The organism is Pseudomonas sp. MF09156 (assembly GCF_059862305.1).
In genome coordinates, this window is the sequence record NZ_JCBCUR010000006.1 from 168,569 (window position 1) to 282,406 (window position 113,838).

At 60.3% G+C, this 113,838-nt stretch carries 110 protein-coding genes, 4 tRNA genes and 2 pseudogenes (1 of these 116 running past the window's edge); 78 read left to right on the forward strand and 38 right to left on the reverse strand.

The window, feature by feature from the left end:
* The first annotated feature begins 46 nt into the window (after positions 1–46).
* Complete coding sequence (locus AC19YY_RS16455; protein ID WP_463988571.1) at positions 47–295, forward strand: hypothetical protein; 249 nt, start codon at positions 47–49, stop codon at positions 293–295.
* Between the two features lie 259 nt (positions 296–554).
* Here the strand turns inward: AC19YY_RS16455 and AC19YY_RS16460 are convergent, their stop codons facing one another.
* Entirely contained in the window at positions 555–761 is a 207-nt protein-coding gene (locus AC19YY_RS16460; RefSeq protein ID WP_169955985.1) for a hypothetical protein, read from the reverse strand.
* A gap of 90 nt (positions 762–851) precedes the next feature.
* Here AC19YY_RS16460 and AC19YY_RS16465 point away from each other — a divergent pair, with 90 nt between their 5' ends.
* Positions 852–1,679, forward strand: a complete 828-nt coding sequence (locus AC19YY_RS16465) for a S24 family peptidase (protein ID WP_169872149.1) — start codon at positions 852–854, stop codon at positions 1,677–1,679.
* A 38-nt stretch (positions 1,680–1,717) separates the two neighbouring features.
* Here the strand turns inward: AC19YY_RS16465 and AC19YY_RS16470 are convergent, their stop codons facing one another.
* Positions 1,718–2,035: a DUF1654 domain-containing protein gene (locus tag AC19YY_RS16470; RefSeq protein WP_500604533.1), complete on the reverse strand. Its 318-nt coding sequence runs from the start codon at positions 2,033–2,035 to the stop codon at positions 1,718–1,720.
* 358 nt (positions 2,036–2,393) lie between these two features.
* Between AC19YY_RS16470 and AC19YY_RS16475 the strand changes: the two genes are divergently transcribed.
* From AC19YY_RS16475 to AC19YY_RS16510, 8 genes are all read left to right on the forward strand, one after another.
* Entirely contained in the window at positions 2,394–2,777 is a 384-nt protein-coding gene (locus AC19YY_RS16475; protein ID WP_169905300.1) for a response regulator transcription factor, read from the forward strand.
* Between the two features lie 472 nt (positions 2,778–3,249).
* A complete protein-coding gene (locus tag AC19YY_RS16480) occupies positions 3,250–3,534 on the forward strand; it encodes a hypothetical protein (protein ID WP_500604534.1) in 285 nt (94 codons plus the stop codon).
* Complete coding sequence (locus AC19YY_RS16485) at positions 3,531–3,845, forward strand: hypothetical protein (protein ID WP_500604535.1); 315 nt, start codon at positions 3,531–3,533, stop codon at positions 3,843–3,845. The genes AC19YY_RS16480 and AC19YY_RS16485 overlap by 4 nt, the downstream gene beginning before the upstream one ends.
* Positions 3,846–3,926: 81 nt before the next feature.
* On the forward strand, positions 3,927–4,292 hold the full coding sequence (locus AC19YY_RS16490) for a hypothetical protein (protein WP_500604536.1): 366 nt from the start codon (positions 3,927–3,929) through the stop codon (positions 4,290–4,292).
* Positions 4,293–4,349: 57 nt separating this feature from the next.
* Positions 4,350–4,910 carry a Mu-Gp12 family protein gene (locus AC19YY_RS16495; protein WP_169872537.1) on the forward strand — a complete coding sequence of 187 codons (561 nt, stop codon included), beginning with the start codon at positions 4,350–4,352 and terminating at the stop codon, positions 4,908–4,910.
* Between the two features lie 12 nt (positions 4,911–4,922).
* The gene (locus AC19YY_RS16500) at positions 4,923–5,525 is read left to right on the forward strand and encodes a hypothetical protein (protein WP_500604537.1); all 603 of its coding nucleotides are present in this window, start codon (positions 4,923–4,925) and stop codon (positions 5,523–5,525) included.
* A 361-nt stretch (positions 5,526–5,886) separates the two neighbouring features.
* A complete protein-coding gene (locus AC19YY_RS16505; protein WP_170044972.1) occupies positions 5,887–6,276 on the forward strand; it encodes a hypothetical protein in 390 nt (129 codons plus the stop codon).
* Positions 6,277–6,300: 24 nt separating this feature from the next.
* Complete coding sequence (locus AC19YY_RS16510; protein ID WP_500604538.1) at positions 6,301–7,518, forward strand: DNA cytosine methyltransferase; 1,218 nt, start codon at positions 6,301–6,303, stop codon at positions 7,516–7,518.
* On the opposite strand, the gene AC19YY_RS16515 is transcribed toward AC19YY_RS16510, so the two are convergent.
* A complete protein-coding gene (locus tag AC19YY_RS16515; protein WP_500604539.1) occupies positions 7,509–7,964 on the reverse strand; it encodes a hypothetical protein in 456 nt (151 codons plus the stop codon). The two genes, AC19YY_RS16510 and AC19YY_RS16515, sit on opposite strands and share 10 nt — an antisense overlap.
* Before the next feature lie 29 nt (positions 7,965–7,993).
* Between AC19YY_RS16515 and AC19YY_RS16520 the strand changes: the two genes are divergently transcribed.
* From AC19YY_RS16520 to AC19YY_RS16530, 3 genes are all read left to right on the forward strand, one after another.
* The gene (locus AC19YY_RS16520) at positions 7,994–8,623 is read left to right on the forward strand and encodes a hypothetical protein (RefSeq protein WP_500604540.1); all 630 of its coding nucleotides are present in this window, start codon (positions 7,994–7,996) and stop codon (positions 8,621–8,623) included.
* A 10-nt stretch (positions 8,624–8,633) separates the two neighbouring features.
* Complete coding sequence (locus tag AC19YY_RS16525) at positions 8,634–8,969, forward strand: hypothetical protein (protein ID WP_500604541.1); 336 nt, start codon at positions 8,634–8,636, stop codon at positions 8,967–8,969.
* An 85-nt stretch (positions 8,970–9,054) separates the two neighbouring features.
* Entirely contained in the window at positions 9,055–9,525 is a 471-nt protein-coding gene (locus AC19YY_RS16530; protein ID WP_463990020.1) for a class I SAM-dependent methyltransferase, read from the forward strand.
* A 35-nt stretch (positions 9,526–9,560) separates the two neighbouring features.
* Here AC19YY_RS16530 and AC19YY_RS16535 read toward each other — a convergent pair whose 3' ends face one another.
* Positions 9,561–9,803: a hypothetical protein gene (locus AC19YY_RS16535; RefSeq protein ID WP_060772936.1), complete on the reverse strand. Its 243-nt coding sequence runs from the start codon at positions 9,801–9,803 to the stop codon at positions 9,561–9,563.
* A 116-nt stretch (positions 9,804–9,919) separates the two neighbouring features.
* Between AC19YY_RS16535 and AC19YY_RS16540 the strand changes: the two genes are divergently transcribed.
* The 4 genes from AC19YY_RS16540 to AC19YY_RS16555 all read left to right on the forward strand — a co-directional run bounded on the left by AC19YY_RS16540 (position 9,920) and on the right by AC19YY_RS16555 (position 12,576).
* On the forward strand, positions 9,920–10,141 hold the full coding sequence (locus AC19YY_RS16540) for a hypothetical protein (protein ID WP_169989416.1): 222 nt from the start codon (positions 9,920–9,922) through the stop codon (positions 10,139–10,141).
* Positions 10,142–10,328: 187 nt separating this feature from the next.
* On the forward strand, positions 10,329–11,534 hold the full coding sequence (locus AC19YY_RS16545; RefSeq protein ID WP_500604542.1) for a tyrosine-type recombinase/integrase: 1,206 nt from the start codon (positions 10,329–10,331) through the stop codon (positions 11,532–11,534).
* Between the two features lie 22 nt (positions 11,535–11,556).
* Positions 11,557–12,102 carry a GTP cyclohydrolase I FolE gene (folE, locus tag AC19YY_RS16550; protein WP_029300367.1) on the forward strand — a complete coding sequence of 182 codons (546 nt, stop codon included), beginning with the start codon at positions 11,557–11,559 and terminating at the stop codon, positions 12,100–12,102.
* 102 nt (positions 12,103–12,204) lie between these two features.
* On the forward strand, positions 12,205–12,576 hold the full coding sequence (locus AC19YY_RS16555) for a glutathione S-transferase N-terminal domain-containing protein (protein WP_029300369.1): 372 nt from the start codon (positions 12,205–12,207) through the stop codon (positions 12,574–12,576).
* A gap of 122 nt (positions 12,577–12,698) precedes the next feature.
* On the opposite strand, the gene AC19YY_RS16560 is transcribed toward AC19YY_RS16555, so the two are convergent.
* Both AC19YY_RS16560 and AC19YY_RS16565 read right to left on the reverse strand, forming a co-directional pair.
* Positions 12,699–13,301 (reverse strand): glutathione S-transferase family protein, encoded by a 603-nt coding sequence (locus AC19YY_RS16560; protein ID WP_038447277.1) that lies wholly within the window; start codon positions 13,299–13,301, stop codon positions 12,699–12,701.
* A 10-nt stretch (positions 13,302–13,311) separates the two neighbouring features.
* Complete coding sequence (locus AC19YY_RS16565) at positions 13,312–14,478, reverse strand: aminotransferase-like domain-containing protein (RefSeq protein WP_169952810.1); 1,167 nt, start codon at positions 14,476–14,478, stop codon at positions 13,312–13,314.
* Between the two features lie 81 nt (positions 14,479–14,559).
* Between AC19YY_RS16565 and AC19YY_RS16570 the strand changes: the two genes are divergently transcribed.
* The 3 genes from AC19YY_RS16570 to AC19YY_RS16580 all read left to right on the forward strand — a co-directional run bounded on the left by AC19YY_RS16570 (position 14,560) and on the right by AC19YY_RS16580 (position 17,235).
* Positions 14,560–14,991 (forward strand): MarR family winged helix-turn-helix transcriptional regulator, encoded by a 432-nt coding sequence (locus AC19YY_RS16570; RefSeq protein ID WP_169952812.1) that lies wholly within the window; start codon positions 14,560–14,562, stop codon positions 14,989–14,991.
* 222 nt (positions 14,992–15,213) lie between these two features.
* The gene (locus tag AC19YY_RS16575) at positions 15,214–16,545 is read left to right on the forward strand and encodes an NCS2 family permease (protein ID WP_500604566.1); all 1,332 of its coding nucleotides are present in this window, start codon (positions 15,214–15,216) and stop codon (positions 16,543–16,545) included.
* 63 nt (positions 16,546–16,608) lie between these two features.
* The gene (locus AC19YY_RS16580; protein ID WP_500604543.1) at positions 16,609–17,235 is read left to right on the forward strand and encodes a LysE family translocator; all 627 of its coding nucleotides are present in this window, start codon (positions 16,609–16,611) and stop codon (positions 17,233–17,235) included.
* Between the two features lie 156 nt (positions 17,236–17,391).
* Here AC19YY_RS16580 and uraH read toward each other — a convergent pair whose 3' ends face one another.
* Positions 17,392–17,745, reverse strand: a complete 354-nt coding sequence (uraH, locus tag AC19YY_RS16585) for a hydroxyisourate hydrolase (RefSeq protein WP_057440709.1) — start codon at positions 17,743–17,745, stop codon at positions 17,392–17,394.
* A gap of 407 nt (positions 17,746–18,152) precedes the next feature.
* On the opposite strand from uraH, the gene puuE reads away from it, so the two are divergent.
* The 8 genes from puuE to AC19YY_RS16625 all read left to right on the forward strand — a co-directional run bounded on the left by puuE (position 18,153) and on the right by AC19YY_RS16625 (position 25,393).
* Positions 18,153–19,079, forward strand: a complete 927-nt coding sequence (gene puuE / locus AC19YY_RS16590; RefSeq protein ID WP_500604544.1) for an allantoinase PuuE — start codon at positions 18,153–18,155, stop codon at positions 19,077–19,079.
* A complete protein-coding gene (uraD, locus tag AC19YY_RS16595; RefSeq protein ID WP_169952822.1) occupies positions 19,076–19,591 on the forward strand; it encodes a 2-oxo-4-hydroxy-4-carboxy-5-ureidoimidazoline decarboxylase in 516 nt (171 codons plus the stop codon). The genes puuE and uraD overlap by 4 nt, the downstream gene beginning before the upstream one ends.
* An 81-nt stretch (positions 19,592–19,672) precedes the next feature.
* Positions 19,673–20,668, forward strand: coding sequence for an allantoicase (gene alc, locus AC19YY_RS16600; protein WP_170042683.1), 996 nt, complete (start codon positions 19,673–19,675; stop codon positions 20,666–20,668).
* Positions 20,669–20,788: 120 nt separating this feature from the next.
* Positions 20,789–21,292, forward strand: coding sequence for an ureidoglycolate lyase (locus tag AC19YY_RS16605; protein ID WP_099168728.1), 504 nt, complete (start codon positions 20,789–20,791; stop codon positions 21,290–21,292).
* A 51-nt stretch (positions 21,293–21,343) separates the two neighbouring features.
* Positions 21,344–22,642: a urate hydroxylase PuuD gene (locus AC19YY_RS16610; RefSeq protein WP_169952824.1), complete on the forward strand. Its 1,299-nt coding sequence runs from the start codon at positions 21,344–21,346 to the stop codon at positions 22,640–22,642.
* Positions 22,643–22,840: 198 nt separating this feature from the next.
* On the forward strand, positions 22,841–24,184 hold the full coding sequence (locus tag AC19YY_RS16615) for a nucleobase:cation symporter-2 family protein (protein ID WP_500604545.1): 1,344 nt from the start codon (positions 22,841–22,843) through the stop codon (positions 24,182–24,184).
* A 31-nt stretch (positions 24,185–24,215) separates the two neighbouring features.
* Positions 24,216–24,584 (forward strand): hypothetical protein, encoded by a 369-nt coding sequence (locus tag AC19YY_RS16620; protein ID WP_169952826.1) that lies wholly within the window; start codon positions 24,216–24,218, stop codon positions 24,582–24,584.
* Between the two features lie 23 nt (positions 24,585–24,607).
* Positions 24,608–25,393: an outer membrane protein OmpK gene (locus AC19YY_RS16625; protein WP_169952827.1), complete on the forward strand. Its 786-nt coding sequence runs from the start codon at positions 24,608–24,610 to the stop codon at positions 25,391–25,393.
* A gap of 109 nt (positions 25,394–25,502) precedes the next feature.
* On the opposite strand, the gene AC19YY_RS16630 is transcribed toward AC19YY_RS16625, so the two are convergent.
* Positions 25,503–26,657 (reverse strand): patatin-like phospholipase family protein, encoded by a 1,155-nt coding sequence (locus AC19YY_RS16630; RefSeq protein ID WP_169952830.1) that lies wholly within the window; start codon positions 26,655–26,657, stop codon positions 25,503–25,505.
* Between the two features lie 36 nt (positions 26,658–26,693).
* Positions 26,694–27,626 (reverse strand): lipid A biosynthesis lauroyl acyltransferase, encoded by a 933-nt coding sequence (locus AC19YY_RS16635; protein WP_500604546.1) that lies wholly within the window; start codon positions 27,624–27,626, stop codon positions 26,694–26,696.
* 117 nt (positions 27,627–27,743) lie between these two features.
* Here AC19YY_RS16635 and minC point away from each other — a divergent pair, with 117 nt between their 5' ends.
* The 7 genes from minC (at position 27,744) to AC19YY_RS16670 (ending at position 34,667) form a co-directional block, all read left to right on the forward strand.
* On the forward strand, positions 27,744–28,481 hold the full coding sequence (gene minC / locus AC19YY_RS16640; protein ID WP_038447253.1) for a septum site-determining protein MinC: 738 nt from the start codon (positions 27,744–27,746) through the stop codon (positions 28,479–28,481).
* A 201-nt stretch (positions 28,482–28,682) separates the two neighbouring features.
* On the forward strand, positions 28,683–29,495 hold the full coding sequence (gene minD, locus AC19YY_RS16645) for a septum site-determining protein MinD (RefSeq protein ID WP_169952835.1): 813 nt from the start codon (positions 28,683–28,685) through the stop codon (positions 29,493–29,495).
* 3 nt (positions 29,496–29,498) lie between these two features.
* Positions 29,499–29,753, forward strand: a complete 255-nt coding sequence (gene minE, locus AC19YY_RS16650; RefSeq protein WP_169952837.1) for a cell division topological specificity factor MinE — start codon at positions 29,499–29,501, stop codon at positions 29,751–29,753.
* Positions 29,754–29,849: 96 nt separating this feature from the next.
* Positions 29,850–30,485, forward strand: a complete 636-nt coding sequence (locus AC19YY_RS16655; protein ID WP_169952839.1) for an RluA family pseudouridine synthase — start codon at positions 29,850–29,852, stop codon at positions 30,483–30,485.
* A 171-nt stretch (positions 30,486–30,656) separates the two neighbouring features.
* Positions 30,657–31,946 carry a M18 family aminopeptidase gene (locus AC19YY_RS16660; protein ID WP_029300406.1) on the forward strand — a complete coding sequence of 430 codons (1,290 nt, stop codon included), beginning with the start codon at positions 30,657–30,659 and terminating at the stop codon, positions 31,944–31,946.
* Between the two features lie 294 nt (positions 31,947–32,240).
* Positions 32,241–32,417: a hypothetical protein gene (locus AC19YY_RS16665; protein ID WP_166647837.1), complete on the forward strand. Its 177-nt coding sequence runs from the start codon at positions 32,241–32,243 to the stop codon at positions 32,415–32,417.
* 72 nt (positions 32,418–32,489) lie between these two features.
* Positions 32,490–34,667 (forward strand): mechanosensitive ion channel family protein, encoded by a 2,178-nt coding sequence (locus AC19YY_RS16670; protein ID WP_500604547.1) that lies wholly within the window; start codon positions 32,490–32,492, stop codon positions 34,665–34,667.
* Here the strand turns inward: AC19YY_RS16670 and AC19YY_RS16675 are convergent.
* Positions 34,643–35,356 carry a UTRA domain-containing protein gene (locus tag AC19YY_RS16675; RefSeq protein WP_172314038.1) on the reverse strand — a complete coding sequence of 238 codons (714 nt, stop codon included), beginning with the start codon at positions 35,354–35,356 and terminating at the stop codon, positions 34,643–34,645. The genes AC19YY_RS16670 and AC19YY_RS16675 overlap by 25 nt on opposite strands.
* Before the next feature lie 349 nt (positions 35,357–35,705).
* On the opposite strand from AC19YY_RS16675, the gene AC19YY_RS16680 reads away from it, so the two are divergent.
* From AC19YY_RS16680 to AC19YY_RS16705, 6 genes are all read left to right on the forward strand, one after another.
* Positions 35,706–36,773: an ABC transporter substrate-binding protein gene (locus AC19YY_RS16680; protein ID WP_169952845.1), complete on the forward strand. Its 1,068-nt coding sequence runs from the start codon at positions 35,706–35,708 to the stop codon at positions 36,771–36,773.
* Positions 36,774–36,924: 151 nt separating this feature from the next.
* Positions 36,925–37,731: an alkaline phosphatase family protein gene (locus tag AC19YY_RS16685; RefSeq protein ID WP_169952847.1), complete on the forward strand. Its 807-nt coding sequence runs from the start codon at positions 36,925–36,927 to the stop codon at positions 37,729–37,731.
* Entirely contained in the window at positions 37,728–38,573 is an 846-nt protein-coding gene (locus AC19YY_RS16690; protein WP_057959030.1) for an ABC transporter permease, read from the forward strand. The genes AC19YY_RS16685 and AC19YY_RS16690 overlap by 4 nt, the downstream gene beginning before the upstream one ends.
* The gene (locus AC19YY_RS16695) at positions 38,560–39,360 is read left to right on the forward strand and encodes an ABC transporter permease (protein ID WP_029292823.1); all 801 of its coding nucleotides are present in this window, start codon (positions 38,560–38,562) and stop codon (positions 39,358–39,360) included. The genes AC19YY_RS16690 and AC19YY_RS16695 overlap by 14 nt, the downstream gene beginning before the upstream one ends.
* On the forward strand, positions 39,357–40,346 hold the full coding sequence (locus AC19YY_RS16700) for an ABC transporter ATP-binding protein (RefSeq protein WP_500604548.1): 990 nt from the start codon (positions 39,357–39,359) through the stop codon (positions 40,344–40,346). The genes AC19YY_RS16695 and AC19YY_RS16700 overlap by 4 nt, the downstream gene beginning before the upstream one ends.
* Positions 40,347–40,377: 31 nt before the next feature.
* On the forward strand, positions 40,378–41,031 hold the full coding sequence (locus tag AC19YY_RS16705) for an HAD family hydrolase (RefSeq protein WP_169952853.1): 654 nt from the start codon (positions 40,378–40,380) through the stop codon (positions 41,029–41,031).
* 162 nt (positions 41,032–41,193) lie between these two features.
* Here AC19YY_RS16705 and AC19YY_RS16710 read toward each other — a convergent pair whose 3' ends face one another.
* Complete coding sequence (locus AC19YY_RS16710; RefSeq protein WP_170057010.1) at positions 41,194–42,156, reverse strand: zinc-binding dehydrogenase; 963 nt, start codon at positions 42,154–42,156, stop codon at positions 41,194–41,196.
* A gap of 138 nt (positions 42,157–42,294) precedes the next feature.
* Here AC19YY_RS16710 and AC19YY_RS16715 point away from each other — a divergent pair, with 138 nt between their 5' ends.
* Positions 42,295–44,376 (forward strand): carboxy terminal-processing peptidase, encoded by a 2,082-nt coding sequence (locus AC19YY_RS16715; protein ID WP_170042679.1) that lies wholly within the window; start codon positions 42,295–42,297, stop codon positions 44,374–44,376.
* A gap of 117 nt (positions 44,377–44,493) precedes the next feature.
* Entirely contained in the window at positions 44,494–46,251 is a 1,758-nt protein-coding gene (locus tag AC19YY_RS16720; RefSeq protein WP_169957195.1) for a bifunctional diguanylate cyclase/phosphodiesterase, read from the forward strand.
* 18 nt (positions 46,252–46,269) lie between these two features.
* Here AC19YY_RS16720 and AC19YY_RS16725 read toward each other — a convergent pair whose 3' ends face one another.
* From AC19YY_RS16725 to bamJ, 5 genes are all read right to left on the reverse strand, one after another.
* Complete coding sequence (locus tag AC19YY_RS16725) at positions 46,270–46,656, reverse strand: SEL1-like repeat protein (RefSeq protein WP_169957197.1); 387 nt, start codon at positions 46,654–46,656, stop codon at positions 46,270–46,272.
* Positions 46,657–47,028 carry a hypothetical protein gene (locus AC19YY_RS16730; protein WP_057440671.1) on the reverse strand — a complete coding sequence of 124 codons (372 nt, stop codon included), beginning with the start codon at positions 47,026–47,028 and terminating at the stop codon, positions 46,657–46,659.
* Positions 47,025–47,363 (reverse strand): helix-turn-helix domain-containing protein, encoded by a 339-nt coding sequence (locus AC19YY_RS16735; RefSeq protein ID WP_169957198.1) that lies wholly within the window; start codon positions 47,361–47,363, stop codon positions 47,025–47,027. Before AC19YY_RS16735 ends, AC19YY_RS16730 begins: the two co-directional genes overlap by 4 nt.
* A gap of 97 nt (positions 47,364–47,460) precedes the next feature.
* On the reverse strand, positions 47,461–47,916 hold the full coding sequence (locus tag AC19YY_RS16740; protein WP_169957200.1) for a YkvA family protein: 456 nt from the start codon (positions 47,914–47,916) through the stop codon (positions 47,461–47,463).
* A gap of 327 nt (positions 47,917–48,243) precedes the next feature.
* Positions 48,244–48,972, reverse strand: a complete 729-nt coding sequence (gene bamJ, locus AC19YY_RS16745; RefSeq protein WP_029292800.1) for a BamJ family beta-barrel-assembly machinery protein — start codon at positions 48,970–48,972, stop codon at positions 48,244–48,246.
* Positions 48,973–49,230: 258 nt separating this feature from the next.
* Between bamJ and AC19YY_RS16750 the strand changes: the two genes are divergently transcribed.
* Both AC19YY_RS16750 and AC19YY_RS16755 read left to right on the forward strand, forming a co-directional pair.
* Positions 49,231–51,039, forward strand: a complete 1,809-nt coding sequence (locus tag AC19YY_RS16750; protein WP_500604549.1) for a di-heme-cytochrome C peroxidase — start codon at positions 49,231–49,233, stop codon at positions 51,037–51,039.
* Between the two features lie 29 nt (positions 51,040–51,068).
* Positions 51,069–52,202 (forward strand): catalase family protein, encoded by a 1,134-nt coding sequence (locus AC19YY_RS16755; protein WP_169957203.1) that lies wholly within the window; start codon positions 51,069–51,071, stop codon positions 52,200–52,202.
* 64 nt (positions 52,203–52,266) lie between these two features.
* Here the strand turns inward: AC19YY_RS16755 and AC19YY_RS16760 are convergent, their stop codons facing one another.
* The 3 genes from AC19YY_RS16760 to AC19YY_RS16770 are packed head-to-tail and all read right to left on the reverse strand — an operon-like array spanning position 52,267 to position 56,906.
* Positions 52,267–53,235, reverse strand: coding sequence for a LysR substrate-binding domain-containing protein (locus AC19YY_RS16760; RefSeq protein WP_169957204.1), 969 nt, complete (start codon positions 53,233–53,235; stop codon positions 52,267–52,269).
* 50 nt (positions 53,236–53,285) lie between these two features.
* Positions 53,286–55,295, reverse strand: coding sequence for a CocE/NonD family hydrolase (locus AC19YY_RS16765; RefSeq protein WP_500604550.1), 2,010 nt, complete (start codon positions 55,293–55,295; stop codon positions 53,286–53,288).
* Between the two features lie 27 nt (positions 55,296–55,322).
* Entirely contained in the window at positions 55,323–56,906 is a 1,584-nt protein-coding gene (locus AC19YY_RS16770) for a BCCT family transporter (RefSeq protein WP_500604551.1), read from the reverse strand.
* 638 nt (positions 56,907–57,544) lie between these two features.
* On the opposite strand from AC19YY_RS16770, the gene kdpF reads away from it, so the two are divergent.
* The 6 genes from kdpF (at position 57,545) to AC19YY_RS16800 (ending at position 65,736) form a co-directional block, all read left to right on the forward strand.
* Entirely contained in the window at positions 57,545–57,643 is a 99-nt protein-coding gene (gene kdpF / locus AC19YY_RS16775; RefSeq protein WP_074851717.1) for a K(+)-transporting ATPase subunit F, read from the forward strand.
* A 107-nt stretch (positions 57,644–57,750) separates the two neighbouring features.
* Complete coding sequence (gene kdpA, locus AC19YY_RS16780; RefSeq protein WP_500604552.1) at positions 57,751–59,457, forward strand: potassium-transporting ATPase subunit KdpA; 1,707 nt, start codon at positions 57,751–57,753, stop codon at positions 59,455–59,457.
* A gap of 10 nt (positions 59,458–59,467) precedes the next feature.
* Positions 59,468–60,121, forward strand: a complete 654-nt coding sequence (kdpC, locus tag AC19YY_RS16785) for a K(+)-transporting ATPase subunit C (RefSeq protein WP_500604553.1) — start codon at positions 59,468–59,470, stop codon at positions 60,119–60,121.
* A 12-nt stretch (positions 60,122–60,133) separates the two neighbouring features.
* Positions 60,134–62,203, forward strand: coding sequence for a potassium-transporting ATPase subunit KdpB (gene kdpB / locus AC19YY_RS16790; RefSeq protein ID WP_169957213.1), 2,070 nt, complete (start codon positions 60,134–60,136; stop codon positions 62,201–62,203).
* Positions 62,204–62,395: 192 nt separating this feature from the next.
* Positions 62,396–65,047 carry a DUF4118 domain-containing protein gene (locus AC19YY_RS16795; RefSeq protein WP_500604554.1) on the forward strand — a complete coding sequence of 884 codons (2,652 nt, stop codon included), beginning with the start codon at positions 62,396–62,398 and terminating at the stop codon, positions 65,045–65,047.
* Complete coding sequence (locus AC19YY_RS16800) at positions 65,044–65,736, forward strand: response regulator (RefSeq protein WP_169957394.1); 693 nt, start codon at positions 65,044–65,046, stop codon at positions 65,734–65,736. Before AC19YY_RS16795 ends, AC19YY_RS16800 begins: the two co-directional genes overlap by 4 nt.
* Positions 65,737–65,823: 87 nt before the next feature.
* On the opposite strand, the gene AC19YY_RS16805 is transcribed toward AC19YY_RS16800, so the two are convergent.
* Together AC19YY_RS16805 and AC19YY_RS16810 are read right to left on the reverse strand one after the other, a co-directional pair.
* Positions 65,824–65,900, reverse strand: a tRNA-Asp gene (locus AC19YY_RS16805).
* An 18-nt stretch (positions 65,901–65,918) separates the two neighbouring features.
* Positions 65,919–65,994 (reverse strand) — tRNA-Val (locus AC19YY_RS16810).
* A 200-nt stretch (positions 65,995–66,194) separates the two neighbouring features.
* Here AC19YY_RS16810 and AC19YY_RS16815 point away from each other — a divergent pair.
* From AC19YY_RS16815 to AC19YY_RS16825, 3 genes are all read left to right on the forward strand, one after another.
* Positions 66,195–66,713 carry a sigma-70 family RNA polymerase sigma factor gene (locus AC19YY_RS16815; RefSeq protein WP_170042669.1) on the forward strand — a complete coding sequence of 173 codons (519 nt, stop codon included), beginning with the start codon at positions 66,195–66,197 and terminating at the stop codon, positions 66,711–66,713.
* Between the two features lie 7 nt (positions 66,714–66,720).
* Entirely contained in the window at positions 66,721–67,704 is a 984-nt protein-coding gene (locus AC19YY_RS16820) for a FecR family protein (protein ID WP_500604555.1), read from the forward strand.
* Positions 67,705–67,782: 78 nt separating this feature from the next.
* Positions 67,783–70,221, forward strand: coding sequence for a TonB-dependent siderophore receptor (locus AC19YY_RS16825; RefSeq protein ID WP_169956842.1), 2,439 nt, complete (start codon positions 67,783–67,785; stop codon positions 70,219–70,221).
* 150 nt (positions 70,222–70,371) lie between these two features.
* Here the strand turns inward: AC19YY_RS16825 and AC19YY_RS16830 are convergent.
* Together AC19YY_RS16830 and AC19YY_RS16835 are read right to left on the reverse strand one after the other, a co-directional pair.
* Positions 70,372–70,448: transfer RNA gene (locus AC19YY_RS16830), tRNA-Asp, on the reverse strand.
* 19 nt (positions 70,449–70,467) lie between these two features.
* Positions 70,468–70,543 (reverse strand) — tRNA-Val (locus tag AC19YY_RS16835).
* A 159-nt stretch (positions 70,544–70,702) separates the two neighbouring features.
* On the opposite strand from AC19YY_RS16835, the gene rdgC reads away from it, so the two are divergent.
* The 3 genes from rdgC (at position 70,703) to sugE (ending at position 73,151) form a co-directional block, all read left to right on the forward strand.
* Complete coding sequence (gene rdgC / locus AC19YY_RS16840; RefSeq protein WP_169956841.1) at positions 70,703–71,623, forward strand: recombination-associated protein RdgC; 921 nt, start codon at positions 70,703–70,705, stop codon at positions 71,621–71,623.
* Positions 71,624–71,774: 151 nt separating this feature from the next.
* Positions 71,775–72,731 carry a bile acid:sodium symporter family protein gene (locus AC19YY_RS16845; protein WP_170042667.1) on the forward strand — a complete coding sequence of 319 codons (957 nt, stop codon included), beginning with the start codon at positions 71,775–71,777 and terminating at the stop codon, positions 72,729–72,731.
* A gap of 105 nt (positions 72,732–72,836) precedes the next feature.
* Positions 72,837–73,151, forward strand: coding sequence for a quaternary ammonium compound efflux SMR transporter SugE (gene sugE / locus AC19YY_RS16850; protein WP_057438900.1), 315 nt, complete (start codon positions 72,837–72,839; stop codon positions 73,149–73,151).
* A gap of 72 nt (positions 73,152–73,223) precedes the next feature.
* Here the strand turns inward: sugE and AC19YY_RS16855 are convergent, their stop codons facing one another.
* From AC19YY_RS16855 to AC19YY_RS16865, 3 genes are all read right to left on the reverse strand, one after another.
* Positions 73,224–75,098, reverse strand: a complete 1,875-nt coding sequence (locus AC19YY_RS16855) for an MFS transporter (protein ID WP_432754442.1) — start codon at positions 75,096–75,098, stop codon at positions 73,224–73,226.
* 67 nt (positions 75,099–75,165) lie between these two features.
* A complete protein-coding gene (locus tag AC19YY_RS16860) occupies positions 75,166–76,320 on the reverse strand; it encodes a TDT family transporter (protein WP_170042666.1) in 1,155 nt (384 codons plus the stop codon).
* A 92-nt stretch (positions 76,321–76,412) separates the two neighbouring features.
* A complete protein-coding gene (locus AC19YY_RS16865; protein WP_500604556.1) occupies positions 76,413–77,597 on the reverse strand; it encodes an MFS transporter in 1,185 nt (394 codons plus the stop codon).
* Between the two features lie 90 nt (positions 77,598–77,687).
* On the opposite strand from AC19YY_RS16865, the gene AC19YY_RS16870 reads away from it, so the two are divergent.
* Complete coding sequence (locus AC19YY_RS16870; protein WP_500604557.1) at positions 77,688–78,233, forward strand: TetR/AcrR family transcriptional regulator; 546 nt, start codon at positions 77,688–77,690, stop codon at positions 78,231–78,233.
* Between the two features lie 54 nt (positions 78,234–78,287).
* On the opposite strand, the gene AC19YY_RS16875 is transcribed toward AC19YY_RS16870, so the two are convergent.
* The 4 genes from AC19YY_RS16875 to AC19YY_RS16890 form a co-directional block, all read right to left on the reverse strand.
* Positions 78,288–79,067: an ABC transporter permease gene (locus AC19YY_RS16875; protein WP_169956835.1), complete on the reverse strand. Its 780-nt coding sequence runs from the start codon at positions 79,065–79,067 to the stop codon at positions 78,288–78,290.
* Positions 79,064–79,996: an ABC transporter ATP-binding protein gene (locus tag AC19YY_RS16880; RefSeq protein WP_169956834.1), complete on the reverse strand. Its 933-nt coding sequence runs from the start codon at positions 79,994–79,996 to the stop codon at positions 79,064–79,066. The genes AC19YY_RS16875 and AC19YY_RS16880 overlap by 4 nt, the downstream gene beginning before the upstream one ends.
* 134 nt (positions 79,997–80,130) lie before the next feature.
* Positions 80,131–80,748: a glutathione S-transferase family protein gene (locus tag AC19YY_RS16885; protein WP_170056995.1), complete on the reverse strand. Its 618-nt coding sequence runs from the start codon at positions 80,746–80,748 to the stop codon at positions 80,131–80,133.
* 43 nt (positions 80,749–80,791) lie between these two features.
* Positions 80,792–81,451, reverse strand: coding sequence for a transglutaminase-like domain-containing protein (locus AC19YY_RS16890; protein ID WP_492633557.1), 660 nt, complete (start codon positions 81,449–81,451; stop codon positions 80,792–80,794).
* Between the two features lie 202 nt (positions 81,452–81,653).
* Between AC19YY_RS16890 and AC19YY_RS16895 the strand changes: the two genes are divergently transcribed.
* Complete coding sequence (locus AC19YY_RS16895) at positions 81,654–84,101, forward strand: acyl-CoA dehydrogenase (protein ID WP_432754445.1); 2,448 nt, start codon at positions 81,654–81,656, stop codon at positions 84,099–84,101.
* A gap of 76 nt (positions 84,102–84,177) precedes the next feature.
* Positions 84,178–84,585 (forward strand): PA2817 family protein, encoded by a 408-nt coding sequence (locus AC19YY_RS16900; RefSeq protein ID WP_099168779.1) that lies wholly within the window; start codon positions 84,178–84,180, stop codon positions 84,583–84,585.
* A 158-nt stretch (positions 84,586–84,743) separates the two neighbouring features.
* Here the strand turns inward: AC19YY_RS16900 and AC19YY_RS16905 are convergent, their stop codons facing one another.
* Positions 84,744–85,676, reverse strand: coding sequence for a LysR family transcriptional regulator (locus AC19YY_RS16905; protein ID WP_170042662.1), 933 nt, complete (start codon positions 85,674–85,676; stop codon positions 84,744–84,746).
* A 90-nt stretch (positions 85,677–85,766) separates the two neighbouring features.
* Here AC19YY_RS16905 and AC19YY_RS16910 point away from each other — a divergent pair, with 90 nt between their 5' ends.
* The 3 genes from AC19YY_RS16910 (at position 85,767) to AC19YY_RS16920 (ending at position 90,036) form a co-directional block, all read left to right on the forward strand.
* A complete protein-coding gene (locus tag AC19YY_RS16910) occupies positions 85,767–86,393 on the forward strand; it encodes an alanyl-tRNA editing protein (RefSeq protein WP_500604558.1) in 627 nt (208 codons plus the stop codon).
* Between the two features lie 155 nt (positions 86,394–86,548).
* Positions 86,549–88,288, forward strand: coding sequence for a dipeptidase (locus AC19YY_RS16915; protein WP_500604559.1), 1,740 nt, complete (start codon positions 86,549–86,551; stop codon positions 88,286–88,288).
* Positions 88,289–89,121: 833 nt separating this feature from the next.
* On the forward strand, positions 89,122–90,036 hold the full coding sequence (locus AC19YY_RS16920; protein ID WP_500604560.1) for a tyrosine-type recombinase/integrase: 915 nt from the start codon (positions 89,122–89,124) through the stop codon (positions 90,034–90,036).
* Here AC19YY_RS16920 and AC19YY_RS16925 read toward each other — a convergent pair.
* Positions 89,960–90,622: an integrase core domain-containing protein gene (locus AC19YY_RS16925; protein ID WP_500604567.1), complete on the reverse strand. Its 663-nt coding sequence runs from the start codon at positions 90,620–90,622 to the stop codon at positions 89,960–89,962. The two genes, AC19YY_RS16920 and AC19YY_RS16925, sit on opposite strands and share 77 nt — an antisense overlap.
* Positions 90,623–91,082: 460 nt before the next feature.
* On the opposite strand from AC19YY_RS16925, the gene AC19YY_RS16930 reads away from it, so the two are divergent.
* The 10 genes from AC19YY_RS16930 (at position 91,083) to AC19YY_RS16975 (ending at position 98,351) form a co-directional block, all read left to right on the forward strand.
* On the forward strand, positions 91,083–92,078 hold the full coding sequence (locus AC19YY_RS16930; protein ID WP_069557595.1) for a zinc-dependent alcohol dehydrogenase family protein: 996 nt from the start codon (positions 91,083–91,085) through the stop codon (positions 92,076–92,078).
* A 182-nt stretch (positions 92,079–92,260) separates the two neighbouring features.
* Positions 92,261–92,563, forward strand: a complete 303-nt coding sequence (locus AC19YY_RS16935) for a putative quinol monooxygenase (RefSeq protein ID WP_032902063.1) — start codon at positions 92,261–92,263, stop codon at positions 92,561–92,563.
* 166 nt (positions 92,564–92,729) lie between these two features.
* Positions 92,730–93,854 carry an alkene reductase gene (locus AC19YY_RS16940; RefSeq protein WP_044275549.1) on the forward strand — a complete coding sequence of 375 codons (1,125 nt, stop codon included), beginning with the start codon at positions 92,730–92,732 and terminating at the stop codon, positions 93,852–93,854.
* A gap of 106 nt (positions 93,855–93,960) precedes the next feature.
* Positions 93,961–94,266: an ArsR/SmtB family transcription factor gene (locus tag AC19YY_RS16945; protein ID WP_017735055.1), complete on the forward strand. Its 306-nt coding sequence runs from the start codon at positions 93,961–93,963 to the stop codon at positions 94,264–94,266.
* Positions 94,267–94,330: 64 nt separating this feature from the next.
* A complete protein-coding gene (locus AC19YY_RS16950) occupies positions 94,331–95,299 on the forward strand; it encodes a TIGR03571 family LLM class oxidoreductase (RefSeq protein WP_133076933.1) in 969 nt (322 codons plus the stop codon).
* 44 nt (positions 95,300–95,343) lie between these two features.
* Positions 95,344–96,333 carry an acrylyl-CoA reductase (NADPH) gene (gene acuI / locus AC19YY_RS16955; protein ID WP_069557592.1) on the forward strand — a complete coding sequence of 330 codons (990 nt, stop codon included), beginning with the start codon at positions 95,344–95,346 and terminating at the stop codon, positions 96,331–96,333.
* Positions 96,334–96,375: 42 nt separating this feature from the next.
* Entirely contained in the window at positions 96,376–96,648 is a 273-nt protein-coding gene (locus AC19YY_RS16960; RefSeq protein WP_133076934.1) for a hypothetical protein, read from the forward strand.
* Positions 96,649–97,070: 422 nt separating this feature from the next.
* Positions 97,071–97,625 carry a hypothetical protein gene (locus AC19YY_RS16965; protein WP_500604561.1) on the forward strand — a complete coding sequence of 185 codons (555 nt, stop codon included), beginning with the start codon at positions 97,071–97,073 and terminating at the stop codon, positions 97,623–97,625.
* Positions 97,580–97,933: a c-type cytochrome gene (locus AC19YY_RS16970; RefSeq protein ID WP_500604562.1), complete on the forward strand. Its 354-nt coding sequence runs from the start codon at positions 97,580–97,582 to the stop codon at positions 97,931–97,933. Before AC19YY_RS16965 ends, AC19YY_RS16970 begins: the two co-directional genes overlap by 46 nt.
* Before the next feature lie 169 nt (positions 97,934–98,102).
* Entirely contained in the window at positions 98,103–98,351 is a 249-nt protein-coding gene (locus tag AC19YY_RS16975; RefSeq protein WP_133076937.1) for a 2Fe-2S iron-sulfur cluster-binding protein, read from the forward strand.
* Here the strand turns inward: AC19YY_RS16975 and AC19YY_RS16980 are convergent.
* The 6 genes and pseudogenes from AC19YY_RS16980 to AC19YY_RS17005 form a co-directional block, all read right to left on the reverse strand.
* Positions 98,341–98,577 (reverse strand): annotated as a pseudogene (locus AC19YY_RS16980) (hypothetical protein); the annotation flags it as partial. The gene AC19YY_RS16975 and the pseudogene AC19YY_RS16980 sit on opposite strands and share 11 nt — an antisense overlap.
* Positions 98,578–99,031: 454 nt before the next feature.
* The gene (ltrA, locus tag AC19YY_RS16985) at positions 99,032–100,699 is read right to left on the reverse strand and encodes a group II intron reverse transcriptase/maturase (RefSeq protein WP_133076938.1); all 1,668 of its coding nucleotides are present in this window, start codon (positions 100,697–100,699) and stop codon (positions 99,032–99,034) included.
* Positions 100,700–101,473: 774 nt separating this feature from the next.
* A pseudogene (locus AC19YY_RS16990) lies at positions 101,474–101,728 on the reverse strand (group II intron reverse transcriptase/maturase); the annotation flags it as partial.
* Between the two features lie 468 nt (positions 101,729–102,196).
* Positions 102,197–104,506: a molybdopterin cofactor-binding domain-containing protein gene (locus tag AC19YY_RS16995; protein ID WP_133076940.1), complete on the reverse strand. Its 2,310-nt coding sequence runs from the start codon at positions 104,504–104,506 to the stop codon at positions 102,197–102,199.
* Positions 104,490–104,972, reverse strand: coding sequence for a 2Fe-2S iron-sulfur cluster-binding protein (locus tag AC19YY_RS17000; RefSeq protein WP_133076941.1), 483 nt, complete (start codon positions 104,970–104,972; stop codon positions 104,490–104,492). Before AC19YY_RS17000 ends, AC19YY_RS16995 begins: the two co-directional genes overlap by 17 nt.
* A 19-nt stretch (positions 104,973–104,991) precedes the next feature.
* Positions 104,992–106,290, reverse strand: a complete 1,299-nt coding sequence (locus tag AC19YY_RS17005; protein ID WP_133076942.1) for a c-type cytochrome — start codon at positions 106,288–106,290, stop codon at positions 104,992–104,994.
* A 482-nt stretch (positions 106,291–106,772) separates the two neighbouring features.
* Here AC19YY_RS17005 and AC19YY_RS17010 point away from each other — a divergent pair, with 482 nt between their 5' ends.
* The 5 genes from AC19YY_RS17010 to AC19YY_RS17030 all read left to right on the forward strand — a co-directional run.
* A complete protein-coding gene (locus tag AC19YY_RS17010; protein WP_133076943.1) occupies positions 106,773–109,628 on the forward strand; it encodes an FAD-linked oxidase C-terminal domain-containing protein in 2,856 nt (951 codons plus the stop codon).
* Positions 109,629–109,631: 3 nt separating this feature from the next.
* On the forward strand, positions 109,632–111,209 hold the full coding sequence (gene gshA, locus AC19YY_RS17015) for a glutamate--cysteine ligase (RefSeq protein WP_133076944.1): 1,578 nt from the start codon (positions 109,632–109,634) through the stop codon (positions 111,207–111,209).
* Between the two features lie 144 nt (positions 111,210–111,353).
* Positions 111,354–111,746 carry a VOC family protein gene (locus AC19YY_RS17020; RefSeq protein WP_133076945.1) on the forward strand — a complete coding sequence of 131 codons (393 nt, stop codon included), beginning with the start codon at positions 111,354–111,356 and terminating at the stop codon, positions 111,744–111,746.
* A gap of 214 nt (positions 111,747–111,960) precedes the next feature.
* Positions 111,961–112,521: a twin-arginine translocation signal domain-containing protein gene (locus AC19YY_RS17025; RefSeq protein ID WP_034113299.1), complete on the forward strand. Its 561-nt coding sequence runs from the start codon at positions 111,961–111,963 to the stop codon at positions 112,519–112,521.
* A 12-nt stretch (positions 112,522–112,533) separates the two neighbouring features.
* Positions 112,534–113,838: the 5' portion of a GMC family oxidoreductase gene (locus tag AC19YY_RS17030; protein WP_034113301.1), read on the forward strand. Its footprint extends 264 nt past the window's final position; the window shows 1,305 of its 1,569 coding nt (coding positions 1–1,305); it begins with the start codon at positions 112,534–112,536; the stop codon falls past the right edge of the window.

Here is a 113,838-nt window from a genome sequence, read left to right on the forward strand (position 1 = left end):
CGTGGTAGCTTTCTGATTCCACTCGAAAAGGTCACGGAGACCGGACATGACTAACGCATCACCTTTTGAACGCGGGTTGCTTGCAGCTCTTGCATCCCTTGTTGCTGTTGCTCGTGCTACGCCAGGATTTGACGGAGAGGCGTTAACGAAGGCGGCTGAATATTTCATTGCAAACCCAGGCCCTGGAGTTACAGGTGAGCGCGAGAAAGATGCGTACGAAGCCGCACTAAAAGTGATTTCACACCCGCACGAAAACATCCTGGCTTTGGCGCAGAGCGAACCTGTGCACCATTGAGTACAAAGCCTCCATCGTTCATGAGCGACCAGACCGGCTGACCATTGATTTCGCGATCACTGGAAAACATGACGCCTGGCGCAATCTGTTTGGTGAGGTAGGCGAGCTTCTCGTCTACCCCGCCATCCACTGGAAATCCTGATTCAACATTCTTGTCTGCCATCTCTATTCCCTTCCTATGCACTGTATGAATTAACAGCTAACCCAAAATCTCTATCCGGCCCTCCCGCCAAGGCGGAAAATGGCGTCATTGAAAAGCTTAAGCGGACTGTTTCATCGGCTGGGCCGGGTCATCGTCTCGCTTGGCGATCAATGCACCGTCGGACTCCTTTTCAAGAACGCACTGCATTGGGTACGAAAATCCACCCGCCGCACGGCACTGGGAAACGCGGCTACCGCTAACGCGGAGCGCGTCACCGATGGCGCGACCGGTGCGGAAATGTTTCAGGGCTTCGTCGAAGGTCATGGGGTGGGTCTCCATTGTCTTTGGCGAGTTTAGAGTTCTTAACAACACAAGGCAAGTTATCTAAACATCGAATTGTTTAGAATCCTAAATATGGACTTTAAAGACCGCGTGACCTCACGCATGAAGGCGCTCAATCTCAGCGCCACCGACATCAGCAAACTGACTGGCGTATCAAAGGCGACGGTCAGTTTCTGGGTGAGCGGGACGAATGGCGCAAAGGGCAAAAACCTTCTGGCGCTGGCAAAGGCTCTGGATTGCTCGCCGGATTGGTTGTCCGATGGCGTGGGTACGCCGGATCAGGCATCCACCGACGACACCAAGGCCGGCATGTCCACGGTTGAGTTGATGGCCAAAATGCTCGCGTCCAGGGCCGGAAAGAATCTTTCAGAAAAGGCTCGGGAGACGATGCTCGCGGCAGCAGAGCAAGCAGATAGCCCAGCCGAGCACGGCGGTGGTTTCGTCCCTGGGCACCTGTCGAGCCTTCGACCCACCAACGAGGAAATCGTCATTCCTCAATACGATATCCGAGCGGCTATGGGGCACGGCCAGGTGCCACCCGACTACACCGAGGTCGTTCGAAATCTTGTTGTGCGCGAGGAGATTCTGCGCGAGAAAGGGGTCACTTACACCTCCGCTTCATCGCTCGGCATGATCAACGGATGGGGCCAGAGCATGGAAGGGACCATCAACGATAAAGACCTCGTGATAGTCGACAAGGGTGTGAAGGATTTCATCGGTGAGGGGATATACGTTCTGACTTGGCATGGAGAGCTGTACATCAAGCGTGTAATGCGCCTGGACGAAGAGTGCTACAGGCTGATATCCGACAACAAACACTATGAAAACCAAACAGCTCGAATTGACGACGTGACGATCCACGCCAAGGTACTGTTGATCTGGAATGCCCGAAAGGCGTAACCAAAAGCCCGCCGCTCTAGCGGGCTTTTTTATGCGCCTCAGAAAGGCGCGACCTCTTCAACCGCATCTAACTCATCAAGATCCTGGACCCGAGGATCTTCGTCGGCCGCAGCTTCCCAGCTCAAAGTGACCGACTCATCTTCATCGTTGAACGTCATCTCAATACCGTCAACGTCGGCGAGAACGCCCATTACCTCCTCCCACTCGCGCTCTCCATCGCTCTCAAGCCTGTGGATGGTAGCCCGCTTCCGATCCTGGGCGATGGGGTGGTTGATCATGCTGGAAACTCTGAGCGTCAGGCGCTCAACTCCTGAGACAGGCGTTTGCTGTTGAGGTTTCTTCTGCGGGCTCGCCATCAGCTGCTCCTTGGTTGCTGTATATCCATACAGTTATCCGCGCAGGTTATCCGAACTTTTCCAATCGCGTAAGTCTTGACGCAATCAGCGTTAAAGCGTACTTCGCCACCAAGAGAGTTAAGATAACTAAAATAACTGTTGACGAATTCTGTTTAGTTTTCTAAATTTACTCCATCGCCGAGCAGTACTCGGTGATACACGACTGGTGAGGCCGCCAGATAGCAAGGGATCAGCGAAGTGATCTCCCAGCCCCGGAAAGCGGGACCGACTGGATCAAGCTCTTTAAGCAGAACGGAACGATTTCACTGGCTGGCCTTGGCAACAGGGCCAGACGGGAAAACAACCGGGAGTCACAACGATGGAAGCAACAATCGTTAACGGCGCATGGAAGGGTCATCTCGGCCGTGGTCTTGCGCCGCGAGAACTTCAGTACTTGCTGTCCGCTGCCCAGGGCAAGACGGCAAAGGAAATAGCCAGGCTGCACGGCGTGGCGGCCTGCACCGTGGCCAAGCGCCTTTCCTGCGCCATGTTCAAGCTTGGCGTAACTCGCCAGACCGCGATGGTGGCCGAGGCCATGCGCCGGCAGATCATCTCGCCGATGTGCTTTGTCCTGGCCAGCCTGATCGCCATGCACGCAATGATCGGTGACGACGCAATGCGCCGTGATCGCCGAACACCGGAGCGCCGTACCGCCCAGGTGCGGATGGTGCGCCGGGCCGAGCAGCCAGTGCTGCTGGCATAACCCCTTTCTTCAATCGGTCGAATCCAGGGGATGCCCACGGTACGGGCAACCAAGCCAGATACATGCCGGGCGGTGCCGGCCGACCGAACAACTCAGCACGGAGGGTTTGCACCAATGCAGCATTAACAGCTTCACCCTGGTAGCGCAGAAAGCCTGAAGGCTGCGCCACACCACCTGACAGGCAGCGGGCATCTGGGCCATCGGTGTCACCGCGCACTGGCCGAACAATCGGTAGGCCACCCCAAGCTCAAAAACATCGTTGATGATTCAAACCCAGGCCGTCGCCAGTAGCGGGCCTGGGAGGCTGTCACGTAGGGAGGTCTTCGTGATGCCAACCAAAAAAGCCCGGGGAATCCTCGGGCTTTTTTACATCTCGCGTTTACCCGTCAGCACCCTCCCCTGGGCCCACCGGCACCCGCCAGGCGGTCAGGGTGCTGACGAATACACGCCAACCAACATCGAGGGTCGAGCCATGCATCCATCAATTCAACAACGGTCCGAAGGGCTTGCGGCCCTCCGCGTTCGAGCATCCATCGCCACCAGCGCCCTGTTCGCCTTGATCGGCAAGGAGCAGCCAGTGCAAGAGATTCGCTACCAGGTGATCAACAAGGGCAAAGGCGCCTATCACGTCGTCGAGCGCTCCACCGGCAAGGTCATGGGCCTGTGCTTCACCTGGAAGGCTGCGATCAATCGCGCCCAGGTGCTGGAAGCTCGCGCAGACGGCAAGAAGATCAACATCGAAGGTTGGTCGCAATGATCGGCGTACCGATGGCTAACCCTCGGGACACGATCAGCGAGGAACTGAACCGGCAGCTGGATGCTTTCTTCGGCTCCGGCAAGAAGGCTGAGCAGATCGCCAGCGGCGTCACCGGCGAGGTGAATGGCCCTATCAAGAGTACCCGCAGCATCAAGCTGAAGGCTGCCCGCGACAAGGATGCGCCCAGGCTGAAGGAACTGGCTGAGGCAGGCCTGACTGCTATCGAGGCCGCCAAAGAGCTCGGCACCGACAGCAAGCGGGCCAGGCTGATCGCTCAGGAAAACGGCTTCAAGTTCGCCGGCAGCCTGTGAAGCGGATCAACAACCAGGTGCGGCAACGCCGGCGGCAGGCATGGCTTGATTTGCCTGCACATCAAACCGAAGAGGTAGGCCATGGCCGAGGAAGAGCAACAGCCGACGGCGGAAGCCTTGAAGCAGCGACGCAAGCGCGAGAAGGCAGCAGCGAAGGACGCTGCATTGGGCGTCGAGAAATTTACGATTGAGGTGGCCGGCATCTTCAAGGCCGACCTCAAGCGCCTGATGAAGCAGCACGGCTTCAACAACCAGCAGGAGGTGTACCAGACCCTGCTGCGCAACGTGATCGCCGCCGACTTTGAAACGGCGGCGCAGATGCTCAAGTGTGTCACGACACCTTTTGTTGTTACTGAAAAGGTGTCTCGCCTCATCCGGGAGGCGGGGCTGAAGTCGCTCGCCGCCGACCCGCCTGAGCCGGACGACGAAATCGAAACACCAGCATAACCCACCCTACTCGCTGCATCCGGTAACCGGAGGGCGGCGCCAGACTGGAGATAATCCATGAGCAGCTACATGTACAAGACCACCGCCCCGGCCGTGGTTGCCGCAGTAATCGCCTGGGAAGCCAAACGCAAAGAGTGGGACGCCCAGCGCGCCAAGCTTGGACAGGTGTTTGGTGGTGCTGCCTCGCCGATGCGGTCAGGTAATCGAAGCTACGTCGGCGGCGTGAAGATCAGTGATAGTCGCGAACTGGACGTGCACTGGTGCCGACCCGACCAGTACGACTACCGCACCCTTCGCTCCAGCGCCAAGCCTGCAAAGGGTACGCCGAAGGAGGCGCGCGCCGCACAGGTCGTCGAGCATGAGCGCCTTTCGGCACTGTGGAAGGAGCATTGCCCCGCCAGTATCGACATGGACGAGGCATGGGAGGCGATCGGCCTGAACCCGGGCGCGCTGTGGATGTGCGGCGGTGTGTTCTTCGAGTTGGACGGGGTCGTGTACCTGAACCTCGGCCTACGGCTTGAGGATGGAAACGAGAGCATCGAGGGCGCCGCCGAGATCCTCGGCAGCGAGTTTGAAGCGGCTCGCCAACTGGTGCTGGATCAGCGGAAGGCTGCCTAAAGGGAGAGTGCCATGGACAAGAACACCAAGATCCTGATCACGGAGATACCGGGTGAGTGGACCCAGCGCCAGCGCAACGGCAGTCTCAACGTGTGGAACGGGGCGGATCATCACCGATTTCACCGCACCACTACTGACCTGCCTGAAGTCAGCCTACGGCCCCCGGAAAATGGCCTGTACGCCGAGCGAATCGATGGCGCCTGGTACTGGGTGTCTGGTTGCGCCAAGTGCAACGGAACCGGTGAGAAGTACAGCTACGTGGTGTGCGATAAGCACAACGTTTGCCGCTTGTGCAGCACCCACCGCTCGAAGCTCACGGAAACACCGTGGGGCCATCCTGACGGCTTCACCTGCAAGCCTTGCCAGGACGCAGAAGACGCCGTTGCGAAGGCCGAAGCGCTGGCCAAGGTCGCCGAGACCGACTATGACGAGTGGGGTTATCGCGGCCAGGACGAATGCAAATGCCCGCATTGCGCCACTGTGATCCACATTGAAAGCGAGGATTACGGCGACAAGAACATGGAGTGCGACACCTGCAACGGCCTGTTCGAACTGACAACCGAGTACTCGGTGAGCTTCACCACCAAGGTGATTGGCGAGCGCATCACGGCCTGACCCGCCCTCACCTATTGCGCTGAGCTACTACCTGCGATCGGAGTCTGGCGTCATGTTAATGAATGTGAACTCTTCCAAGTTCTCGTTCATAAATTGGGCAATTTGCTTTGCCCGTTCAAAAGTCGTTCCGGGCTTCAGATCAAACCCGAAAAGATCTCGAGTCATGCCGTCCTCCTCGCCATCTAATTCAATGGCGATCCATGACTGATGACTGCTCGCATATTGATTTACGGTGAAGCTCGCCTTAGCCCGCTTTGTCACGATGCACCCCCTAGATCCGGCTCCATGCCGGTCACCCGTAATACCCCATATCAACGAAACACGCCAGCCGGCGAGGCAGGCGCACGCTTGGAGATAACCCATGAGCACCTTTGCAGTGTTTGGAATGACCCTCGATGTCGCCATGACAGAGGCCCGCAAGAAGACGGCGGGCACCCGCAAGAATGCCAAGGCACCTGGCGGCGTCGAGCCAATCCCCGAAGCCGAATGGCTGGAGTTGGTCGCAAAGCGCACCGAGAAGATTATGGGGGGGGGTACGGTTCGCCAGCTCTCACCGCTCTTCGACGCGCCGCAGTACGCCGAGCAGTTCATTGAGCTGGCCCGCAAGACGCTGAGATGCCGCGACATGCAGATCAGGGCCAAGGCTGTACTGGTGGACGCCAAGGGAAAGCCGATCATCAACCCCAAAACAAAGGCGCCCCGCGTGGGGTTTTCGGAGTGGCCGCCGAAGCAGCAAGACCAGGCCGCGTAACCCACTCAGACATCGAGAACTGCCATGACCATCACCTACGGCTCAGTTTGCTCCGGCATCGAGGCTGCAACACAAGCATGGCACCCGCTAGGAATGAGGGGCGCCTGGTTCGCCGAGATTGAGCCGTTCCCATCGGCGGTCCTGGCCCACCACTACCCCGACGTGCCGAACCACGGCGACATGACCAAGCTTGCCGCCCAGGTGCTGGCCGGCAAGATCCCGGCGCCGGACGTACTGGTCGGCGGCACCCCATGCCAGGCCTTCTCAGTCGCCGGTATGCGCGAAGGCCTCACCGACCCTCGCGGCGCCCTCACCATCAAATACGTGGAGCTTGCAGATGCAGTTGACTATGTTCGCGCCGGCCAGCGAAAGCCCGCCAGCGTCATCGTCTGGGAGAACGTCCCTGGCGTCCTCAGCGACAAAGGGAACGCCTTCGGATGCTTTCTTGGCGCGCTTGCTGGGGAAGACTGCGAGCTGCAGCCTCCAGGGAAGAAATGGCAGGACGCTGGTTGTGTGTATGGATCCAAAAGAACAATCGCGTGGCGGGTCCTGGACGCCCAATATTTCGGCCTGGCCCAACGACGCCGTCGTGTGTTCGTTGTCGCAAGTGCTAGAGACGGGTTCGATCCTGCCGAGGTACTTTTTGAGCGAGAAGGCGTGCGCCGGGATACTGCGCCGCGCCGAGGCGAGGGGCAAGACGTTACCGGAACAGCTCCTTTCGGCCCTGCGCTCCAGTGTGGATGCGGATTCGTCTTCGCTGAATCCCTAGGCCAGTACGGATGCCCGAGCTGCGAGGGTGACGAAGGGCCGGCTGTCGATATGTTCGGTGGGATACCGGCATTTGGCGGGCACAGTCTGGGCGGCTCGATCGAGCGGTCGGCAACGCTCACCGCCAAGGACAGCCGACTTGATATTGAAAGCGAGACGTTCTTCGTACACGGTGTCGATGTTCGCAACGGCGCGCTGACTGGTGAACTCACTCACACCCTCCAAGCAGGCGATCACGCACCAGACCCGGGAGGCACACCACATATTCTCTCGGACTCCAGGATTCGGCGCTCCACTCCACGCGAGTGCGAACGCCTCCAGGGCATGGCCGACAACTACACCCTGATCCCCTGGCGCGGCAAGCCTGGCTGCGAATGCCCCGACGGTCCCCGCTACAAGGCGATCGGCAACAGCAAAGCAGTCACCGTGGTCCGCTGGATCGGCCGCCGCCTTCTGAGGCAGCTTCACTCATAACCACCTTTCATGTTGCGGATGATGGGGTGTGCATCACTTCGCCTGTAGACACGCAGCTTCAATCCGCTGGAGCAAGTAATCACCGAGTATTTTTCGGCGGGTGGCTGTTTCTCAGCAATAACTTCTGAGCAGTCCCAGCCGTAGGTATTTAAAGCATGCCAAGCGAGATCGGCCTTGCTGAGATTCCGACTGCTGTGGGCATTGGAAAGGTCGTAACTGAACTTTGAATCTTCTGCCTTCGTAGCCTCAACTGCCTGGCTTACTGGAGCAGGTGCAGGTGCAGCCTTGGTCTCGGCAGCTACATAGCTCGGGTTACTAGCTGGATTCGGGTTGTTTTTGCTATCGAGTACCCCCTTTCCAACGAGTAATGCTAATCCAGCAGCCAAAATAATCCCTACCGTCCTTCTCTCCATCACTGCGGATCTCGCCCTAAAGATTGTGATCATCTCAGCTCGCGCTGCTACCAGTCCATAGCTTGAAAACTGAACTCACTCCACCGCCCGGGCATGGCCCGGCAAGGACTCCCCGTGATCAACCTGTTCTGGCGCCTGGTCGCCAAGCTGCTTGCGCGCCCGGCGGTTGCCGCCTGGCTCATCATCCGCGCCAGCGCACACCATACCTGCACATCATGTCCGCCGACGGCACCGAGATGTACATGGGCCGATGGTGGCTGTTCAACCCCTACTCCCGCGAAACGCACAAGCCAGCGCTGTGGTGGTGTCCTTGGTCGTTCCGCATCCACCACATCATGCGGCACGACGAAGACCGGGATCTGCATGACCACCCATGGAACGCCCGCACGATCATCCTGCTCGGCTGGTACACCGAGGAGCGGCTGGATCCTGCAACCTACTTCGACATGCTGACACCCGGGCGCCCCCTGCTTTGGCGGGAGGATCAGGATGATCTCTGCAAGCTTTCGATGAAGAGTCGAAACCCGGGCGACACCGCGCGCCTATACCACGGCGAGTACCACCGAATCGATGAGGTCTCGCCCGGAGGCGTCTACACACTCTTCATCACCAGCAAGTGGCGTGGTGACTGGGGCTTTCTGGTCAACGGCGTAAAGGTGCCATGGCGCACCTACACCGGCACCGACAATTGAGGCTATGAGCATGAGCAAGGTAATTCAAACAGTTGAAGAACTGGACGCCGTGCTGCACTGGCGCGGCAAGCACGCTCAGGCAATCCGCGAGCGCGATGCTCTGCAGGTTCGGCTGAACGCAGCAACGCAGATGCATCCATTCGCTGAAAAGGTGATCCGCAAACTGGAACGCTTTCAAGAGTGTGCGGATGACGGCCAAGGTGCAGACATCGGGCGGCACTGGTTTGACCTGCTCACCCAGCTCGGCCTACTGAATCGTGTGCAGCGCAGCCCTGCACTGTGGGAAATGACTCAGCAAGGCGAAGATGCCCTTGAGCTGTCGCGGCAGAGCGCCAAATCCCGATAGGAGTACATCCGTACTCCACCCGCAAAACCTGTAACCCCTCCCCCTTCAAAGTCAGCCGCTATAGCGGCAAGGAAAAGTGTTGCCGATGAATGCGCAAATCCTCGACCCCTGCAGCGCCAGCCGCATGATGTGGTTCGACAAAGGCGACCAGCGCGCCCTGTTCGGCGACATTCGCGATGAAGAGCATGTGCTGTGTGATGGCCGGGTTTTGAAGGTAGAGCCGGACGTGATCATGGACTTCCGGCACCTCCCATTCCCCGACGCCACCTTCAACATGGTGGTATTCGATCCCCCGCACCTGGTGCGCGCCGGGCGCGAAAGCTGGCTGCGGCTGAAGTACGGAATCCTGACCGACGACTGGCGCGACGATCTGCGCAAAGGTTTTGCGGAGTGCTTCCGGGTTCTTCGGCCCGGACAGTTCCTGATCTTCAAGTGGAACGAGACCCAGGTCCGGGTCAGCGAAATCTTGGCGCTTACCGACGAACAGCCATTGTTTGGCCACAAGTCTGGGAAGCGCGAGAAAACGCACTGGATCACGTTCATGAAACACCCCTAACCCCAATCCCCCTACATGCCTGCCGGTGAGCGAACTCACGGTAACTGGCTGTCGATCCATCGTTCCGCAGCTGCCATTGCATCACCCAGTGCCGCCGGATAATCAGGCCATGGACCCGTCAGCTCGGCGGCGACTTCGCCCAACCCAGCAACGGCTGCCGGCTCGATGATTCTCGCAAATGCGGGCACGTCATCGTTTGGTCGCCTCCATTCGAACTTGAGAAACAACGTATGCCCCCGATAGGCGTGAACGACTGGAACATCGAGATTGTGTGACACGCGCCCTCCCAGACACATGAGCCAGTTTGAACAGTATTTGTAGCTCCTATTCGCACCCTTCGCCATCGAGGCACTTCGCTATCAACTTCTGCCGCCCAGCGCGGCAAGGACACCCCATGTACGCAACGAAACTCACCCTGCTCATCACGGCCATCGTGTTGTACGTGGCGGGGTCCACCTTCTGGTTTTTCTGGCAGGTACCGGAGCTGCTCTCGACCGGTACCGACCAGACCCTGGTCGCAGCATTCGCCGGCTCCGTCGCCTGGATGCTGCTCACCTTCGGTTTCATCATCCACATCATCAAGACAGCGCGGCCTACAGCGGGCGGCGGGAGGTAGACATGGCAGCAGCCGAACAGCTGGACGAACCGCTCAGGTCGGACAAGATCCCGGAAAAGGAATTCGCCTTACTCGTCGGCACCACGAAGCGCGCCCTGGAAGGGAAGCGTCAGCGGGGAGTTATCCCCAGGGGTGTTTGGAATGAGTATGACGGGAAGATTTACTATAGCTTTTGGAGATATGAGAAATGGCTAGAAAGCCAATGGGAATGCCCGCCGGCGTTGAGCTTGCCGGACAGTCCGTCCGGATTCGCTTCACCTGGAAGTTTCGTCGCTGCGAAACCCTCCCCTATCCCCAAACGCCAAAGGGCATTAAAGCGGCCGCAGATCTTCGCGCTACAGTAACCAGCCTGATTAAGCACGGCGTGATGGACGAGCAGCGTTACGCCGAGCTGTTCCCAAACTCGACATACTCCACTTATTCAGCCACTCCACTGTTCGGGGAGTATGCCCAGGCGTGGCTAAATGGGCGGGAAGTGGTAACCGGAACCCGGAAAAACTACCGAATTTCGCTTAACCTCTACTGGATGCCCCACCTGGCGCTGATCCCCATGGATCAAATCACGTCGCCGATGCTCAGAAAGATCGTGAGCGAAACAGAATGGAAGTCGCCAACCGTCAAGCGGTCGGTAATTCAGCGGCTTACCACACTGCTTGAGACGGCCGTGAAGGATGAGCTGCTCACGCGCAACCCTGCAAACTCAATTGAACTGCCGACGAAGGCAAAAAAGGCTGTGGATCCGTTTACGGTAGAGGAAGCGGATCGGGTTATTGGGCACCTGTATCAGGTGCTGACCGGTTCAATGCGGGTGTACGCAGCCTACTTTGAGTTTGCGTTTTACACCGGCATGCGGCCTGGTGAGATAGCGGCGTTGCGCTGGGGTGAGGTAGATAAAGAGGCCAGAGTGGCCAATATCTGCAGAATTGTTGCTGACTACAAGATCGAAGAGCGGACCAAGACCCGGGAATCGCGCCGGGTGATGCTCAACAGCCGAGCCCTGAATGCTATAGAAGAAGCGGAGAAAGTCGCCGCGCTGCGAGCCAAACAGAGCCGCCGGCAGCATAAGCAATCGCCGTATGTGTTCCCGCCGACAAGGAACTTTGAGTACATCCAGCAGGCCAGCGTGACCGACAAACACTTCCAGGCGGCTCTGGTAAAATTGAAGATCCGAAGCCGTCGGCAATACAACTGTCGGCACACGTACGCTACTATGTGCCTAATGGCAGGCATGAACCTCGGGTTCATAGCAAATCAGCTTGGTCACAGCGTGCAAATGCTGCTGTCCACTTACGCCCGATGGATAAACTCCAGCGAAGATTGGAGCGAGCTCGGGAAGCTTGAACAAAGCCTGAATGGTACAAAATTGGTACAGGCAGAAACCGTACCGCTCTGAAACCCATACGGAATACCGCCCTGTGACTTTGGAACAGAATTACACAGCGATCCTCGGCCAAATCGGCGAGGACGTTTCCCGCGAGGGCCTGCTCGACACGCCAAAACGTGCCGCCAAGGCCATGCAGTACCTTTGCCGCGGCTATGAGCAGACACTGGAAGAGGTCACCAACGGTGCCCTGTTCAGCTCCGACAACAGTGAAATGGTGCTGGTCAAGGACATCGAGTTGTACTCGCTGTGCGAACACCACCTGCTGCCGTTCATCGGCAAGGCCCATGTCGCCTACATCCCCAGCGGCAAGGTCCTGGGCCTGTCGAAGGTCGCGCGGATCGTCGATATGTATGCCCGTCGCCTGCAGATCCAGGAAAACCTCAGCCGCCAGATCGCCGAAGCGGTCCAGCAGGTGACCGGTGCCCTGGGCGTTGCGGTGGTGATCGAGGCCAAGCACATGTGCATGATGATGCGCGGTGTGGAGAAACAGAATTCGTCGATGATCACCTCGGTGATGCTGGGTGAGTTCCGCGAAAACGCGGCGACCCGCAGCGAGTTCCTCAGCCTGATCAAGTAACAGGCTGCGTCAGAAAAAACCGGCATTCATCGCCGGTTTTTTTTCGCCTGTAGAAATCAGGTAAGCTGCGGCCCCTTCTGTCATGGGCAAGAGGTTTCAGCCATGTTCGTCAAAGCACTTCGAGTGGGCCTCGGCCACGTCATCATCGCGGGCGACTTCCTTACCCGCCCTCGGAAAAAACAGCGCCCCGCCGAGCAACAGGCGCAGGTCAATGAAGCGGCCAAGGGCCTGACCCTGTATCAATTCCATGCCTGCCCGTTCTGCGTGAAGACCCGCCGCACCCTGCACCGCCTCAATGTGCCGGTGGCGCTCAAGGATGCGAAGAACAACGAGCAAGACCGCCAGACGCTGCTTACCCAAGGCGGCAAGATCAAGGTGCCGTGCCTGCGTATCGAAGAAAACGGCCAGACCACCTGGATGTATGACTCCAAGGTGATCATCGATTACCTGGACAAGCGCTTCGCCGCGATCTGACAGGCAGGCATCACCCCTTGTGGGAGCTGGCTTGCCTGCGATGGCGGCGTGTCAGTCAACTATCCATCAACTGACACGCCGCCATCGCAGGCAAGCCAGCTCCCACAGTGGAATCGCGCCTATCAGTCGAGCATCGGCACATGCCGCGGATGGCTGGCCACGCGGGCAAGCCAGGCTTGTACGGCCGGATAAGGGCTCAGGTCAAAACCACCCTCATGGGCCACGTGGGTGTAGGCATATAGCGCAATATCGGCGATCGAATACTGGTCGCCCACCAGGTATGGCGTGGCTTGCAGCTGTTTTTCCATGACCCGCAGGGCCTTGTAGCCGCCTTTGTGGGTGGTCTTGTATTCCTCCAGCCGATCTTCCGGCAGCCCCAGGTAAAACTGGATAAACCGTGCCACCGCGATGTACGGCTCGTGGCTGTACTGCTCGAAAAACTGCCACTGCAATACTTGGGTACGCAGGCGCGGTTCGCTGGGCAGGAATTCGCTGCCGTCGGCGAGGAAGTTGAGGATCGCGTTGGATTCCCACAGGCAGGTGCCGTCTTCGAGCTCCAGGACCGGGATCTTGCCGTTGGGGTTCTTCGCCAGGAACTCGGCGGTCTGTGTGTCGCCGTTCAAGATATCGACATTCACCCACTCATACGCGATGCCGAGCAGGTTGAGCATCAACTTGACCTTGTAGCAGTTGCCCGAGCGGTAATCGCCATAAACCTTGTACATGAAGCTCCCCTTATGCCGCTTGCGCGCGCTGTGCTTGACGGATCACCGCCGCGAGACGCTTGAGACCTTCGTCCAGGCGCGCCGGGTCGATGTGGCTGAAATTGAGCCGCAGGTGCCCGTGGTGCTGGTCCGGCTCGGCAAAGAACGGTTCACCGGGCATGAACGCCACGTCCTGGTCCAGCGCTTGTGCCAACAAGGTGCGGGTATCCAGGGGCTGTTTCAAGGTCAGCCAGAAGAATAATCCACCCTGGGGCACTTGCCAGTCGGCCAAGTCCTGGAAATGCCGGGTCAGCGCCAGTTGGAACCCATCGCGGCGCTCACGATAAAAACTGCGCAGTTGCCCCAGGTGCTGCTGGTAGCGCTCGGTGCCGATCCACTGCATGGCCTGCCACTGGCCAACGCGGTTGGTGTGCAGGTCCGCCGACTGCTTGAGCTTGAGCAGAGGGGGGAACAGGTCGGGGCTGGCGATCAGATAGCCGACCCGCAATCCCGGGAGCAGGGTTTTGGATACGGTGCCGGTGTAGATCCAGCTGGCCTTGCGCAACTGGCTGACAATCGGCCGCGCGCTGCCACCGTCGAAGGTCAGCTCGCGATAGGGCTCGTCTTCGATCAGGGTCACGCCGAACTCATCGAGCAGCGCCGCCACCGCATCGCGCTTGGCTTGGCTATAGCGCACGGCCGAGGGGTTCTGGAAGGTCGGGATCAGGTAGATGAACGCCGGGCGATGACGTTCCAGGCTGCTGCGCAGCGCCGCCAGGTTCGGGCCGTCGGCTTCCAGTTCCACGCTCAGGCAGTCGGCACCGAACAGTTGGAAGATCTGCAAGGCGGCCAGGTAGGTCGGGCCTTCCAGCAGGATCTGCGTGCCTCGGTCGATATACAGCTTGGCCGCCAGGTCCAGGGTTTGCTGCGAACCGCTGACCACCAGGACCTGGCTGGCATCACAGGCCACCCCCAGCGCCCGCGCCTCGGCCGCCAGCAATTCGCGCAATTGCGGCTCGCCTTCGCTCATGCCGTACTGGCCCATGGCAGGCGGCATGCCTTGCCAATCCAGCGCCGGCAGCATGGCTTCGGCTGGCAGGCCACCGGCAAATGACATCACCTGCGGGCGTTGGGCCGCCGCGAGGATCTCACGGATCAAGGAGCTTTTAAGGCGCGAAACACGTTCAGAGAAAGCCATAAGGTCACCGGTAGCAAAGGCTGGGGAAAATACGTCAAACTGGTTGACTGAAATTACGACGCCCCAGGTAGATACGTCAATATGCTTGACCTTAAAAACCAGACCTCGCAGCAAGCCGCCATGGAAGCGTTCTTCTTCGGCTACCAGGCCTTTACCGCCAAGGCCGACGAAATGCTCGAACGCCGGGGCTTGAGCCGGGTGCATCAGCGCATCGTGTTTTTTATCGCCCGCTACCCCGCCTTGAGCGTCAAGCAACTGTTGGAGTTGCTGGGGGTAAGCAAGCAAGCGCTGAATATGCCGCTGCGCCAATTGCAGGAAATGCACCTGGTCGACAGCACGGCCTCGACCACCGACAAACGTAAGCGCCTGCTGCACTTGACCGAAGAAGGCCAGCGCTTCGAACACGCCCTGCGTCGTGAGCAAGTCAAGCTGCTGCAGCGCGCCTTTGCCGAGGCCGGCGAGGACGCCGTGAATGGCTGGCTGGCCGTGAATAAGGCCCTGACCCTGCCCTGAAATTGGCCTTTCATCTTTTTTGCACACATAATCGCAAACATTATTTGCTTTCTTTGTATACAAAAGCATAATTCGCTTCGTGCGAGTTCCTGACCTACTGGTCAACAAAGCCCGCTGGTACCTCAAAGCGCCGCTGCCCACTCATGTGTCCGGCGCTGGAAATAACAATAAAACTCTTGAGGAGTACTTGCTGTGGAAAGCCATAAATCCGACGCCCCGACCCTGGACCTCAGTCCGCCCGACCTTTCAACCACCAAACAGGGCTGGCTGGAGCGCCTGTTCAAACTCAGCTTGCATGGCACCACAGTGAAGACCGAATTGATCGCCGGCCTCACCACATTCATCACCATGGCCTACATCATCTTCGTCAACCCCAACATCATGGCCGACGCCGGCATCGACCACGGCGCCGCCTTTGTCGCGACCTGCATCGCCGCAGCCCTCGGTTGCCTGTTGATGGGCCTGTATGCCAACTGGCCTGTAGGCCTGGCGCCGGGCATGGGTTTGAATGCGTTCTTTACCTACACCGTGGTCGGCACCATGGGCTACACCTGGGAGACCGCGCTGGGTGCGGTATTTATTTCGGGCGTGCTGTTCATGATCCTGACGCTGTCGCGCATCCGCGAATGGCTGCTCAATAGCATTCCGGTGAGCCTGCGCCACGCCATGGCCGCGGGGGTAGGCCTGTTCCTGGGGGTGATCGGCCTGAAAACCGCCGGCATCATCGTTGCCAGCCCCGCAACCCTGATCAAGCTCGGCTCCCTGCATGAACCGGCCCCGCTGTTGGCGGCCGTGTGCTTCCTGCTGATCGCGATCCTCAGCTATCACCGGGTGTTCGGCGCCATCCTGATCAGCATCATCGCCGTCACCCTGGCCGGCTGGGGCCTGGGCCTGGTGCATTACCAGGGCATCGTTGCCGCCCCGCCGAGCCTGGCGCCGACCTGGATGGCGATGGACGTGATGGGTGTGTTCAACGTCAGCATGATCAGCGTGGTGTTCGCCTTCCTGTTTGTGCACATGTTCGACACCGCCGGCACCCTGATGGGCGTCGCCCAGCGCGCAGGCCTGGTGAATGCCGACGGCAAGATCGAAAACCTCTCCCGGGCCTTGAAAGCCGACAGCGCCTCCAGTGTGTTTGGCGCAGTGGTCGGTGTGCCCCCCGTCACCAGTTATGTGGAAAGCGCCGCCGGCGTAGCGGCCGGCGGGCGCACCGGGTTGACGGCCGTGACCGTGGGCGTACTGTTTGTGGCGGCGATGTTTTTCGCCCCGCTGGCGGGCATGATTCCTGCGTATGCCACGGCCGGTGCGTTGATTTATGTGGCGATGCTGATGATGAGCGGCATGGCCCATATCGAGTGGGACGACGCCACCGACAGCATTCCGGCGATTGTCACGGCAATCATGATGCCTCTGACCTTCTCGGTTGCCGACGGCATCGCCCTGGGCTTTATCACCTACGTGGCGCTCAAGGCCGGCACGGGCAAGTACCAGCAGATTTCTATCAGCCTGTGGGTGCTGTGCGCGATTTTTATCGCCAAGTTTGTGTTCCTGTAACGCGCAAGCTGGCGAAAACCGCCTCACCTACGGGTGGGGCTTTTGCATGTATGGAGGAATGTAATGAGCGTGGAAACCTGGCTGCTGTTCAGCGGCGCTGCTTTGATCGTGATCCTGATTCCGGGGCCGCTGTCGCTGCTGATGATCAGCAACAGCCTGAACTACGGCCTGCGCCGTTCGTATCCGGCGTTTCTGGGCGGGGTGTTTGCCTCGATCTGCCTGTTGAGCGCCTCGGCCCTGGGCCTGGGCGCACTGTTGCTGGCGTCGGAGCAGTTGTTCAGCGCGCTGAAGATCGTCGGTGCGCTGTACCTGTTCTACCTTGCCTGGCAGAGCTGGCAGCAATCGCGCCTGCCGGCCCAGGGCGCCGTGGTGCCGGAGGCAGCGCCCGTGCCACGTTTTCGTGCACTGTTTGGCCGGGCGTTTGTGCTGGGCGCCAGCAATCCCAAGGACATTCTGTTTTTTGCGGCCTTCCTGCCGCAGTTTCTCAGCAGCCAGCAGCCGTTCCTGCCACAACTGCTGATCATGATCGCCACCTGGACCGTGCTGGACCTGCTGTGCAAGCTGGCCTATGGCCTGGGTGCCCATGGTGCCGCGCGCTACCTGCGCACCGGTAAGGGCCAGAGCTGGTTCAATCGCTTCAGTGCCGGGCTGTTTGGCAGCGCCGGGGCAGCGTCGCTGCTCAAGGGCTAACACACAACCCTGTGGGAGCTGTCGAGCTCCCACAATGGCTCCTCTTGTTCGCTGGCATTGGCTCATGACCCGCCTTTCTGCGGGCAAAAAAAAGCCCGCAGTGTGAGCGGGCGAAACCAACGAAGAGCATCTGGGGGTGTGAAGCCAGGTGACGACTCAGCTACCGCGATAGGTGGAGTAGCTGTAGGGCGAAATCAGCAAGGGCACGTGGTAGTGATCCTGTTCGGCGCTGATGCCAAAACGCAGCACCACCACATCCAGGAACGCCGGCTGGGGCAATTGCACGCCACGGGCGCGGTAGTAATCCCCGGCGCTGAATTGCAGCTGATAGACGCCACTGCGGTAGTCATCACCTTGCAGCAGCGGCGCGTCGCAACGGCCATCGCTGTTGGTCAAGGTGCTGGCAACCAGTTCCAGCTGCGCGCCTTCGACGCGGTACAGTTCAACCTTGATGGCGCTGCCTGGGCAGCCGTGCGCGGCGTCCAGTACGTGTGTGGTCAGTCGTCCCATGGATCGGAGCTCCCGTGTCATCGATTAATAAGAGGCCGCACCTTTGTGGGGCACTGAAAAAGCCGGCGATGGCTGATTAAGACACTTTCCAAAAAAATTGTACACAATAAATTCAACAACCACCCTCTCCCCCTGCCGGAGCCGGCTTGCCGACGATGACGGTATATCAGCCGCAGATAGGGCAGCAGCAAGAATGCAATCGCTGGCAAGACGCATCCTACAGGTGAGTTCGCATATTTTAGTTGACCAGTCGGGCAAGTTTCTTGCAAGGATAGGCCGGTGCGACCGTCTGGAAAAAATGCAGAAATACAGGCTTACAAAGTGCCCATTAAGTTGTATACAATCAGCCCATCGCTGTGACGCAACAGCCGCCACACCATCGATCACGAACAAGAAGGAAGACTGCAGTGAGCGCTGACTACCCACGCGACCTGATCGGTTACGGCAGTAACCCTGTGCATCCACACTGGCCAGGCAAGGCGCGTATCGCCCTGTCGTTCGTACTCAATTACGAAGAAGGCGGTGAGCGCAATATCCTGCACGGCGACAAAGAGTCGGAAGCCTTCCTCTCGGAAATGGTCTCGGCCCAGCCGCTGCAAGGCGCACGCAACATGAGCATGGAGTCGCTGTACGAATACGGCAGCCGTGCAGGCGTGTGGCGCATCCTCAAGCTGTTCAAGGAATTCGACATTCCGCTGACCATCTTCGCCGTGGCCATGGCCGCCCAGCGCCACCCCGACGTGATCCGTGCGATGGTCGCCGCCGGCCACGAGATCTGCAGCCACGGCTACCGCTGGATCGACTACCAATACATGGACGAGGCCCAGGAGCGCGAGCATATGCTCGAAGCCATCCGCATCCTCACCGAGCTGACCGGCGAGCGCCCACTGGGCTGGTACACCGGGCGCACCGGCCCCAATACGCGGCGGCTGGTGATGGAGGAAGGTGGCTTCCTCTACGACTGCGACACCTATGACGACGACCTGCCCTACTGGGAACCCAACAACCCGACCGGCAAGCCGCACCTGGTGATCCCCTACACCCTGGACACCAACGACATGCGCTTCACCCAGGTCCAGGGTTTCAACAAGGGCGACGACTTTTTCGAGTACCTCAAAGACGCGTTCGACGTGTTGTATGCCGAAGGGGCCGAGGCGCCGAAGATGCTCTCCATCGGCCTGCATTGCCGCTTGATCGGCCGCCCGGCGCGCCTGGCTGCCCTCAAGCGCTTTATCGAATACGCCAAGGGTCATGACCAGGTGTGGTTCGCCCGCCGTGTCGACATTGCCCGCCACTGGCACGACGTCCACCCTTTCCAGGGAGCCGCCAAATGACTGCTTTTCAGACCTTGAAACCGTCGACCCTGAGCCGCGACGAATTCGTCGCAGCCTTCGCCGACATCTACGAACATTCGCCATGGGTGGCCGAAAAGGCCTTCGACCTGGGCCAGGACGCCTCGATCGACCAGATCGAAACCCTGCACCAGCGCATGAGCGACATCCTGTTGAGTGCTGATCATCCAAGCCAACTGGCCCTGATCAACGCTCACCCGGACCTGGCAGGCCGTGCGGCCGTCCAGGGCCAACTCACCCAAGCCAGCACCGATGAGCAAGCTGGCGCGGGGATTCACCAATGCACGGCCGAAGAGTTCTCACGCTTCACCGAGCTGAACGATGCCTACAAGGCCAAGTTCAAGTTTCCCTTCATCATGGCGGTAAAAGGCAGCAACCGGCATCAGATCCTCAAAGCGTTTGAAACGCGCATCCACCACCCGGTCGACACCGAGTTCAAGTGCGCGCTGGCAGAGATCAACAAGATCGCGTTGTTCCGATTACTGACCCTTTAGCAAACCTGGCCCGAGCGTATCGATCAACGCCCAGGGCCTGGCAAGCATCCCAAGCCACTCTATCTAAGGCAGACAAGAAGAATGAAAGCTTACGCCGTACCTTTCGAAAAGTTCGTCAACCTGGCCGACGCCCGCCTGGGCACCAAGATCATCTCGGTGACCGATGACTGGTTCGCCGACGCCAACCGACTGTTCCAGCCGACCCCGGCCGTATGGAAGGAGGGCGTTTTCGATGATAACGGCAAGTGGATGGACGGCTGGGAGTCACGCCGCAAGCGCTTCGAAGGCTTCGACAGCGCGGTGATCCGCCTGGGCGTACCGGGCTCGATCAAGGGCGTGGACATCGACACTTCATTCTTCACCGGCAACTTCCCGCCATCGGCGTCCCTGGAAGGCTGCTTCTTGGCTGCGGGCGAACCCGATGCCAACACTCAGTGGGTTGAAGTGCTGTCTGCCGTTGAGTTGCAGGGCAATAGCCATCACTTCCACGAGATCAATAACGACCAGGCTTTCAGCCACCTGCGCTTCAACATCTACCCGGATGGTGGCGTGGCCCGTCTGCGCGTGTACGGCATTCCGTTCCGCGACTGGTCGGCCGTGGGCGACAACGAACAAGTGGACCTGGCCTCCTCCCTCAATGGCGGGCGTGCGCTGGCCTGTTCCGACGAACACTTCGGGCGCATGGGCAACATCCTCAACCCGGGCCGTGGCATCAACATGGGCGATGGCTGGGAAACCGCCCGTCGTCGCACGCCAGGCAACGACTGGGTAATCGTCGCGCTGGGGCATGCCGGCGAGATCGACAAAGTGGTGGTCGACACCCTGCACTTCAAGGGCAACTACCCGGACACCTGCTCGATCCAGGGCGCGTTCGTCAAGGGCGGTACCGACAGCCAGATCGAGACCCAGTCGCTGTTCTGGCGTGAATTGCTGCCAGCACAGAAGCTGGAAATGCACGCCGAACACACCTTTGCCGAGCAGATCAAGGCACTGGGCCCGATCACCCACATCCGCCTCAACGTATTCCCTGATGGTGGTGTGAGCCGCCTGCGGGTGTTCGGCAAGGTCGCTAAGTAAGCGGTGAACCCAATCGCGGGCAAACCCGCTCCCACATTTGCAATGCATTCCCCTGTGGGAGCGGGCTCGCCCGCGATAGCAATAGACCAGACAACACAGAACTCGGATAAGAAGACAGCCATGCGCACACTGATGATCGAACCCTTGACCAAAGAAGCCTTCGCCCCTTTCGGAGACGTTATCGAAACCGACGGCAGCGATCACTTCATGATCAACAACGGCTCGACCATGCGCTTTCATAAACTGGCGACGGTAGAAACCGCCACGCCAGAAGACCACGCCATCATCAGCATCTTCCGCGCCGACGCGCAGGACATGCCGCTGACCGTGTGCATGCTGGAGAGACACCCGCTGGGCAGCCAGGCCTTTATCCCGCTGCTCGGCAACCCCTTTCTGATCGTGGTCGCGCCCGTTGGCGATGCACCTGTATCAGGCTTGGTCCGCGCCTTCGTCACCAACGGCAGGCAGGGCATTAATTACCATCGCGGCGTCTGGCACCACCCGGTGCTGACGATCGAAAAGCGGGATGACTTCCTGGTGGTTGATCGCAGTGGCACAGGCAATAACTGCGATGAGCATTTTTTCAAAGAGGATGAGCGGTTGATCCTCGCCCCCCACCAATAAGAGAAGGTCCGATCACCCGACAACAAGGGTGACGGGCGAGAGGTAAAGACTGTGGAAGCACATCTGTTGGAATGGCTGAACCTTAGCGTGCGCTGGGTTCATATGATCACTGGCGTGGCCTGGATCGGTGCGTCTTTCTATTTTGTATGGCTGGAAAACAACCTCAACCGAGTCAACCCCAAAAACGGCCTGGCTGGCGATTTATGGGCGATCCACGGTGGCGGCATCTACCACCTGGAAAAATACAAACTGGCCCCGCCGACCATGCCGGACAACCTGCACTGGTTCAAATGGGAAGCCTATTTCACCTGGATGTCAGGCGTCGCGCTGCTCTGCGTGGTGTTCTATCTCAACCCGACGCTCTACCTGCTGGCTCCCGGCAGCAGCCTGAGCGGCACCGAAGGCGTGTTGCTGGGCATTGGCTCACTGTTCGCTGGCTGGTTCATCTACTCCTTTCTCTGCGACTCGGCCCTGGGCAAACGCCCTGCCCTGCTCGGTTTTATCCTGTTCGTCCTGTTGATCGGCGCGGCCTACGGCTTCAGCAAGGTGTTCAGCGGGCGCGGTGCGTACCTGCATGTGGGGGCGATCATCGGCACCATCATGGTCGGTAACGTGTTCCGCATCATCATGCCGGCCCAGCGCGCGCTGGTGGCAGCGATTGCAGAAAACCGCACGCCAGACCCGGCACTGCCGGCCAAGGGCCTGCTACGTTCACGACACAACAACTACTTCACCCTGCCCGTGCTGTTCATCATGATCAGCAACCACTTCCCCAGTACCTACGGCAGCCAGTACAACTGGTTGATCCTGGCCGGGATCGCGGTGGCGGCGGTGTTGGTGCGGCACTACTTCAACACCCGTCACGACAGCCAGAAATACGCGTGGACCCTGCCGGTCGGCGCCCTGGCGATGATCTGCCTGGCCTATGTCACCGGTCCAAAACCCGTGGCTACCGCACCGGACGTGGCCAAGGCGCCAGCGGCCATCGAGTACCAGCCATTGCCGGAAACGGCGCTGGGTGGCGGCCTCAAGCCAGCAGCCCCCGCCGCGCCAGCACCGGCGGCAGAAGCGGCGCCTGCCCAGGCCTCGACGGATTTCGGCAAGGTCCACAGCGTGATTGAACAACGTTGCACCGTATGCCATTCGGCCAAGCCCACCAGCCCGCTGTTCAGTGCCGCGCCGGCCGGGGTGATGTTCGATACCCCGGCGCAGATCCAGCAGCAGGCGGCGCGCATCCAGGCGCAGGCGGTTGCCAGCCAGATCATGCCGCTGGGCAACATCACCCAGATGACCCAGCAGGAGCGGGAGTTGATTGGTAGTTGGATCAATCAAGGAGCCCGTACCAATTAACTGATTAGCGCAGATCAAACTGTAGGAGCTGGCTTGCCTGCGATAGCGGTGTATCACGCACCGGAAGGGGTGAATGAACCACCGCTATCGCAGGCAAGCCAGCTCCCACATTTGCAATGTGCAGTGTTTTGAAGATTGGGTTTCACCTGGCAATTGACTGCCAAACAACACAAAAATAAAAAAGATCCGAGGTGTTGCATGTCCCAGTTAGAACCGCAGATTCCTGCCGTACCCGCCATGGTGCGGCTGCCCCTTTTGCAACTGATCCTGGTAGGCCTGCAACATGTACTGCTGATGTACGGCGGCGCCGTGGCCGTGCCTCTGATCATCGGGCAAGCCGCAGGCTTGAGCCGTGAAGAAATCGCCTTTCTGATCAACGCCGACCTGCTGGTGGCGGGGATCGCCACCATGGTCCAGTCCTTTGGCATCGGCCCGCTGGGCATCCGCATGCCGGTGATGATGGGCGCCAGTTTTGCCGCCGTCGGCAGCATGGTCGCCATGGCGGGCATGCCGGGTATCGGCCTGCAAGGGATCTTCGGCGCGACCATCGCCGCCGGGTTCTTTGGCATGCTCATCGCGCCCTTCATGTCCAAGGTGGTGCGCTTCTTCCCACCGTTGGTGACCGGTACCGTGATCACGGCCATCGGTCTTTCGTTGTTTCCAGTAGCCGTGAACTGGGCAGGCGGCGGCGCCACTGCCGTGCAGTTCGGCTCGCCGATCTACCTGGCCATCGCCGGCCTGGTACTCGCCACCATCTTGCTGATCAACCGGTTCATGCGCGGCTTCTGGGTCAATATCTCGGTATTGATCGGCATGGCCCTGGGCTACGCCTTGTGTGGATTGCTCGGCATGGTCGACCTCGGCGGCCTGGAACAGGCGCCGTGGCTGCAAGTGGTCACGCCTTTGCACTTCGGCATGCCCACGTTCGAATTGGCGCCAATCCTGTCGATGTGCCTGGTGGTGGTGATTATCTTTGTCGAGTCCACCGGCATGTTCCTCGCGCTGGGCAAGATCACCGGCCAGGAAGTCACCCCGAAGATGCTGCGTCGCGGCCTGCTGTGCGATGCCGGCGCGTCGTTCTTTGCCGGGTTCTTCAATACCTTCACCCACTCCTCGTTCGCCCAGAACATCGGCCTGGTGCAAATGACCGGTGTGCGCTGCCGTTCGGTGACGATCATGGCCGGGGCCTTTTTGATTATCCTGAGCTTGCTGCCCAAGGCGGCGTTTCTGGTGGCATCGATTCCTCCTGCGGTGCTGGGCGGCGCGGCCATCGCGATGTTCGGCATGGTGGCAGCGACCGGGATCAAGATCCTGCAGGAAGCCGACATTGCCGATCGTCGTAACCAGTTGCTGGTGGCGGTCAGCATCGGCATGGGCCTGATCCCGGTGGTACGCCCGGAGTTCTTCGCCCAGCTGCCCCTGTGGATGAGCCCGATTACCCATAGCGGCATCGCCATGGCCACGCTTAGTGCGTTGTCGCTGAATGTGTTGTTCAACATTCTGGGCGGCTCGGAACGCCCCGCAGTCGCCCATACGCATTGATTCCTTCGTTACTCGAACAGGGAACATCAACATGCACACCACAGACTTGGGGCCGGCCACACGTTGTGCCCCATTCTCGCCCCCTGCGCTCTTTTACAGCGCACTTGAGCACAGGCTCTGGAGCCAGTATTCTCCGCGCCCGCTCGAATCGACTCAAAAAAAAACAGCGAATGTAAAAGCTGACTTAAAGGCCAACTTATCCCGGCCTTATGTCTGCTGCCAAAGTGCGCAAAAGTCCTCTGAACCCGACTGCATCCCATGTAGCCGGCGGGGATTTTTTGGCTTTTCAAACACTTTGGCGCAGCTCTTGCTAAAAGCATTAAAGCTGACCGAACAGACGATTTTTGCAGCGAACCAAAAGGCGCCACACCAGAGCGCCTGCGTAGAAGAAAAACCATAAAACTTTAGCTCGGGAGCAACCGAATGAAACGTACCGTGAACAGCCTGATGTTGGCCGGATCCCTGCTGGCCGGGGGCCAGGCAATGGCGGGTGACCTGCTGCAGTGGCAGAACAACAGCCTGACTTACCTGTGGGGCAAGAACTTCAAAGTCAACCCAGAGATCCAGCAAACCGTCACCTTTGAACATGCCGATGCGTGGAAGTACGGCGACAACTTCTTCTTCCTCGACCGTATCTTTTACAACGGCAAGGAAGACGGCAATGTCGGCCCTAATACTTACTACGGCGAGTTCAGCCCACGGCTGTCGTTTGGCAAGATCTTCGATAAAGACTTGTCCTTCGGACCGATCAAAGATGTATTACTGGCGTTCACCTACGAGTTCGGCGAAGGCGACAACGAGTCCTACCTGGTAGGCCCGGCATTCGACCTGAACATCCCGGGCTTCGACTACTTCCAGTTGAACTTCTACCAGCGCCAGACCGAAGGCAATCGCCCCGGTGACGGTGTATGGCAGATCACGCCGGTATGGTCGTACACCATTCCCGTGGGCAACTCCGACGTGCTGATCGACGGCTTCATGGACTGGGTGGTGGATAACGACAAAAACGCCCGTGGCACTTATCACGCCAACTTGCACTTCAACCCGCAGGTCAAATATGACTTGGGCAAGGCCATGAACTGGGGCGCCAAGCAGTTGTATGTCGGTTTTGAATACGACTACTGGAAGAACAAGTACGGGATCCAGGACAGCGGCGCGTTCGAGACCAACCAGGATACGGCCAGCCTGTTGGTCAAGTACCACTTCTAAGGCCCAACACGCCCCCCCTGTGGGAGCGGGCTTGCCCGCGATAGCGAAGTGTCAGCCAGCCTAATTATCGGCTCAATCACCGCCATCGCGGGCAAGCCCGCTCCCAGATTCAGTTCGGGGTCAGGCCCAGGAACCGTTGCAACTCCTCGCGCTTGGCCAACGCATCCCGCCGCCCCAACTCGATCAACTCGCTGCAATACCCCGCCTCGAACAACAGATAGCTGAGCACCCCCGCCCCGCTGGTCTTGGTCGCCCCTGGCCCACGCAAAAACAAACGCAGTGCCGCCGGCAGTTCCTGGCGATGGCGGGCGGCGATCTCGTCGATGGGCTGGCTCGGTGCAATCACCAACACTTCGACCGGCGAAAGCCCGCGCGCGGCGCTGTCGGCCGGTTGCAGATGGGCGAACTGGTTGAGGCGCTCCAGCAACTCGATATCACTCTCAAGGCTGTCAATGAACGTGCTGTTGAGCATATGCCCACCGATCTGCGCCAGGGTCGGCTCCTGGCCGGTATAGGTGCGTTGCTGCGGCGCCGAAGGGTCGATGGAGCGCGGGTTGCCACTGACCCCCACCACCAGCACCCGGCTGGCCCCCAGGTGCAACGCCGGGCTGATGGGTGCCGATTGCCGGACGGCGCCATCGCCAAAATATTCCTGGTCGAGTTTGACCGGTGCGAACAGCAACGGGATCGCCGAGCTGGCCAGCAGGTGCTCCACGGTCAACTGCGTGGGCAGGCCAATGCGCCGGTGGCGCAGCCAGGCGTCGATGGTGCCGCCGCCCTGATAGAACGTCACCGCTTGCCCCGACTCATAGCCAAACGCCGTTACCGCGACGGCATGCAGGTGTTTGTTGCGGATGGCCTCGTTGATGCCTTCGAAGTGCAGCTTCTCTTGCAGCAATTCGCGCAAAGGCGAACTGTCGAGCAGCGCCACCGGTACCGGTGCCCCCAGCCCCAGCAGGCTGCGGGCCAGGAAGCGAGTGGCCTGGTGAATCACCCCCGGCCAATCGCTGCGCAGCACCAAGTGGCTGCGAAAGCCCTGCCAGAACGCCGTAAGGCGGGCGATGGCGGCGCCAAAATCCATGGCGCCACTGGCCAGGCTCACCGCATTGATCGCCCCGGCCGAGGTGCCGACAATCACCGGAAAAGGATTGGCAGCCCCCGGCGGCAACAATTCGGCAATCGCCGCCAGTACCCCCACCTGATACGCCGCACGCGCCCCACCGCCGGAAAGAATCAAGCCTGTGACCGGTTCAGTTGGGCGCATTGCATAACTCCATGGGCTGCGGGGAAATCCGTTTGTTCAGCGGCGTTTTTCGTACAACTTGGGTTCGCCCGGTGGCCGGCTCTTGAAGCGGCGATGGGCCCACAGGTATTGCTCGGGGCACTCGCGTACCGCGGTTTCCACCCATTGGTTGATGCGCAGGCAATCGACTTCGTCGGATTCGCCGGGGAAGTCGCGCAACGGCGGATGAATCACCATGCGGTAGCCGCTGCCATCGGCCAGGCGCTGCTGGGTAAATGGCACCACCAACGCCTTGCCCAGGCGCGCGAACTTGCTGGTGGCGGTAACGGTAGCGGCCTGGATGCCGAACAACGGCACGAAAATGCTCTGCTTGGTGCCGTAGTCCTGGTCCGGCGCGTACCAGATCGCCCGGCCGGCGCGCAGCAGCTTGAGCATGCCGCGCACGTCTTCGCGCTCGACCGCCAGGGAATCAAGGTTGTGGCGCTCGCGGCCCCGGCGCTGGATAAAGTCGAACAACGGGTTGCCGTGCTCACGGTACATGCCATCGATGGTGTGCTTTTGGCCCAGCAAGGCCGCGCCGATCTCCAGGGTGGTGAAATGCAGGGCCATGAGGATCACGCCCTTGCCTTCCAGTTGCGCCTGCTTGAGGTGCTCCAGCCCTTCGACGTGGGCCAGGCGTGCCAGGCGCTGTTTGGACCACCACCAGCTCATGGCCATCTCAAAGAAGGCGATGCCAGTGGAGGCAAAGTTTTCCTTGAGCAAATGTTTACGCTCCTGGGCAGACAGGTGCGGGAAGCACAGTTCCAGGTTTCGCGCAGCAATGCGCCGGCGCTCACCGGCCACCCGGTACATAAACGCACCCAGCACACGACCAATTCCCAGCAGCACCCGGTATGGCAACTGAGTGATCAGCCATAGCAGGCCGAGCCCCAGCCACAGGAGCCAGAAACGCGGGTGAAAAAATACAGCTCGAAAACGCGGGCGATCCATTACAGATTCCGGTAAAGACAGGGCCGCGCATTCTACAACGGTTCGACCCGGCTTGCGGCTAGCGGTTGTTCTCGTTATAAGTCTCGACACTTTTCGTGACAAGCCGCTTTGCCGACCATGAGCCAAACCGAATCGCTAGACCAAGATCCCGTCTTCCAGCTCAAAGGCAGCATGCTCGCCATTACTGTGCTGGAACTGGCCCGTAACGACCTTGATGCCCTGGACCGCCAGCTCGCTGCCAAGGTTGCCCTGGCCCCGAATTTCTTCAACAACGCGCCGCTGGTGCTGGCCCTGGACAAATTGCCGGCCGGCCAGGGCGCGGTTGACCTGCCCGGGCTGATGCGTGTTTGCCGCCAGCATGGCCTGCGCACCCTGGCCATTCGCGCCAGCCGTATCGAAGACATTGCGGCAGCCATCGCCATTGAACTGCCAGTACTGCCACCGTCCGGCGCCCGCGAGCGTGTGCTCGACCCGGTGGAAGGCGAAGTGAAGAAAAAACCGGAAAAACCGCCAGAGCCGACGATCAAGCCTACAAGGATCATCACCTCCCCCGTACGCGGCGGGCAGCAGATTTACGCCCAGGGCGGCGACCTGGTAGTGGTCGCCCCGGTCAGTCCCGGCGCGGAACTTCTCGCCGATGGCAACATCCATGTATACGGCCCCATGCGCGGTCGGGCACTGGCTGGGGTCAAGGGCGATACCAAGGCAAGGATTTTCTGCCAGCAATTGAGCGCTGAGCTGGTATCCATCGCCGGCCAATACAAGGTTTCGGAAGATTTGCGCCGTGATCCGCTGTGGGGGGCCGGGGTACAAGTCAGCCTGTCGGGCGATGTGTTGAACATCATCCGTCTTTAACGGATACTGCCGCATTTTCCAAGCATCTCTGGACTCTGATAGCACAGCGAAACCGGCAAGACTTGCGTAGGAATAATTGAAAGTTGGCGTTTCCCTTACGGGAGGCACATCTTTTTCCTACGAAGGCTGTCCGCCTGCAGCGAGTTTCAAGAGATGTTTTTCAGGGACTGAGAGGTCCTTTTTCCTTAGGGGTGAAACACCTTGGCCAAGATTCTCGTGGTTACATCCGGCAAGGGTGGTGTGGGTAAGACCACCACCAGCGCCGCTATCGGTACCGGCCTCGCTCTGCGCGGCCACAAGACAGTCATCGTCGACTTCGACGTCGGTTTGCGTAACCTCGACCTGATCATGGGCTGCGAACGCCGCGTGGTGTACGACTTCGTCAACGTGGTCAACGGCGAAGCAACCCTGCAACAAGCACTGATCAAGGACAAGCGCCTGGAGAACCTTTATGTTCTCGCCGCTAGCCAAACCCGGGACAAGGACGCCTTGACCCTGGAAGGCGTTGAAAAAGTCCTGATGGACCTCAAAGAGCAATTTGAGTTTGTTATCTGCGACTCTCCAGCAGGTATCGAGAAAGGCGCCCAACTGGCCATGCACTTCGCCGATGAAGCGATTGTGGTGACCAACCCCGAGGTGTCGTCGGTACGCGACTCCGACCGCATGATCGGCCTGCTGTCGAGCAAGTCTCGCCGCGCCGAAAAAGGCGAAGACGCAATCAAGGAACACCTGCTCCTGACCCGCTACAACCCCGAGCGCGTCCAGAGCGGCGAAATGCTTGGCGTTGAGGACGTCGAGGAAATCCTCGCCATTCGCTTGCTGGGGGTGATTCCTGAGTCTCAAGCGGTACTGAAAGCTTCAAACCAAGGCGTACCGGTCATTCTTGATGACCAAAGTGATGCCGGCCAAGCCTATAGCGATGCAGTCGATCGCTTGCTGGGCAAAGAAGTTGCCCATCGGTTCCTTGCTGTCGAGAAGAAAGGATTCTTGGCACGCCTGTTTGGAGGCAATTGAACAATGAGTATTTTTGACTTCTTTCGCTCAACCAAAAAACCTAGCACGGCGTCGGTAGCGAAAGAGCGTCTACAGATCATCGTGGCGCACGAACGCGGCCAACGCAGCACCCCGGACTACCTGCCAGCCTTGCAGAAGGAACTGGTGGAGGTGATCCGCAAGTACGTCAATATCGGCAACGATGACGTGCATGTCGCCCTGGAAAACGACGGCAGCTGCTCGATTCTGGAACTCAATATCACCCTGCCTGATCGTTGATCGAACAGGCGGTCGCCACGGCGGCTCCGTCACCTTGATCCCCTTTGGGGAACCGGGTGGCCGAGCCGCCGTTGGCGTTTGTTACGAGGCTGTTTAATGCCGTTGTCCAATATCCATATCCTTCACCAGGATGACGCTGTCCTGGTGGTGAACAAGCCTACCCTGTTGCTGTCGGTGCCAGGTCGCGCCGACGACAACAAGGACTGCCTGATCACCCGCCTGCAGGAAAACGGTTACCCCGAGGCCCGTATCGTCCATCGCCTGGACTGGGAAACCTCGGGGATCATCCTGCTGGCCAGGGATGCCGACAGCCACCGCGAACTGTCGCGCCAGTTTCACGACCGCGAAACCGAAAAGGCCTACACCGCCTTGTGCTGGGGCCAGCCGGAACTGGACAGCGGCAGCATCGACCTGCCGCTGCGCTATGACCCACCGACCAAGCCGCGGCATGTGGTGGACCACGAGTTCGGCAAGCATGCGCTGACCTTCTGGAAAGTCTTGGAGCGTTGCGGGGATTGGTGCCGGGTGGAACTGACGCCGATTACCGGGCGCTCGCACCAACTGCGGGTGCATATGCTGTCCATCGGCCACCCGTTGCTCGGTGATGGCCTGTATGCCCACGAACAGGCCCTGGCCGCCTGGCCACGGCTGTGCCTGCACGCGAGCATGTTGAGCTTCACCCACCCGCAAAGCGGCGAGCGCCTGCGGTTCGAGTGCCCTGCGCCGTTCTAATCGGTAAACGCAATTAAAATGTGGGAGCGAGCTTGCTCGCGAATGGGGTGGATCAGTTAGCTTATTGCGCGACTGCCACACCGCATTCGCGAGCAAGCCCGCTCCCACATTTGTTCTGTGCACTTATCACATCGGACGGTAAACTCGCGCCATTGCTGTCTGGAGCTACTTATGCGCGAAGCGTTGAACCAAGGCCTGATCGACTTCCTCAAGGCCTCTCCCACCCCCTTTCATGCCACTGCGGCCCTGGCCCAACGCCTGGAAGCCGCCGGTTTCCAGCGCCTCGACGAACGCGAGACCTGGACCACCGAGGCCAACGGTCGCTACTACGTGACCCGCAACGACTCCTCGATCATCGCCTTCAAGATGGGCCGCCAGTCGCCCCTGCACGACGGCATCCGCCTGGTCGGCGCCCATACCGACAGCCCGTGCCTGCGGGTCAAGCCGCAACCTGAGCTGCAACGCCAGGGCTTCTGGCAACTGGGCGTGGAAGTCTACGGCGGCGCACTGCTGGCACCGTGGTTCGACCGTGACCTGTCCCTGGCCGGCCGCGTGACGTTCCGGCGTGACGGCAAGGTCGAAAGCCAGTTGATCGATTTCAAGCTGCCGATTGCCATCATCCCCAACCTGGCCATCCACCTGAACCGTGAAGCCAATCAAGGCTGGGCGATCAATGCCCAGACCGAGCTGCCGCCGATTCTCGCGCAGTTTGCCGGCGATGAGCGCGTGGACTTCCGCGCCGTACTCACCGACCAACTGGCCCGCGAACATGGGTTGAATGCTGATGTGGTGCTCGACTACGAGCTGAGTTTCTACGACACCCAAGGCGCAGCGGTGATTGGCCTGCATGGCGACTTTATCGCCGGCGCCCGCCTGGACAACCTGCTGTCGTGCTACGCCGGCCTGCAAGCCCTGCTCACCAGTGAAACCGACGAAACCTGCGTGCTGGTGTGTACCGACCACGAAGAAGTCGGCTCCTGCTCGGCCTGTGGTGCCGACGGGCCGATGCTGGAGCAGACCCTGCGTCGTCTGCTGCCTGAAGGTGACGAGTTCGTACGGGCCATTCAGAAGTCGCTGCTGGTGTCTGCCGACAATGCCCACGGCATCCACCCCAACTACGCCGACAAGCACGACGCCAACCATGGCCCGAAACTCAATGCCGGCCCGGTGATCAAGGTCAACAGCAACCAGCGCTACGCCACCAACAGCGAAACCGCCGGATTCTTCCGCCACCTGTGCATGGCCGAAGAAGTGCCGGTACAGAGCTTCGTGGTGCGCAGTGACATGGGCTGTGGCTCGACCATCGGCCCGATCACCGCCAGCCACCTGGGCGTGCGCACCGTAGATATCGGCCTGCCGACATTCGCCATGCATTCGATTCGTGAACTGTGCGGCAGCCACGATTTGGCGCATCTGGTGAAGGTGCTGAGTGCGTTTTATGCGAGCCGCGACCTGCCCTGAGCAGGGCGGCGCTTGCCCTAATGCCGATCAGTTCTCAAAAGCAGCGAAGATCAAATGTGGGAGCGGGCTTGCTCGCGAAGACGTCCGCCCAGCAAACATTGATGTTGACTGACCCACCGCTTTCGCGAGCAAGCCCGCTCCCACCGGGGATCTGCGCTTAACTGAACGGCATTAGGGCTTGCCCGCGATGGCGATTCCCAGCGCACTGCGGCGCTATCTGACACACATCAAGGCACCCCGCGCCAATCCAGCCTAGACTGACCATCATCCCTCAACGACAAGGCCGTCCCCACCATGATCCCGATGTCCGCCTTCCACGCCATGCTTATCCCCATCCTCACTGGCATGATCCTGCTGGCCGTTGGCTTCAACTTCCGCGACAAGAACCTTGGTGTGTTTGGCATGTGGGTCGGCATGCTGCTGATCCTCGGCACCATCGTCTACCGGATCCTCGCGAAACTGGCCGAATAACAAATGCACTCGCATTGGGCATAGCGCCCTCGTACACTCGGTCGATCTGTCGTTTCCAAGGTTGACCGCCTCGTGCTTGCCCGTCTGTTTGCCCTGCCACACTGCCTGCTCCTTTGCCTGCTGATCCTGTTGCCCATCGCCCCTGCCCAGGCGGTCGGCCTGCCAGGCATCCTGGGCAGTACCAGCAAAGCCCAGCCACAAGCCGACGTACCGCTGGGGCAGTCCCTGGACGAGGTGATCAAGAACCTGGAAAACGACCAGCAGCGCGCCAAGCTGCTGGCCGACCTGAAAAAACTGCGCGAAGCCACGAAAAAAGCCCAGCCGGCGGCCGAGCAAGGGGTGCTGGGCTTGATCGGTGGCACCCTGGCCAGCCTCGAACAACAACTGTCCGGCGCCGACAGCCCGCTCAACCGCTGGTCCATCGAGTTCGACCAGGCCAAGGCCGAGCTGGGCGCATTGATGCTGCCCGCCAGCGAATGGCTGCCGATCATCTTTGGCTTTGCCGTAGTGCTGATGCTCTGGAGCCTGTTGGCCGCCGCGCTGATCTGGCTCAGCCACCGGGTGCGCCTGCGCTTTGGCCTCAGTGAAGAATTGCCGCAACACCCCAAGACCTGGGACATGCTGCGTTTTGCCCTGCGCAAACTTGGGCCCTGGCTGATCGCCCTGGTGATCACCGTCTACCTCAGTTACGCCCTGCCCTCGTCCCTGGGCAAGTCCCTGGCGATGGTGCTGGCGTACGCGCTGGTGGTCGGCACGTGCTTTTCGGCGATCTGCGTCATTGCCTTTTCCGTGCTCGACGGCCCCCACCGCCATCGGGCGCTATATATCCTGCGCCACCAGGCATTTCGGCCGCTGTGGCTGATCGGCAGCTTCGCCGCCTTCGGCGAGGCCTTGAGCGATCCGCGCCTGACCGAAGCCCTGGGCACCCACCTGGCGCACAGCGCCGCGACCATCGCCAATGTGCTGGCAGCGCTGTCTACCGGCGTGTTTATCCTGCGCTTTCGCCGGCCCATCGCACATCTGATCCGCAACCAGCCACTGTCCCGGCGCCTGACCCGCCGCGCGTTGAGCGACACCATCGAGATCATCGGCACCTTCTGGTACCTGCCTGCGCTGCTGCTCGTGGGTATCTCGCTGTTTGCCACCTTCGTGTCGGCCGGCGATACCAGTACCGCCTTGCGCCAGTCACTGCTGTGCACGGTGTTGCTGGTGCTGTGCATGGTGATCAACGGCCTGGTACGCCGCCATGCCCTCAAGCCCCAACGCGGGCACAAGCGCCATGCGCTGTATTCCGAACGCCTGAAAAGCTTCGTCTATACCCTCGCCCACCTGGTGGTGTGGCTGGTGTTCATCGAACTGGGCCTACGGGTCTGGGGCTGGTCGCTGATCCGCTTTACCGAAGGCGACGGGCATGAAATCAGCGTCAAGCTGTTCGGCCTCGCGGGCACCCTGCTGTTCGCCTGGCTGATCTGGATCCTTAGCGATACCGCGATCCACCACGCCCTCACCCGCTCGCGCAAAGGCCTGGCCAATGCGCGGGCGCAAACCATGATGCCGTTGATCCGCAACGTGCTGTTCGTGACGATCTTTATCATCGCCGCCATCGTCGCCCTGGCGAACATGGGCATGAACGTCACGCCGCTGCTGGCCGGTGCCGGTGTGATCGGCCTGGCTATCGGTTTTGGCGCGCAGTCGCTGGTGGCGGACTTGATCACAGGCCTGTTCATCATCATCGAAGACTCCCTGGCCATCGATGACTACGTGGACGTCGGCGGCCACCTCGGTACCGTCGAAGGCCTGACCATCCGCACCGTGCGCCTGCGCGATATCGACGGCATCGTGCACACCATCCCGTTCAGCGAGATCAAGAGCATCAAGAACTACTCGCGGGAATTCGGCTATGCGATTTTCCGCGTCGCGGTGCCCGCCAGCATGGACATCGACACCGCGATCAAGCTGATGCGCGACGTCGGTCAAAAGATGCGCGCCGACCCGCTGCAACGCCGCAATATCTGGTCGCCCCTGGAGTTCCAGGGTGTGGAGAGCTTCGAGTCCGGCAACGCCATCCTGCGCGCGCGCTTCAAGACTGCGCCGATCAAACAGTGGGAAGTGTCGCGGGCGTTCAACCTGTCGCTCAAGCGCCACCTGGATGAGGCCGGAATGGACCTGGCGATGCCGCGCTTGAGTGTGCAGGTGGTGACGGCGGCGAGTAGGCCGCAGGACGCTCAGGTCACATCGACCCCGACGTGAATCGCATCATGGCGCCAGAACTCCAGGTCGCAATCGATCAGGCGCTGATGCTGATCGTAATTGACCCGGGCGATCCGCAGCCCGGGGCTGCCTGCCGAGACCTTCAGGGCCGCTGCCGCTTCCACCTGCAATGAGGTCGGCACAATTTCGAAGCGTACGCGCCCGTAATGCAGGTCGTATTTGCGGGCGTACAACTCGGTCATCGACTCGTTCAGGTCACACGCCAGGATCCCTGGAAAATACTGGGGGTTGAGGTAGTGCTCGACATACAACACCAACCGCCCATCGATACGCCGCCGGCGGCAGATCTGGATCACACTGGACAGCGCCGGCAGTTGTAGCCATGCGCAAACGGCGGCCGAAGCCGGTTGCAGGCGCGCGGAAATAACTTCGGTAGAAGGCTCCCGCCCCTGGGCGCTGACCATGGCGTGGAAGTGGCTGCGCTGCATCAGGTTGTAGGCCAGCCGGGGCGGCGAGACGAACCAGCCACGGCGCTCCTCGCGGTAGATCTGGCCCTGGGCCTCCAGTTGCAGCAAGGCTTCGCGCACGGTAATGCGGGTGGTACCAAACAACTCACTGAGTTTGCGCTCGGCCGGCAATTTGCTCGCCGGGCTGAGCAAACCGTGGCTGATCTGCTCTTGCAGCGCCAGGCCGATGGCTGTCACCGCTTTGGTTGCCTCATCACGCATCAACGTTACCTATCTGGACTAGGCCAGCACTGTTTGGGTGCGCCAAATGCCCCTGGAATGGGCGGCGGCTATAGCGTGCAAGCCTAGGCATCACACATGACCGACAGATGACAGCGCCTTGCGCCGCTGCCTCACACACCCTGCAATACGCCGGCCAAGTCCAGGTATTACGGGGGCCACGCGTTAGTCTACGCTTACCCGGCGGGCGCCTGCCCAGGTGCCTTGAAAACGACATCGACATGAAACTGTCATCCAGCGCGCCTAAATTGGCTCGTGTATTGCTGACCTAGACCAAACCAACCGCGCCATCAAAAAATCGCAGCGTTGAAAACGCCCAAAGGAGCTTCGGATGAAACAGCTTTTCCTGGCATCACTGTTAGGCTCGACCATTGCCATGTGCACCGCCGCCATGGCCGCTGACACCGACTTGAAAACCCTGGAAGCTGCCGCCAAGGCAGAAGGCGCTGTGAACAGCGTCGGCATGCCCGATGACTGGGCCAACTGGAGAGGCACCTGGGAAGACCTGGCGGCCAAGTACGGCCTCAAGCACATCGACACCGACATGAGCTCGGCCCAGGAAATCGCCAAGTTCGCCGCAGAAAAAGACAACGCCAGCGCCGATATCGGTGACGTGGGCGCCGCCTTCGGGCCGATTGCGGTCAAGCAGGGCGTGACCCAACCCTACAAGCCCAGCACCTGGGAGCAGATCCCGGATTGGGCCAAGGACAAGGATGGCAACTGGGCACTGGCCTACACCGGCACCATCGCGTTTATCGTCAACAAAAAGCTGCTGCACGGCTCCGAAGTCCCGACCAAGTGGTCTGACCTGAAAACCGGCAAGTACAAGGTCTCGATTGGTGACGTGAGCACCGCCGCCCAGGCCGCCAACGGCGTGCTGGCGGCAGCCCTGGCCAATGGTGGCGACGAGAGGAACATCCAGCCGGCGTTGCTGATGTTCGCCGAGATCGCCAAGCAGGGGCGTATCTCCCTGGCCAACCCGACCATTGCCACCATGGAAAAAGGCGAAGTGGAAGTGGGCGTGGTCTGGGACTTCAACGGCCTGAGCTACAAGGCCAAGATGGCCAACCCGGATGACTACGTGGTGCTGATCCCATCGGATGGCTCGGTGATTTCCGGCTACACCACCATCATCAACAAATACGCCAAGCACCCCAACGCCGCCAAGCTGACCCGCGAGTACATCTTCAGCGATGCCGGGCAGATCAACCTGGCCAAGGGCAATGCACGGCCGATTCGTGCCGAGCACCTGACCCTGCCCGCCGAAGTACAGGCCAAGCTGCTGCCTAACGAACAGTACAAAGGCGTGACCCCGATCAAAGACGCCGATGCCTGGGAGAAGACCTCCAAGGGCTTGCCGCAGAAGTGGCAGGAAGAAGTCATCATCAACATGCAATAAGCCCTGGAATACGACCAGGGTGGGAGCTGGCTTGCCTGCGATAGCGGTATGACATTCAGCACTTGCATCGGCTGATACACCGTTATCGCAGGCAAGCCAGCTCCCACAGTTGATCTGGTTCCAGCAGAACCACCGAGGAGCCCCTGTCCCTATGAAGCACAACGTCATCCTTGTGGTGCTCGACGGCCTCAACTACGAGGTTGCCCGGCATGCCATGGGGCACCTGCAGGCCTACGTCGGCGCCGAGCGTGCAGCGCTGTACAAGCTGGAATGCGAATTGCCCGCCCTCTCGCGCCCGCTGTACGAATGCATCCTCACTGGAGTGCCGCCGATCGACAGCGGTATCGTCCACAACCACGTCTCGCGCCTGTCCAACCAGCGCAGCATTTTCCATTACGCCACCGACGCGGGCTTGACCACTGCGGCGGCGGCCTACCATTGGGTCAGCGAGCTGTACAACCGCTCGCCGTTCATCGCCGCCCGCGACCGGCATACCGACGACCCGGCACTGGCGATCCAGCACGGGCACTTCTACTGGAGCGATCATTACCCCGACGCCCACCTGTTTGCCGATGCCGAAAGCCTGCGCCTCAAGCACGCGCCGAACTTTTTGCTGGTACACCCGATGAATATCGACGACGCCGGCCACAAGTACGGCCTCGACACCGCGCAATACCGTAACAGCGCCCGCTCGGCGGACATTATTCTCGCCGACTATCTGCAAGGCTGGCTCGACACCGGCTACCAGGTGCTGGTCACCGCCGACCACGGCATGAACAACGACCGCTCCCACAACGGCCTGCTGCCGGAGGAGCGCGAAGTACCGCTGTTCGTTTTCGGGGATGCCTTCAGCCTCGAGCCCGAGGCCCAGCCCAGGCAAACCGATATCTGCGGCACCGTCTGCGCCCTGCTTGGCGTTGCCCACGACAAACCTGTCTGCCAGGAGCTGTTGAAGTGAGTTCAGTGATCCGTGGTAAATGGCTGGCCGCCTTGTGCCTGGTGCCTTTCGCCCTGTTTTTTATCGTGTTCCAGATCGCGCCGCTGTTCTGGGTGATGGTCAACAGCCTGCAATCGGAAGAGTTCGGCTGGGGCCTGGCCAACTTCAGCAAGATCTTCAGCTCGAAGTTCTACCTGCAGGCAATCCAGTACAGCCTGGAGCTGAGTTTCTATTCCAGCGTCTTCGGCATCATCATCGCCGTGCTGGGCAGCTACTCGTTGCGCAAGGTGGATTCGCCGCTGCGCAACTTCGTCACCGCCTTCGCCAACATGACCAGCAACTTCTCCGGTGTGCCCCTGGCCTTTGCCTTCATCATCCTGCTGGGGTTCAACGGCAGCATCACCATCATGCTCAAGCAGGCCGGGATCATTCAGGACTTCAACCTGTACTCCAAGACCGGCCTGATCATCCTGTACACCTATTTCCAGATCCCCCTGGGCGTGTTGCTGCTGTACCCGGCCTTCGATGCCCTGCGTGAAGACTGGCGCGAGTCCGCAGCACTGCTGGGGGCCAATGGCTGGCAGTACTGGCGGCACATCGGCCTGCCGGTGCTGACGCCGGCGCTGCTGGGCACCTTCGTGATCCTGGTGGCCAATGCCCTGGGCGCCTATGCCACGGTGTATGCGTTGACCACCGGCAACTTCAACGTACTGCCGATCCGCATCGCGGCGATGGTTTCCGGTGATATTTCCCTGGACCCGAACATGGCCAGCGCCCTGGCCGTGATCCTGGTGGCGCTGATGACCGTGGTCACCGTGGTCCATCAACTGCTGCTCAAGAGGAGCTACCATGTCTCGCGCTGAAGCCAGCCCCGTCGCCCTCTATCATCGCGTGGTGGTGTACCTGCTGTTCGCGATCCTCGTGCTGCCGCTGATTGGCACCCTGGTGTACTCCCTCGCCAGCAGTTGGTCGGCCACCATCCTGCCCGCCGGCTTTACCTTCAAGTGGTATGTGCAGTTGTGGAGCGACCCGCGCTTTTTGCATGCCTTTGGCCAATCGCTGCTGGTATGCGTCGGCGCGCTGATCCTGTCGGTGGTGCTGATCCTGCCGCTGCTGTTCGTGGTGCATTACCACTTCCCCAGGCTCGATGCGCTGATGAACATCCTGATCCTGCTGCCCTTCGCGGTGCCGCCAGTGGTGTCATCGGTAGGCCTGTTGCAATTGTATGGCTCGGGGCCGCTGGCGATGGTCGGCACGCCGTGGATCCTGATCGGCTGCTACTTCACCGTGGCGCTGCCGTTCATGTACCGCGCGATCACCAACAACCTGCAGGCGATCAACCTGCGGGACCTGATGGACGCCGCCCAGTTGCTTGGCGCCAGCACCTGGCAGGCGGCAATCCTGGTGGTGCTGCCCAACCTGCGCAAGGGCCTGATGGTCGCGTTGCTGCTGTCGTTCTCGTTCCTGTTCGGCGAGTTTGTGTTCGCCAATATCCTCGTCGGTACGCGCTACGAGACCTTGCAGGTCTACCTCAACAACATGCGCAACAGCAGCGGGCATTTCACCAGCGCCGTGGTCATTTCCTATTTCCTTTTCGTGCTGCTGCTCACCTGGGCCGCCAACCTCTTGAACAAGGACAAAAGCCAATGAGCTTCGTCAGCGTCCAGCACCTGCAAAAAAGCTACGCCGCCACCCCGGTGTTCAGTGATATCAATTGCCAGATCGCCAAGGGCGAATTCGTCACCCTTCTGGGCCCGTCCGGTTGCGGCAAGTCCACCCTGCTGCGCTGCATCGCCGGCCTGACGCCGGTGGACAGCGGACAGATCCTGCTGGACGGCCAGGATATCGTGCCGCTGAGCCCGCAGAAGCGTCACATCGGCATGGTGTTCCAGAGCTACGCGCTGTTCCCCAACATGACTGTGGAACAGAACGTCGCCTTCGGCCTGCGCATGCAGAAGGTCAACGCCGATGACAGCCACAAGCGCGTCCAGGAGGTGCTGCAACTGGTCGAGCTCAAGGACCTGGCCGGGCGCTATCCGCACCAGATGTCTGGCGGCCAGTGCCAGCGCGTCGCTCTCGCCCGCTCCCTGGTCACCCGGCCGCGCCTGCTGCTGCTCGATGAGCCGCTGTCGGCACTGGATGCGCGGATTCGCAAACACCTGCGCGAACAGATCCGCCAGATCCAGCGGGAATTGGGGCTGACCACGATTTTTGTGACCCATGACCAGGAAGAAGCCCTGGTCATGTCCGACCGCATCTTCCTGATGAACCTGGGCAAGATCGTGCAGAGCGGCGACGCCGAAACCCTCTACACCGCCCCCGTGGACGCCTTCGCTGCCGGTTTTATCGGCAACTACAACCTGCTGGACGCCGAGCAGGCCAGCACGCTGTTGCAACGTCCGGTCAGCAGCCGTATTGCGATCCGTCCTGAGTCCATCGAACTGAACCACAGCGGCGAACTTGATGCGCTGGTGCGCAGCCACAGCCTGTTGGGCAATGTGATTCGCTATCGCGTCGAAGCCCGGGGCATCGAATTGGTGGTGGACGTACTCAACCGCTCGGCCCAGGATCTGCACCCAGACGGGCAACGCCTGGCACTTTCCATCGATCCCAGTGCGCTGTGTGAGGTAGCCTGAGGATGCAGTGTTTATTAAGGAAGCATGACTGATGGCTTTGGTAATTTTTGATCTGGACGACACCCTGATCCACGGCGATTGCGCCACCTTGTGGAGCGAGCAGATGGGCCGCCTGGGCTGGGTGGACCGCGAATCGTTCATGGGCAAGAACCACGAACTGATGTCCGCCTACAGCCGCGGCGAGTTGGCCATGGAAGAGTTCATGGACTTCAGCCTGGAACCGATGATCGGGCGCACTCCGGAAGAAGTCGCGCACCTGGTGGAGCCGTGGGTGGAAGATGTTATCGAGCCGCTGATCTACAGCGACGCGACCAAGACCATCGCCCGCCACCGCCAGAACGGTGACCGGATCCTGGTGATCTCGGCCTCGGGCACGCACCTGGTCACGCCGATTGCGGCGCGCATTGGCATCGATGAAGTACTGGGGATTGAACTGGACGTGGCCCACGGGGTGTACAGCGGCAAGACCGTGGGTGTACTGACGTACCGCGAAGGCAAGATCACCCGCTTGATGCAATGGCTTGAGCAGGAAGGTGAAAGCCTGGAAGGGGCGTACTTCTACTCGGATTCGCGTAATGACCTGCCGCTGCTGAGCAAGGTCGATTTCCCGCAGGTGGTAAACCCCGATCCGGTGTTGCGCGCCCATGCCGAACAGGCCGGCTGGCCGATCCACCAGTGGACCTGAAGGCCCACTTTTGGCGTTGAAACCCAATCCAATGGGGGAGCTAATGTGGGAGCTGGCTTGCCTGCGATAGCGGAGTATCAGGTTAAGGTCTGTTACTGACACACCGCTATCGCAAGCAAGCCCCGCTCCCACCTTGGGCTGCATTTCAACCCTGGATTGGCCTCAGGCCAGGCTTTCGTCGATCACCAGCACCAGCTTCCCGGAAATCTGGTTGGTCGAAAGCTGCGCAAACGCCGCTTCCGCGTCCGTGATCGGGAAGGTCTTGGCCAACTGCGGGCTCAGTCGCCCTTCGCCAAACAACGGCCACACCTGCTGGCCCAGGTCGCTCAACAGGTCTGCCTTGAACTGGTCATCGCGGCTGCGCAAGGTCGAGCCCAGCACTTGCACACGCTTGGCCAGCACCTGCGCCAGGTCCAACTGGGCTTCACGCCCGCCCATCAAGCCGATCAATACCCAACGACCGTCGCGGGCCAGCAGCTTGAGGTTAATGGCTGCATAGTTGCCGCCCACCGGGTCGAGAATCACGTCGAACGGGCCAAAATCCCCCAGGCTCTCGATGCCGTCGGTACGTACCACACCGCCCTGGGCGCCGAGGTCTTCGCAGTAGGCCAGGCGGTCCGCCGAGCCGACGCTGACCCAGCACGGGCTGCCAAAGGCTTTACACAGCTGGATCGCCGCCGAACCGACGCCACTGGCGCCCGCATGCAACAGCACCTTTTCCCCGGGCTTGAGCGCCGCCAGTTGGAACAGGTTGAGCCAGGCGGTGCTGTACACCTCGGGCAACGCAGCGGCTTCGGCCAGGGACAAACCCTCTGGCACCGGCAGCACGTGGCGCGCGTCCACCACCACTTCCTGCGCCATGCCACCGCCCGCCAACAGCGCACAGACCCGATCCCCCACTTGCCAGGACGAGCCAGCGCCGACTTCGCTGATCACCCCGGAACACTCCAGGCCCAGCACTTCGCTGGCCCCGGGCGGTGGAGGATAGAGCCCTGCACGCTGTAATAAATCCGCTCGATTGAGGCCGGCTGCTGCCACCCGAATGCGAACTTGCCCTACATCGCACGTAGGACTTGGGGTCTCAACCCACTCCACATGACCTTCAACGCCTTGCAATGCTTTCACAGTGCCTCCATAGTGAGTCTGGACTGAGCCCGTTGCTGTAGCGCCGGGCTTTTTGCATTATGCGACCGGCCCAAATGGAACCGGCGACTTCAAAGACGGCCTAATATGCGTTATCAATTGCCCCCGCGTCGAATCAGCATGAAGCATTTGTTCCCCAGCACCGCCCTCGCTCTTTTCATTGGTCTCGGCCTGTTGCCGCTGTCGACCAATACGTTCGCAGCCAACAGCTGGGACAAACTTCAGCCTGATCGCGATGAGGTGATTGCCAGCCTTAACGTCGTCGAGTTGCTCAAGCGCCACCATTACAGCAAGCCGCCGCTGGACGATGCGCGCTCGGTGATCATCTATGACAGCTATCTCAAGCTGCTGGATCCCTCGCGCAGCTACTTCCTGGCCAGCGATATCGCTGAGTTCGACAAGTGGAAGACCCAGTTCGACGACTTCCTCAAGAGTGGCGACCTGCAACCTGGCTTCACCATCTATAAGCGTTACCTGGACCGTGTCAAAGCGCGTCTGGACTTCGCCCTCGGTGAGTTGAACAAAGGCGTCGACAAGCTCGACTTCACCCAGAAGGAAACCCTGCTGGTGGATCGCAAGGAGGCCCCGTGGCTGACCAGCACCGCCGCCCTGGATGACCTGTGGCGCAAACGCGTCAAGGATGAAGTCCTGCGCCTGAAGATCGCCGGCAAAGAGCCCAAGGCGATCCAGGAATTGCTGACCAAGCGCTACAAGAACCAATTGAGCCGCCTGGAACAGACCCGCGCCGAAGATATCTTCCAGGCCTACATCAACACCTTCGCGATGTCCTACGATCCGCACACCAATTATCTGTCGCCAGATAACGCGGAAAATTTTGATATCAACATGAGTCTGTCCCTCGAAGGGATCGGTGCCGTGCTGCAGAGCGACAACGACCAGGTCAAGATCGTGCGCCTGGTGCCAGCGGGGCCTGCGGACAAGACCAAGCAGGTCGCTCCGGCCGACAAGATCATTGGCGTGGCCCAGGCCGACAAAGAGATGGTCGACGTGGTCGGCTGGCGCCTGGACGAAGTGGTCAAGCTGATCCGTGGGCCCAAGGGCAGCGTGGTGCGCCTGGAAGTGATTCCGCACACCAACGCGCCGAACGACCAGACCAGCAAGATCGTGTCGATCACCCGCGAAGCGGTGAAGCTCGAAGACCAGGCCGTACAGAAGAAAGTCCTCAACCTCAAGCAGGATGGCAAGGACTACAAGCTGGGCGTCATTGAGATCCCGGCGTTCTACCTGGACTTCAAGGCCTTCCGTGCTGGCGATCCGGACTACAAGAGCACCACCCGCGACGTGAAGAAAATCCTCACCGAGCTGACCAAAGAGAAGGTCGACGGCGTGGTCATCGACCTGCGCAACAACGGTGGCGGCTCGTTGCAGGAAGCCACCGAGCTGACCAGCCTGTTTATCGACAAGGGCCCGACCGTGTTGGTGCGCAACGCTGACGGTCGTGTGGATGTGCTGGAAGACGAAAACCCGGGCGCCTTCTACAAAGGCCCGATGGCATTGCTGGTCAACCGTCTCTCGGCTTCGGCCTCGGAGATTTTTGCCGGTGCGATGCAGGACTACCACCGCGCGTTGATCATCGGTGGCCAGACCTTCGGCAAAGGCACGGTGCAGACGATCCAGCCACTCAACCATGGCGAGCTGAAGCTGACCCTGGCCAAGTTCTACCGGGTTTCCGGGCAGAGCACCCAGCACCAAGGCGTACTGCCGGACATCGACTTCCCGTCGCTCATCGACACCAAGGAAATCGGCGAAAGCGCCCTGCCAGAAGCCATGCCGTGGGACACCATCCGCCCGGCCATCAAGCCTGCATCGGACCCGTTCAAGCCCTACCTGGCCCAGCTCAAGACCGAACATGACCTGCGCTCCGCCAAGGACGCCGAGTTCGTGTTTATCCGCGACAAGCTGGCCCTGGCCAAGAAGCTGATGGCCGAGAAGACCGTGAGCCTCAATGAAGTGGACCGCCGCGCGCAGCACACCGATATCGAGAACCAGCAACTTGCCCTGGAAAACATCCGCCGCAAGGCCAAGGGTGAAGACCCGCTCAAGGAACTGAAGAAAGAAGACGAAGACGCACTGCCGACCGAACCTGAAAAGACCAAGCCGGAAGATGATGCCTACCTGAGCGAAACCGGGCGGATTCTGCTGGACTACCTGAAAATCAGTAAGACGGTGGCCAAGCAGTAAATGATGGCGATTTAATGTTGTCGCTCCACTGAGCGTCATCAAACAGACATCATTCTGTCGTGAAATGAAGGACCGGGCGCCCCAGGCACCCGGTCCTTTTTTTCGACCGAGATCATCATGACCATGACCGAACAGCTGAATGCCCTGGCCTCCATCCTGGCCCAGGGCAGTTTGCACAGCCTGTTCCAACCCATCGTCAGCCTCTGCGAACGTCGTATCCTCGGCTATGAAGCCCTGAGCCGCGGCCCCTCCAACAGCCCGCTGCACTCGCCCCTCGCCTTGTTTGGCGTGGCGCGCCAGGCCGGGCGCCTGAATGAGCTGGAGATGGCCTGCCGACAAAGTGCCTGTAGGCGCTTCAGCGAGCAGAAGCTGCCGGGCAAGCTGTTTCTCAACGTCTCGCCCGAGTCCCTGCTGGAAACCACCCACCAACCGGGCCGCACCCTGCATATGCTGCGCGAGTATGGAATCGCGCCCAGCCAGATCGTGATCGAACTCACGGAGCAAGCGCCGACCGACGACTTCCAGCTGTTGCAAACCGCCCTGCACCATTACCGTGACATGGGTTTTTCGATTGCCCTGGATGACTTGGGCGCCGGTTATTCCAGCTTGCGCCTGTGGTCAGAATTGCGCCCGGACTACGTGAAGATCGACCGGCATTTTATCGATGGCATTCACCAGGATGCGCTCAAGCGCGAGTTTGTCGGTTCGATCCTGCAGATCGCCAGGGCTTCGCGCGCGCAGGTGATTGCCGAAGGCATCGAGCTGCCGGAAGAGTTGGCGGTGCTCACGGAAATGGGCGTGGACCTGATCCAGGGCTACCTGCTGTGCCGTCCCCAGGAGCATCCACCGACCGAAGCCCGGTTGATGCTGGCCAAGCCCGACAGCACCAGCGTTTCGCTCAACGAGGACGCCAGTGACCTCAGCGCCCTGCTCAACGAACAACCGGCCGTGGCCCAGGACACCGCCACGGCCAAAGTGCTGGAAGCGTTTCGCAGCCAGGCCAATCTCAACTCCCTGGCGGTCCTGGATGGGCGCGGCCAGCCGATTGGTATCGTGCATCGGCACTCGTTGTCCGACGTCCTGCTCAAGCCGTTTGCCACCGATCTGTTTGCGCGCAAGCCTATCAGCCGCCTGATGAGCGATGACTTCCTGGCCGTGGAACTGAGCCAGTCGTTGCAACAGGTCAGCCGCCTGCTGACCAGCCGCGCGCGGCAGCGTATCGAAGAAGATTTCATCATCACCCAAAATGGCAACTACCTGGGATTGGGCCGGGTGATCGACGTGCTCAAGCTGATTACCGAACTGAAAATCCAACAGGCGCGCTACGCCAACCCGCTGACCCTGCTGCCGGGCAATGTGCCGATCCAGCAGTGCCTGACACGGCTGTTGCAGCAGCAGCGCGAATCGGTGATTTGCTATGTGGATATCGACAGCTTCAAGCCATTCAACGATATCTACGGCTATGGCCGTGGCGATGAAGTATTGCTGTGCCTGGCGCAATGCTTGAACGACCGGGTAGACCCCAGCCGTGATTTTGTCGGGCATATTGGCGGCGATGATTTTTTACTGGTGCTGGGCGCCCAGGACTGGCGCAAGCGTCTCAACCAACTGGTGGATGATTTCCAGACCCAGTGCCGGCGCTTCTACCGCAGTGAACACTTGGATGCGGGCTGTTTTATCGCCCTGAATCGCCAGGGGGTGCGCCAGGAGTTTGCCTTGCTGTCGCTGTCCATCGGCGTGGTGCATCTGCATCCATTGAGCTGTGGGCACCTGGATGCCAGCCAGTTGGCGGAACTGGCCTCCCAGGCCAAGCATCACGCCAAGGACGTGGCCGGCTACAGCATCCACCTCATCGATAGCCGCGAAATCCTGTAGGAGCCGACAAGCCTGCGCCTACAACTGCTCCAGGCGTATCTGCGCCAGCGGATGCCCAGCCTTGGCGGCGATGGTCCACCAGCGTGCCGCTTCTACAGGGTCCGGAGCCTTGCCCAGGCTGCCTGCCAGGCTCAGCACGCCCACTTGATAGGCCGCCTTGCCATCCCCCGCCTGACCCGCCAGGCGCAGCAAGCGCACGCCCTCCTCCCGCGCGCCAATGCCTAGGCCGCGAAAGGTCAGGATATGCCCATAGAAACTTTGGGCCTCGACATTGCCCAGGTTGGCCATGCGTGCAAACTGACCCTCCAGCCAGTGCCAGCCGCGGGGCTGACGCACAAACCATGACCAATGAAACAATCTGCGTGCCAGCCAATAACTGGCATACGCTTTGAGCTTCCAGAACACTCAGGCCTCCGCTGACTCAGGATATTCGTACTCGAACACACGGACCACTTCCGAGGCATGCCACGATGCTGCAGCAACGCCATCGGACGGTCCGCAAAAGCGCCCGAGGCGCTCGACACATTCAAAAAAACCGGTGCGCGGCAAGCGGCTTGCGCCCTGGCTGATTACCAGGGAGCTGCGCAGTGGCTGATCCGCCTTGGCATCCAGGGCCGCCAGGTGTTCCAACGCGGCGGTCAGGGTTTGCATCGCCGGCGTCGGGAACTGCAGACGCTCGAGCAACGCACGGTAGGTCAATAGATGTCGCTGGCGACGGGCCTGGTCGAGCTCATTGAGCAACCCATCCCAATGTTGACGGCTGATGCGCACACTCACATTTCATCCCTCCAACCGGCAATCCCCAATTCCCAGGCCAGGCTGCGACGGATCGCGGCATCCGGCTGGCGCTCGCCACTTTCGATCAACCCCAGGTAGGACGGGCTGATGCCGACGGTGCGGGCCAATGTCTCGATCGCCAGGCCCTTGGCTTCGCGCAGGCTGCGCAATTGCGCCAGGGGGCGTAGGTCCTGCTCGGTAGCGACGGGAGGGATCTGTGCAGCAGGAGTGACTGGTTGCTGCAGGCCGGCGGCTGTTAACAGCGCCTGGTACTGAGCCCATGGCAGAACCGCGTACTCGGGTTCGCCATCCCGTGAAATGATTTGTATATCCATGACTGCCCCGTAGGATCACAACACTTACGAAGTAAGTACTTTCCTTAGGAGTGTAATCCTAACAGCCACAAAGAGCGCAGGGGGATAATCCGCGTGTTCAGTTTTTTTTCGGGTTTTCCTGCTCCAGTAGTTGCGGCGTGGCGGGCAGGCGTTCAACCACCACCAACTTCTCCGGGCGCTGGCGGTCACGCCAGGCGCGGAAGGCACTCAACTCACCGTCCAGGCTCTTCATGACCCAGGCCAGTACCGCGATGTCATCGAGCATGCCGAACATCGGCAGGAAGTCCGGGATCGCGTCAATCGGGCTGAGGAAGTACATCAGCCCCGCCACCACCGAGATCAGCGCCTTGGGGCTGATAGCCCGGTACTCGCCGCGCCAATAGGCCAGGCACAGCGCCTGGAGCAGCTTGAGGTCGTCCTTGAGCTTGCCCAGGCGATTGCCCTGGCTGGAGCCTTTGGCAGCGACCGCGAACAACAGCGTCGGCAGGCGTCCACGCCCGATCAGCCGTGCGGCCAACGGCAGGAAGCGGGTGAAATTCCAGGGTGCTTTCATCGTCACTCCAGTTCCAGGCGAGATAAAAGGTTATCCACACAACTTGTGGATAACCTTGTGAACAGAGCCCATTTTTGCGGCTGAAAGCCACGTAATACAAGGCCTACAGTCAGATCGGGCGTTTTTTGCGCACATAAAAAAATCCCAAGATTTCATTGACTTGGGGGGCATCTGCGGCTACCCGTGCCGAGGTATAGCATCAGACTGCTCTAAGTCGCAGGTGTTCGTTCTGATTTTCCCACACCCCTCCACGACCTCGGTCAGCAGCTCCCACACCAGAAACAACAACGCCCCGTATAAACGGGGCGTTGTGTGTTCAGCAGCGGCTTACTTGGCAGCCGGTGCCTCAGGAGCGTCGGCCTTGGCCGGGTCCTTGATTGCCAGCAGCTCCAGGTCGAAGACCAGTACGGAGTTGGCTGGAATCGCCGGGCTCGGGCTCTGGGCGCCGTAGGCAAGGTCGGACGGGATGTACAACTCGACCTTCTCGCCCACGTGCATCAGTTGCAGGCCTTCGACCCAACCTGGGATCACGCCGCTGACCGGCAGGTCAATCGGGCTGCCGCGATCCACGGAGCTGTCAAAGGTGGTGCCGTTGGTCAACTTGCCGGTGTAGTGCACAGTCACTACGTCGGTAGGCTTGGGCTGGGCGCCTTCGGCTTTCTTCACGATCTTGTACTGCAGGCCGGAAGCGGTGGTGACTACGCCGTCTTTCTTGGCGTTGTCTTCAAGGTATTTCTTGCCGGCGGCTGCCGACTCTTCACTCATCTTGGTCATGCGCTCTTCAGCACGCTTTTGCAGTGCGGAAAACGCTTCGACCAGTTCTTCGTCCTTCAGCTTCTGTTCTTTCTTGCCGACGGCATCTTCGATGCCTTGGGCAACTGCCTTGGAGTCCAGGTCATCCATACCTTCCTGAGCCAGGCTTTTGCCCATGTTCAGGCCGATACCGTAGGAAGCTTTCTGCGCCGGGGTTTTCAGCTCTACGCTGGTTTGCGAATCACAACCCGCAAGTACCAGGCTAACCAGGGCCACCGCCGCCGCCAACCGATGCTGTTTCATGCTATTTCCTTGTTCATGCGCCAAAAGGGCATTCGAATAAAGTCGCGAGCTTATCAGGCGGCCACGACCAATGGCTACCGGCATGTGAGCAGGAAACTTCTGATAAGTTCACGTGTTTAAAAGCATTTTCATCTGCCCCAAAGCCCGGCGAAGGACAGCCGGCGTAGCGAAAACCGCCTGCGTAGACGGATCATGGCTACTTGCCGCCTACCGCGCTCAGTGGCATAAGGGCACAACAACTCGACAAGGATAGTTATCTTGCGCATTTTTTCCCGTGTTTTACTCCTGATCCTGTCATTTATGGGACTGCTGCTGGCGGTGGTCCTTTATTACGTGATCAACCCCAGGCTCCCGGATTACGTGGCGGTGCAGCAGGTGCACTACCAGGACCAATGGAGCGCCGCCGACCGCCAGGCCTACTACTTCACGCCCCAGGGCACCCAGATAAAAGGCCTGCGCTATAACTGGTTCACCGCGCTGGAGCTGCCGTTTTCCGAGCAGCGTTTTGCCGAGCCGGCCAACCTCGCGCGCTTCGGTTTCCTGGTGGACCCGCGACAACAGGCCACACCCCAGAACCCCGGCAACCTGCCCGTAGGCTTCGCCCGGCACAAAAATGCCGGCAGCAGCGACGAGTTTCTCGATATCACCTGCGCCGCCTGCCATACCGGCGAGTTGCATTTCAATGGCCAGGCCCTGCGCATCGATGGCGGCTCTGCGCAACATGTGCTGCCCTCCAGCGTGCCAACCTTGCGCGGCGGCAGCTTTGGCCAGGCCCTGGTGGCCAGCCTCGCCTCTACCTATTACAACCCGTTGAAGTTCAGGCGCTTTGCCCACAGCGTGCTGGGGGATCAATACGACGCCCAGTACGATCAGTTGCGCCAGGACTTCAAAAAGTCCCTGGACAACTTCCTCAAGGTGGCCTGGAACGATACCCACCGCGGCCTCTACCCCACCGAAGAAGGCCCGGGGCGCACCGACGCCTTCGGCCGCATCGCCAATGCCAGCTTTGGCGACGCCATTTCGCCGAACAACTACCGTATCGCCAACGCGCCAGTGGACTACCCGCAGCTGTGGGACATGTGGACCTTCGACTGGGTGCAATGGAACGGCTCGGCCCAGCAACCCATGGCGCGCAACATCGGCGAGGCGTTGGGTGTAGGCGCGACCCTGGCGTTCTTCGACAGCGCCGGCCAGCCCCTCAAGGGCGATGCGCGCTACCCGTCCAGCGTGCGCGTGCGTGACCTGAACCGGATCGAAGAAACCCTGCAACGGCTCAAGCCACCGGTTTGGCCTGAAGCGCTGTTCGGCGCCATCGACAAACCCCTGGCCGCCCGAGGACGTGCGCTGTTCGCGGAAAACTGCGCGGCCTGCCATGTGCCCAGCGTGAGCGAAGTCAACGGGCGCCCGGTGCAGCAGTTGAAGATGCTGCCAGTGGACTACATCGGCACCGACCCGGGCACCGCCAGCAACATTGCCGACCAGCGCTACGACCTCAGAGCCCTGCAATGGGACCCGGCCGAACTGGCGCAGTTGAATGTCGAACTGCACCCCACGCCGACCGAACCGCTGGATCTGCGCAGCCTGTCCGTGGCCAAGGGCCTGGCCTATGTCACAGCGTTTGTCGAAGAGCACGCCTACCGCGCCGCCGGCATCACAGCGGCCGAACGCCCGCGCCTGGACGGCTACGGCCTGCCCATCGGCGTGCGCGAACTGCGCGCCTACAAGGCCCGCCCACTGGCGGGTGTGTGGGCCACGCCGCCGTTCCTGCACAACGGTTCGGTGCCGACGATCTACCAGTTGCTTTCGCCCCAGTACGAGCGCAGCCGCACCTTCTATAAAGGCACCTTCGACTACAACCCGCGTCACCTGGGTTATCGCACCGAGGCGTTTAAAAATGCATTCCTGTTCGACACCAACATCACTGGCAACCACAACAGTGGCCACGAGTTTCGCGCCGGCAAGCGTGGCAATGGGGTGATCGGCCGCGGCCTTGAGCCTGAGGAGCGTTGGGCGCTGCTGGAATACCTGAAAGTACTGGGCGGCCCCCTGGAGCAACAACTGCCATGACTTCCCCATTTCGATACAAGGACCGTTCCATGCTCGCTCGACTGTGGCTGCGCCTCGGCGCGTTTCTCGGCAAGACGCTGTTATGGCTGGTAGGCCTGGGCCTGCTCGGCTGGTTGTTGTCGACCCTGTGGTTCGCCTGGCACCACAGCGGCCCGGTGTCGGCCGAGGAACAGATTCCGCCCGGCGAAGCGGCCATGACCCAAGGCATCATTCAGACGGCGGTGCGCATTGTCGACCAGCATCGCGAAGGCACCCGTTACCTGCGCGATGCCCATGCCAAGGCCCACGGCTGCGTAAAAGCCGAAGTCAGCGTGCTGCCAAACCTTGACCCGGCGCTGCGCCAGGGCGTGTTCGCCGAGCCGGGCAAGACCTGGCAGGCGATGATGCGCCTGTCCAACGGCAACGCTTATCCACAGTTCGACAGCATCCGCGACGCCCGCGGCATGGCGATCAAGCTGCTGGACGTGCCGGGCAAGCAACTGCTGGCCGACCAGCAGGCACGCGGCGAGCAGGACTTCGTGATGTTCAGCCACCCCAACTTCTTTGTCAGCGATGTGGCGGAATATGCGCAGAACGTCGGGGCCCAGGCCGATGGCAAGAAAGTCATGGCGTTTTTCCCCAGCCTCGACCCGCGCAGTTGGCAGGTGCGCCATCTGTTTATTGCCCTGGCGACATTGGCGCCGGCACCGGCCAGCCCGACCGAGACCACGTACTTTTCGGTATCGCCCTACAAGTTCGGCAGCGCCAACGCCAAGTTTCGCGTCGCCCCAGACCCGCAAAGCTGCCCGCAATACCATCTGCCCAAGCAGAACCAGGACTTGCCGAACTTCCTGCGCAGCGCCTTGAGCCAGCAGTTGTCCACCGACCGCATCGACGCTTGTTTTGTGTTGCAGATCCAGCGCCAGAACCCGCAGAAATACATGCCCATCGAAGACACCAGCATCGAATGGAAGGAAAGCGACGCGCCCTACGAGAGCGTGGCGAAAATTCGCATTCCGGCGCAGGACTTCGATACACAGGCCTTGAACCTGGCCTGTGACAACCAGTCGTTCAACCCATGGTTTGGCGTGGAGGAACACCGGCCGATTGGAGGGATCAACCGGCTGCGCAAGGCGGTGTATGAGGCGGTGAGTGATTATCGGCATAGCCGCAACGCACCCTGAATAATGCCTGTGGGAGCGGGCTTGCTCGCGCTGACGTCAGCAAGAACGCCTCACCGCGTCATCGTTAACGATCATCGCGGGCAAGCCCGCTCCCACAGAAAAGCCCCTGCGGCGTTGTATCGGACGCCGTCAGCAACCATTGCTGAAAACTGCGCGCCGCCGAGGGTGGGTTGCGATGCTGCGGTTGCATCAGTTGCAGGCGGCCACGACTGTGCATGTGATGGGGCAAGGCCAATTGCAGGCGGCCGGCAGCCAGCTCGCCTTCGAGCAGGCACTTCCAGCCCAGGGCTACGCCATGCCCCATCACTGCCGACTGCATCAGCAACTGATAGCTGTTGGTGCGCAAGGCGTGACGAGGCGTGTGGTACTGCGCACCGATGTCGGCGAACCAGTCGGTCCAGGTCAACCAGTCGTGATAGTGGTCTTCTACGATCAACAAGGTATGGCTGCGCAGCAGGTGCTCGGCGTCGCGGATCGCGCCATGGCGCTCGATGTAGCCGGGGCTGCATACGGCGATGACCTGCTCACTGGCAAACACCGGGGTCAGTTCCAGGCCAAGGGGCGCTGGCAGTTCGTCGAGGTGATAGAACAGGCCCAGGTCATATTCGCTGACATCCAGGTGGCTCGGGCTTTCACTGCACAGGATGCGGATATCCAGCTCCGGGTGCTCATCCTGGAAGGCCGGCAGCAGCGCGGCGAGCCAGATGGAACTGATGGTCGGCGTGCTGGCCAGGGTCAGCTGGCGATCGGCACCGCGTCGACGCAGCTCCGCCGATTCGCGATCAAGCTCGCGCAGCAGGCGCTGGATGGTGCGAAAGTAACGCACGCCGGCCGGGGTCAGACTCAGCCCCAACGCCAACCGATAAAACAGCGGTCGCGCCAGGTCTTCCTCCAGGCGCTTGATCTGCCGGCTCACTGCGCTTTGGGTCAGGTTCAGTTCGTGGGCCGCCTGGGTAAAGCTCAAATGCCGGGCGGCGGCCTCAAACGTCTGCAAACAATTGAGCGGTGGAAGGTCGACGTTTCGGCGCGACATGCAGGGATCCGTGGCTGATCAGATGAGCAAGCATCCTGCCACTTGCCCGCTCACAACGCGACCCGCGCGACCCGTCTGCTCCAGCTTCGCTGATGCACCTGCACCCCGTTTTCCCACGCCTGCTGGTGCGCCTCGATGTAGAACCACTGGGCGTCGGCGTGCACCTGCAAGTGGCTGTCGACCGCCACCGACCACTGCGCGCGCTCGACACGGTACTGCCAGTGGATATTGGCCTGGGCCGACAACGGGTCCCAGGGCATGGTGCGATATTGCTCGGTGCACCGCTGGTCCACCGCCAGGCCATGGTCGGTGAAGCGCACGGCGCCCAGGTCGTCCTCGACGTTTACGCACACTTCGCCACTGCCTACGTCCTCGATCAAGGTACGTTTCGGCGCAGCCGCCCGCAGCACCTCCAGCGCCGCCGGGGTAGCCGCTTGCGGGGCCTCGAACGGGCATGGCACGGCCGCGCCGCTGAAAATCGGCAATTGCACACGTTGCACGGCGGGCAGCACGGTCAGGGTGGTCAGTTCGCGGCTGGGCCACAGTAGCGGGAAGCTCGCGGTGCTCAGGGCCAGCCGCAGGCGGTAGCCGGCCGGCACCCGCGTGCCGACATGATCCAGGCTCAGTTGCACATCCAGCGGTTCGCCTGGCACAGGTGGTGTCAGACGGGAGAAGTCTTCACGTAAGGCAAGGTTGAGTACGCCGTAGGTGATCTGCGTGACTTGCCCGTCGGGCGCCACCGCATTCAGGCGCGCCACCAGTTGCCCGCAAGAGGTATCGCTGGCCAGGCGCAGTTGCAAGCGCACATCCCCCAGCAGCGCCAGGGGTTCGGCCAGTGGCTGAGAGTCGAAGCACAAAGACTGCGCATCGTCGCGGCGCTGATCGGTCGGGCCGTCGGGGCCAAACCAGATGGCGCAGTACTCGCCCTGGTGCAGGCCGGTGGTCAGTGGCGAACAGATACTGCGCGGGCCGCCCAGCGCCTGCTGGCCCGGGCGCAGGCCATGGTCGGTCAGGCTGTAGTCGGTCCATTGCACCTGGGGATCGGGCCAGCCCGAGGTCTGCACCCAGATGCCTGGGCGTTCGGCATAACTGCCCTTGGGCGCCAACACATCCTGTAGGTAAAAGGTGCAGGCCGCGTCGTCCATCACCCGATTGTCGATACCTTTAAGCCAGTGGTCCCACCAGCGTTTGGCCTCCTGCAGGAAGCCAATGGCCGGGTTGGGCACGGCGAAATGCGGGTACTTGTGAATCCACGGGCCGATCACGGCTTTTTTCGGCCCCGGCAGGTTTTCCATCAGGCGTGGCACCGCATTCTTGTAGGCATCGCCCCAACCGCCGACGGCGTACACCGCCGCCTTGATCGCCGAGTAGTCCTCGCAGACCGAGCCGTGACGCCAGTAGGCATCGCGGGTCTGGTGTTGCAGCCAGGTCTCGGCCAGCAGCGGCATGGCGTCGAGGCGTTGCTGCCACAGGGTTTTCCAGGCATCGCCAACCAGCAGCGGGTCGGGCACTGCCGCGCTGAAGTTGAGCATGGTCGCGGCCCAGCCGAAGTTCTCCAGCAGCAGGTTGCCGCCCTTGTAATGGATGTCATCGGCAAAGCGGTCATCGGTGGAGCACAGGGTGATGATCGCCTTCAATGCTTCGGGCTGGCGCGCGGCGACTTGCAGGCTGTTGAAGCCGCCCCAGGAGATGCCCATCATCCCCACGTTGCCGTCGCACCAGGGCTGCTGGCACAGCCAGTCGATCACTTCGAGGGCGTCGTCCTGCTCCTGCAACAGGTACTCATCGGCCATCAAGCCTTGGGATTCGCCATTGCCGCGCATATCGACCCGCACGCAGGCATAGCCCTGCCCCGCCATCCATGCGTGGGTCAGGGCATCGCGCACCGCCGTGCCATCGCGCTTGCGATAGGGCAGGTATTCGAGGATCGCCGGGAAGGCCTGCGCGCCTGCGGTGTCAGGCAGCCAGATACGCGCTGCCAGTTGTGTGCCATCGCTCATGGGGATCAGGCAGTGCTCGATCTCGCGAACCTTGTAGGCAAATTCGGTGACGATTTCCATGGGTAACTCCAACAACAAAGAGGCAAGTCAGCGGGCAAAATCCGTCACCGGGCTGGCACCACGCAGGCCAGTTTCGACATGCACCGCAGGGATCTTGACGTCCAGCAGCGCGGGGTTTTTCAACCAGTAGAGCAACGATGTGCTGGCCAGCAGCACCAGAATAATTCCCGGCAGGCCGCCGAGGTTGGAGAGCATCTTCACCCCGTCGATGCCGACAAAGGCCACCATGACCCAGGACACCGTGCCGATGATCACGCCCCAGACAATCTTCAGCAGCGGGTTGCCATCCAGGTCCGAATCGGCGGTGACGCCCTTGCTGCACAGGTTGGCGATCACGTCGGTACTGGAGTCGGCGGCGGTGACGAACGAGATAAACGCGACAAACAACAAAAACGCGATCATCAGGCCGCTGGCCGGCAACTGCTGGAACATCTGGTACAGCACATGCTCCACGCCTTGCTCGTTGAGCACGCGGTTCAAACTGCCATCGCCGAGGGCATCGAAATACAGGCTGCTGCCGGAGAAGATGCAAATCCACAACGCGGTAAACAGCGCCGGGTACAGCATGTTGATCTGGATAAATTCGCGCACCCGGTAGCCCCGGCCGATCTTGCCGAGGAACAACGCACTCACCGGCGCCCAGGCGAACCATACCGACCAGTAGAACACCGTCCAGCTCTGCGGCCAGCTGTCGCCACTGGCGGCGCCGGTGGACAGGCTGCGGCTGAAGAAGGTGTCGAGGTAGACCCCCAGGGACTCGACGCCCAGGCTGAAGATGTACAGGGTTGGCCCGCACAACCATACAAACGCGCCCAGGGCCAACATGATCCAGGTGTTGAACGACGACAGCATGACGATGCCGCGCTGCAAGCCACTGGCGGCCGAGGCGACAAAGGTGAACACGATCACCGCGATGATCAGGGCCAGGCGCAAGGGCGTGGTCTCGCCGCCAATGTACTGGCTCAGGCCACCGGACAGGGTCAGTGCGCCGGTGCCCAGGGACGACGCCATGCCCGCCACCAGGGCGAACATCGCCAGGGTGTCGATCAACCCGGCATACCGCTTGACCCGCTGGGCGCCGAGCAAGGGTTGCAACATGGCGCCAATCGAGAAGTTGCTGCGCAGGTTGTAGAACACCAGGGCAAAGACCAGGGAGGGCACCAGGTAAATCGCGTAGGGCGTGAGGGTCCAGTGCAGGAACATCGTCGACAGGGCAAAGCTCTTGGCCGCCGCGCTGCCCGCCTCGATCGGCAGGCTGGAGGGTGGCGAGTACAGGTGGTAGAGCGGCTCGGCCGTGGTCCAGAACAGCACGCCCACCGCCAGGGTGGTACACAGCGCGACCATGAACCAGCGCCATTTGCTCAACAGCGGCGTAGCACCCTCCCCGCCGATACGCAGGTTGCCCAGGGGCGAAAAATACACAATGGCCGTGAGCACCACCATGGCGAAAGAGCCGGCACTGAACAGCCAGGAGAAGTTTTGCAGGATCACGGTGTTGAGCTGTTTGCTCACGGCAAGGAATGCGGTGAGGTCGACGTAGCTGGCGATTACCGCCGCCAACAGAATCAGAAAAGTTGGCCAGAAGACCAAAGGACGCAATGGGTATTTCATCTCGTGCGCTTCCCCAGACAGACTATTTTTATTGCCTTTGCAGGCCATTGTTAGAAGCGGGCACTGTGCCGCCTTGAAGTCTTCGCGTGGCTATAGATAAGCGTGAGTGCCGGTTGCGGTGCAATCGACCAATGGGTATGGGGGTATTCCGCCAGGTCATGGCCAATCCGGGGGACAACCGGGATCGTCGAGACCACCACCGCGTAAAGAGTTCATATAGTTCGCCCATTCGCCATAACGTTTACGTCGCCGCTATTGAGTAACCAAGTGCAAACGCCCTACCGTCACTTCCTACCCAAACACCCGTAGGAAGTCATCGTGGAAAGTTCAACTTTGGGCATGCTCGTCCTGTCAATGATTGCGCTCTTCGGCACTGCCGCGTTTTGCTTCGAACACCTCGCTACCCGCAGCGAGAAGAAAAACAAAACCAAATAAGCGGGTCGTTAACATCAGCAGCACCCCAGTGTTTAAAGGGATACCCGGGCGGCGGGCGATCCCTTTTTTTCGTGCGCCCGGTCGAACTTTTTCTATATACCGTCTTAATACCGCTGACGCTAATCAGTGCCCGAACTTGATACCCCAAAGATTAACCTCCCCGCGTCCGCAGTTGCGGCTTATTCAATCAGGGGAGTTACACCGTGCTCACACTCACGTTCATTTATATCGCCAGCGGCTTATGTGCCGTGGGGCTGTTCGCTTACTTGGGCTACGCCCTTATTCGCGCAGAAAAATTCTAGGGAGCTGGCCATGTACGACCTGATGTTTATCAGCCTTTCCCTGGTGTTTTTTGCTGCGACTGCCATGGCCATTGTCGCCATGGGCAAGATTTGAACGGAGCCACGACATGTTAAGCACGCTGCTGGAATTTACGCTGGTCCTGGGGGTAATGACGGGGCTCGCCGTACTGATGGGTAAATGGCTGACCCGGGTCTTCACCGGAACCCACCATGCCTTGCCGGAACGCTATACCTATCGCCTGCTGGGCATCGACCCACAAGAAACCATGGGCTGGGCCCGCTTCGGTTCGGCGCTGTTGTTGTCGAACGCAGCGATGATGCTGCTGGGCTACCTGGTCCTACGCCTGCAGGCGGTCATGCCGATCAACCCGCTGGGGCTCGCCGCGCAATCGCCGGACCTGGCGTTCAACACCGCCGCGTCCTTTATTACCAATACCAACTGGCAGGCGTACTCGGGCGAGACCAGCCTGTCGAACTTCAGCCAGATGGCGGTCATCACCTTTCTGATGTGCGTCGGCGCCACCTCCGGCGTGGTCGCGGCGGCCGGTTTCATTCGCGGCTTGAGCCGTTCCAGTTCGGGCGATCTCGGTAACTTCTGGGTCGACTTCACCCGCACGCTGTACCGCGTGATGCTGCCGCTGTGCGTGGGCATGGCGCTGGTGTACGTCTGGCAGGGCATGCCGCAGACCTTCGCCTCCCAGGCCCTGGTCACCACCCTGGAAGGGGCGCAGCAACAGTTGATTGTCGGTGCGGTGGCCAGCTTTGAATCGATCAAGCACATCGGCACCAACGGCGGCGGGTTCTTCAGCATGAACGCCGCGCACCCGTTCGAAAACCCGACGCCGCTGACCAACATCCTGCATATCCTCAGCATGTTGCTGATCCCCTCGGCACTGACCTACACCTTCGGCAGCATGCTGATGCAACGTCGCCAGGGCTGGGTGTTTTTCGGCACCTTCCTGGTGATGTTCATCGGCTTCCTCGCCCTGGTCTACGGCGCCGAGCAAAGCGGCAACCCGCTGCTGACCCAGGCCGGCGCCAACCAGACCCTGTCGCAGGAGCACAGCGGCGGCAACATGGAAGGCAAGGAGCTGCGCTTCGGCATCGCCGACAGCAGCCTGTTCATTGCCACCACCACGGCGGCGACCACCGGTTCAGTCAACACCATGCACGACTCGCTGACCCCCATGGGCGGCTTCGTGCCCCTGGCGCAGATGATGCTCAACTGCGTGTTCGGCGGCGACGGCGTGGGCTTTATCAACCTGATCCAGTACGCCCTGCTGACGGTGTTCCTGGTGGGCATGATGATCGGCCGCAGCCCGGAGTTCCTCGGCAAGAAAATCGAGGCGCGGGAGATCAAGCTGGTGATGCTCTCGGTGCTCGCGCACCCCATCAGCATCCTCGGTTTTACCGCCCTCGCCGCCCTGTGGCCCGACACCATGGCCAGCCTCAACAACATCGGCCCCCATGGGTTCAGCGAGGTGTTGTACGCCTACACCTCCGGCACCGCCAACAACGGCTCGGCCTTTGCCGGCTTGAACGCCAACACGCCGTTTTTCAACACCACCATTGGCCTGGCGATGTTGATCGGGCGCTTCTTCACCATGCTGCCGATGCTGGCCGTGGCCGGTTCCCTGGCGATGAAAAAAACCGTGCCGGCCGGTGCCGGGACCATTCCCACCGCGACCCCGCTGTTCATGCTGCTGGTGGTGTTCGTGGTGCTGGTGGTCGGCGGCCTGACCTTTTTGCCGGCGCTCGCGCTCGGCCCGCTGGTGGAGCAACTGCAGTTGCTGTCCGGCCAGACGTACAACTGAGGACACGTAGATGACAACCCAATCGATATTCAAGGGGCTGTTGCGCCCGGTGCTGGTTTCGGCGGTGTTTTTCATGCTGTTGACGGGGCTCGCCTACCCGGCGTTCACCACCGTGGCCGCACAGCTGATATTCCCGTTCCAGGCCCGCGGCTCGCTGATTGAACGCGATGGCCTGGTCATGGGCTCGACCCTGATCGGCCAGCACTTCACCCGGGCGCAATACTTCCACGGGCGCCCGAGCATGACCCTGGGCGCCGACCCGCAAGACCCAGGCAAAAGCGTATCGCAGCCGTATAACGCCGGTTCCAGCGGCGCCAGCAACCTGGGCCCAACCAGCCAGAAACTGGTGGACCAGGTGGCCGCCCGCGTGCAGGCCTATCGCCTGGCCAACGGCCTGGCCGCCGACGCCCAGGTGCCGGTGGACGCGGTCACCGCTTCCGCCTCGGGTCTCGACCCGCATATCTCGGTGGCCAATGCGCGCCTGCAACTGCCACGGGTCGCGCGCCTGCGGCAGATCCCCGAAGCCGAACTGCTGCAACTGGTCAGCCAGCACACCAGCGCACGCACCCTCGGCCTGCTCGGCGAGCCACGGGTCAATGTGCTGCAACTCAACCTAGCGCTGGATGCTCGCCAGCCATCGCCGCCTATTGCGACCAGTGAGTAAGAGATTGCCCTCATGAAAAATGCTCGTTTACCTCTGTTTGATCGCGCCATCGTGCTCACCGCGTGCGGGGATGCGCTGAAGAAACTGCTCCCCCAGGCGCAATGGAAAAACCCGGTGATGTTCGTGGTCTACCTGGGCAGCATCCTCACCACCCTGCTGTGGTTCCAGTCCCTGGGCGGCCAGGGTGAAGCGCCCAGCGGTTTTATCCTCAGCATCACCTTGTGGCTGTGGTTCACCGTACTGTTCGCCAACTTCGCCGAAGCCCTGGCCGAGGGCCGCAGCCGCGCCCAGGCCGCCAGCCTGCGCGGGATGAAACGCCAGACATTGGCCAAGTTGCTGCAACAGCCCAAGCACGGCGCCGCGTGGCTGCCGACCGAAGCGTCGCTGCTGCGCAAGGACCAGGTGGTGCTGATCGAAGCCGGCGATCTGGTGCCGCTCGATGGCATCGTGATCGAGGGCGTGGCGTCGGTGGATGAAAGCGCGATCACCGGCGAATCGGCGCCGGTAATTCGCGAGTCCGGTGGCGATTTTTCCTCGGTCACCGGCGGCACGCGCGTGCTGTCGGACTGGTTGGTGGTGCGCATCAGCGTCAACCCCGGCGAGTCGTTCCTGGACCGCATGATCTCGATGGTCGAATCGGCCAAGCGCCAGAAAACCCCGAACGAAGTGGCCCTGACCATCCTGCTGGTGGGCCTGACGCTGTTGTTCCTGCTGGTGATCGCCACGCTGAGCCCTTACTCGATCTTCGCCGTGGCCATGAGCGGCAGCGGCAGCGTGGTCAGTGCCACGGTACTGGTGGCGTTGCTGGTGTGCCTGATCCCCACCACCATCGGCGGCCTGCTCTCGGCCATCGGCGTGGCGGGCATGAGCCGGATGATGTCAGCCAATGTCATCGCCACCTCCGGGCGGGCGGTCGAGGCGGCGGGTGACGTCGACGTATTGCTGCTGGACAAGACCGGCACCATCACCCTGGGCAATCGCCAGGCCAGCAGCTTTTTGCCGGCGCCGGGCATCCAGGAAGCGGACTTGGCGGATGCCGCGCAATTGGCCTCCCTGGCCGACGAAACTCCGGAAGGCCGCAGTATCGTGGTGCTGGCCAAGCAGAAGTTCGACATCCGCGCGCGGGACATCAACCAACTGGGCGCCAGCTTTGTGCACTTCACCGCGCAAACCCGCATGAGCGGCGTCGACCTGCCCGCAGGCCGGGCGATTCGCAAGGGCGCAGCCGACGCGATCCGCAGCCATATCGAAGCCTTGGGCGGCAGTTTTCCGTCAGCCTTGCAGGCCAGGGTCGATGAAGTCTCGCGGCGCGGCAGCACCCCGCTGGTGGTCAGCGACGGCGCCACGGCGCTAGGTGTGGTGGAGCTCAAGGACGTGGTCAAGAGCGGCATCAAGGAGCGCTTTGCCGAACTCCGGCGCATGGGCATCAAGACCGTGATGATCACCGGCGACAACCGCCTGACCGCCGCCGCCATTGCGGTGGAGGCCGGGGTGGATGACTTCCTCGCCGAAGCCCGCCCGGAAGACAAGCTGCAATTGATCCGCGACTACCAGGCCAAGGGCAAGCTGGTGGCCATGACCGGCGACGGCACCAACGACGCGCCGGCGCTGGCCCAGGCCGACGTGGCGGTGGCGATGAACAGCGGCACCCAGGCAGCCAAGGAGGCCGGCAACATGGTCGACCTCGACAGCAACCCGACCAAGCTGATCGAAGTGGTCGAGGTGGGCAAACAGATGCTGATGACCCGCGGCGCCCTCACCACCTTCAGCGTGGCGAATGACGTGGCGAAGTACTTTGCAATCATCCCGGCGGCGTTTGTCGCGACCTATCCCCAGCTCGGCGCGTTGAACGTGATGCAACTGAGCAGCCCCAACTCGGCGATTCTCAGCGCGGTGATTTTTAACGCGCTGATCATCGTCGCGCTGATTCCCCTGGCCCTGCGCGGCGTGACTTACCGCGCAATCGGCGCGGCGGCGCTGCTCAACCGCAACCTGCTGGTCTATGGCCTGGGCGGGGTGTTGGTGCCGTTTGCCGGGATCAAGCTGATCGACATGCTCTTGACCGCAGTGGGCTTGGTGTAACGACTCACCCCCATGTGGGAGCGGGCTTGTCGGATCGCCGCATCGCCGCGAAGACGTCGGTCCAGCAAACATTGATGTCGGCTGACCCACTGCTTTCGCGAGCAAGCCCGCTCCCACAGGGGATCTGCGCTTGACTGACTGCCATTAAGGCAAGCCCGCTCCCACACTTGAACCGCATTGACCAGGAATGACATGCCCGCCTTAAACAACGCACGCCCCGACCCCGACGCCCTGCTCGCTCGGGTCCAACAAGAAGAACAGGCCGCCTTGCGCGGCAAATTGCGTATCTACTTTGGCTCCAACGCCGGGGTCGGCAAGACCTGCGCGATGCTCGAAGCGGCGCGCCGCGAAACTGGCCGTGGTCGTGACGTACTGGCCGGCGTGGTGGAAACCCACGGCCGCCAGGACACCGCCGAGCTGCTCCACGGCCTCGAACAACTGCCCCGTGCCCAGCACCTGCACCGTGAATTCGCCCTCAGCGAATTTGACCTCGACGCCGCCCTCTTGCGCCATCCTGGCGTGTTACTGGTGGACGAACTGGCCCACAGCAACGTGCCCGGCTCACGCCACCCCAAACGCTGGCAAGACGTGGAAGAACTGCTCAGCGCCGGCATCGACGTGTGGACCACCCTCAATGTGCAGCACCTGGAAAGCCTGAATGACCTGGTCAGCGGGATCATCGGCATACGTGTGCGTGAAACCGTACCGGACCATGTGTTCGACAACGCCCACGAAGTGGTGGTGATCGACCTGCCGCCCGACGATCTGCTGCAACGCCTCAAGGACGGCAAGGTGTACCTGGGCCCGGCGGCGGCACGCGCGTCTGAGCATTTTTTCCGCAAGGGCAACCTGTTGGCGCTGCGCGAGCTGGCCCTGCGGCGCACGGCCGACCGGGTCGACACGCAGATGCGCGTGTACCGCCGCGAACAGTCGATCAAGACCCTGTGGCCGGCCCGCGAACGGCTGTTGGTCGGCATAGCCGGGGACGCAGGCGATGAGCGCCTGGTGCGTGAAGCGGCGCGCCTGGCGCAAAAACTGGAGGCCGACTGGATTGTCGTGCACGTGGCCTCGGCCCAGGGGCGCGGCGCCAGGCGCTACTCGAGCGCGATGAAAACCCTGGCCCTGGCCGAAGAGTTCGGCGCCGATACCGCCACGCTGCCGGGCATGGACGTCGCCGAAGCGCTGGTGGCCTGTGCCCGTGAGCACAACGCCAGTCGCCTGGTACTCGGCCATCATCCGCGCCGCCGGTGGCAGTTCTGGCATCAGTCGGTCAGCGATCGGATCAGCCGCCACCACCCGCAAATCGACCAGATCGTGATGGCCCACGGCCTGCTGCCGGGCACGCCTGCCGTGCCCGAAAAAACAGCAACATTGCCCGGTACGCGATTGGCCTATCTCTGGGCCAGCCTGGCCTGTTTCGCGGCCAGCGCCGTGGCCGCACTGCTGTTGCAAGTGTTCGACCTGGCCAACGTGGTCATGCTGTTTTTGCTCACGGTGGTGCTGGTAGCGCTGCGCTTTGGACGCGGCCCCGGCGTGTGGGCAGCGATGCTCGCGGTGCTGTGTTTTGACTTCTTTTTCGTCCAGCCACGCTACTCATTCACGGTCAACGACACCCAGTACTTCTTCACCTTTGCCTTGATGCTCGGCATCGCCCTGATCACCGGCCAACTCACCGCGCGCCTGCGCCACGAAGCGCGCACCGCCGCCGCACGGGAACGCCGCGCGACCTCCCTGGCGCGCCTGGCCCGCGACCTGTCGGCGGCGCTGACGGTGGAGCAAATCAGTGAAGTCGCGCTGCGCACCTTCAGTGGCGTCTTCGAAGCACGGGTCGGCCTGGCCCTGCCCGACGCCGCCAATGGCGTCCACAGCGTGAGCGCCGCTGGGCTGCCGATCGACGACAGCATCGCGCAATGGGCATACGACCACGGCCACCCCGCTGGCCACGGCACCGACACTTTGTCGGCGGCCAAGGGTTGTTACTGGCCACTCAAGGCGCCGATGCGCGTGCGCGGCGTGCTGGTGCTGGAACTGGCCCAACGCGATCGCTTGAACGACCCGCAAGAACGCCGCCTGCTGGAAGCCTGCATGAGCCAACTGGCGATTGCCCTGGAGCGCGTGCATTTCGTTGAAGTGGCACAAAGCACCCTGGTGCAGATGGAAGGCGAGAAAATGCGCAACACCCTGCTCGCAGCAATCTCCCATGACCTGCGCACGCCGCTGACCACCCTGATCGGCGCCGCCGAGACCGCCCTGCCCCACGCCCCGGCGGGGCCACTGAACGAGCTGCTGCATGGCATCCACGAACAGGCCATATCCATGCAGCGCCTGATCGAAAACCTGTTGGACATGGCGCGCCTGCAAGAGCGCGGTGTGCGCCTGAACCGCCAATGGCACTCCCTAGAAGAAATCGTCGGCAGCGCCCTGCGCCAATTGCGCGAACCACTGGCGCACCACAGCGTACACACCACGCTCGACGCGCAGTTGCCGCTGGTGGAAGTCGATGGGCTGCTGATCGAGCGGGTGCTGGTCAACCTGCTGGACAACGCCGCCAAGTACACCCCGCCGGGTACCACCATCAGCGTGGCCGCCAGCCAGGCCGGCGAGCAGATTGTGATTGAGGTCAGCGACACCGGCCCCGGTCGCGCGCCGACCAATCTGTTCGAGCCCTTCACGCGCGGCCAGCAGGAATCGTCGGTGGCCGGCATCGGCCTGGGCCTGGCGCTGGTCAAGCGCATCGTCGAGGCCCACGGCGGGCGCATCCAGGCCAACCCCGGCCGCACGGGCGGCATGCATTTCACCATCACGCTACCCGCAGGCACCCCGCCTGCCATGGAACCCTTATGAGCACTGCACGCATCCTGATTGTTGAAGACGAGGCCAATATCCGCCGCTTTGTGCGCATTGCCCTGCAAGACGAAGGCTTTCAGGTGTTCGAGGCCGACAGCGTCAAACGTGGGCTGATTCATGCTGCCAGCCGTCAGCCGGACCTGGTGATTGTCGACCTTGGCTTGCCGGACAGCGATGGCAAGCAACTGATCAGCGAACTGCGCGGCTGGCTGGCGGTGCCGATCCTGGTGCTGTCGGCACGTGACCGTGAAGAAGAAAAAGTCGCCGCCCTGGACGCGGGCGCCGATGACTACCTGACCAAGCCGTTTGGCGTGCCCGAGTTGCTCGCGCGTATCCGCGCCCAACTGCGCCGGCACGGGCACACCGGCACGGTGGTGGCCACCAGCAAGGTGGCGTTTGGCGAGATTGCAGTGGACCTGGCGACCCACCAAGTGTGGCGCTCAGGCCAACCGGTGCACTTGACGCCCATCGAGTACCGCCTGCTCTGCGCCATGGTTCGCGGCCAGAACCGCGTACTGACGCACAGGCAACTACTGCTGGAAGTGTGGGGCCTGGATTACGTCGACCGCGCCCACTATCTGCGGGTGCACATGGCGCATCTGCGGCAAAAGCTGGAGGTGGATCCCGCGCAGCCGCAGTACTTCATTACCGAACTGCAGGTGGGCTACCGGTTGGTGGGGTTGTAGAACCGCAAATCCCGGGCACAAAAAAGCCCGCTCATTGAGCGGGCTTTGCGGGGTGACCTGGCGTTCAGCATTCCAGGTAACCGAATATGGCGCAGCGGACGGGACTCGAACCCGCGACCCCCGGCGTGACAGGCCGGTATTCTAACCGACTGAACTACCGCTGCGCGTAGCATTGGACGTAATGGTGGGTGATGACGGGATCGAACCGCCGACCCTCTGCTTGTAAGGCAGATGCTCTCCCAGCTGAGCTAATCACCCTTTACGTTCGGTGCGGGGCGCATCATATACGAAAAATCCGCAATGTGTTGATTTAAATGCAATTTATTTGAAATATCTTTTCGCCGGCAGCCAACAGCCCGCAAACCTGCGCTTTTAGCGGGTAAACGCGAGTCTATTGCGTTTACCCTGCCCCGAGGCCACAATTAGAAACCATTCTCAATAACACCTGAGCCACGCCTATGTCTGTGGGTGAACCGCCATTCCAACGGGAAATTACCCAGCTCTACAGCGAGCATCATGGCTGGCTGCTCACCTGGCTGCGGCGCAAGCTGGGCTGCCGGCAGAATGCCGCCGACCTGGCACAGGACACGTTCGCACGTATCCTCAATACCCGTGAATCGGTGGCGACGATCCGCGAACCCCGGGCCTACTTGAGCACTACCGCGCGGCGGCTGATTATCGACCAGGCCCGGCGCAAACAGATTGAGCAGGCCTATCTGCAAGAGTTGGCGCTGACGGTGGACGCGCTCGAAGGGTTCCAGTCACCGGAGCAGATCCACACCACCCTGGAAGCCCTGGAACAGATCGCGTTTATCCTTGAAGGCATGCATGAGTATTCGCGCCAGGCGTTCGTGCTGTATTACCTCGAAGAACTGACTCAGCAGCAGATCGCCCGGCAACTCAAGCTCTCGGAACGCACCGTGCGCAAATACCTGATCCTGGCCCTGGTGCATTGCGGCCACAGTATGGACACCTGAACCACCCATGCCCGACGCCCGCCAACAGATCGAAGAACAAGCCGCCGAGTGGATGCTGCGCCTGCATGAAGGTGAGCTGAGCGAAGCGCAGCGCCTGGCGTTCGAGTGCTGGAAGCAACAAGGCCCGCACTACGCCGCCGCTGCCACACGCATGGAGGCGGTGATTTCGCGGATGCAAGCCCTGCGCGGGAAAAAGGCACCGGCACGGGCGGCGCTGAATGCGGCGTTCGCCACCCAGCAATCGCGCCGCAGCAAACGCACCGTGCGCACCCTGTTGCTGCTGTGCAGCCTGGCAGTGCCTGCGGCGGCGCTGTTGGTCAGCCCGTATCCGCAGCGCTGGATGGCCGATGTGCGCAACGGCCCCGGCCAGTGGCAGACCCTGCGCCTGGCGGACGGCTCGGCACTGAGCCTCAATGGCATCAGCGCGGCCAACCTGCATTTCGACGCCACGCAGCGGCGCATCGAACTGCTGCAAGGCGAGATCCTGGTGGAGGTGGCCCACGATCAGGCGCGGCCGTTTATCGTGCAGACCGCCCAAGGCAGCATGCGCGCACTGGGCACGCGGTTTGTGGTCAAGCGCGAGGGCGACAGCACCGTGCTGAGCATGCTCGAATCCCGCGTGGCCGCCCACAGCGCCGATGCCCGGCAGACCCTGGAAGTCGCCGCCGGCTCCCAGGCCCTGATCAATGCCGACAGCGTACGCCTGACCGGCAGCATCGACCCGTCCAGCATCAACGAAGCCTGGCGCCGCCATCAACTGGTGGTGGAAAACCGGCCATTGCCCGAGGTGCTGGATGAAATCTCCCGGCATCGGTCCGGCCGCCTGCAGTTTGATCGCGCCGCCCTGCAAAACCTGCGCGTGTCGGCCGTGATCCCCCTGGATGACAGCGACCACGCCCTGCAACTGCTGGCGCAAACCCTGCCGATAACCGTGCAAACCTATACCCCCTGGCTGGTCGTGGTGAACCCGGCCAACACCGCCAATAAATAATTATTCGCATTTGCTTCCGGTTTTTGTGCAGTTGCCCGTCAAGCAAGGTAATTCGACACCTAAAGGATTGCCTTCACCATGCACACCCCTTCCTACCCGCGTGGGCGCTTTGGCCTGCTGAGAAGTGCACCGTTTTCCCTGGCCGTGCTCGCCGCCACCGTTGGCGCCCTGCACATCAACCTGGCCCAGGCGGATACGGCCAGCACCGCCGCCCAGACGTACAACATTCCTGCCGGGCCCCTGGGCAGCTCGCTCAACCGCTTTGCCCAGCAGGCCGGCGTGGCGATTGTGTTCCAGTCCCGCGAGCTGCAAGGCCTCGATGGCCCGGGCCTGCAAGGCAACTACGGGATCCAGGACGGTTTCGACCGGCTGCTGCAGGGCAGCGGCTACGTCGCGGTAAAGGGCGACCAGGTGTATGCGCTGCAACCCGCGCCGACTGCCAGCAACGGCAGCATGGAACTGGGCCCGACCCAGGTCACCGGCAACCAGTTGGGTAACGTCACCGAAGACAGCGGGTCCTACACCCCCGGCAGCATCGCCACCGCCACGCGCCTGGTGCTGACGCCCAAGGAAACCCCGCAGTCCGTCAGCGTCGTTACGCGCCAGCACATGGACGACTTCGGCCTGAACAACGTCGACGATGTGATGCGCCATACCCCGGGCATCACCGTGTCGGCCTTCGACAGCGAGCGCAGCAACTACTACGCCCGTGGTTTTTCGATCAATAACTTCCAGTACGACGGCATTCCTTCGACGGCGCGCAACGTTGCCTATTCGGCGGGCAATACCCTGAGCGACATGGCGATCTACGACCGCGTCGAAGTGCTCAAGGGCGCCACCGGCCTGCTCACCGGCGCTGGTTCCCTGGGCGCGACGATCAACCTGGTGCGCAAGAAGCCCACCGCCGATTTCAAGGGGCATGCCACCCTCGGCGCCGGTTCCTGGGACAACTACCGCAGCGAACTGGACGTCAGCGGCCCGCTGACCGAGAGCGGTAATGTGCGTGGCCGGGCGGTCGCGGCCTACCAGGACAAGCAATCGTTCATGGATCACTACTCGCGCAAGAGCCCGACGTACTACGGCATCATGGAATTCGACCTGTCGCCGGACACCCTGCTGACCGTCGGCGGCGATTACCAGGATACGTTGCCCAAGGGCTCTTCCTGGTCAGGCAGCTTCCCGCTGATCAACTCCAAGGGCGAGCGCAACAAGGTCAAGCGCTCGTTCAACAACGCCGCCGACTGGAGCAGTTGGGAGCAATACACCCGCACCGTGTTCGCCATGCTCGAGCATGACCTGGGCAACGGCTGGGTGACCAAGTTGCAACTGGACCACAAGATCAACGGTTACCACGCACTGATGGGTTCGATCCAGGGCGACCAGCCGCAGCCGGACGGCACCGCACAACTCACCTCAGGCAAATACACCGGGGAAACGGTCAGCGATTCCGCCGACCTGTACGTGAGTGGCCCGTTCAGCCTGGGCGGGCGCGAGCATGAACTGGTGCTGGGCGGCTCCATCAGCGCCTCCGAATGGAAAGGCAAAGGCTATTGGAACCTCAGCCCAAACATCGTCGACTTCAATAACTGGCACGGCCACGCCGCTATTCCGGACTGGGGCAATGCCCAATCCCTGACCGACGACACCGTGCGCCAGACTGGCGCCTATGTGACCACTCGTCTGAACCTGGCCGATGACCTCAAGCTGTTGCTGGGTGGGCGAGTGGTCAACTACCAGGTCACCGGCTATAACCCCAACTATCGCGAGTCCGGGCGATTCGTGCCGTACGTCGGCGCTGTGTATGACTTGAACGACACCTACTCGGTGTACGCCAGCTACACCGATATCTTCATGCCCCAGGAAAACTACAACCGCGACCGGGATAACAAGCTGCTTGAGCCGGATGAAGGCCAGAACTGGGAATTGGGCGTGAAAGCCGACTTCCTCGATGGCCGGGTGAACGCCAGCGCGGCGTACTTTGAAATCCATGAGTCCAATCGCGCGCTGTCGGATGACGCCTACAACAATCAGACGCCGATCCCATCCAACTATGCTTATAAGAGCAGCAAGGCCGTGACCAAGGGCTACGAAGTGGAGATGTCCGGTGAGATCGCCCCCGGCTGGCAGCTCCAGGCCGGCTACACCCACAAGATCGTGCGCGATGACAAGGACGTGAAGATCTCCACGTTCGAGCCTGAAGACCAGGTCAAGCTGTACACCACCTACAAGCTCAAGGGCGACCTCGACAAGTTGACCGTCGGCGGCGGCGTGCGCTGGCAGAGCGTGGGTTGGCAGGATATCTACAACACCCCGCATAACGGGTATGAGGAGTTTTCCCAGCAAGCCTACTGGCTGGTGGACCTGATGACCCGTTACCAGGTCACCAAAAATCTGTCGGCGACACTGAACGTCAACAACATCTTCGACAAGTCCTACTACACCAACATCGGCTTCTATAACTCGGCAGCCTACGGTGAACCACGTAACTTCATGGTCACTACGCGCTGGGATTTCTAAGCGCCCCATAAAAAACGCCCCCGGTCATCGGAAATGATCGGGGGCGTTTTTATGAGCGGGGATTTTCGCAAACCCCAGACAGCAAAAAGCCCGCTCGATGAGCGGGCTTTCTGTGGTGACCTGGCGTTCAGTGTTCCAGGTTACCGAATATGGCGCAGCGGACGGGACTCGAACCCGCGACCCCCGGCGTGACAGGCCGGTATTCTAACCGACTGAACTACCGCTGCGCGTAACACATGAAGCGAATGGTGGGTGATGACGGGATCGAACCGCCGACCCTCTGCTTGTAAGGCAGATGCTCTCCCAGCTGAGCTAATCACCCTTCGTTTCGGTGTGGCGCGCATTCTACGGAGCGACCATAAGTCTGGCAAGCACTTTCTTAAATCTTTTTTTTCAGCCCTTCCAATGGCTTAGGCAGGGTTGGCCTCAGGCCTTATCAAGAGAATAATGCCCCACTTTGTATAAAGGAGAGACTCACCCCATGTGGTTCAAGAACCTGCTTATCTATCGCCTGACCCAAGATCTGCCTGTTGATGCCGAGGCGTTGGAAGCTGCAATGGCCACCAAACCGGCGCGCCCTTGTGCAAGCCAGGAGTTGACCACTTACGGTTTCGTCGCGCCTTTTGGCAAAGGCGAAGACGCGCCCCTGGTGCACGTCAGCGGTGACTTCCTGCTGATCGCTGCGCGCAAGGAAGAACGTATCCTGCCCGGTAGCGTGGTGCGTGACGCGGTCAAGGAAAAGGTCGAAGAGATCGAAGCCGAGCAAATGCGCAAGGTCTATAAAAAGGAACGGGACCAGATCAAGGATGAAATCATCCAGGCCTTCCTGCCCCGCGCCTTTATCCGTCGTTCGTCGACCTTTGCTGCCATCGCACCGAAACAGGGCCTGATCCTGGTCAACTCGGCCAGCCCCAAGCGCGCCGAAGACCTGCTGTCGACCCTGCGTGAAGTGATCGGCACCCTGCCAGTACGCCCGCTGACCGTAAAAACCGCGCCAACCGCAATCATGACCGACTGGGTCACCACCCAGAAGCCGGCCGCTGACTTCTTCGTGCTCGACGAATGCGAACTGCGCGACACCCACGAAGACGGTGGCATCGTGCGCTGCAAGCGCCAGGACCTGACCGGCGAAGAAATCCAGCTGCACCTGACCACCGGCAAGGTCGTGACCCAACTGTCCCTGGCCTGGCAGGACAAGCTGTCGTTCATGCTCGACGACAAAATGACCGTCAAGCGCCTGAAGTTCGAGGACCTGCTGCAAGACCAGGCCGAACAGGACGGCGGCGACGAGGCCCTGGGCCAACTGGATGCAAGCTTTACCCTGATGATGCTGACCTTCGGCGACTTCCTGCCGGCACTGGTAGAAGCACTGGGCGGCGAAGAGACCCCGCAAGGCATCTAAAACAGGCACGCTCAATGTAGGAGCTGGCTTGCCTGCGATGGCGGTGTATCAGTTACAGAGTCAATGACTGACATACCGCTATCGCTGGCAAGCCAGCTCCTACGGTTGATGGGGTTGCCAGTTCCAGCACTCTAATAATAAGGACATCACCATGCGCGCACTCGCCGCCTTGAGCCGCTTCGTCGGCAATACCTTCGCCTACTGGGTGCTGATTTTTGCCGTAGTCGCGTTCCTGCAGCCCAGCTGGTTTATCGGCCTGAAAAGCGCCATCGTGCCGCTGCTGGGCCTGGTGATGTTCGGCATGGGCCTGACCCTCAAACTTGAAGATTTCGCCGAGGTCGCACGCCATCCGTGGCGCGTGGCCCTGGGTGTGGTCGCGCACTTTGTGATCATGCCCGGGGTGGCCTGGTTGCTGTGCCAGGCCTTCCAACTGCCACCGGAGATCGCCGTCGGCGTGATCCTGGTCGGCTGCTGCCCAAGCGGTACCTCGTCCAACGTCATGACCTGGCTGGCCCGGGGCGACCTGGCGCTGTCGGTGGCCATCGCCGCCGTCACCACCCTCCTCGCCCCGCTGCTCACCCCGGCGCTGATCTGGCTGCTGGCTTCGGCGTGGCTACCGGTGTCGTTCATGGAGCTGTTCTGGTCGATCCTGCAAGTGGTACTGCTGCCCATCGTGCTTGGGGTATTGGCACAACGCCTGCTGGGTGATCGGGTGCGACATGCCGTTGATGTGCTGCCACTGGTGTCGGTGGTCAGCATCGTGATTATCGTCGCGGCCGTGGTCGCAGCGAGCCAGGCGAAGATTGCCGAATCGGGTCTGCTGATCATGGCGGTGGTGATGCTGCACAACAGCTTCGGCTACTTGCTCGGTTACTTCACCGGCCGCGTGTTCAAGTTGCCACTGGCCCAGCGCAAGTCGTTGGCGCTGGAAGTGGGCATGCAGAACTCGGGGCTGGGCGCCGCACTGGCCAGTGCGCATTTTTCGCCACTGGCAGCGGTGCCCAGTGCGCTGTTCAGCGTCTGGCACAATATTTCCGGGGCGCTGTTGTCGACGTATTTCCGCCGGATGAGCGAGAAGGAAGATCGCAAGGCCCTTGCCGAAACTTGATCGGGTGCTGGCTTTTCGGCACTCTACCCATCTTCGCGGGGACGGCCCCGCGACTCGTTCGAGCATTAATCCGGGGACGACCCCACTTCTAAAAGGAAGGTCAATATGTCCTGGGTCATTCTGTTTTTCGCCGGGTTGTTTGAAGTTGGCTGGGCCGTCGGCCTGAAATACACCGACGGCTTCAGCAAACCAATGCCCACCGCCCTGACGATTGCCGCCATGGCCGTCAGCCTCGGCCTGCTGGGGCTGGCGATGAAGGAACTGCCGCTGGGCACCGCCTATGCGATCTGGACCGGGGTCGGTGCAGTGGGCACGGTGATTGCCGGGATTATCCTGTTTGGGGAGTCCATGGCGCTGTTTCGCTTGGCCAGTGTGGCGCTGATTATTGCCGGGTTGATCGGGCTCAAGATTAGCGCCTGATGCTTTTGCCGGCGATGAGTCCCTTGAATCCCGTGATGGATTTTCGGGCGCCATCGCCGGCAAGCCGGGCTCCTACCGGGTGGTACCACGCAGTGCCAGCACTTGTTCCTGCAAAGCCTGTGGCGTCGCCTGCTCCACTGCCAACGGCGGCCCCGCCACCAACGTCACCCGCGACCAGATCCGGTGAAAGACCCCCTTGTTCGGATCGCGGCTGAAAAAGCTCCCCCACAACCCCTGCAACGCCATGGGAATCACCGGTACCGGCGTTTCCTCGAGAATCCGCGTCACGCCACTCTTGAATTCGTTGATCTCACCGTCGCCGGTCAACTTGCCTTCCGGGAAGATGCACACCAGCTCGCCGTCCTTCAGATATTGGCTGATACGCTGGAAGGCCTTTTCGTAGATCTCCAGGTCTTCATGGCGCCCGGCAATCGGAATGGTGCCGGCCGTGCGGAAGATAAAGTTGAGCACCGGCAGGCGGTAGATCTTGTAATACATCACAAAGCGAATCGGCCGACGCACCGCGCCGCCAATCAGCAGTGCATCGACAAACGACACATGGTTGCACACCAGCAACGCCGCGCCTTCGTCCGGGATGTGTTGCAGGTCGCGATGCTGCACGCGGTACATGGAGTGGCCGAGCAGCCAGATCATGAAGCGCATGGTGAACTCGGGAACAATCCTGAAGATGTAGGTGTTGACCGCGATATTAAGCAGCGACACCACCAGGAACAGCTCGGGGATCGACAGCTTGGCCACGCTCAGCAGCAGGATGGTGACAATCGCCGAGACCACCATGAACAGCGCATTGAGAATGTTGTTGGCAGCGATCACCCGTGCCCGCTCGTTTTCAGCGGTACGCGACTGGATCAAGGCATACAGCGGCACGATATAGAAACCGCCAAACACCCCCAGGCCAAGGATATCGATCAACACCCACCAGGCCTGGCCGTAACCCAACACCGCCAGCCAATCGTTGGCCTGGACGTTCTGCGGGAAGTCGCCAGAATGCCACCACAGCAAAAGGCCAAACACCGTCAGGCCGAATGACCCGAAGGGCACCAGGCCGATTTCCACCTTACGCCCGGAGAGTTTTTCGCAGAGCATCGAGCCCAACGCGATACCGACCGAGAACACCGTGAGGATCAGGGTCACCACGGTTTCATCGCCATACAGCCACTCTTTGGCGTAGGCCGGGATTTGCGTGAGGTAGATCGCCCCGACAAACCAGAACCACGAGTTGCCGACAATCGAGCGCGACACCGCGGGTGTCTGCCCCAGGCCCAGGCGCAAGGTGGCCCAGGATTGGCTGAAGATATTCCAGTCCAGGCGCATCTGGGGGCTGGACGCCGCGGCGCGCGGGATCGCCCGGCTGGCCAGGTAGCCCAGCACGGCAATCGCGACAATCGCCGTGGACACCACCGGCGCGTAGTGCGCAGAGGACATCATCACCCCAGCGCCGATAGTCCCGGCGAGGATTGCCAGGAACGTGCCCATTTCCACCAGGCCGTTGCCGCCCACCAACTCCTCTTCATGCAGCGCTTGCGGCATGATCGAGTACTTCACCGGGCCAAACAGCGCCGAGTGGGTGCCCATGGCAAACAGCGCCAGCAACATCAGCTCCAGGTGGTTGGTCATAAAGCCCACGGCGCCGATGGCCATGATCACGATCTCGCCGATCTTGATCGCGCGGATCAGCGCATCCTTGTTGAATTTCTCGCCAAACTGCCCGGCCAGGGCCGAGAACAGGAAGAACGGCAGGATAAACAACAAGGCGCAGAGGTTGACCCAGATCGAGCGATCGCCCTCGATGGCCAGCTTGTAGAGAATGGCGAGGATCAACGACTGCTTGAAGATATTGTCGTTGAACGCCCCCAGGGACTGGGTGATGAAGAACGGCAGAAAGCGCCGTTTGCGCAGCAAGGTAAATTGCGAGGGGTGACTCATCGTCCGTGTTCCTGCGTGGCCTGAAGGCTTTATTGATTTTTCAGGCCACGACTTTACCTAATCCCGCTTACTTATTCCCCACCCCTGCAATACACGGTGAAACAAAAAGCTCACCTTTATAGGCGCCCTGCACTGTGCGCTTGCTGACCACCAGCCACATCAGGGCCAGGGCGGCGACCAGCACGCTGCCGGTCACGCTGAAAAATGCCAGGTGCAAGGTACTGCCCAGTTTCAAGGTGGTCAGGGCATACACCCCCAGCGGGAAGGTAAAACCCCACCAGCCGAGGTTGAATGGAATACCTGCGCGCAGGTAACGCAGGGTGATCAGCACCGCAATCAACATCCACCACAGGCCCAGGCCCCACAGGGTGATGCCGGCGACCAGCCCCAGGCCGGCGGCAATCTCGCCGATGCCGGCAAAGCCATTGGCAGCGAAGATCGCCGGCGCGTCCTGGCCAAGCAGCAACATACCCAGGGCGCCGGTGCCGATCGGGCCAAGGGCCAGCCAGCTCGACGCGGCCATGTTGGCGTGGGGCAGTTTGTGCAGGGCCATGCGCAGCATCAGGATTGTCAGAATACTGAACGCAACCGGTAGGGAAAATGCCCAGAGTACGTAGCTGGTCACCAGCATCACCAGTTGCGAATGAGCGTCGGCCAGGTGCGGCGCCAACAGGCCACCACTGGCGGCGGCGACTTCGGCCGCCACTACCGGCAGCAGCCAGACGGCTGTCATCTGGTCGATGCTATGTTCCTGGCGTGTAAACATCATGAACGGGATCAACACCCCGCACGCCAGGGCCATGGCCACGTCCAGCCACCACAGGGCCTCAGCCAGTTGCACCACGCCCTCGCCCCAGCGCGGCAGGCCAAACAGCAGCAGGCCGTTGATGATGGTCGCCAGGCCCATGGGAATGGTGCCGAAGAACATCGAGACCGTGGAGTGTCCGAAAATTCGCCGCGCCTCGTGAAAAAACATCACCCAGCGCGCGGCGTATAGGCCGCTGAACAATACAAACAGAACGATTGTCAGCAACCACAACCCTTCGGCGATGGCATAGACACCCGGCAGTTGCACCGGCACTTGCGCCAGGGCCAACGCCAGCACGCCGGTGCCCATGGTGGCGGCGAACCAGTTGGGGGTGAACTGGCGAATCACTTCCCTGGGAGCGGCGAGATGGCTGAACGGTTTATAGCTGGGGGTGATGCTATTGGGGCACGTCATGGCTTATTCCTCTTCCTCGTATGAGGTTGAGCCCATGATAGAAGCGCAACGAATATCTATATAACGGGTAATATCTCTAACTGTTATCTGTTTTACCTATATACAGCTTTGGCGGATGCTTGCCTCATCAAGCCAATCAAGGCCCCGAGCGCCAGGACGATCAGCACCGCACCGTAGCCGTCGGTGGTTGCGATCAGGCCAAAGCTGCGGGTCAGGTTGCCCGCCAGCAGGGACGGCAGGCAAAACGCCAGGTAACTGAGGACGTAGAACGCCGACATCAACCCGGCCCGCTCATGGGGCAAGGCCAAGGGCACCACACTGCGCACCGCGCCAAGGAACCCCGCGCCAAATCCGCTGCCCGCCACCAGTGTGGCGAGGAAAAACAGTGGCAGGCTGGCGCTGTGGACCGCACCGAGGATCAACGCGACGCCCACGGCCAACAGGCCTGCCCCCAGGCGCAGCACCTTGTCCGCCGGGCGATTGCGCAGGCTGAAAATCATCACCGCGCCGCTCAAGGTCAACACCGCGACCAGGCCGCCACCGATCAGGTTGGAAGTCGATCCGGTTGCCGCCCGCACCAGCGACGGCGCCAGCGACAAGTAGAAACCGCTCATGGCCCACACGGCAATATCCACCGGCAGCGACAGCCACAAGGCCCGGCGCGCCTGGGGCGGCACATGCAGGGTCGGCCATAGCGAGGCCAGCGCGCCCGGCATGCGGCTGACGCTTTCGGGCAGCCGCCACACATACAGGCTCTGCAACAGCAGCAGCGCGAACAAGGCCCAATAGATCAACTGGGTCGGCAGCGGCGCGAACTCCACCAGCAAACTGCTGCCCATGGCGCCGCAGGCCATGCCCAGCAACGGCGCGACACTGTTGACCAACGGGCCCTGCTGACGGTCGGTGTCGAGCAACGCAGCGCCAAGCACAGCGGTGGCCATGCCTGTGGCAAACCCCTGCAAGGTTCGGGCGGCGATCAGCCAGGCGACACTGTCGGCGTAGATAAACAGCAGCATCGCCAGCATATTCAGCACCAGCGCGGTAAAGATCACCGGCTTGCGCCCCAGGTAATCCGACAGTGAACCGACGGTCAACAACGCGGCCAGCAGGCTCAAGGCATAGACACCGAAGATCAGGGTTAGGGTGCCTGCGGAAAAGTGCAGGCCCTCCTGGTAAAGGTGATACAACGGCGTCGGCGCGCTGGAGGCGGCAAGAAACGTCAGCAAGGTGATCGCCAGGAACACCAGGCTGGAACGATGAGAAGTGACGCTGGACATGGGCACGCTCCGCTAAAGCTAATATTTTGCTTTTGTGCAGTGTGCTACTGGGTCGCGCTTAAAGCAAATTCTTTGTGTTAAGGTTTTGGCATGGCGAGAAAAGAAGGCCTCCGCCCGGGGGGCCGTAGTGCCCGGGTACAAGAATCGGTTCATTCGGCGGTGCGTCAGCTACTGCAGGAGCAAGAGCGCGCCAGCGTGACGGTGCCGCAGATCGCCGCACGCGCGGGAGTCACACCATCAACCATCTACCGGCGCTGGGGCGACCTCGCCGCCCTGCTCGCCGACGTCGCCCTGGCCCGCATGCGTCCCGACAGTGAACCGGCCAACACCGGCAGCCTGCGCGGCGACCTGCAAGCCTGGGCCGAACAATACCTGGACGAGATGAGCTCGGAACCGGGGCGCAACATGATGCGCGACGTACAGTGCAGCCAGACGCCGGGGTACTGCGTGACGATTCTGGGTGGGCAACTGAAGGTAATCGTGGATCGTTACCAAGGTAGCGGCCAGGCATTGCCCAGCGTAGATCGGCTGATCAATCTGCTGGCGGCGCCGACGGTGTTTCGAATTTTGTTTGGCGCTGCGCCGATGCGGGTTGAGGAGCTGCATGAGCTGATCGAGATTGCGCTGCTCACCTGACCCAACTGTGTGTGGGCCCGCTCCTACACAAACCCACACATCTTTAGACCTGGCTTAGGTACGCATCCCACGCCCACTCACCAGCAACCGCGCGCACCCGATATACAACACCACCGTCGCCGCGATCATGAACGTAATCGCCACGCTGATCTTGATATCCGACACCCCAAGAATCCCGTAGCGGAACGCGTTGACCATATGCAGCACCGGGTTGGCCATCGACACGGTCTGCCAGAACGGCGGCAGCAAGGTAATCGAATAAAACACCCCGCCCAGGTAAGTCAGCGGCGTCAGCACAAAGGTCGGGATGATCGAGATGTCATCGAAGTTGCGCGCGAACACTGCGTTGATAAAGCCCAGCAGCGAGAAGATCGTCGCCGTCAGCACCACCACCAGGATGGTCACCCCCAGGTGATGCACCTGCAGGTCGGTGAAGAACATCGACAGCACCGTCACGATCGCCCCGACCATCAAGCCGCGCAGTACGCCGCCCAGGGTGTAGCCGATCAGGATGGTGTGCGGCGACACCGGCGACACCATCAGCTCCTCAATGGACCGCTGGAACTTGCTGCCAAAGAAGCTCGACACCACGTTGCCATAGGAGTTGGTGATCACCGACATCATGATCAACCCCGGCACGATGTATTCCATGTAGGTGAAGCCGCCCATATCGCCAATCTGCCGGCCGATCAGGTTCCCGAAGATCACGAAGTACAGGACCATGGTGATCGCTGGCGGCAGCAGGGTTTGCGGCCAGATGCGCATGAAGCGCTTCACTTCGCGGTAGACGATGGTGTTGAGCGCTACCAGGTTGGGTTGGAACTCGGAACTCATACCGCCACCTTCGCCAGATTTTTCTCCACCAGGGACACGAACAGCTCCTCAAGGCGATTGGTTTTGTTACGCAGGCTCAACACTTCAATGTTCTGCAACGCCAACTGGCTGAACAGCGCGGTGATGCCCACGGCTTTATCGACCTGGACTTCCAGCGTATGGCTGTCTACCAGGCGGGTTGGGTAGCCGATCAGTTGCGGAGGCACCGACAGGTTGTTCTTCAGGTCGAGCAGGAACGTCTCCACATGCAACTGGCCCAGCAGGTTGCGCATGCTGGTGTTCTCGACAATGGTGCCGTGGTCAATGATGCCGATGTTGCGGCACAACTGTTCAGCCTCTTCCAGGTAGTGGGTGGTGAGGATGATGGTGATGCCTTTCTGGTTCAGTTCGGTGAGGAAGGTCCACATCGAGCGCCGCAATTCGATGTCCACCCCTGCCGTCGGTTCGTCGAGGATCAGCAGGCGTGGCTCGTGCACCAAGGCACGGGCGATCATCAGGCGCCGCTTCATGCCGCCGGACAGCGAGCGTGATGGCACGTCGCGCTTGTCCCACAACCCCAGCTGGGTCAGGTATTGCTCGGCGCGCTCCTTGGCGATCTTCGGCGGGATGCCGTAGTAACCGGCCTGGGTCACCACGATATCGAAGGTCTTTTCAAACTGGTTGAAGTTGAACTCCTGGGGCACCACGCCAATGCTGCGCTTGAGCGCGGCCGGCGATTTATCCAGGTCATGGCCAAAGATATTCACCGTGCCACTGGTCTTGTTGACCAGGGTCGACAGAATGCCGATGGTGGTGGATTTGCCGGCACCGTTGGGGCCGAGCAACGCGAAAAAATCACCTTCGGCGACATCCAGATCGATACCACTCAGGGCCTGGAAACCGTTGCCGTAGGTTTTGGTTAGCTGCCGGATGGACAGAGCGGAACTCATATCGGATTACGCACCAAGGAAGGGAATAGAAAGAATAGATAAGGGCGCGCCCTACGTAATACAACTGCGGCGCACGGCGAGCATGGTGCTTGCCCGCGCCGCACAAGTACAGTCACCTGTATTAATAGTCAGTATTAAGTCAACGCGGTCATCACCGCTTTTTGATAGGCCGGACGTTGCTGCAAGCGCTGGTACCACGCCTCCAGGTGGGGCATTGCCGGGCGCTCGATAGGCATCTCGAACCAGGCATAGATAAAGCTGCCCAGGGGAATATCGCCCATGCCGATCTCGGTGCCGGACAGGTAGGGCTGGCCGGCCAGGGCCTGGTCCACGGTTTTCAACACCTCGATACAGGCATTGCGCCCGGCATGGATGCTGTCCCAGTTCTGCCGCTCGGCCGGCGTGCGCAGGATGCCCCAGAACACCGTCTTGAACGGTTCGGCAAAGGTCGAGGTGGTCCAGTCCATCCACTTCTCGGCATTAGCCCGCGCTTGCAGGTCCTTGGGGTACCAGCTCGAGGCCTGCTTGGCGCAGAGGTAGCGCACGATGGTGTTGGATTCCCATAACACGAACTCGCCGTCCTCGATCATCGGCACCCGGCCATTGGGGTTCAACGCCCGGTACTGCGGCGTATCGACCACACCAAAGGCCCCGCCCGCATCAATTGCCTCATAGTCCAGGCCGAGTTCCTCGGCGCACCACAGTGCCTTCCTGACATTTGACGAATTTTTACGACCCCAGATCCTCAGCATGACCGCCTCCCAGTGGATGAATGCCGGAGCAGCATACGCCGGTTCAGCCGCGACTCAAATCGCTCTGCATATCACCCAACAACTGCGGCGACTGCTCGCCAAACAGGTGCGGGTAACATTTCTTTATGTGGGCAAAGAAGAATGCCTCGGGCACCTCGGCAAACTGTCCATGGTCCACCACGTACTCCATGGAGCGCTGGCCCTGGCGGTTGAACGGGTGAAACACACTGTCGTTGATTCCGTCGAAATCCAGGGGCGGCACATCGAACAACTCGCACAATTGCTGGTTGAACGCCGGTGTGGCCTTGACCCAACGCCCATCCAGGTACAGCTCCGTGTAGCCATGCATGGCGAACACATCACTCTTGAGCAACTCGATCAGGCGCGGCGTCGATAAATGATTGCGCACATCAGCCAGGCCAATACGCGACGGTATGCCGCAATGCCGGGCGCAAGCCGCCAGCAGGGTGGCCTTGGGTACGCAATAGCTCTGGCCCGCTGCCAGGGCGTAGCTGCCACGCAGGGTTTGCGGATCGCGACTGAAGGTGTAAGGGTTGTAGCGCACCGCTTCACGCACGGCGTAATAGAGACTGACTGCCTGGTCACGGGGGGCGAGGCTCGAACCTCGATGTTTTTCGGCGAACTCCACCACCGCAGGGTGGTCACTATCGATGAAGCGGCTGGGACTCAAGTACGCATTCATGGGGATTGTCTCCGAGGCGAGCCTGGAGTCTAACCACAGGTCTGACCGAGGGATAACGACGATTCGGCCAAATGTCGGCGCCTGCTGCCTGTGACTGGAGAGCACTTCCCGCCACACCACGTAACACCCTCAGGCACCGCTTTTTCGGATGCCGACTAAGCTCTGAGGGTGCTTCTGCCCCTGGTTTCACGGAGGATTGAATATGCTGTTGTTGTGGATACTGGTTCTGGTGCTCGGCATTGCCTACCTGGCACACCGTCGCACCGCGCCCCTGCCCGCCCTGGGCGTGGTCGCCGTCTATCTGTTGGCGATGGGCGCCTTTAGCCATGCACCGGGCTGGCTGCTGCTGGTGTTCTGGGTCCTGCTGGCGGTAGTCGCCGCACCGCTGCTGCTGCCCGACCTGCGTCGCCAGTACTTCACCGCACCGCTGTTCAACTGGTTCCAGAAAGTACTGCCGCCAATGTCCGAAACCGAGCGCGATGCCATCGACGCCGGTACCGTGTGGTGGGACGGCGAACTGTTCAGCGGCCGCCCCGACTGGGACAAACTGCTGGCCTACCCCAAGGCGCAGTTGACCGAAGAAGAACAGGCCTTTATCGACGGCCCCACCGAAGAGCTGTGCGCCATGGTCACCGACTGGGAAATCGGCCAGGCCATGGACCTGCCGCCAGCGGCCTGGGACCACATCAAGCAACATGGCTTCTTTGCCCTGATCATTCCCAAGGAGTTCGGCGGCAAGGGCTTTTCGGCCTACGCCCACTCCCAGGTGGCGATGAAGTTGGCAACCCGCAGCGGCGACCTCGCCTCCACCGTGATGGTCCCCAACTCCCTGGGTCCGGCCGAACTGCTGCTGCACTACGGCACCGACGAGCAACGCAACCATTACCTGCCGCGCCTGGCCCGTGGCGATGACATCCCGTGCTTTGCCCTGACCGGCCCGCTGGCCGGCTCCGATGCCGGCGCAATGCCCGACACCGGGGTGATCTGCAAAGGCGAATGGGAAGGCAAGGAAACCCTTGGCCTGCGCCTGAACTGGGAAAAACGCTATATCACCCTGGGTCCGGTCGCGACCCTGCTCGGCCTGGCCTTCAAGGCCCATGACCCGGACCACCTGCTGGGGGAAGAAGAAGACTTGGGCATCAGCCTGGCGCTGATCCCCACCGATACTCCCGGCGTGGAAATTGGCCGTCGCCACCTGCCCCTGGGCGCTGCGTTCATGAACGGCCCCAACTCCGGCAAAGACGTATTCATTCCCCTGGACTTCCTGATCGGCGGCCAGGAGATGCTCGGCAAGGGCTGGATGATGCTGATGAACTGCCTGTCGGTCGGCCGTTCGATCTCCCTGCCAGCAGTGGGCACCGGCGCGGCCAAGTTCACCAGCCTGGTGACCGGCCAGTACGCCCAGGTGCGCGAACAGTTCAACGTGCCACTGTCGGCCTTCGAAGGTATCCAGGAAGCCCTGGCCCGTATCGGCGGCAACGCCTGGCTGATGGACAGCGCGCGGATGCTCACCGCCAATGCCGTCGACCTGGGGGAAAAACCCTCGGTGCTCTCGGCGATCCTCAAGTACCACCTGACCGAGCGCGGTCGCGAGTGCATCAGCCACGCCATGGACGTCCACGGCGGCAAGGGCATCATCATGGGCCCCAACAACTACCTGGGCCGCAGCTGGCAGGGGGCGCCGATCTTCATCACCGTGGAGGGGGCGAATATCCTCTCGCGCAACCTGATGATCTTCGGCCAGGGCGCGATCCGCTGCCACCCGTTCGTCCTCAAGGAAATGGCCCTGGCCGGCCGTGAAGACCGCGACCAGGCGCTCAAGGAGTTCGATGGGCTGCTGATGCAACATATCGGCTTTGCCGTGAGCAACGCCGCCAGCACCCTGGTGTTGAACCTGGGCCTGGGTCACTTCGAAAAAGCCCCGGGCAACCGCTTGAGCCAGGGCTACTTCCGTGCGCTCAACCGCCAGGCTGCCGCGTTCGCCCTGTTGGCGGACCTGAGCATGATGCTGCTGGGCGGCGAGCTGAAGCGTCGTGAACGCCTGTCCGCACGGCTCGGGGATGTGCTCAGCCATATGTACCTGGCCTCGGCAGCGCTCAAGCGCTACCACGACCTCGACTCCCCGGACCACCTGGAGCCGCTGTTTGCCTGGGCCATGGAAGAAAGCCTTGGCCAGTCGGAGCGCGCGCTGGATGAGTTGCTCAGCAACTTCCCCAACAAAGTGCTGGGCTGCCTGATGCGAGTCATCGTGTTCCCGTTCGGCCGCCGCCACAAAGGTCCGTCCGATGCATTGGACGCGGAAGTCGCCGCAGTAATTGGCCGGGCCAAGGGCGACCCGACCCTCGAAGAACTGCTGGCTGGCTGCTACCGCCCACAGTCGGCGCAAGATCCAGTCGGCGCCTTGCAACATGCCTACGACCTGCTGGGTGCCAGCCAGCCCCTGCAAAAGAAACTCCACAGCGCCCTCAAGAGTGGCCAGGTCAAGCCACGCGCGGGGGAACACGCCATCGAAGCCGCACTCGAGGCTGGCGTGCTGCAACCGGCAGAGGCGCAGACCCTGCGCGATGCGGAAGCGGCGCGGCGCAAGGTGATCGACGTGGATGACTTCAGTAAGGAGGAGTTGGCCCAGGCGCCTGGCAGAGTCCGCTAGTACCGGCGGTCATATAAAAGCGGGCGCGAGAGCTATATACTCTCGCGCCCGTTTTTGCTTTTGAGGACTTACTCTCGTGTCCAACGTCGTTGCCGATCATCTCGTCTTGCTCGACCACCTGCGCAGTATCCTGGTTGCCGTCGGCGAAGCCGAACAGGTTCCAGAGGAAAGCCACGCTTTGTTCCTGGAACGCTTTGATGAACTGCGGGCCATGCTGCCCATCGACCCGATCGAAAGCCAATACCTGGGCCAGGACATGATGAGCCAGGTCATCCTGCGCTACCCACAGATTGCCCATCTGGTACCGCGCGACTTGCTGTGGTTCTTTGGCGGTGACTGCCTGCACTTCATGCCCGATGATGAACTGGACTTGTACCAGGCCCTGGAAGAACGGCGCTTCGAAGCCGAACAGAACGACGAACCGTTCGACTGGAACCAGGAAAAGCAATTGCTGGCCATGTCCAACGACCAGCCCAAGCACTGATCTCAAAAGCACCAAAGATCCAAATGTGGAGCGGGCTTGTCGGATCGACGCATCGCCGCCAAGACGTCGGCCCAGCAAACATTGATGTTGACTGACCCGCTGCTTTCGCGAGCAAGCCCGCTCCCACATTAATCCGCCCAACATTCTCGATCGTGCTCCTACCGCCGACGCAATGTGGGCTCCTTAGCCATGCACTCCACCAGATAATCGATGAACACCCGCAGTTTCGGTGGCAGGTAGCGCGTGGGTGAATGCAGCAACCAGGCATCCCCATGGTACGAGGCAATAAAATCCCATTGCGCCAGGACCTGCACCAACCGCCCCTCCTCCAATGCATGCCGCGCAGTGAAATACGGCAAGCTGCCAATTCCCACATCCTGCAACACCGCATCCAGCCGCACCCCCGTGTGATTGGCCGCATAACGACCACGCACACCCACCGTCACTGTTTTGCCAGCCTGGCGCAATTTCCAGCGCGCATCCCCAGGGGTTTCGCCCAGATAAATGCAGCTGTGCTCCAGCAAGTCATGGGGATGCAGCGGCGTTCCGTGGGTGGCCAGATATTGCGGCGTAGCACACAGCAAATGCTCGATCGGCAGTAACCGGCGCCCTACCAGCCCCGGCGGCGGGTTATCGGTGATGCGGATGCTCAGGTCGACATTGTCATCAATCAAATCCACCTGCCGATCTTCGAGGATCAGCTGCACATCGACCTTGGGATAGCGCCGCAGGAACTGCGGCATATGCGGATGCACCACAAACCGCCCGACCGCCTTGGGCACGCTGACCCGTATCAGCCCCTCGGCCTCGTGGGTGTACTGGCCGCTGATTTCCATCACCGAGCGCGCCGCGTTGACCATCTCCTGGCAGCGATTGAAGACTTCTTCGCCACCTTCGCTCAAGCGCAGCTTGCGCGTGGTGCGCTGTAATAGTCGCGTGGCCAGGGCCTGTTCCAGCCGCGAGATGCTGCGGCTCACCGCCGATGGCGAGGTGCCCAGTTGGCGCGCCGCTGCAGAGAAGCTGCCGGCTTCCACCACCTTGACGAAAATCGCCATTTCACCCAGCAGTGGCAAAGGAAGATTGATGCTCATGACGCACAAGTCCATTGAGATTTCAGCGGATTATCACCCATTTGCGCACTACTTATACTGCTGCGTAGACCCCTGATGCGGATGTAGACGATGACCCAGCGCCTGTTTTTTACCCATGACCACCTGGTTGCCGATGTTGATGTGCTGGAGTGCACGCCCCATGAGCAGCAGTTTGCAGTAGTCCTGCAGTCCACTATTTTCCATCCCCAGGGTGGCGGCCAGCCCTTTGATACGGGGTGGCTGGGGGACAGCAACGTATTGAAAGTGGTGCAGGAGGCCGAGCGCATCGTGCACTACGTGGACCAGCCCGTGGCACTTGGCCTCCAGCCAGCTCGGGTCGACGGCCAGCGCCGCGCCCTGCATACACGCCTGCATTCGGCCGGGCATCTGATCGGCAACGCCGGTGAAACCCTGGGCTGGATGCCGATCAAGGCCCACCACTGGCCCGGTGAAGGCAAGATCAGTTTTATCCGTGGGGAATCGGCCCAAGACATAGAAGCCGATGCCTTGCAGGAACAGCTCAACCAGTGGATCGCCGCGGATTTACCACGCCACATGACGCTGGAAAGTGGCTCCCGCGAAGTCGGTTTTGGCGACCTGCCGCCCTACGCCTGCGGCGGCACTCATGTGCAAGCCCTGGCCCAAGTCGGCCAGGTCACGATTCTCGGCCTGTCGGAGAAAAAGGGCACGCTGTCGGTGCGCTATAGCCTGGACTGACAGGTGGATGGCAGGCGGCGTTTTCTTATCGAGATCGGACATCACCCCGCAAGGGGCTCCCCTCCTGCTTGTGGGTGATGCTAGTGTGTGAAAATGTTTCCGACAAAAAAATAGGAAACTTCCTACTCACCACCTGCAAAGGAATGCCCCCAGCAATGGACTTCTCCCTCAAGCACCTGGCCGCCGCCACCCTGATGGTCGCCAGCCTGTCCGCCTTTACCGCACCCGCCTTCGCCAACATCACCCCGCAACAGAGCGCGACCATCCTCAAGACGTTCAATGACGCGTCGATCAAGGACTTCCGCACTTTCCTGGGCAGCCTGGCCAAAAGTGAACTGGGCAAAACCGCCGATCTCGGCCCGGCGATCAGCGCATTTCTCGATAACAAGAGCCTCAGCGCCGAACAGCAAAACGAGATTCACCGCCTGCTGGGCATTTACGCCCGGGTGAAATACGGCGCAGCGGCTACCGAGACCCTGCATGAACTGGTGGCCATACCGACCTTCCAGGTAGAAGGCGTAGCCCAGCACGACAACCCTGAATTCATCAAGATCGCCGACAAGATCAAAAGCCTGGCCCAGGCGTTCAACCTGAATTTTCGCAATGTCGACAACCGCGTCTATGAAATTTCCCTGGAAGGCACGGGCGATGAAGTGGTCGGCATTCACGCCCACGCCGACGTGGTACCGGTGACCCCGGAAAACTGGGTCCTGGCCGACGGCACCCGCCTCGACCCATTCAAGGTCACGCTGATTGGCGACCGCATGTACGGCCGCGGCACCGAGGATGACAAGAACGGCATCGTGGTAACGCTGTATGCGATGAAAGTGATCAAGGAAGAAAACCTGCCCCTGGCACGCAACTTCAAGCTGCTGGTGGACACCACCGAAGAAACCACTGGCGACGCCATTCCTTACTACTTTGAACACAACCCGACGCCGAACTACAACCTGGCGCTGGACGGCGGCTACCCAGTGGTCATCGCCGAAAAAGGTTATGGCACGGTCATGGCGACCTTTGCCAAGCGCAAGGCAGATGGCAAAGGCGCCGAGATCATCGCCATGACCGGCGGCCTGGCGACCAACCAGATTCCTTCGGCCTCGGTAGCCACATTGCGCAGCGACAAACCCGCTGAACTGGCGGCCAGCCTGCAGCAGGCCGGCGCTGCGTTTGCCAAGGCCAATGGGGGTGATTTCACGGTAGATGCCAAGGTTGTCGGCAATGATGTCAAGCTGACCGTTACCGGGGTGTCGGCCCACTCTTCCGAGCCCGAATCCGGTATTAACCCGGTCGCGCGGATGCTGGTCTTCATTAATAGCCTGGATGGCAAGGTTGCGCTCAAGCACAACGAAATCACCGACGCTGCGCGTTACGCCACCGACAACTGGGGCCTGGATTATCTGGGCGGCAAATTGGGCGTGGGCTTTTCCGATGCGTTCATGGGGCCGCTGACCACTTCCCTGACCTTCGTCGGCATGGATGAAAAAGCCCTCAAGCTGGCAGTCAACCTGCGGGTACCGAAGGGCAAATCCCCGGAAACACTCAAGAAAGAAATCGCCGACAAGCTCAGCGCCTGGAGCAAAAACACCCATATTGCGCCGACCTTCGATTACTCGGTGGCCGCGCCGATGTATCGCAACCCCGAGGGCGAGTGGGTCAAGGCGTTGCTGGCCGTGTCCACCGAAAACCTGGGCATGAAGCCCGAGTTCGGTACTTCGGCCGGCGCAACGTCGGTGCATGAACTGCCAAACGGCGTGCAATTCGGCCTGGCCCGACCAGAAGCCAAGTACACCGGCCACACCGACAACGAGTTCAAGACCACCGAGCAGTTCCTGCTGGACCTACAGATCGTGACAGAAATGATGGGACGTATCGGGCAACTGCCAAAACTCTAAGCCAACCCTTGGACCTGCTCTTGCAGCGGGTCCATCCCGGACAAACAAAAACGCCGCTCATCACTGAGCGGCGTTTTTGTTGAATATGGAGCGGGAAACGAGACTTTAACCTAGCCTCTAACCATTTGATTAACAAAGGTTTTTCGTATTCCCCTCTCAGGAATGGACGCAATTATGGACTTGTTCGACCGATCTGTCAACAGCCACAGGAAAAACTATTCCATGCTGTGCTACTGAGAGCCAACTACAGCAAATTAAGGAAACCGTCTACAAGCCAAAACGATCAAAAATATGGACACAGGCCTGACCGAGTGCATTGGCGTCGATGATCCAGGCGCTGGTGGACACCATCGCCCTATGTGCTGAGATCAGGATGACATGTTGACTGGGCGGTTACTGACTAACTCCCCGTTGCGGCGGATCATTTCGCCAGGGTCGAAGGAGGGGTAGTTGAGTCCAACTACCCACGCGGCTCCATAATATAGTGACAGCAATCGTTTAGCCTTGATGCTTTAAAGTCCTCTTCACTCACAGAGTATTCCCGCCACCCTTGACGGTCGCGGTAGGGATGGCAGTGAAAGTGATCCCCATGAACCCCTTCGCTCCAGCCCCATCACAGGTCCTTCATCACTACTACGGATGAGTCCGTCCCTATCTTCTCGATACGTGCTGAGGATAGGTTCTCACGTTCCCCAAAATGGCCTGACTCAGGTTCTTGCTGCCTTAACAACGGGTGCCGTGCAGTCGGTAGACAGGTGTCCTGACATGCGCAACTGCTTTATCGAGGCCGATGCCTGGGAAGAAGGCACTGAGCGGCGTTGGTAGGGCTTACGTTGGTTTTTGGTTCCATTGCTCCCCAAACCCCAACCTGGTTCAATCAGCTTTTCCGCTACGCTATTGTTGAAGTCAACCTGGAGACCAATCCGGCCGCCGACCTCGACATCGTGTCAATGCCGCAGCCCCCCGTCACGCACAACCCCTTCCTGCGGATGGGCGAATTGCCTGCGTTCCTGAGTAAACTGCGGAACTACAGTGGCGACATCAATACGCAACTGGGATTGCGGCTGTTGCTGCTGACTGGGGTGCGTACCGGTGAGTTGCGCTCGGCATTACCCGAGCAATTCGACCTGGAGCGAGGCCTCTGGATCATCCCTCCTGTGATCGTCAAGCAGCTACAAGTGCGCCTGCGTACGGAAAGCAAGAGTATCCCGCCGTATATCGTGCCGCTGTCCCGGCAGGCCATGGTAATTGTCAGGCAGCTACTCGCTGCGAAACGCCCGGCCCAACACTATCTCCTGCCACACCGCAGTGAACTGAAAGAGCGCATCAGCGAGAACACGCTCAATGCGGCTCTGAAGCGGATGGGCTATAAGGACCAACTGACAGGGCATGGCATACGAGCCACCATCTCGACCGCGTTGAACGAAATCGGCTATCGGAAGGAGTGGGTCGATGCCCAGCTTTCGCATGCCGACCCGAACCAGATCAGGGCAGCCTACAACCATGCGGAATATGTAGAGCAGCGTCGGGAGATGATGCAGGGGTCGGCGGATCGCATCGACCAGTGGGAGAGTCAGGGTCACCAGGATGCTGCAGTGGCTTACGTACCTGTCAGCCTCCAGCAGGTGGCCCCACAGTCTTCCTCGGGAGATGGCGCTGCCAACTCCCCCGTCATGACGCGGAAGGGGGCGATATTGCCGAGGATGCCATCGGAGGCGATGAGGGAGCGGCAGAGATTGTGCCGATGATGACCATAGTTTCTCCTACAGACCAGCGCCCTCTGCCCATCCTGACGGACATCCAGCGCGAACGCGCCGAAATGTTGGCGACTTTCGAGGCGCCGTACAATTTTCCGCTGCCTGTGTTCGCCAAGCTGGCCGGGAAGTCCCGGCACCAGCCTGATTCTGACCTCGTTGGGCGAACTCGCTGGGGGGCAGATTGCCCAGTGAGCGTGGGACGGAAAGCGTTGTAATCCTGCCGTGAAGCTTCGATCCGATCTCGAGCATCCTCAATTAACACGAACTCAATAGCGTTTAGACACTCATCTCGCAGGCGACCGTTGAAAGACTCGATAAGCCCGTTGTCCGTGGGCTTTCCAGGGCGGGTGAAGTCCAACTGGATGCCCTGCTGCCGAGCCCATTCGTCGAAGGTCTTGGAGGTGAAGTCGGTGCCTTTATCGGTGGTGATCGACTGCGGCAAAGACCTGGTCTGGTACCGCTCTGGTAACGCATTCACCACGCTTTGCCCGGTGAGCGAAAACCGGGTCGCCAGCAACACACTAATTCCGGCACCAACCAGCGTAACGACAGCGACGGTGGCCCGCAGATTTCGCAGACCGCCTCCACCGCATCTGGATTACCCCAAGCTGGTCGGCCCGGGTTACAGAAAGTGAGGACGCGGCGTCTTTCTCAAGCAGGTGTTGCCCAACATCTGCGGGAGCGGCCGGCACCTCTAGCGGGGCCGCTTTCAGGTCCCAGAGGAATGGTGCTGGGCCATGAGATGACCGGCGACCAACCAGAGCGAACCACGCCGTGGCGCACTTAGCGGATGGCAGCATTTTTTTTCGACAGGGAGAGTTCATAGGCAGCGTAGATAGGGGGAGCAGAGACGGGCATAAAATTATTAAAATTACATATTTACAAAACTAGATATCGCGAATAGCATTTGCATATCCGTGAAGTAGCCACGCGCCGGACACACAGACCGAAGCGACGTTGTAACGCGCGGGGCGGCTAACCTGCGCCAGCCAAGGGCTGGCTAACTGCTCCCATCCCTCAATAGAAGGTGACCCAAAATGACCCGTGTTGTCCGTTTTCATCAGATCGGCGGCCCCGAAGTCTTGCAGATCGAAGAGCTCGAAGTTGGCGCTCCGGGCTCCGGCGAGCTGCGCATCCGCGTCGAGGCGATCGGCCTGAATCGCGCGGAAGCCATGTTCCGCTCGGGTGTGTACCTGGAGCCGACGCAGCTGCCGGCCCGGCTCGGCTACGAAGCTTCCGGCATCGTCGAGGCGCTGGGCAGCGGCGTTCACGGCTTCGAGGTTGGCGAAGCGGTCAGCGTGATTCCGGCTTTTTCCATGAACAAGTTTGGCGTCTATGCCGAGCAGGCGATCGTGCCAGCCACGGGGGTTCTGAAGCGGCCGGCGGGCGTCGGCGCGGTGAAGGGGGCGGCGATCTGGATGCAGTATCTGACCGCCTATGGCGCACTGATCGAGATTGCCCAACTCAAGCGCGGTGATGCGGTGATCATCACGGCGGCTTCGAGCAGCGTCGGCTTGGCCGCGATCCAGATCGCCAACAGCGTCGGCGCCATTCCGATCGCGACGACCCGGACGCGCGCGAAGGAGGCGGCGCTACGCGAGGCGGGGGCGGCGCATGTGATCGCCACCGAGGAGCAGGACCTGGTCGCGGAGGTAATGCGGATCACCGACGGCCGCGGCGCGCGCATCGCCTTCGACCCGGTCGCGGGGCCGCAAGTCGAAACACTGGCGCAAGCGATGAGTCAGCAGGGCCTGCTTTTCATCTATGGCAATCTCAGCGGTCAGGAGACGCCGTTCCCGGCCTTGGCAGCGATGAACAAGGCCCTGAGCGTGCGCGGCTACACGCTGTTCGAACTGACCGGTGATCCGCAACGCTTGGCGCCTGCGCAAGCTTTTATCACGCGCGGCCTCGAGGCCGGACAGCTGAAGCCGATCATTGCCAAGACCTTCCCCTTCGAGCAGATCGTCGAAGCGCACCGTTACATGGAATCGAACCAGCAGTTTGGCAAGATCGTCGTCACGGTATCTCGGTAGAGGCAGTTCGTGAAAGACCAGGAGAGGGCAGAGTCGCCTTTCCCGCGACTGCGGAAATGACTCGACGCTGCCCCTTCATCCCCGCCACGCTGGAGCTGGGCGGCAAATCGGCGAATATCGCGTTGGGCATTACTGGAATGCGTCACGCATGGTAATGTCGTCGTAACAACAGGAGGCACGTCATGGTCAAAGTAGCGTTGTTCGTTCGTCTGGAAGCAAAACCTGGGAAAGAGAAAGAGGTAGAGAACTTTCTCTTGGATGGCCTTCCAATAGTGGAGGAAGAGCCAGCCACTACGGCGTGGTTCGGAATCCGCTTGGGGCCGTCCACCTTTGGCATCTTTGATGCCTTCCCGGATGAAGCAGGTCGGCAGGCTCATCTTTCGGGCAAGGTCGCAGCGGCGCTTATGGCAAAGGCTGCCGAGCTGTTTGCCAAACCGCCGTCAATCGAGAAGGTTGACGTCCTGGCGGCCAAGCTACCCGGCTAAGCAAACCCAACAAGGCGCTCCAGTCGCGTCCCTACCGCTTTGCGGCGGCAGGGACGCGACTGAGCTTGGACGTCCACCGGCCTGTTCTAAACGGAGCGCTCGAGAGGTGCCTGCCCAGGCACTAGCATCTACTTATCTACAAACGCAAATATATAGGTAGTTACACATGAAAGATTCCATTCTTTTCGAAAGCACCACGTTGGGCCCCTACAGCCTGAAAAACCGCATCGTCCTGCCGCCGCTGACCCGTTCGCGTAGCTCGCAGCCAGGCAACATTCCCAATGACCTGATGGCGACCTACTACCGCCAGCGTACCGGTGCCGGCTTCATGGTCACCGAGGGCACCCAGATCGAGCCGCGCGGCCAGGGCTACGCCTGGACCCCGGGCATCCACAGTGCCGAACAGATCCTCGGCTGGCGCAAAGTGACCGATGCGGTACACGCCGAGGGCGGCACCATCTTCGCCCAGCTCTGGCATGTCGGCCGGGTCTCTCACACCTCGTTGCAACCCAATGGCGAAGCCCCGGTGGCGCCATCGGCGATCCCGGCCGAGGGCGTCAGCGTATTCATCGAGACAGGTCCCGGCACCGGCGCCCTGGCGCCGCCTTCGATGCCACGTGCACTGACCGCCGCCGAGGTCAAGGAGCTGGTACAGCTCTATGCACAGGCCGCTCGCAACGCCCTCGACGCCGGTTTCGACGGCGTGGAAATCCACTCCGCCAACGGTTATCTTATCAACCAGTTCATTTCCGCGCACAGCAATCAGCGCGACGACGAGTACGGCGGCTCGTTGCAAAATCGTCTGCGCTTCCTCCGTGAGGTGACCCAGGCGGTGGCCGCGGTGGTCGGTAAAGACCGGCTCGGCGTGCGTTTCGCCCCGTTGTTCGCCAGCACCGACGAGGCCCGCGTATATCTCGGCCTGGTCGAAGAAAACCCACACGAGACCTATGTCGAAGCGGTCAAGGTGCTCGAAGAAGTCGGCATCGCTTACCTGTCGCTGGCCGAGGCGGATTGGGAAAACGCACCGGAGCTGCCGGAAAGCTTCCGCAGCGCGGTGCGCGAGGTCTTCAGCGGGCGCATCCTCTATGCCGGCAAATACACCGCCGAGCGAGGCAAGCGTGTGCTCGAGGCGGGTTGGGGCGATCTGGTCGCCTTCGGCCGTCCGTTCATCGCCAACCCGGACCTGCCCAAGCGGATTGCCAATGGCTGGCCGCTGAACCCGGTCGATCCGGCCAGCATGTACGGCGGAACTGCTGTCGGCTACACCGACTATCCGACCTATGGCGGATAGTCCGCTCGAGGTGCCGGCCCCCGAGCGATACGGTTCGGGGGTCGGCGCATTGTCGGTTGAGCGGGCATATCGTAATATCGCAAAAAATAGTTATCGTGCGTGACCTATGAGTATCGACGTAAGCGAAGCGCTGAAGGCGCTAGACAACCCAACCCGCCTGAACATCCTCAGTTGGCTGAAGGATCCGCGTCATCATTTCCCCGAGCAGGAGGTGGATCCTGAGCAGGTCGGTGTCTGCGTGAGCATCATCCAGGATCGGGTAGGCCTGTCGCAGTCGACCGTCTCGCTGTATCTCGCTGCCTTGCAGCGGGCGCAACTGGTGACCTCACAACGCATCGGTCCCTGGACTTATTACAAACGCCATGAGCAGAACATCGCGGCGTTCCAGGTGGCCTTGAAAGCGCTGATTTGATGCCTGCTCGCAGGCGTTTTTTCAGCCTTTAAAAATCTATATTTTGAAATATGTAGGAGAGAAGATGTTAACTCCGAATTCCATTCCCTATCAGCAACAACCTGGCTTTCAGCACACCTACCGCCAAGGCCGCCTGAGCCTAGGTCTTTTCTTCCCCCTCGAAGCCTTTACCGGCGATACGCCGAGTATGCTCGACCAAGTGAACCTGGCCCAACGCGCCGAGAAGCTGGGTTTCTCTGCCCTCTGGTTTCGCGACGTGCCGTTACGCGACCCCAGCTTCGGTGATTCGGGCCAGGTCTTCGATCCCTGGGTCTACCTGGGTTTTATGGCGGCACACACTCGCTCGATTGCGCTGGGCACCGCGTCGGTCATCCTGCCAATCCGCAATCCCCTACACACCGCCAAGGCCGCAACTAGTGTCGATCAGCTCAGCGGTGGCCGCCTGTTACTCGGCGTGGCTTCCGGTGACCGTCCAGTAGAGTTTCCGGCATTCGGTGTCGACCCGGAGCAACGCGACAGCCTGTTCCGCGAATACCTCAAGGTATTTCGCGAGGTTCAGCGCAGCAGTTTCGTGCCTTTGACCTGGTCCGGCGGCACGCTTGAGGGGGCCGATCTGATTCCCAAGCCGACCACGGCGGAAATTCCTTTCTTCGTCACCGGCCATAGCCGTCAGACGCTGGAGTGGATCGCCCGCTGCAGTCATGGCTGGATCAGCTATCCGCGTGCACCGAAGACTCAGCAGCTGATTGTCGAGGACTGGCGCACGGCGGTTCGTGCCGAATGTGGTGAACTGTTCAAACCCTTCACCCAGTCGCTATACATCGACCTGACAGATAACCCGCAGACACCACCTCGGCCGATCCACCTGGGCTATCAACTGGGGCGACATCACCTGATCCCGCTGCTGCACAGCTTGCAGGAGATCGGCGTTAACCATGTGATCATCAATTTGAAATACGGCCAACGCCCCGCAGGTGAGGTCATTGAGGAACTCGGTCAGTTCGTTCTACCTGACTTCGTCAGGTCAGCATAAGCCGGCGTGGTGAGGCATCAAATCATTATCCGTGGGGATTGCTCATGAGTTTCAAGGCAGTATTGCTTAACAAGGACCAGCAGGGGTTCTCTGCTCGTGTGACTGAGCTGGAGGATGAGGACTTACCGGCCGGTAGTGAAGTGCTCATCAGCGTTGAGTACTCGACCCTCAACTACAAGGATGCGCTAGCCCTGACAGATCACTCGCCTGTGGTACGTCAATGGCCCATGGTGCCCGGAATCGATGGCGCCGGCCTGGTGCTGGAAAGCGACGACCCGCGCTTTCTATCCGGTCAGCGCGTCGTACTCAATGGCTGGGGCGCCGGCGAGCGCCACTGGGGCTGTCTGGCCCAGCGTGCACGAGTACCAGCCGACTGGCTGATTCGTCTCCCCGACAGTTTAAGCACTTGGGCAGCCATGGCTATCGGTACGGCAGGATATACAGCCGCGCTATCGGTCGATGCCGTGCAGAAGCATGGCGTACAACCCGAGGACGGTGAAGTATTGGTTACCGGTGCAACAGGCGGTGTCGGCTCGATCGCCATAGCGCTGTTGGCGGCCCAAGGCTACCGTGTGGTTGCAGCCACTGGGAAACCTCAGGAGCGCTACTACCTCGAGCAGTTGGGCGCCACGGACATTATCGAGCGCGAGGAACTGGCGGCTCCCGGCAAGCCACTTCAGAAGGAGCGCTGGACAGCCGTGATCGATGCGGTCGGCTCGCATACCCTGGCCAACGCCTGCGCCCAGACCCGCTACCGGGGGATAGTCACCGCGTGCGGGCTCGTTCAAGGAATGGAGTTTCCCGCCAGTGTCGCCCCCTTCATTCTACGAGGCGTCACCCTTGCAGGAATTGATAGCGTCATGGCCCCCCACGAGTTCCGTGACGCGGCCTGGAAACGCCTGGACCGCGATCTCAACCGAGAGACTCTTTCGTCTCTCGCCGCAACCATTCCCTTGGACCAAGTTGTGGGGGCGGCGCAGAAGATCATCGAGGGCAAGCTTCGTGGCCGCTTAGTGGTCGACGTAAATGGATAGTCTGGCTACTCCTGTACACAGCTCTTCACCCACTCGATCGCCATGCACTTTCTCGTCGTCGACCACCGCTTGTTGGAGCTGCACAAGAGCTCTTTTCTCAGTACCGGTCGTTGGGTCCTCTCAGCAGCGATTCCTCTTGGCTGGGCCATTGGGCTGATGACGGTGATATCACCACCGATCGTGACATTTCTGCTCTCCTTTGTGGCCGGCAGCATGGTGTTGATGGTCATTCAGGAGGAGTTTTCGACGACAGGCTCAAGCTCTTTTCCGGCTTTTCTAGTCGGCATATGCCTCTATTCGGCGCTCGTTTCATGATTTAACCGCGCTGCGCCAACCTCAGATTTAGCTGCCGCACGTCAGCCTGAATGGACAGGAGCCGAGCACGGCTATACTCAGCCAGATCAGCTCTCCGGGCTAAGGAGGTCGGTCTTGATTAAGCGGATATACATCGGCTTGGCAATTCTGGTCGTCCTGGGTGCAGTGTTGTTTTTCGCCCTGGTCTGGCGGCCGACCATCGCCCCCATCGCTCCGGGCTCGGTTGCGGGCTTCCCTGCCGAGCTGGTTGCCAAGGGTGAAGCCTTGGCCGGCGCAGGCTACTGCGCGACCTGCCACGGGGTGAAGGGTGGCCAGCCCTATGCCGGCGGCTATGGAATGCCTACCCCTTCGGCGTCATCTATTCGACCAACATCACGCCCGACCCGGATAGCGGAATCGGCCGCTGGTCCGAGGCGGCATTCATGCGGGCCATGCACGAAGGCGTCTCCCGCGATGGTTCGCATCTTTATCCCGCATTCCCCTACGACCACTTCACCAAGGTCACCGACGAGGATGTGCGGGCGCTCTATGCCTTCCTCATGACGCGGGAGCCGGTGAGCGCGCCGGCGCAGCAGAATACTCTGCCGTTCCCGTTCAACATCCGTGCCCTGCAAGCCGGCTGGAAGCTGCTGTTTATGGACCAGGGTAGCTATCGGCCGGTCGCCGGCAAGAGCGAAGCATGGAACCGCGGTGCCTATCTCGCCGAGGGTTTGAGCCATTGCGCCGCCTGCCACACGCCACGCAATCTGTTGGGTGCCGAGAAAACCGCTGACGACAGCTACGCGGGCGCGATGATCGAAGGCTGGTTCGCGCCGGCACTGACGGCTGCCAATACCACACCGCTACCTGGACCCAGGATGAGGTGTTCACCTACCTGCGTAGCGGAGCAACCGCCCTGCACGGCGTTGCTGCGGGCAAGATGGCGGAAGTCGTGCACGACCTGGGCAGGCTTCCCGACGCCGATATCCAGGCGCTAGCCGTCTATTTTGCCGACCTCAACGGCTCCTCCACACTGCAGACCGGCAGCGCTGAAGCGCTGGCCAAAGCACTGGCGACCTCCGCTCTCGGCAGCCGCCTGGAACCCGACGCCGGCGCCGTCCTGTACTGGGCAGCCTGCGGGTCATGCCACTACAACAGCGCAACGACGCCCCTCAGCGTGCGACCGGAGCTTGCCCTCAACAGTGCGCTCACCGCGGCCACCCCCGGCACGTTCATCCATATCGTGATGGCTGGAATAGGTCTGGAAGAAGGCATCCCCAACGTGCTCATGCCGGCTTTCTCGTAGGCGCTGAACGATGGCGACATCGCGAAGATTGCCGACTATCTGCGCCGAACACGCACCGAGCTGCCCGTCTGGGAGCAGCTGGAAGCGAGGGTGGCGGCAATCCGCAGGGAAAGTGCTGGCTCTGCTGACCTGAGCCCTTGATGGAAACGTTGTTCGGAGTCGCAAGACCATGACCAGATTCGAACTCAATGGCCGGGACGTCTCGGTCAAGGTGGCCGAGGATACCCCGCTGCTTTGGGTGATCCGTGACGACCTCGGCCTGACCGGCACCAAATTCGGCTGCGGGATCGGCCTGTGCGGGGCCTGTACCCTGCACATCAATGGCCGCGCCATCCGCTCCTGCATCACCCCGCTGGGCGCCGTGGCCAATGCGCGGGTCACGACTATCGAGGGGCTCGATCCCAAAGGCCAACCATAACACCGTGGACGCCTTTCATAGTCAGCGCCTTGGCAAAATCGATAGAATTGATGCGTGCATGGGCATGAGGAGAGCGAACGATCGCGGCATGCAAGGTGCCGGGCGGGATCGCCGCATCGTCGGCGTATCGACCCAGGCCGCGCAAAAGGGCGGCGTCTTCGACACGCGCTTGCCGGGCACCGATATGGCCGGTGCTGGCTTTGGCGTCAGGCAGGTGACTGTTCATGTTTTCGGCTCTTGTTTTTATGCATCGCGGTCAGTTCAAACGCGATTGCTTTAGAGCCGAGTGTGAGAGAAAGGCCAGGGCAATGCCTTGCCTTGGCCGATGGAGTTCTGCGCGGGAGTCGGAAAATTTACCTTAGAGTCTGATCCCGGTTCGGACTGGATCCGTCCGGTAGAATGCGGGACCAAAAGAGGGAGCAGGAAACGGAAATTTTCGTACGCTAAGCAATTCAGATTGGTCAGGATTTTTTAAGATGACAAGAAATGTCAATGACTTACTGTTTTCAGCTGTGTCCGTTTGAAGGATACCCCGTCAGGCCGACCCAATAGGAGACGCGCTTAACGTACGATTGTTGGGTAGCCAGACGCGGTCACCCGCGCCCAGCCCCCGAGGAACTGAGCGTGCAAGTTTCCCTGCACTCAGCTCGAGCCTTTCAAAGGCATCTTTCGACACCCGGTTATACAACTTCTTTTTCGGCGTGCTGCCGCCTATGGCAATTGAGATGGTGCATTTGGAGGTTGTTTACCGCGTCAGTCCCACCATCTGACCGCTTCACAATGTGGCGACATGCCCACGGCGTTGATTTTGTGATGGGGTGATGGCAGTCGTGACAATTGCAGTCCTGCCCTAACCAGACTCGGTAAAACTTCGCGCGACCGCGTCCCGAGTTCAGCATTTTCTTGACCCATCGGGCTTCGAAATACGGTTCCCATTGCGAGTCGTGCGGGTTAGCAGCCGCTTTGATCTTGATGTGCCGTACAATTGGCGTATCAGATTCTCGCAGCAGACTGCGCTCCCCCTTAGTCCCATCTTCATCTTTTTCAGTTGCAGAAAACACCCAGTTGCGGGTGCCCTGGGACTTGAAATATTTCTTCTTGACCCAGCGCTTTCCCTTGTTCGGATGCCGTCTTAATGCCCATTGCCACAGCATTGACCAGACTATTGAATCAACTCGATTGAAGGTTGCCTTAGCGACTACGTGACAGTGATAATTGGCCCATCCCCGTAATATGGGATTAAGCAGTCTTATCAAATTTGCCTGTTTAGACGTCTTGTTGGCCTTGATGACTTCCCGGATTTTTCCTAAGTGCCCTTTGACATTTGCTTTCGACGGCTTAATCAGTAGCTTGCCGTTGTACTTGCGGAAGTTCCATCCGAGAAAGTCAAACCCCTCCCCGATATGCGTTATTTTGGTTTTTTCAGGCGACAGGTCGAGCCCACGTTCCGCCAAAAATTCCACCACGACGGGCTTCACCTCCAGCTCCAGCCATTCCTTCGAGCTGCCGGTAATAATGAAGTCGTCCGCATACCGTACCATGTTCATTTTCAAGCCTTTTCCTTTTCGTTTCACTGTCGGGAACTTCTCCGCCAGTCTCCTTTCGAGGCCATCCAATGTCATGTTCATTGCCACCGGTGAAATGAGTCCTCCTTGCGGAGTTCCGGCATCGGTAGGGAAGAGCTCGTTCTGATAAACGTATCCCGCCTTGAGCCACTTCCTAAAAACCACCATATCCGTAGGGATGTTGGCGGCCATCCAGTCGTGACTGATCTCGTCAAAACAGCCTCTAATATCGGCTTCCAGCACCCACTGCGCACTCGCGGTTTGCGCCAGAACAGTAAAACATTGCTCTCCAGCGTCAGCGGTTGAGCGTTTTGGCCTGAATCCATAGGAATTCAGGTCTGCAGTGGTTTCCGCGATAGGCTCCAGAGCTAGCAGATGTAATGCTTGCATGGCGCGGCACTTCATCACGGGTATGCCGAGAGGCCTCGTCTTTTTGCTGTTTTTCTTCGGAATCATTACCCTCCGAAGCGGAAGAGTCGAATAATCCCGTCTCTTCAATGACGCGATCGCATTGGTCTTTGCCGCCGGTGTTTTCCAAGTGACCTTGTCAACTCCGGGGGTGTTCTTGCCTTTGTTTTCAGACACCCGTTTAACGGCTAGTGCTTTGCCGCAAAATGAGTGGGTCAACAGCCACTGCAGGGCTTTCGCCTTATTGTGTCTGCCGGCCTGTACAGCCTTCACCATACGGGTCTGCAGCCGCCTTACCTGACGCTGGACTTCGGGCCAATTGATGCCGTCCCAGGCCACGCCGGAGGGTGCACAAGCTCGAGATGCAGCCTTCATTTGCTTTCCTTCCGCTAAGGTGGTTCTACAGATTCTCTGGTGAAGAAAGACCATAAGGAAGTGGGCCCGCTTTCGCGTGGGATGATGTTTCAACCCCTATCCGCCCCGCTACAGGGCGGCATTCGCTTTGTCCTCATTCCTGTTTCCGCACCGCCATAAGTAGACCTTACGGTCCGCTGTCCCACATGGGAGCGATACGGAGTTTCCACGTTCCGCCTGCTGAAGTGTGTCGGGTTAGGTGCCCGCTATTGACCGGAAGGTATATGGGTCACGAAGGCGCAGGAAAAAGGCGCTCTTCCCACCTCCATTGCCGTTTGGCTCAAGCGTGTTAGCCATTTCCGCTTGTTAGAATTCACGATCTTTAACGCGGGTTCAAATGTTTTCACCATACCAACTACCTAGCACTCATCCAGTTTATGGCTACCAGAAAGGTACGCATCTCACGATTGGTACCCCACGCCTTCCGGCGCTTCGTTGCATTGTCCGGGCCGCTCTTGATTCAGGCCCGTAGGTTCACCCGCTGACACGGACGGTTCCCTCCACTTAAGTGGGAACAACTTCTGCAAGCGACTTCGTGTCGCACTTTTCAGAACTCTGCGGGCTCCCCTAAAGGCGCTATCGCCGTACCGGACAAGCCACATCAATCGTTTTGGCGACTACACCCTGGACCTCGATCGGAAGATCAAACCGATTGACTACAAAATTCAGTTTTAGCTTTTAAATCATAAGCTTAATTGCATTTTGGCGAATTTGGCGCGAATCCCGGCCAACCCTCGTCATGCCATCGGCACCTGGCGCGCCCTTGTTGCTGACTACGCGGTGATAAGCACGCTTGAGGTTGGCGGGTGCAAGCACCCGCTCCATCAGCGTGTCCGGCTCCGCGTTCGTCCACGTCACAGACGCCGTCGATACCTGTGCGCTGTCAGCCGTCATCCTCGGATTCAGTCCGGGACTCGGAGTAACAGTCTTCTCTGGGAGAAATTTCTGCATTTCGGTATTCGACGAGACTCTGACGCCTACTGGCGGCATAACCTGTTCGGCCCTTGGTGGCAGAGTTACTTGCCACTTACCACGGCCTCGGCTGACTTCTGCACGCTCATCCCGTCGCCTCGCGGCGCTCGGTAGCACACTGGCAAACGTGCAGATCTCCAAGGGTAATTCGCGCGACCTTCCTGCTTATGCCTGTCGGATATACGTCGTAGCGTTCCGTGCAAGTATTGGGCTTTGATGATTATGGCCATCTCACCCCGCTACGCAGCCTCATCCGCTTCCTGTTCGTCAGGCCAGCATTTTGCCTAAGGCTTCCTTCAGATTCGCAGTCGCCCGCGACACCCTTGCCTTCGGCTAACACTTCCCCTTGCCGGGTGTGTAGAGGACTTCCACCTCCAAGTCATCCAACTCATCACCATAATGAGCTGAACAGCGCCAGTCACGGCGCTACGCGTCATGCCTGGTGCACCATGAAAAAGCCCGATGAAATCACCGGGCTTTACTGGTTTACACCTTGCTTAGTGCCGCCTTCACATCATCCGGCGTCATGGGCAATTTGCGTAAACGTACACCTACCGCGTTGTAAATGGCATTGGCAATGGCTGGGGCCACCGGCGTTACGGCAGGCTCACCCAAGCCGGACGGTGCTGCCTTGCTGGATATAAACTCGATTTTGATCTCTGGTGGCGTCTGCAACATACGCAGCGGCGTATAGGTATCAAAGTTGGAGTCTTTGAATTTACCTTTCACCAACTCGCTGCCTTCAAACAACGCCATCGATAGCCCCCATAATGCCGCGCCCTGACACTGGGCTTCGGCCCCATCGGGATCGACGATAATACCGGCATCCACGACGATATAGAGCTTCTGTACATCGACCAGGCCAGTGACTTTATCGACATGCACCTGCACGGCACAGGCAACCCAGGTGGGCATCTCCCTTTCCTGGCCAAAGGTCGAGGCAATACCCAACCCTGTACCTGTCGGCTGCTGCGTCCCCCAGCCAATCATGGCAGCGGCCTTTTTCAACACGGCAGCCTGACGGGAAGCACCACCAATGGCTATCGGACCACTGCCGGCATTGCGACCTTCGGCAGTCAACAAATCCAGGCGAAATACCAGCGGATCCTTGCCGACTTGGTGGGCCGCTTCGTCCATAAAGCTTTCCACAGCCCAGCCGGTCCAGCCGGCGCTTACCGAGCGCAGCCAGCCAGGACGGAACGAAGCGTTGGCCAGGTCGTTGGATACCGCGCGAACCCTCTGTGCGCCCACCGTGTACCAGTGATCGGCACCGGCGATGGCGAAGGGGTCGAACGGTTGGCCATTGATACCTTTGGGCATAAAGACCGGGACCATCACTTGCGTGGGCCAGCCCGCCGTCGCGTGGTGTTCCATGGCAATCACGCGCTTGTCCGCATCGAACGCCATCTTCAACTGCTGCACCGATGCGGAACGCGGGCTATCGAACTGCATATCCTGTGAACGGCTCATGACCATTTTTACCGGTTTGCCACCCAGCGCCTTCGACGCCAGCGCCGCCGGAATGGTGTAGTCACCGTTAAGGCGACGGCCGAAACCACCACCCAGCATGTAGGCGCGGATAGTGACCTGTTCTTCTTTCACACCCAGCGCGGTGGCCAGCACCGGCGTGATCAGGGACTGCCATTGGCAACCGGAATGGATCTCCCAGATATCGTCAGCGTTGCGAAAAGCCAATGCGTTCAGTGGCTCCATCTGCGCGTGCAGCACGGTCTGGGTGAGATACTCCTGTTCAACCGTGGACGCCGCTTTGCCGAAGACCGGGGCAGTGTTGGTGTCTCCAGTATCCAGAATGGCGCCTTTGGCGGCATCCTTCAGTAATTCTCGACCGTGATTGATGATATCCGCTTCAGACACCTTGGCAGCCTCGCCGACTTCCCAGCTGACCTTGACCAGACCGGCCGCTTTGTGGGCCGCATGGTAGCTGTCGGCAAGCACCATGACCCAGCCGGGCACCGTACCGCTGGGGTCATCGAGCACGAGTGTCTGTCGATAACCTTTCACCGCCTTGGCAGCCGTATCGTCCAGTTGCGTCACTTTGGCACCATATTGGGTCGGTGGCAGCAACGGGCTGGCATACACCATGCCCTCAACTCTGGCGTCAATACCGAAGACGGCGTCACCCGTGGTTTTGTTGGCAATGTCCAGCGAAGTGACCGGTTTACCCACCAGCCTCAGGTCGGCATCGGCCTTCAGTGGCAGCGCTTTCAGCTCCGCTTCGCTGAACTCACGGGTCACGCCCAAGGTGACCAGTTCGGCGTAGGAAATTTCCTGTTTTCCGCAAACCACCCTACCGCCGCGGGCCACACAGGAATCGGGCGAAACGCCCCATTTTTTGGCAGCCGCTTCAATCAATGCCACCCGTCCGGCAGCACCGGCCTGACGGTAAACCGGCCAGCTCTGGGACACCGACCAACTGCCGCCGGTCACCATCAGGCCCCATTTCCTGGCACTGTCCACATGGACGATTTCCACATTTTCCCAAGACACCTCCAATTCGTCCGCAAGGATTCGGGCGATGGAAGTACCCACGTGCTGGCCCATTTCGACCCGAATGATGTTGACCTTGACCTTGCCGGCGTTGTCGATGGAGTACCACACCGAAGGTTCGTAGATTGCGCCTTCACTGGGTAGCGCCGCGCCATCGGTCGTCGCAGGATCCATGGCCGCTAACACGCCGCGTGGAAAGCCAAAGCTGAGCCCCGCCAGGGTCATGGCAACCAGAAAGCCACGGCGAGTCATGCCTGTTGGTCCGCCCGTATTAAACAGCGCGCTCATCGTTAACCTCCTGCCTCATTGCAGCAGCCGCTTCATGAATCGCTTTGCGGATGCGTACGTAAGTCATGCAGCGGCAGACGTTGCCACTCATCACCGCATCGATATCTGCATCGGTCGGATCGGGAAAGTCGCTCAGCAGCGCGGCGGCCTGCATGATCTGACCAGGCTGACAGTAGCCACACTGTGGTACCTGCAATTTATGCCAGGCCACCTGCAACGGATGATTGCCTTGCTCGGACAAGCCTTCGATGGTGGTGACACTGGCACCCTCCACGGCGGAGACAGGCGTGATACAGGAACGGGTGGCTCGGCCACCAACGTGTACGGTGCAAGCACCGCAGGCACCAATACCGCAACCGAACTTGGTGCCGGTCATGTTCAATTCGTCACGGATAACCCACAGAAGAGGCATGTCTGTGTCCACGTCGGCAACTGTTGGCTTGCCGTTCAACATAAACCTGGCCATGGCTCACTCCTCCCGCGAATTAATGCTCAAACCGGGGCTGACGACGAATCTCAGCGACTTTCTGTTTCAGATCGGGCCATGGCTGTTCATTCGCCGTTTGTCGCAGGTAAGTGGCAATGGCTGTTATGTCGTCATCATTGAGCGCTTCGCGGAACTGAGGCATGACCACACCGCGAATCCCTTGATCGCTTCTGAAGCCATCGAGTATGACGTTGATCAGATTACTCGGATCGTCAAGATGAGTAGCGCTGCCCAGGGCCAGCAACGGACGGCCTTTCACCAGCTGGCTACTGCTGTAGTGGCAAGCAGAACAGGTGCTGTTATACAGCCGGGCACCATGATCGATCCGCAAGTCTGTGGTCTTGTGCTGTGCCTGGACAGCGGCCTGGAGTTTAGGACTGGCCGCTGGTTCGTTGTTGTTGTCACCCGCCAACTCGCCAAAGTAAACACTCAACGCTTTGATATCCGCGTCAGGCAAGGCAGACAAGCCCTCATGCACGACAGGCGCCATCGGGCCAGCGGCACTGCCGTGGAATAGAGAGTTGCCAGTACGCAGGTATTCATGGAAGTCCTGCACTCGCCAAGGCAGCGGCGACATGCTGGTGCGGGTCAGCGATGGTGCGACCCAGCCGTCAATCGATGCGCCTTCGTACATGTGACTGTATTTTTCGCCCCCCAGCGCATTACGTGGCGTATGGCAGGCACCGCAGTGGCTGATTCCCTGGGCCAAATAGGCACCGCGGTTCCATTCCTCAGACTTGTCGCTACGCTTTTCAAACGGATCGGTGTTGGCGAACAGCAGTTTCCAGCCTGCTTGCAGAAAGCGAAGATTGATCGGAAACGGAATACCGTTTTCCTTCTTCTGCTGATTGATCGCCGGCACGGATGACATGAGGAAGGCATAGACAGCCTTGATATCGTCATCCGTCATTTTATTGAAGTGCTCGAACGGGAACGCCGGCAACAAGTGATGACCATCGCGGCTGACACCGGCACGCATGGCGCGGATAAACGCCTCTTCTGACCAACGACCGATACCCGTGTCAGGGTCCGGAGTGATGTTGCTGGAGTAGATGGCACCGAACTGGGTGTTCATCTGATAGTTACCCGCGTACTCCTGACCACCCGGGGTAGTGTGACAAGTACGGCAGTAACCGGCAGCGGCCATGATTTTGCCGTGCTCGACCATGTCCGAAGGGAATAGGTTCCTGGTCGGGGGTGTAATGGATCCGATTTCCGGATGCCAAGCGTAAATTCCGAACAATACAGCTCCGGCAACCCCTATACCAATGATGCTGACAAAAATGCGCTTAAGCATTTCACATCACCCCACAGGTTAATGCGTGCATTAAAGGGAGAGCGCAACCCTCTTGGACATTCCGTGTTTTTTGGGTAATCAGTGCGATACAGTGATTGAATCAGAGCGTTTCATTATGACCCTTGGCGGGATTTTGCCCAGCGTTTTTTGGAGCGTTTACAACCCGTCAGGAAAATCCCTCCATCACCACGACAGGTCTGGAACTTCGAACGCGCAACGCATAGTAGTACCAGGCTATTACCCTCCCGCTGCGCGATACCTGCATGATCTGGAACAAGGATCATCACCCTACCTGCAATCGCCCTTCAATCTCTCTGCAACCGGCTAATGGCCGTGTTTACACCCAAGCCGTCAAAGGCCCGGTGTTCCAGGAAAAACGAACGAAGATCGATACAACGATCACAAAAATGCAGGCCTGCTCACCCAGGGGCTTGTTGCCACTGAGATGAGTCATTGCCCTGCCCCACCTCGCCGGAGGATCTGTGAGCCTGCCTGTCAGATTTCGTGAAGCTGTAAATACAATAATTCCGCGTGCGCGGCGATTCGATGACGAGCTGTCCACCCTGGCTTTCGGAACGGATGCCAGCTTCTATCGCCTGATTCCGCAACTGGTGATTCGCGTCGAGTCCGAAGATGAAGTGGTGGCGCTGCTGCAATTGGCACAGCGCGACCGGGTTCCCGTGACCTTCCGCGCCGCCGGCACCAGCCTGTCCGGGCAAGCCATCAGCGATTCGGTGTTGATCGTGCTTGGGGATAACTGGAACGGTCGCGAGATCCGTGGCCAAGGCACACAGATCCGCCTGCAACCGGGGGTGATCGGCGCGCAGGCCAATGCCTGGCTGGCACCGTTCGGGCGCAAGATCGGCCCGGACCCGGCCTCGATCAACGCCTGCAAAATCGGCGGCATCGTGGCCAACAATGCCAGCGGCATGTGCTGCGGCACGGCGCAAAACACCTATCACACCCTGGCCGGCATTCGTCTGGTGCTGGCCGACGGCAGCCGTCTCGATACCGAAGACGCCACCAGTGTCGCGGCGTTTCGCGCCAGTCATGGCGACCTGCTGGAGCGCCTCGCGACCTTGGGCCGCGAGACCCGCGCCAATGCCGAACTGGCCGCGAGAATTTGCCACAAATACCGTCTGAAAAATACCACCGGCCTGTCACTCAACGCCCTGGTGGATTATGACGAACCTGTGGATATCCTGAGCCACTTGCTGGTGGGCTCCGAAGGCACCCTCGGCTTCATCAGCGCAGTGACCTACGACACGGTGATCGATCACCCGAACAAGGCCTCGGCGCTGATCGTATTCCCGGATGTGGAAACCTGCTGCAACGCCGTCACCGTGCTCAAAAGCCAACCGGTGTCAGCGGTAGAGTTGTTGGACCGCCGTAGCTTGCGCTCGGTGCAGAACAAGCCCGGCATGCCCGCTTTCGTACAACAGCTGTCGAACAATGCCTGCGCCCTGCTGATCGAATCCCGCGCGGCATCTTCCTCGTTGTTGCAGGAACAGCTGGCGCAGATCATGGCGTCGCTGTCCTCGTTCCCGGTAGAGAAGCAAGTCGATTTCACCGAAGACCCGCTGGAAAACGCCCGGCTCTGGGCGATCCGCAAGGACACCTTCCCCGCCGTCGGCGCGGTGCGCAAAACCGGAACCACGGTGATCATCGAGGACGTGACCTTCCCGGTGGAACAACTGGCCCTCGGCGTGAACCGGCTGATCGAGCTGTTCGACAAACATCACTACGACGAAGCGATCCTTTTCGGACACGCACTGGAAGGCAATCTGCACTTCGTCTTCACCCAGGGCTTCAACAGCGCGGAAGAAGTCGCACGCTACCAGGCGTTCATGGACGACGTGGCGCAACTGGTGGCTGTCGAGTTCGGCGGTTCGCTCAAGGCCGAGCACGGTACCGGGCGCAACATGGCACCCTTCGTCGAACTGGAATGGGGCAGCGACGCCTACCAGTTGATGTGGCAGCTCAAGCGCCTGCTCGATCCCAACGGCATTCTCAATCCGGACGTGGTGCTCAGCGAAGACCCGCAAATCCACCTCAAGCATCTGAAACCGCTGCCGGCCGCCGACGAGATCATCGACAAGTGCATCGAATGCGGCTTCTGCGAGCCGGTCTGCCCCTCCAAAGGCCTTACCTTGAGCCCGCGCCAGCGGATCGTGATCTGGCGGGACATCCAGGCGAAGAAACGCGCCGGGGTCGACACCCGCGAACTCGAAGCGGCCTACGAATACCAGGGCATCGACACCTGCGCCGCCACCGGTCTTTGTGCGCAACGCTGCCCTGTAGGAATCAACACCGGCGAGCTGGTGAAAAAGCTTCGTGGCCAGCACGCCACCCATAAGAAAACTGCCAACTGGCTGGAGGGAAATTTCGCCACGGCGCTGCAAGGTGCGCGTTTCACCCTGCACGTGGCCAATGGCGCACGGATGTTGCTGGGTGCGCCACGCCTGGCAAAGTTATCCGCAACCTTGACGCGCTTGTCCAAAGGCCAGGTTCCGCAATGGACCAACGCCATGCCACAGCCGGAAAAAGCCATTCGCTTCAGCCCGACAGTGAGCGACGAACGCCCGCGCGTGGTGTACCTGGCCGCATGCGTTTCACGGGCGATGGGGCCGGCGGCGGGCGACAAGGAACAAATGTCGCTGTACGACAAGACCCGCGGCCTGCTGGAAAAAGCCGGTTACCAGGTGGTCTTCCCGGACAACCTGGACAACCTCTGCTGTGGCCAGCCGTTCGCCTCCAAGGGTTATGCTGAACAGGCCGAACACAAACGCCAGGAACTGATTGGCGCCCTGCTCCACGCCAGCCGTGGCGGACTCGACCCGATCTACTGCGACACCAGCCCCTGCACGTTGCGCCTGATCCAGGACCTGGGCGAAGTACGCCTGGACCTGTACGACCCGGTACGTTTCATTCGTACGCACCTGATGGATCGACTGCAGTTCACGCCGCAGGAAGCGCCCATCGCGGTGCATGTCACCTGCAGCACCCAGCACCTTGGTGAAAGCCAGGCGCTGATCGATCTGGCGCGCAAATGCAGCAACAACGTGGTCATCCCCGAAGGCATTCATTGCTGCGGGTTTGCCGGCGACAAGGGCTTCACCACTCCCGAACTGAATGCACATTCACTGCGCACTCTGAAAGATGCGGTGCAGTACTGCAGCGAAGGCATTTCCACCAGTCGCACTTGTGAGATTGGCCTGAGCCAGCATGGCGGGATCGATTATCACGGGCTGGTGTATCTGGTGGACCGCGTGACCCGAAAAAAGACTGGAACAGCAGGACAACCGGTCTCATCAACCCAACTGTGCGCGCAGGAATGACCCTTGAGTGATCTTCTGTTTCGTCGACAAAGGCTGCTGGCGCAACCGGCCCATTACGACCTGTTGAGTCAATGCCTGAGAGGGATTGAGCGCGAATGTTTGCGCGTGGATTGCGAGGGACTCCTTGCACTGACACCGCACCCTGTCGCACTGGGTTCGGCACTTACCCATCCGCAGATAACCACCGACTACTCCGAATCCTTGCTGGAATTCATCACTCCGGCCATGCCGGGGGCAGTGGAATCCTTGGCCTGCCTGGAGCAAATCCACCGATTCGCTTGCAGCAACCTTGAAGGGGAATTTCTGTGGAGCCTGTCCATGCCATGCCCCCTCCCGGAAGAAGAAAACATACCGATCGCCTTTTACGGCACTTCACATACAGGGCAGTTGAAATATCTTTACCGCAAAGGATTGGCCTTGCGCTATGGCAAAAAAATGCAGTGCATTGCCGGCATTCATTACAACTTCTCGATGCCCGAAGCGCTCTTCGCGCTTCTGCAACGGGAGGAAGGTGATACGCAGGCCCCGCAGGATTATCAGTCAGCGTGCTATATGGCCCTGATTCGTAATTTCAAACGCTACAGCTGGTTGCTGATGTATCTGTTCGGCGCCTCCCCAGCGGTGGAGTCCAGCTTTCTCAAGGGAAGCGCGCACGCACTCGAACGGCTCGATGAGCACACCCTCTACCTGCCCTTTGCCACCAGCTTGCGCATGAGCGATCTGGGTTATCAAAGCCGAGCCCAATCCGACCTCAATCCGAGTTATGACACCCTTGGCAATTACATGGAAATGTTACACCGTGCGGTCTCCACGCCCCACCCAGGCTATGAGGAAATGGGGACTCACCAGGCGGGCGAACGAGTGCAGCTGAGCACTCACACACTGCAGATTGAAAACGAGTTCTACGCTAGTATCCGCCCCAAACGGGTGACAGATATCGGCGAAAGACCGCTTCAGGCGTTGTTGTCACGGGGCATTCAATACGTGGAAGTGCGCTGCCTGGACATCAATCCATTTATGCCAGCGGGAATGGATCTTGTCCAAATGCGCTTTCTCGATGCGTTTTTGTTGTTTTGCGCGTTGCAGGACAGTCCGCGACTGAGCAGTGATGAGCAACTGCATGCCGATCAAAATTTCCTCAAGGTCGCCAAAGAAGGTCGTCGACCCGGGCTGCAACTGCTGAGGGAAGGACAGAACACCGATTTGAAAACCTGGGCTTGCGACTTGTTGGAGAGCATTCAGCCACTCGGCGCGTTGCTGGATCGAAGCCACGCTGGCGACCTCCATACCGAGGCCGTCCAATCACAGCGAGACAAGGTCGAAAACTGCACCCTGACGCCTTCGGCACAGGTGCTGGAGGCGCTGCGAAAACGAAAATCGAGTCTGGCGCGGTTCGGCCTTCTTCAGAGCAAGCAGCACGCCGAATACTTCAAGGGTCTGGCCGGCGACGAAGAGTCGAATCTGGAGGCGCTGAGCGTCACCTCAAGGCTGCACCAGCAAGCGCTTGAGCGAGCCTCCATAGGCGAATTGGACGCCTATGTCCAAACTTACATCAGCCGTATTTCTCAGCTCCACTCGTGATCATTTTCAATGGGCGCAGAAACTCTTTGCCCCTGTTTAAACGTAGTAATCCTCTATTACCCACCCGGGCCATGTTCGCCTCATCATGAAGTCGAATGGGCTTGACCCAAAATCCAAGAATCACGAAAAACGCAGGTAGATGAAATGGCAAAGTTTATTCACACCATGATTCGCGTGGGCAACCTCAACCAATCCATGAAGTTCTATCAGGAAGTGTTTGGTCTCATAGAAACTCATCGCCTGGAGTTCGACGATTTTTCCCTGGTCTACCTGCGAGATATCGAGAGCGGCGCAGAAATCGAACTGACCTGGAACAAGGGACAAAGCGAATACACCCATGGCAGCGGCTACGGTCATGCCGCCTTTGTCGTCGAGGATCTGGACCAGCAATTCAATCGGCTGCTGGATCTGAATTTGTCTCCGACCCCTATCAAGGAATTCAAAAGAGATGGCGTTCTGCTAACACGATTCTTTTTTATTCAGGATCCCGATGGTTACAAAATCGAAGTATTGCAACGGGGTGGTCACTACCAATAAAGAAGTTCGAGCACCGAAATTTCGATGGCCTGGACAACTGCCAGCCCAGAACACTCAAGATGGTTTTACTTTGCAACGCGAATGCTTTCTTAAAGCAAACGCCTGATTGGATTGGTCTGATGTGGTAACCCGCTCTTACCTCTCTCGTTAGACCACCCTCCACGATTCGACCGTGACGCTGTCACTCCTTATAAAAATAAAAAGGAGACATTTCATGCACGACGTAAAGATCAACCGTCGCCGTTTTCTGCAAGGAAGCGGTGGGCTGTTGCTAGGCACGCTCCTGTTCGGTTCCGGCCCCATCGCCCTGCTGGCTCCCAGCCGTTCATGGGCCATGGAAATGAATACCCTGAGCAGCGATGTCGCGGCGAAGTTACTGCTGGTGATACGCCGTATCTACCCCCATGACCGTATGGAAGATGCTGTCTACGCCTTTGCCGTAAAGGCGCTCGACGAGCGAGCAGCCACCGATCCCTCGGTGCTCCCCCTGCTTGATAAAGGTCTGTCCGACCTGGATCGACTGGCGGGTGGTCATTGGTCAAGCCTCGATGAAAACAGACAAGTCGCCCTGCTTGAAGACATTCAACATTCCGACTTTTTCATCCTGATCAGAAGCACCTCGGCCCATTCGCTCTACAGCAATGAGCTGGCTTACCAGCATTTCGGTTACGAAGGCGCCTCCTTTCCTAAAGGCGGATATCTGATGCGTGGCTTCAATGATCTGAAGTGGCTGCCTGCCGCTCCAGCAGACGCCAGTCCCAGCGCTTTTTCTTGAGGAGTAACGAGCATGACAACCTACAGTTTTGATGATGATTCCGTTGTAGTAATCATAGGTTCCGGTGCTGGTGGCGGGACACTCGCCAACGAGTTGTGCCAAAAGGGCGTACCGGTAGTTCTTCTCGAAGCGGGTGAGCGTCAATCCTCTGCAACCTTCATCAATGATGAATGGCCTTCTTTTCAACAACTGTCCTGGGGCGATACCCGCACTACGTCAGGCACTTGGCAGATTGCCAAAGACTTTCCCAATCTCCCCGCGTGGATCTGCAAAACGGTGGGTGGCACCACCTCTCATTGGGCCGGAGCAAGCCTCCGCTTACAAGAACACGAGTTTCGGGCACGGCAGACTTACGGCGAAGTAAAAGGCGCCAACCTACTGGATTGGCCGTTGACCTTGGCTGAGCTGGAGCCCTATTACACCCGCGCTGAGGACAAGATGGGGGTCACTCGCACCAACGACATTCCTGGACTGCCCGGCAACAACAACTTCCAAGTGATGTACAACGGTGCAATGAAGCTCGGTTATAAACATTGCTCGACTGGGCGCATGGCCATCAACAGCCGTGCCCGTGCAGGACGCGCGCAATGCATGCAGCTAGGCTTCTGCTTTCAAGGCTGCAAAATGGGGGCGAAGTGGTCAACGCTCTACACTGAGATTCCAGCCGCCGAAGCGACCGGCAAGCTTGAATTGCGAACGCAAGCCCATGCGGTTCGTATCGAACATGATGCCAAAGGACGTGCCAGCGCCGTTGTATACGCTGATGCTAAGGGTCAATTGCACCGGCAGAAAGGCCGCGTCATCGCGATAGCGGGCAATGCAATTGAAACACCTAGATTGCTCTTAAACTCCTCCAGCACATTGTTTCCGCACGGACTGGCCAACGGATCAGGCATGGTCGGCAAGCATTACATGCGGCACACCACCGGCTCCGTTTTCGCCGAGTTCAGCGATCCTGTGCACTTCTACCGAGGCACGATCATGGCGGGCCTGATCAGTGACGAAGTGCATTTCAATCCTGATCGCGGCTTTGTCGGCGGCTACGAAATGGAAACCGTCTCTCTTGGGCCATCGTTCATGGCGGCATTTTTCAATCCTGGTGCCTGGGGCAGAAATTTTACCAGTGTCATGGACAATTACACTCATCTTGCCGCCATGTGGCTGGTGGGCGAAGACATGCCTCGTGAGAGCAATCGCATTACATTGAGCAATAGCACCAAGGATCGTTTCGGGATACCAGTGGCCAACGTTCACTACGACGACCATCCCAATGACATTGCCATGCGTGAACACGCCTTCAAACAAGGCAGCGCGGTA

Bases quoted from the DNA above. Each gene is read 5' to 3' on its own strand.
- uraD (WP_169952822.1), top strand. From the start codon at position 19,076: ATGACTGCTTTTCAGACCTTGAAACCGTCGACCCTGAGCCGCGACGAA.
- AC19YY_RS16995 (WP_133076940.1), bottom strand. From the start codon at position 104,506: ATGAGCGCGCTGTTTAATACGGGCGGACCAACAGGCATGACTCGCCGT.
- AC19YY_RS16880 (WP_169956834.1), bottom strand. From the start codon at position 79,996: ATGAGTTCCGCTCTGTCCATCCGGCAGCTAACCAAAACCTACGGCAAC.
- AC19YY_RS16855 (WP_432754442.1), bottom strand. From the start codon at position 75,098: ATGAGTCACCCCTCGCAATTTACCTTGCTGCGCAAACGGCGCTTTCTG.
- kdpA (WP_500604552.1), top strand. From the start codon at position 57,751: ATGTTAAGCACGCTGCTGGAATTTACGCTGGTCCTGGGGGTAATGACG.
- AC19YY_RS16605 (WP_099168728.1), top strand. From the start codon at position 20,789: ATGCGCACACTGATGATCGAACCCTTGACCAAAGAAGCCTTCGCCCCT.
- AC19YY_RS16705 (WP_169952853.1), top strand. From the start codon at position 40,378: ATGGCTTTGGTAATTTTTGATCTGGACGACACCCTGATCCACGGCGAT.
- AC19YY_RS16845 (WP_170042667.1), top strand. From the start codon at position 71,775: ATGCGCGCACTCGCCGCCTTGAGCCGCTTCGTCGGCAATACCTTCGCC.
- rdgC (WP_169956841.1), top strand. From the start codon at position 70,703: ATGTGGTTCAAGAACCTGCTTATCTATCGCCTGACCCAAGATCTGCCT.
- kdpB (WP_169957213.1), top strand. From the start codon at position 60,134: ATGAAAAATGCTCGTTTACCTCTGTTTGATCGCGCCATCGTGCTCACC.
- AC19YY_RS16630 (WP_169952830.1), bottom strand. From the start codon at position 26,657: ATGCGCCCAACTGAACCGGTCACAGGCTTGATTCTTTCCGGCGGTGGG.
- AC19YY_RS16815 (WP_170042669.1), top strand. From the start codon at position 66,195: ATGTCTGTGGGTGAACCGCCATTCCAACGGGAAATTACCCAGCTCTAC.
- AC19YY_RS16625 (WP_169952827.1), top strand. From the start codon at position 24,608: ATGAAACGTACCGTGAACAGCCTGATGTTGGCCGGATCCCTGCTGGCC.
- AC19YY_RS17000 (WP_133076941.1), bottom strand. From the start codon at position 104,972: ATGGCCAGGTTTATGTTGAACGGCAAGCCAACAGTTGCCGACGTGGAC.
- AC19YY_RS16860 (WP_170042666.1), bottom strand. From the start codon at position 76,320: ATGACGTGCCCCAATAGCATCACCCCCAGCTATAAACCGTTCAGCCAT.
- AC19YY_RS16875 (WP_169956835.1), bottom strand. From the start codon at position 79,067: ATGAGTTCCGAGTTCCAACCCAACCTGGTAGCGCTCAACACCATCGTC.
- AC19YY_RS16890 (WP_492633557.1), bottom strand. From the start codon at position 81,451: ATGAATGCGTACTTGAGTCCCAGCCGCTTCATCGATAGTGACCACCCT.
- AC19YY_RS16530 (WP_463990020.1), top strand. From the start codon at position 9,055: ATGAATGCGCAAATCCTCGACCCCTGCAGCGCCAGCCGCATGATGTGG.
- AC19YY_RS16495 (WP_169872537.1), top strand. From the start codon at position 4,350: ATGAGCAGCTACATGTACAAGACCACCGCCCCGGCCGTGGTTGCCGCA.
- AC19YY_RS16760 (WP_169957204.1), bottom strand. From the start codon at position 53,235: ATGTCGCGCCGAAACGTCGACCTTCCACCGCTCAATTGTTTGCAGACG.
- AC19YY_RS16525 (WP_500604541.1), top strand. From the start codon at position 8,634: ATGAGCAAGGTAATTCAAACAGTTGAAGAACTGGACGCCGTGCTGCAC.
- AC19YY_RS16455 (WP_463988571.1), top strand. From the start codon at position 47: ATGACTAACGCATCACCTTTTGAACGCGGGTTGCTTGCAGCTCTTGCA.
- AC19YY_RS16675 (WP_172314038.1), bottom strand. From the start codon at position 35,356: ATGCGTGATGAGGCAACCAAAGCGGTGACAGCCATCGGCCTGGCGCTG.
- AC19YY_RS16825 (WP_169956842.1), top strand. From the start codon at position 67,783: ATGCACACCCCTTCCTACCCGCGTGGGCGCTTTGGCCTGCTGAGAAGT.
- AC19YY_RS16555 (WP_029300369.1), top strand. From the start codon at position 12,205: ATGTTCGTCAAAGCACTTCGAGTGGGCCTCGGCCACGTCATCATCGCG.
- AC19YY_RS16685 (WP_169952847.1), top strand. From the start codon at position 36,925: ATGAAGCACAACGTCATCCTTGTGGTGCTCGACGGCCTCAACTACGAG.
- AC19YY_RS16560 (WP_038447277.1), bottom strand. From the start codon at position 13,301: ATGTACAAGGTTTATGGCGATTACCGCTCGGGCAACTGCTACAAGGTC.
- AC19YY_RS16620 (WP_169952826.1), top strand. From the start codon at position 24,216: ATGCACACCACAGACTTGGGGCCGGCCACACGTTGTGCCCCATTCTCG.
- AC19YY_RS16540 (WP_169989416.1), top strand. From the start codon at position 9,920: ATGTACGCAACGAAACTCACCCTGCTCATCACGGCCATCGTGTTGTAC.
- AC19YY_RS16895 (WP_432754445.1), top strand. From the start codon at position 81,654: ATGCTGTTGTTGTGGATACTGGTTCTGGTGCTCGGCATTGCCTACCTG.
- AC19YY_RS16465 (WP_169872149.1), top strand. From the start codon at position 852: ATGGACTTTAAAGACCGCGTGACCTCACGCATGAAGGCGCTCAATCTC.
- AC19YY_RS16515 (WP_500604539.1), bottom strand. From the start codon at position 7,964: ATGATCACAATCTTTAGGGCGAGATCCGCAGTGATGGAGAGAAGGACG.
- ltrA (WP_133076938.1), bottom strand. From the start codon at position 100,699: ATGAAGGCTGCATCTCGAGCTTGTGCACCCTCCGGCGTGGCCTGGGAC.
- AC19YY_RS16765 (WP_500604550.1), bottom strand. From the start codon at position 55,295: ATGGAAATCGTCACCGAATTTGCCTACAAGGTTCGCGAGATCGAGCAC.
- AC19YY_RS16870 (WP_500604557.1), top strand. From the start codon at position 77,688: ATGGCGAGAAAAGAAGGCCTCCGCCCGGGGGGCCGTAGTGCCCGGGTA.
- AC19YY_RS16905 (WP_170042662.1), bottom strand. From the start codon at position 85,676: ATGAGCATCAATCTTCCTTTGCCACTGCTGGGTGAAATGGCGATTTTC.
- AC19YY_RS16480 (WP_500604534.1), top strand. From the start codon at position 3,250: ATGCATCCATCAATTCAACAACGGTCCGAAGGGCTTGCGGCCCTCCGC.
- AC19YY_RS16700 (WP_500604548.1), top strand. From the start codon at position 39,357: ATGAGCTTCGTCAGCGTCCAGCACCTGCAAAAAAGCTACGCCGCCACC.
- AC19YY_RS16510 (WP_500604538.1), top strand. From the start codon at position 6,301: ATGACCATCACCTACGGCTCAGTTTGCTCCGGCATCGAGGCTGCAACA.
- AC19YY_RS16470 (WP_500604533.1), bottom strand. From the start codon at position 2,035: ATGGCGAGCCCGCAGAAGAAACCTCAACAGCAAACGCCTGTCTCAGGA.
- AC19YY_RS16570 (WP_169952812.1), top strand. From the start codon at position 14,560: ATGCTTGACCTTAAAAACCAGACCTCGCAGCAAGCCGCCATGGAAGCG.
- AC19YY_RS16820 (WP_500604555.1), top strand. From the start codon at position 66,721: ATGCCCGACGCCCGCCAACAGATCGAAGAACAAGCCGCCGAGTGGATG.
- AC19YY_RS16615 (WP_500604545.1), top strand. From the start codon at position 22,841: ATGTCCCAGTTAGAACCGCAGATTCCTGCCGTACCCGCCATGGTGCGG.
- AC19YY_RS16910 (WP_500604558.1), top strand. From the start codon at position 85,767: ATGACCCAGCGCCTGTTTTTTACCCATGACCACCTGGTTGCCGATGTT.
- AC19YY_RS16885 (WP_170056995.1), bottom strand. From the start codon at position 80,748: ATGCTGAGGATCTGGGGTCGTAAAAATTCGTCAAATGTCAGGAAGGCA.
- minE (WP_169952837.1), top strand. From the start codon at position 29,499: ATGAGTATTTTTGACTTCTTTCGCTCAACCAAAAAACCTAGCACGGCG.
- AC19YY_RS16635 (WP_500604546.1), bottom strand. From the start codon at position 27,626: ATGGATCGCCCGCGTTTTCGAGCTGTATTTTTTCACCCGCGTTTCTGG.
- AC19YY_RS16695 (WP_029292823.1), top strand. From the start codon at position 38,560: ATGTCTCGCGCTGAAGCCAGCCCCGTCGCCCTCTATCATCGCGTGGTG.
- AC19YY_RS17005 (WP_133076942.1), bottom strand. From the start codon at position 106,290: ATGCTTAAGCGCATTTTTGTCAGCATCATTGGTATAGGGGTTGCCGGA.
- AC19YY_RS16580 (WP_500604543.1), top strand. From the start codon at position 16,609: ATGAGCGTGGAAACCTGGCTGCTGTTCAGCGGCGCTGCTTTGATCGTG.
- AC19YY_RS16950 (WP_133076933.1), top strand. From the start codon at position 94,331: ATGTTAACTCCGAATTCCATTCCCTATCAGCAACAACCTGGCTTTCAG.
- AC19YY_RS16460 (WP_169955985.1), bottom strand. From the start codon at position 761: ATGACCTTCGACGAAGCCCTGAAACATTTCCGCACCGGTCGCGCCATC.
- AC19YY_RS16975 (WP_133076937.1), top strand. From the start codon at position 98,103: ATGACCAGATTCGAACTCAATGGCCGGGACGTCTCGGTCAAGGTGGCC.
- AC19YY_RS16720 (WP_169957195.1), top strand. From the start codon at position 44,494: ATGACCATGACCGAACAGCTGAATGCCCTGGCCTCCATCCTGGCCCAG.
- AC19YY_RS16735 (WP_169957198.1), bottom strand. From the start codon at position 47,363: ATGGATATACAAATCATTTCACGGGATGGCGAACCCGAGTACGCGGTT.
- kdpC (WP_500604553.1), top strand. From the start codon at position 59,468: ATGACAACCCAATCGATATTCAAGGGGCTGTTGCGCCCGGTGCTGGTT.
- AC19YY_RS16660 (WP_029300406.1), top strand. From the start codon at position 30,657: ATGCGCGAAGCGTTGAACCAAGGCCTGATCGACTTCCTCAAGGCCTCT.
- AC19YY_RS17025 (WP_034113299.1), top strand. From the start codon at position 111,961: ATGCACGACGTAAAGATCAACCGTCGCCGTTTTCTGCAAGGAAGCGGT.
- AC19YY_RS16800 (WP_169957394.1), top strand. From the start codon at position 65,044: ATGAGCACTGCACGCATCCTGATTGTTGAAGACGAGGCCAATATCCGC.
- acuI (WP_069557592.1), top strand. From the start codon at position 95,344: ATGAGTTTCAAGGCAGTATTGCTTAACAAGGACCAGCAGGGGTTCTCT.
- AC19YY_RS16930 (WP_069557595.1), top strand. From the start codon at position 91,083: ATGACCCGTGTTGTCCGTTTTCATCAGATCGGCGGCCCCGAAGTCTTG.
- AC19YY_RS16865 (WP_500604556.1), bottom strand. From the start codon at position 77,597: ATGTCCAGCGTCACTTCTCATCGTTCCAGCCTGGTGTTCCTGGCGATC.
- AC19YY_RS16565 (WP_169952810.1), bottom strand. From the start codon at position 14,478: ATGGCTTTCTCTGAACGTGTTTCGCGCCTTAAAAGCTCCTTGATCCGT.
- AC19YY_RS16505 (WP_170044972.1), top strand. From the start codon at position 5,887: ATGAGCACCTTTGCAGTGTTTGGAATGACCCTCGATGTCGCCATGACA.
- sugE (WP_057438900.1), top strand. From the start codon at position 72,837: ATGTCCTGGGTCATTCTGTTTTTCGCCGGGTTGTTTGAAGTTGGCTGG.
- AC19YY_RS16915 (WP_500604559.1), top strand. From the start codon at position 86,549: ATGGACTTCTCCCTCAAGCACCTGGCCGCCGCCACCCTGATGGTCGCC.
- AC19YY_RS16945 (WP_017735055.1), top strand. From the start codon at position 93,961: ATGAGTATCGACGTAAGCGAAGCGCTGAAGGCGCTAGACAACCCAACC.
- AC19YY_RS17020 (WP_133076945.1), top strand. From the start codon at position 111,354: ATGGCAAAGTTTATTCACACCATGATTCGCGTGGGCAACCTCAACCAA.
- AC19YY_RS16755 (WP_169957203.1), top strand. From the start codon at position 51,069: ATGCTCGCTCGACTGTGGCTGCGCCTCGGCGCGTTTCTCGGCAAGACG.
- AC19YY_RS16960 (WP_133076934.1), top strand. From the start codon at position 96,376: ATGCACTTTCTCGTCGTCGACCACCGCTTGTTGGAGCTGCACAAGAGC.
- AC19YY_RS16500 (WP_500604537.1), top strand. From the start codon at position 4,923: ATGGACAAGAACACCAAGATCCTGATCACGGAGATACCGGGTGAGTGG.
- AC19YY_RS16715 (WP_170042679.1), top strand. From the start codon at position 42,295: ATGAAGCATTTGTTCCCCAGCACCGCCCTCGCTCTTTTCATTGGTCTC.
- AC19YY_RS16490 (WP_500604536.1), top strand. From the start codon at position 3,927: ATGGCCGAGGAAGAGCAACAGCCGACGGCGGAAGCCTTGAAGCAGCGA.
- AC19YY_RS16655 (WP_169952839.1), top strand. From the start codon at position 29,850: ATGCCGTTGTCCAATATCCATATCCTTCACCAGGATGACGCTGTCCTG.
- AC19YY_RS16935 (WP_032902063.1), top strand. From the start codon at position 92,261: ATGGTCAAAGTAGCGTTGTTCGTTCGTCTGGAAGCAAAACCTGGGAAA.
- uraH (WP_057440709.1), bottom strand. From the start codon at position 17,745: ATGGGACGACTGACCACACACGTACTGGACGCCGCGCACGGCTGCCCA.
- AC19YY_RS16485 (WP_500604535.1), top strand. From the start codon at position 3,531: ATGATCGGCGTACCGATGGCTAACCCTCGGGACACGATCAGCGAGGAA.
- bamJ (WP_029292800.1), bottom strand. From the start codon at position 48,972: ATGAAACAGCATCGGTTGGCGGCGGCGGTGGCCCTGGTTAGCCTGGTA.
- AC19YY_RS16940 (WP_044275549.1), top strand. From the start codon at position 92,730: ATGAAAGATTCCATTCTTTTCGAAAGCACCACGTTGGGCCCCTACAGC.
- AC19YY_RS16680 (WP_169952845.1), top strand. From the start codon at position 35,706: ATGAAACAGCTTTTCCTGGCATCACTGTTAGGCTCGACCATTGCCATG.
- AC19YY_RS16965 (WP_500604561.1), top strand. From the start codon at position 97,071: ATGCGGGCCATGCACGAAGGCGTCTCCCGCGATGGTTCGCATCTTTAT.
- AC19YY_RS16475 (WP_169905300.1), top strand. From the start codon at position 2,394: ATGGAAGCAACAATCGTTAACGGCGCATGGAAGGGTCATCTCGGCCGT.
- AC19YY_RS16795 (WP_500604554.1), top strand. From the start codon at position 62,396: ATGCCCGCCTTAAACAACGCACGCCCCGACCCCGACGCCCTGCTCGCT.
- alc (WP_170042683.1), top strand. From the start codon at position 19,673: ATGAAAGCTTACGCCGTACCTTTCGAAAAGTTCGTCAACCTGGCCGAC.
- minC (WP_038447253.1), top strand. From the start codon at position 27,744: ATGAGCCAAACCGAATCGCTAGACCAAGATCCCGTCTTCCAGCTCAAA.
- AC19YY_RS16740 (WP_169957200.1), bottom strand. From the start codon at position 47,916: ATGAAAGCACCCTGGAATTTCACCCGCTTCCTGCCGTTGGCCGCACGG.
- AC19YY_RS16545 (WP_500604542.1), top strand. From the start codon at position 10,329: ATGGCTAGAAAGCCAATGGGAATGCCCGCCGGCGTTGAGCTTGCCGGA.
- AC19YY_RS16665 (WP_166647837.1), top strand. From the start codon at position 32,241: ATGATCCCGATGTCCGCCTTCCACGCCATGCTTATCCCCATCCTCACT.
- AC19YY_RS16770 (WP_500604551.1), bottom strand. From the start codon at position 56,906: ATGAAATACCCATTGCGTCCTTTGGTCTTCTGGCCAACTTTTCTGATT.